Source organism: Actinomadura latina NBRC 106108, from assembly GCF_001552195.1.
Taxonomy (GTDB): domain Bacteria; phylum Actinomycetota; class Actinomycetes; order Streptosporangiales; family Streptosporangiaceae; genus Spirillospora; species Spirillospora latina.
On record NZ_BCQS01000018.1, the window covers coordinates 112,411 to 223,945 of the forward strand.

General features: G+C 70.8%; 113 protein-coding genes (2 of these 113 running past the window's edge). 70 read left to right on the plus strand and 43 right to left on the minus strand.

Annotated features, from left to right (window positions below):
* The 3 genes from AL2_RS23180 to AL2_RS23190 all read right to left on the minus strand — a co-directional run.
* Nucleotides 1–1,157 carry the 5' portion of a translocation/assembly module TamB domain-containing protein gene (locus AL2_RS23180; protein ID WP_067636839.1) on the minus strand. 301 nt of this gene lie to the left of the window's left edge, so 1,157 of the gene's 1,458 nt are visible here — the first part of the coding sequence; the start codon lies at nt 1,155–1,157; the stop codon falls past the left edge of the window.
* Between the two features lie 84 nt (nt 1,158–1,241).
* Nucleotides 1,242–2,027 carry a sporulation protein gene (locus tag AL2_RS23185; protein WP_067636841.1) on the minus strand — a complete coding sequence of 262 codons (786 nt, stop codon included), beginning with the start codon at nt 2,025–2,027 and terminating at the stop codon, nt 1,242–1,244.
* A 208-nt stretch (nt 2,028–2,235) separates the two neighbouring features.
* Entirely contained in the window at nt 2,236–3,591 is a 1,356-nt protein-coding gene (locus tag AL2_RS23190; RefSeq protein WP_067637111.1) for a UDP-glucose dehydrogenase family protein, read from the minus strand.
* A gap of 280 nt (nt 3,592–3,871) precedes the next feature.
* On the opposite strand from AL2_RS23190, the gene AL2_RS23195 reads away from it, so the two are divergent.
* The 4 genes from AL2_RS23195 (at nt 3,872) to AL2_RS23205 (ending at nt 7,420) form a co-directional block, all read left to right on the plus strand.
* Nucleotides 3,872–5,707: an acyl-CoA dehydrogenase gene (locus AL2_RS23195; RefSeq protein WP_067636843.1), complete on the plus strand. Its 1,836-nt coding sequence runs from the start codon at nt 3,872–3,874 to the stop codon at nt 5,705–5,707.
* A 241-nt stretch (nt 5,708–5,948) separates the two neighbouring features.
* On the plus strand, nt 5,949–6,188 hold the full coding sequence (locus AL2_RS36675) for a hypothetical protein (RefSeq protein WP_083946816.1): 240 nt from the start codon (nt 5,949–5,951) through the stop codon (nt 6,186–6,188).
* The gene (locus AL2_RS23200; protein WP_174550875.1) at nt 6,188–6,781 is read left to right on the plus strand and encodes a DUF6879 family protein; all 594 of its coding nucleotides are present in this window, start codon (nt 6,188–6,190) and stop codon (nt 6,779–6,781) included. Before AL2_RS36675 ends, AL2_RS23200 begins: the two co-directional genes overlap by 1 nt.
* Before the next feature lie 42 nt (nt 6,782–6,823).
* Complete coding sequence (locus AL2_RS23205) at nt 6,824–7,420, plus strand: DUF6082 family protein (RefSeq protein ID WP_210747795.1); 597 nt, start codon at nt 6,824–6,826, stop codon at nt 7,418–7,420.
* Between the two features lie 123 nt (nt 7,421–7,543).
* Here AL2_RS23205 and AL2_RS23210 read toward each other — a convergent pair whose 3' ends face one another.
* From AL2_RS23210 to AL2_RS23220, 3 genes are all read right to left on the minus strand, one after another.
* Nucleotides 7,544–7,912: a hypothetical protein gene (locus AL2_RS23210; RefSeq protein ID WP_067636847.1), complete on the minus strand. Its 369-nt coding sequence runs from the start codon at nt 7,910–7,912 to the stop codon at nt 7,544–7,546.
* Between the two features lie 109 nt (nt 7,913–8,021).
* Nucleotides 8,022–8,399: a hypothetical protein gene (locus AL2_RS23215; RefSeq protein ID WP_067636849.1), complete on the minus strand. Its 378-nt coding sequence runs from the start codon at nt 8,397–8,399 to the stop codon at nt 8,022–8,024.
* Nucleotides 8,378–8,776, minus strand: a complete 399-nt coding sequence (locus AL2_RS23220) for an ATP-binding protein (protein WP_157438314.1) — start codon at nt 8,774–8,776, stop codon at nt 8,378–8,380. Before AL2_RS23220 ends, AL2_RS23215 begins: the two co-directional genes overlap by 22 nt.
* Before the next feature lie 203 nt (nt 8,777–8,979).
* Here AL2_RS23220 and AL2_RS23225 point away from each other — a divergent pair, with 203 nt between their 5' ends.
* Nucleotides 8,980–9,786, plus strand: a complete 807-nt coding sequence (locus AL2_RS23225; protein WP_067636852.1) for a helix-turn-helix domain-containing protein — start codon at nt 8,980–8,982, stop codon at nt 9,784–9,786.
* Entirely contained in the window at nt 9,777–9,971 is a 195-nt protein-coding gene (locus AL2_RS36680; protein ID WP_083946817.1) for a DUF397 domain-containing protein, read from the plus strand. Before AL2_RS23225 ends, AL2_RS36680 begins: the two co-directional genes overlap by 10 nt.
* Nucleotides 9,972–10,014: 43 nt before the next feature.
* Here AL2_RS36680 and AL2_RS39360 read toward each other — a convergent pair whose 3' ends face one another.
* Genes AL2_RS39360 through AL2_RS23240 form a run of 3 tightly spaced genes read right to left on the minus strand, consistent with a single transcriptional unit; the run spans nt 10,015 to nt 11,594 of the window.
* Complete coding sequence (locus AL2_RS39360; RefSeq protein WP_245666860.1) at nt 10,015–10,503, minus strand: hypothetical protein; 489 nt, start codon at nt 10,501–10,503, stop codon at nt 10,015–10,017.
* Nucleotides 10,436–11,188 carry a GNAT family N-acetyltransferase gene (locus AL2_RS23235; protein WP_067636855.1) on the minus strand — a complete coding sequence of 251 codons (753 nt, stop codon included), beginning with the start codon at nt 11,186–11,188 and terminating at the stop codon, nt 10,436–10,438. The genes AL2_RS39360 and AL2_RS23235 overlap by 68 nt, the downstream gene beginning before the upstream one ends.
* 13 nt (nt 11,189–11,201) lie before the next feature.
* The gene (locus AL2_RS23240; protein ID WP_210747796.1) at nt 11,202–11,594 is read right to left on the minus strand and encodes a VOC family protein; all 393 of its coding nucleotides are present in this window, start codon (nt 11,592–11,594) and stop codon (nt 11,202–11,204) included.
* Nucleotides 11,595–11,783: 189 nt separating this feature from the next.
* Here AL2_RS23240 and AL2_RS23245 point away from each other — a divergent pair, with 189 nt between their 5' ends.
* The 3 genes from AL2_RS23245 (at nt 11,784) to AL2_RS23255 (ending at nt 14,390) form a co-directional block, all read left to right on the plus strand.
* Nucleotides 11,784–12,308 (plus strand): hypothetical protein, encoded by a 525-nt coding sequence (locus AL2_RS23245; protein WP_067636859.1) that lies wholly within the window; start codon nt 11,784–11,786, stop codon nt 12,306–12,308.
* 335 nt (nt 12,309–12,643) lie between these two features.
* Nucleotides 12,644–14,071 (plus strand): OmpA family protein, encoded by a 1,428-nt coding sequence (locus tag AL2_RS23250; RefSeq protein ID WP_067636860.1) that lies wholly within the window; start codon nt 12,644–12,646, stop codon nt 14,069–14,071.
* Between the two features lie 76 nt (nt 14,072–14,147).
* Nucleotides 14,148–14,390, plus strand: coding sequence for a DUF6458 family protein (locus tag AL2_RS23255; RefSeq protein ID WP_067636862.1), 243 nt, complete (start codon nt 14,148–14,150; stop codon nt 14,388–14,390).
* A gap of 40 nt (nt 14,391–14,430) precedes the next feature.
* On the opposite strand, the gene AL2_RS23260 is transcribed toward AL2_RS23255, so the two are convergent.
* From AL2_RS23260 to pdhA, 3 genes are read right to left on the minus strand one after another with little or no spacing between them, the layout of a single operon-like run.
* On the minus strand, nt 14,431–15,780 hold the full coding sequence (locus AL2_RS23260; RefSeq protein ID WP_245666862.1) for a dihydrolipoamide acetyltransferase family protein: 1,350 nt from the start codon (nt 15,778–15,780) through the stop codon (nt 14,431–14,433).
* Between the two features lie 5 nt (nt 15,781–15,785).
* Nucleotides 15,786–16,763, minus strand: coding sequence for an alpha-ketoacid dehydrogenase subunit beta (locus tag AL2_RS23265; RefSeq protein WP_083946818.1), 978 nt, complete (start codon nt 16,761–16,763; stop codon nt 15,786–15,788).
* Nucleotides 16,760–17,890 (minus strand): pyruvate dehydrogenase (acetyl-transferring) E1 component subunit alpha, encoded by a 1,131-nt coding sequence (pdhA, locus tag AL2_RS23270; RefSeq protein ID WP_067636866.1) that lies wholly within the window; start codon nt 17,888–17,890, stop codon nt 16,760–16,762. The genes AL2_RS23265 and pdhA overlap by 4 nt, the downstream gene beginning before the upstream one ends.
* 215 nt (nt 17,891–18,105) lie before the next feature.
* Here pdhA and AL2_RS23275 point away from each other — a divergent pair, with 215 nt between their 5' ends.
* Nucleotides 18,106–19,194, plus strand: coding sequence for a hypothetical protein (locus AL2_RS23275; protein ID WP_067636868.1), 1,089 nt, complete (start codon nt 18,106–18,108; stop codon nt 19,192–19,194).
* Between the two features lie 27 nt (nt 19,195–19,221).
* Here AL2_RS23275 and AL2_RS23280 read toward each other — a convergent pair whose 3' ends face one another.
* The 3 genes from AL2_RS23280 to AL2_RS23290 all read right to left on the minus strand — a co-directional run bounded on the left by AL2_RS23280 (nt 19,222) and on the right by AL2_RS23290 (nt 23,321).
* Nucleotides 19,222–20,727, minus strand: coding sequence for a hypothetical protein (locus AL2_RS23280; RefSeq protein WP_157438317.1), 1,506 nt, complete (start codon nt 20,725–20,727; stop codon nt 19,222–19,224).
* Nucleotides 20,728–20,816: 89 nt separating this feature from the next.
* On the minus strand, nt 20,817–21,614 hold the full coding sequence (locus AL2_RS23285) for a hypothetical protein (RefSeq protein ID WP_067636872.1): 798 nt from the start codon (nt 21,612–21,614) through the stop codon (nt 20,817–20,819).
* Nucleotides 21,615–21,701: 87 nt separating this feature from the next.
* The gene (locus AL2_RS23290; protein ID WP_067636874.1) at nt 21,702–23,321 is read right to left on the minus strand and encodes a hypothetical protein; all 1,620 of its coding nucleotides are present in this window, start codon (nt 23,319–23,321) and stop codon (nt 21,702–21,704) included.
* 96 nt (nt 23,322–23,417) lie between these two features.
* Between AL2_RS23290 and purS the strand changes: the two genes are divergently transcribed.
* The 5 genes from purS (at nt 23,418) to AL2_RS23315 (ending at nt 29,052) form a co-directional block, all read left to right on the plus strand.
* The gene (gene purS, locus AL2_RS23295; protein ID WP_083946837.1) at nt 23,418–23,660 is read left to right on the plus strand and encodes a phosphoribosylformylglycinamidine synthase subunit PurS; all 243 of its coding nucleotides are present in this window, start codon (nt 23,418–23,420) and stop codon (nt 23,658–23,660) included.
* 224 nt (nt 23,661–23,884) lie between these two features.
* Nucleotides 23,885–24,328 carry an ATP-binding protein gene (locus AL2_RS23300; RefSeq protein ID WP_210747797.1) on the plus strand — a complete coding sequence of 148 codons (444 nt, stop codon included), beginning with the start codon at nt 23,885–23,887 and terminating at the stop codon, nt 24,326–24,328.
* Nucleotides 24,329–24,428: 100 nt separating this feature from the next.
* Nucleotides 24,429–25,109: a phosphoribosylformylglycinamidine synthase subunit PurQ gene (gene purQ / locus AL2_RS23305; RefSeq protein WP_067636878.1), complete on the plus strand. Its 681-nt coding sequence runs from the start codon at nt 24,429–24,431 to the stop codon at nt 25,107–25,109.
* 1,319 nt (nt 25,110–26,428) lie between these two features.
* Entirely contained in the window at nt 26,429–28,732 is a 2,304-nt protein-coding gene (gene purL / locus AL2_RS40310; RefSeq protein ID WP_067637119.1) for a phosphoribosylformylglycinamidine synthase subunit PurL, read from the plus strand.
* 101 nt (nt 28,733–28,833) lie between these two features.
* Nucleotides 28,834–29,052 (plus strand): PLD nuclease N-terminal domain-containing protein, encoded by a 219-nt coding sequence (locus tag AL2_RS23315; protein ID WP_067636880.1) that lies wholly within the window; start codon nt 28,834–28,836, stop codon nt 29,050–29,052.
* 38 nt (nt 29,053–29,090) lie between these two features.
* Here AL2_RS23315 and AL2_RS23320 read toward each other — a convergent pair whose 3' ends face one another.
* The 3 genes from AL2_RS23320 to AL2_RS23330 form a co-directional block, all read right to left on the minus strand.
* Nucleotides 29,091–30,065, minus strand: a complete 975-nt coding sequence (locus tag AL2_RS23320; RefSeq protein ID WP_067636882.1) for a coiled-coil domain-containing protein — start codon at nt 30,063–30,065, stop codon at nt 29,091–29,093.
* A 186-nt stretch (nt 30,066–30,251) separates the two neighbouring features.
* A complete protein-coding gene (locus AL2_RS23325; protein WP_067636886.1) occupies nt 30,252–31,415 on the minus strand; it encodes a S8 family peptidase in 1,164 nt (387 codons plus the stop codon).
* 180 nt (nt 31,416–31,595) lie between these two features.
* Nucleotides 31,596–33,440: a serine/threonine protein kinase gene (locus tag AL2_RS23330; RefSeq protein ID WP_067636887.1), complete on the minus strand. Its 1,845-nt coding sequence runs from the start codon at nt 33,438–33,440 to the stop codon at nt 31,596–31,598.
* Between the two features lie 182 nt (nt 33,441–33,622).
* Between AL2_RS23330 and AL2_RS23335 the strand changes: the two genes are divergently transcribed.
* The 4 genes from AL2_RS23335 (at nt 33,623) to purM (ending at nt 37,697) form a co-directional block, all read left to right on the plus strand.
* Nucleotides 33,623–34,066, plus strand: a complete 444-nt coding sequence (locus AL2_RS23335; protein ID WP_067636888.1) for a sterol carrier family protein — start codon at nt 33,623–33,625, stop codon at nt 34,064–34,066.
* A gap of 44 nt (nt 34,067–34,110) precedes the next feature.
* Nucleotides 34,111–34,737, plus strand: a complete 627-nt coding sequence (locus AL2_RS23340) for a LamG domain-containing protein (protein ID WP_168444567.1) — start codon at nt 34,111–34,113, stop codon at nt 34,735–34,737.
* A 483-nt stretch (nt 34,738–35,220) separates the two neighbouring features.
* Nucleotides 35,221–36,675 carry an amidophosphoribosyltransferase gene (purF, locus tag AL2_RS23345; protein WP_157438318.1) on the plus strand — a complete coding sequence of 485 codons (1,455 nt, stop codon included), beginning with the start codon at nt 35,221–35,223 and terminating at the stop codon, nt 36,673–36,675.
* Nucleotides 36,672–37,697 carry a phosphoribosylformylglycinamidine cyclo-ligase gene (gene purM, locus AL2_RS23350; RefSeq protein WP_067636891.1) on the plus strand — a complete coding sequence of 342 codons (1,026 nt, stop codon included), beginning with the start codon at nt 36,672–36,674 and terminating at the stop codon, nt 37,695–37,697. Before purF ends, purM begins: the two co-directional genes overlap by 4 nt.
* A 325-nt stretch (nt 37,698–38,022) precedes the next feature.
* On the opposite strand, the gene AL2_RS23355 is transcribed toward purM, so the two are convergent.
* A complete protein-coding gene (locus tag AL2_RS23355) occupies nt 38,023–38,229 on the minus strand; it encodes a DUF3073 domain-containing protein (RefSeq protein ID WP_067636893.1) in 207 nt (68 codons plus the stop codon).
* A gap of 323 nt (nt 38,230–38,552) precedes the next feature.
* The gene (locus tag AL2_RS23360; protein WP_067636895.1) at nt 38,553–39,635 is read right to left on the minus strand and encodes a Leu/Phe/Val dehydrogenase; all 1,083 of its coding nucleotides are present in this window, start codon (nt 39,633–39,635) and stop codon (nt 38,553–38,555) included.
* An 82-nt stretch (nt 39,636–39,717) separates the two neighbouring features.
* On the opposite strand from AL2_RS23360, the gene AL2_RS23365 reads away from it, so the two are divergent.
* On the plus strand, nt 39,718–40,665 hold the full coding sequence (locus AL2_RS23365; protein ID WP_210747799.1) for a DUF8083 family protein: 948 nt from the start codon (nt 39,718–39,720) through the stop codon (nt 40,663–40,665).
* A gap of 273 nt (nt 40,666–40,938) precedes the next feature.
* Nucleotides 40,939–41,142, plus strand: coding sequence for a developmental transcriptional regulator BldC (bldC, locus tag AL2_RS23370; protein WP_012850682.1), 204 nt, complete (start codon nt 40,939–40,941; stop codon nt 41,140–41,142).
* 243 nt (nt 41,143–41,385) lie between these two features.
* Here bldC and AL2_RS23375 read toward each other — a convergent pair whose 3' ends face one another.
* Nucleotides 41,386–42,075 carry a TetR/AcrR family transcriptional regulator gene (locus tag AL2_RS23375; RefSeq protein ID WP_245666863.1) on the minus strand — a complete coding sequence of 230 codons (690 nt, stop codon included), beginning with the start codon at nt 42,073–42,075 and terminating at the stop codon, nt 41,386–41,388.
* A 275-nt stretch (nt 42,076–42,350) separates the two neighbouring features.
* On the opposite strand from AL2_RS23375, the gene AL2_RS23380 reads away from it, so the two are divergent.
* From AL2_RS23380 to AL2_RS23395, 4 genes are all read left to right on the plus strand, one after another.
* Entirely contained in the window at nt 42,351–43,463 is a 1,113-nt protein-coding gene (locus AL2_RS23380; protein ID WP_210747800.1) for a LacI family DNA-binding transcriptional regulator, read from the plus strand.
* Nucleotides 43,464–43,725: 262 nt separating this feature from the next.
* Nucleotides 43,726–43,977, plus strand: coding sequence for a hypothetical protein (locus tag AL2_RS23385; RefSeq protein WP_210747801.1), 252 nt, complete (start codon nt 43,726–43,728; stop codon nt 43,975–43,977).
* A gap of 85 nt (nt 43,978–44,062) precedes the next feature.
* Nucleotides 44,063–44,890, plus strand: a complete 828-nt coding sequence (locus AL2_RS23390) for an N-acetylmuramoyl-L-alanine amidase (protein ID WP_245666864.1) — start codon at nt 44,063–44,065, stop codon at nt 44,888–44,890.
* A 23-nt stretch (nt 44,891–44,913) separates the two neighbouring features.
* Complete coding sequence (locus AL2_RS23395) at nt 44,914–46,353, plus strand: DUF7059 domain-containing protein (RefSeq protein WP_083946820.1); 1,440 nt, start codon at nt 44,914–44,916, stop codon at nt 46,351–46,353.
* Here AL2_RS23395 and AL2_RS23400 read toward each other — a convergent pair.
* Nucleotides 46,346–47,629, minus strand: coding sequence for a calcium:cation antiporter family protein (locus tag AL2_RS23400; protein WP_067636901.1), 1,284 nt, complete (start codon nt 47,627–47,629; stop codon nt 46,346–46,348). The genes AL2_RS23395 and AL2_RS23400 overlap by 8 nt on opposite strands.
* Before the next feature lie 136 nt (nt 47,630–47,765).
* The gene (locus tag AL2_RS23405) at nt 47,766–48,836 is read right to left on the minus strand and encodes a quinone-dependent dihydroorotate dehydrogenase (protein WP_067636903.1); all 1,071 of its coding nucleotides are present in this window, start codon (nt 48,834–48,836) and stop codon (nt 47,766–47,768) included.
* Between the two features lie 244 nt (nt 48,837–49,080).
* Here AL2_RS23405 and AL2_RS36695 point away from each other — a divergent pair, with 244 nt between their 5' ends.
* On the plus strand, nt 49,081–49,275 hold the full coding sequence (locus AL2_RS36695) for a DUF6243 family protein (RefSeq protein ID WP_083946821.1): 195 nt from the start codon (nt 49,081–49,083) through the stop codon (nt 49,273–49,275).
* Nucleotides 49,276–49,314: 39 nt separating this feature from the next.
* Here AL2_RS36695 and AL2_RS23410 read toward each other — a convergent pair whose 3' ends face one another.
* A complete protein-coding gene (locus AL2_RS23410) occupies nt 49,315–50,352 on the minus strand; it encodes a hypothetical protein (RefSeq protein WP_067636905.1) in 1,038 nt (345 codons plus the stop codon).
* 185 nt (nt 50,353–50,537) lie between these two features.
* On the opposite strand from AL2_RS23410, the gene AL2_RS23415 reads away from it, so the two are divergent.
* The 6 genes from AL2_RS23415 (at nt 50,538) to AL2_RS23440 (ending at nt 56,680) form a co-directional block, all read left to right on the plus strand.
* Nucleotides 50,538–51,509, plus strand: a complete 972-nt coding sequence (locus AL2_RS23415; protein WP_067636910.1) for an SCO0930 family lipoprotein — start codon at nt 50,538–50,540, stop codon at nt 51,507–51,509.
* 307 nt (nt 51,510–51,816) lie between these two features.
* Nucleotides 51,817–53,187 (plus strand): extracellular solute-binding protein, encoded by a 1,371-nt coding sequence (locus AL2_RS23420; RefSeq protein WP_083946822.1) that lies wholly within the window; start codon nt 51,817–51,819, stop codon nt 53,185–53,187.
* Nucleotides 53,188–53,200: 13 nt separating this feature from the next.
* Entirely contained in the window at nt 53,201–54,139 is a 939-nt protein-coding gene (locus tag AL2_RS23425) for a carbohydrate ABC transporter permease (protein WP_067636914.1), read from the plus strand.
* Nucleotides 54,139–54,969, plus strand: coding sequence for a carbohydrate ABC transporter permease (locus AL2_RS23430; RefSeq protein ID WP_067636915.1), 831 nt, complete (start codon nt 54,139–54,141; stop codon nt 54,967–54,969). The genes AL2_RS23425 and AL2_RS23430 overlap by 1 nt, the downstream gene beginning before the upstream one ends.
* Before the next feature lie 9 nt (nt 54,970–54,978).
* On the plus strand, nt 54,979–56,223 hold the full coding sequence (locus AL2_RS23435) for an ABC transporter ATP-binding protein (RefSeq protein WP_067636918.1): 1,245 nt from the start codon (nt 54,979–54,981) through the stop codon (nt 56,221–56,223).
* 82 nt (nt 56,224–56,305) lie between these two features.
* On the plus strand, nt 56,306–56,680 hold the full coding sequence (locus AL2_RS23440; RefSeq protein WP_067636920.1) for a class I SAM-dependent methyltransferase: 375 nt from the start codon (nt 56,306–56,308) through the stop codon (nt 56,678–56,680).
* Nucleotides 56,681–56,683: 3 nt separating this feature from the next.
* On the opposite strand, the gene AL2_RS23445 is transcribed toward AL2_RS23440, so the two are convergent.
* Nucleotides 56,684–57,736 carry a helix-turn-helix domain-containing protein gene (locus AL2_RS23445; RefSeq protein WP_157438319.1) on the minus strand — a complete coding sequence of 351 codons (1,053 nt, stop codon included), beginning with the start codon at nt 57,734–57,736 and terminating at the stop codon, nt 56,684–56,686.
* 386 nt (nt 57,737–58,122) lie between these two features.
* On the opposite strand from AL2_RS23445, the gene AL2_RS23450 reads away from it, so the two are divergent.
* Complete coding sequence (locus AL2_RS23450; RefSeq protein ID WP_067636925.1) at nt 58,123–58,704, plus strand: NlpC/P60 family protein; 582 nt, start codon at nt 58,123–58,125, stop codon at nt 58,702–58,704.
* Between the two features lie 66 nt (nt 58,705–58,770).
* Here AL2_RS23450 and AL2_RS23455 read toward each other — a convergent pair whose 3' ends face one another.
* A complete protein-coding gene (locus AL2_RS23455) occupies nt 58,771–58,962 on the minus strand; it encodes a hypothetical protein (protein ID WP_067636927.1) in 192 nt (63 codons plus the stop codon).
* A 155-nt stretch (nt 58,963–59,117) separates the two neighbouring features.
* Here AL2_RS23455 and AL2_RS23460 point away from each other — a divergent pair, with 155 nt between their 5' ends.
* Both AL2_RS23460 and AL2_RS23465 read left to right on the plus strand, forming a co-directional pair.
* A complete protein-coding gene (locus AL2_RS23460; protein WP_157438320.1) occupies nt 59,118–59,699 on the plus strand; it encodes a TetR/AcrR family transcriptional regulator in 582 nt (193 codons plus the stop codon).
* Nucleotide 59,700: 1 nt separating this feature from the next.
* On the plus strand, nt 59,701–60,843 hold the full coding sequence (locus AL2_RS23465; RefSeq protein WP_067636932.1) for a glycosyltransferase: 1,143 nt from the start codon (nt 59,701–59,703) through the stop codon (nt 60,841–60,843).
* Nucleotides 60,844–60,850: 7 nt separating this feature from the next.
* Here the strand turns inward: AL2_RS23465 and AL2_RS23470 are convergent, their stop codons facing one another.
* Nucleotides 60,851–61,387, minus strand: a complete 537-nt coding sequence (locus AL2_RS23470; RefSeq protein ID WP_067636934.1) for a GNAT family N-acetyltransferase — start codon at nt 61,385–61,387, stop codon at nt 60,851–60,853.
* 93 nt (nt 61,388–61,480) lie between these two features.
* Here AL2_RS23470 and AL2_RS23475 point away from each other — a divergent pair, with 93 nt between their 5' ends.
* Together AL2_RS23475 and AL2_RS23480 are read left to right on the plus strand one after the other, a co-directional pair.
* Nucleotides 61,481–61,960 carry an RrF2 family transcriptional regulator gene (locus tag AL2_RS23475; protein ID WP_067636936.1) on the plus strand — a complete coding sequence of 160 codons (480 nt, stop codon included), beginning with the start codon at nt 61,481–61,483 and terminating at the stop codon, nt 61,958–61,960.
* Between the two features lie 82 nt (nt 61,961–62,042).
* On the plus strand, nt 62,043–62,492 hold the full coding sequence (locus AL2_RS23480) for a carboxymuconolactone decarboxylase family protein (RefSeq protein ID WP_067636937.1): 450 nt from the start codon (nt 62,043–62,045) through the stop codon (nt 62,490–62,492).
* A 24-nt stretch (nt 62,493–62,516) separates the two neighbouring features.
* Here AL2_RS23480 and AL2_RS23485 read toward each other — a convergent pair whose 3' ends face one another.
* Nucleotides 62,517–63,002: a nuclear transport factor 2 family protein gene (locus tag AL2_RS23485; protein WP_067637129.1), complete on the minus strand. Its 486-nt coding sequence runs from the start codon at nt 63,000–63,002 to the stop codon at nt 62,517–62,519.
* Between the two features lie 101 nt (nt 63,003–63,103).
* On the opposite strand from AL2_RS23485, the gene AL2_RS23490 reads away from it, so the two are divergent.
* Nucleotides 63,104–64,081 carry an alpha/beta fold hydrolase gene (locus tag AL2_RS23490; RefSeq protein WP_083946823.1) on the plus strand — a complete coding sequence of 326 codons (978 nt, stop codon included), beginning with the start codon at nt 63,104–63,106 and terminating at the stop codon, nt 64,079–64,081.
* On the opposite strand, the gene AL2_RS23495 is transcribed toward AL2_RS23490, so the two are convergent.
* Together AL2_RS23495 and AL2_RS23500 are read right to left on the minus strand one after the other, a co-directional pair.
* Nucleotides 64,074–64,613, minus strand: a complete 540-nt coding sequence (locus AL2_RS23495; protein WP_083946824.1) for a TetR/AcrR family transcriptional regulator — start codon at nt 64,611–64,613, stop codon at nt 64,074–64,076. The two genes, AL2_RS23490 and AL2_RS23495, sit on opposite strands and share 8 nt — an antisense overlap.
* 18 nt (nt 64,614–64,631) lie before the next feature.
* A complete protein-coding gene (locus AL2_RS23500) occupies nt 64,632–65,798 on the minus strand; it encodes an acyl-CoA dehydrogenase family protein (RefSeq protein ID WP_067636941.1) in 1,167 nt (388 codons plus the stop codon).
* 125 nt (nt 65,799–65,923) lie between these two features.
* Between AL2_RS23500 and AL2_RS23505 the strand changes: the two genes are divergently transcribed.
* A complete protein-coding gene (locus tag AL2_RS23505; RefSeq protein WP_067636943.1) occupies nt 65,924–66,508 on the plus strand; it encodes a TIGR03086 family metal-binding protein in 585 nt (194 codons plus the stop codon).
* Nucleotides 66,509–66,517: 9 nt separating this feature from the next.
* On the opposite strand, the gene AL2_RS23510 is transcribed toward AL2_RS23505, so the two are convergent.
* Together AL2_RS23510 and AL2_RS23515 are read right to left on the minus strand one after the other, a co-directional pair.
* Nucleotides 66,518–66,898, minus strand: coding sequence for a VOC family protein (locus tag AL2_RS23510; protein ID WP_067636946.1), 381 nt, complete (start codon nt 66,896–66,898; stop codon nt 66,518–66,520).
* On the minus strand, nt 66,895–67,650 hold the full coding sequence (locus tag AL2_RS23515) for an arsenate reductase/protein-tyrosine-phosphatase family protein (protein WP_067636948.1): 756 nt from the start codon (nt 67,648–67,650) through the stop codon (nt 66,895–66,897). Before AL2_RS23515 ends, AL2_RS23510 begins: the two co-directional genes overlap by 4 nt.
* 131 nt (nt 67,651–67,781) lie before the next feature.
* Between AL2_RS23515 and AL2_RS23520 the strand changes: the two genes are divergently transcribed.
* The 3 genes from AL2_RS23520 (at nt 67,782) to AL2_RS23530 (ending at nt 70,163) form a co-directional block, all read left to right on the plus strand.
* On the plus strand, nt 67,782–69,008 hold the full coding sequence (locus AL2_RS23520; protein WP_067636950.1) for an APC family permease: 1,227 nt from the start codon (nt 67,782–67,784) through the stop codon (nt 69,006–69,008).
* A gap of 181 nt (nt 69,009–69,189) precedes the next feature.
* Nucleotides 69,190–69,474: a hypothetical protein gene (locus tag AL2_RS23525; protein ID WP_067636952.1), complete on the plus strand. Its 285-nt coding sequence runs from the start codon at nt 69,190–69,192 to the stop codon at nt 69,472–69,474.
* A 71-nt stretch (nt 69,475–69,545) separates the two neighbouring features.
* A complete protein-coding gene (locus AL2_RS23530; RefSeq protein WP_067636954.1) occupies nt 69,546–70,163 on the plus strand; it encodes a hypothetical protein in 618 nt (205 codons plus the stop codon).
* Nucleotides 70,164–70,191: 28 nt separating this feature from the next.
* Here AL2_RS23530 and AL2_RS23535 read toward each other — a convergent pair whose 3' ends face one another.
* Both AL2_RS23535 and fahA read right to left on the minus strand, forming a co-directional pair.
* Nucleotides 70,192–70,755, minus strand: coding sequence for a dihydrofolate reductase family protein (locus AL2_RS23535; protein WP_067636955.1), 564 nt, complete (start codon nt 70,753–70,755; stop codon nt 70,192–70,194).
* Between the two features lie 72 nt (nt 70,756–70,827).
* Nucleotides 70,828–72,009, minus strand: a complete 1,182-nt coding sequence (gene fahA, locus AL2_RS23540) for a fumarylacetoacetase (RefSeq protein ID WP_067636958.1) — start codon at nt 72,007–72,009, stop codon at nt 70,828–70,830.
* Between the two features lie 126 nt (nt 72,010–72,135).
* Here fahA and AL2_RS23545 point away from each other — a divergent pair, with 126 nt between their 5' ends.
* Nucleotides 72,136–73,341, plus strand: a complete 1,206-nt coding sequence (locus tag AL2_RS23545) for an RNA-guided endonuclease InsQ/TnpB family protein (RefSeq protein ID WP_067636959.1) — start codon at nt 72,136–72,138, stop codon at nt 73,339–73,341.
* A gap of 14 nt (nt 73,342–73,355) precedes the next feature.
* Here AL2_RS23545 and AL2_RS23550 read toward each other — a convergent pair whose 3' ends face one another.
* From AL2_RS23550 to AL2_RS23565, 4 genes are all read right to left on the minus strand, one after another.
* A complete protein-coding gene (locus AL2_RS23550; RefSeq protein ID WP_067637134.1) occupies nt 73,356–74,192 on the minus strand; it encodes a hypothetical protein in 837 nt (278 codons plus the stop codon).
* On the minus strand, nt 74,189–75,379 hold the full coding sequence (locus tag AL2_RS23555) for a homogentisate 1,2-dioxygenase (RefSeq protein WP_067636961.1): 1,191 nt from the start codon (nt 75,377–75,379) through the stop codon (nt 74,189–74,191). Before AL2_RS23555 ends, AL2_RS23550 begins: the two co-directional genes overlap by 4 nt.
* A gap of 75 nt (nt 75,380–75,454) precedes the next feature.
* Nucleotides 75,455–75,994, minus strand: a complete 540-nt coding sequence (locus AL2_RS23560) for a MarR family winged helix-turn-helix transcriptional regulator (protein ID WP_067636963.1) — start codon at nt 75,992–75,994, stop codon at nt 75,455–75,457.
* Between the two features lie 97 nt (nt 75,995–76,091).
* On the minus strand, nt 76,092–76,703 hold the full coding sequence (locus AL2_RS23565) for a TetR/AcrR family transcriptional regulator (protein WP_067636965.1): 612 nt from the start codon (nt 76,701–76,703) through the stop codon (nt 76,092–76,094).
* Between the two features lie 190 nt (nt 76,704–76,893).
* Between AL2_RS23565 and AL2_RS23570 the strand changes: the two genes are divergently transcribed.
* Entirely contained in the window at nt 76,894–78,495 is a 1,602-nt protein-coding gene (locus AL2_RS23570) for an AMP-binding protein (protein ID WP_067636967.1), read from the plus strand.
* 12 nt (nt 78,496–78,507) lie between these two features.
* Here the strand turns inward: AL2_RS23570 and AL2_RS23575 are convergent, their stop codons facing one another.
* Nucleotides 78,508–79,413: an alpha/beta hydrolase family protein gene (locus AL2_RS23575; RefSeq protein WP_067636969.1), complete on the minus strand. Its 906-nt coding sequence runs from the start codon at nt 79,411–79,413 to the stop codon at nt 78,508–78,510.
* Nucleotides 79,414–79,559: 146 nt separating this feature from the next.
* On the opposite strand from AL2_RS23575, the gene AL2_RS23580 reads away from it, so the two are divergent.
* Nucleotides 79,560–80,141 (plus strand): TetR/AcrR family transcriptional regulator, encoded by a 582-nt coding sequence (locus AL2_RS23580; RefSeq protein ID WP_067636971.1) that lies wholly within the window; start codon nt 79,560–79,562, stop codon nt 80,139–80,141.
* 51 nt (nt 80,142–80,192) lie between these two features.
* Here AL2_RS23580 and AL2_RS23585 read toward each other — a convergent pair whose 3' ends face one another.
* Nucleotides 80,193–80,615, minus strand: coding sequence for an ATP-binding protein (locus tag AL2_RS23585; protein ID WP_245666865.1), 423 nt, complete (start codon nt 80,613–80,615; stop codon nt 80,193–80,195).
* Nucleotides 80,616–80,868: 253 nt separating this feature from the next.
* On the opposite strand from AL2_RS23585, the gene AL2_RS23590 reads away from it, so the two are divergent.
* Nucleotides 80,869–82,143, plus strand: a complete 1,275-nt coding sequence (locus AL2_RS23590) for a DMT family protein (protein WP_067636975.1) — start codon at nt 80,869–80,871, stop codon at nt 82,141–82,143.
* Between the two features lie 60 nt (nt 82,144–82,203).
* Complete coding sequence (locus AL2_RS23595; RefSeq protein WP_067636977.1) at nt 82,204–83,085, plus strand: SCO6745 family protein; 882 nt, start codon at nt 82,204–82,206, stop codon at nt 83,083–83,085.
* Nucleotides 83,086–83,164: 79 nt separating this feature from the next.
* Here the strand turns inward: AL2_RS23595 and AL2_RS23600 are convergent, their stop codons facing one another.
* Complete coding sequence (locus AL2_RS23600; RefSeq protein ID WP_067636979.1) at nt 83,165–84,403, minus strand: PucR family transcriptional regulator; 1,239 nt, start codon at nt 84,401–84,403, stop codon at nt 83,165–83,167.
* 495 nt (nt 84,404–84,898) lie between these two features.
* On the opposite strand from AL2_RS23600, the gene AL2_RS23605 reads away from it, so the two are divergent.
* The 7 genes from AL2_RS23605 (at nt 84,899) to AL2_RS23635 (ending at nt 93,371) form a co-directional block, all read left to right on the plus strand.
* Entirely contained in the window at nt 84,899–86,467 is a 1,569-nt protein-coding gene (locus AL2_RS23605; protein ID WP_083946825.1) for a dolichyl-phosphate-mannose--protein mannosyltransferase, read from the plus strand.
* Nucleotides 86,468–86,518: 51 nt separating this feature from the next.
* Nucleotides 86,519–87,877, plus strand: coding sequence for a DUF6801 domain-containing protein (locus AL2_RS23610; protein WP_067636983.1), 1,359 nt, complete (start codon nt 86,519–86,521; stop codon nt 87,875–87,877).
* Between the two features lie 31 nt (nt 87,878–87,908).
* Nucleotides 87,909–88,919 carry a cupin-like domain-containing protein gene (locus AL2_RS23615; protein WP_067636985.1) on the plus strand — a complete coding sequence of 337 codons (1,011 nt, stop codon included), beginning with the start codon at nt 87,909–87,911 and terminating at the stop codon, nt 88,917–88,919.
* A gap of 264 nt (nt 88,920–89,183) precedes the next feature.
* Complete coding sequence (locus tag AL2_RS38370) at nt 89,184–90,443, plus strand: DUF6801 domain-containing protein (protein WP_067636987.1); 1,260 nt, start codon at nt 89,184–89,186, stop codon at nt 90,441–90,443.
* Nucleotides 90,444–90,510: 67 nt separating this feature from the next.
* Nucleotides 90,511–91,614: a DUF6801 domain-containing protein gene (locus AL2_RS23625; RefSeq protein WP_067636989.1), complete on the plus strand. Its 1,104-nt coding sequence runs from the start codon at nt 90,511–90,513 to the stop codon at nt 91,612–91,614.
* 10 nt (nt 91,615–91,624) lie between these two features.
* A complete protein-coding gene (locus AL2_RS23630) occupies nt 91,625–92,842 on the plus strand; it encodes a lipase family protein (RefSeq protein WP_067636991.1) in 1,218 nt (405 codons plus the stop codon).
* A gap of 10 nt (nt 92,843–92,852) precedes the next feature.
* Nucleotides 92,853–93,371, plus strand: coding sequence for a hypothetical protein (locus AL2_RS23635; RefSeq protein WP_067636993.1), 519 nt, complete (start codon nt 92,853–92,855; stop codon nt 93,369–93,371).
* A gap of 4 nt (nt 93,372–93,375) precedes the next feature.
* On the opposite strand, the gene AL2_RS23640 is transcribed toward AL2_RS23635, so the two are convergent.
* Nucleotides 93,376–93,744 carry a hypothetical protein gene (locus tag AL2_RS23640; RefSeq protein WP_067636995.1) on the minus strand — a complete coding sequence of 123 codons (369 nt, stop codon included), beginning with the start codon at nt 93,742–93,744 and terminating at the stop codon, nt 93,376–93,378.
* A 232-nt stretch (nt 93,745–93,976) separates the two neighbouring features.
* Between AL2_RS23640 and AL2_RS23645 the strand changes: the two genes are divergently transcribed.
* The 14 genes from AL2_RS23645 to AL2_RS23710 all read left to right on the plus strand — a co-directional run bounded on the left by AL2_RS23645 (nt 93,977) and on the right by AL2_RS23710 (nt 107,614).
* Nucleotides 93,977–94,759: an MlaE family ABC transporter permease gene (locus tag AL2_RS23645; RefSeq protein WP_067636997.1), complete on the plus strand. Its 783-nt coding sequence runs from the start codon at nt 93,977–93,979 to the stop codon at nt 94,757–94,759.
* A 3-nt stretch (nt 94,760–94,762) separates the two neighbouring features.
* Nucleotides 94,763–95,590, plus strand: a complete 828-nt coding sequence (locus AL2_RS23650) for an MlaE family ABC transporter permease (protein ID WP_218003698.1) — start codon at nt 94,763–94,765, stop codon at nt 95,588–95,590.
* Complete coding sequence (locus AL2_RS23655) at nt 95,587–96,837, plus strand: MCE family protein (protein WP_067636999.1); 1,251 nt, start codon at nt 95,587–95,589, stop codon at nt 96,835–96,837. Before AL2_RS23650 ends, AL2_RS23655 begins: the two co-directional genes overlap by 4 nt.
* The gene (locus tag AL2_RS23660) at nt 96,834–97,868 is read left to right on the plus strand and encodes an MCE family protein (RefSeq protein WP_067637001.1); all 1,035 of its coding nucleotides are present in this window, start codon (nt 96,834–96,836) and stop codon (nt 97,866–97,868) included. Before AL2_RS23655 ends, AL2_RS23660 begins: the two co-directional genes overlap by 4 nt.
* On the plus strand, nt 97,865–98,938 hold the full coding sequence (locus AL2_RS23665) for an MCE family protein (protein ID WP_083946827.1): 1,074 nt from the start codon (nt 97,865–97,867) through the stop codon (nt 98,936–98,938). Before AL2_RS23660 ends, AL2_RS23665 begins: the two co-directional genes overlap by 4 nt.
* Entirely contained in the window at nt 98,938–99,930 is a 993-nt protein-coding gene (locus AL2_RS23670; protein ID WP_067637006.1) for an MCE family protein, read from the plus strand. The genes AL2_RS23665 and AL2_RS23670 overlap by 1 nt, the downstream gene beginning before the upstream one ends.
* Nucleotides 99,927–101,057 (plus strand): MlaD family protein, encoded by a 1,131-nt coding sequence (locus AL2_RS23675; RefSeq protein ID WP_083946828.1) that lies wholly within the window; start codon nt 99,927–99,929, stop codon nt 101,055–101,057. Before AL2_RS23670 ends, AL2_RS23675 begins: the two co-directional genes overlap by 4 nt.
* Nucleotides 101,057–102,301: an MCE family protein gene (locus AL2_RS23680; RefSeq protein WP_067637010.1), complete on the plus strand. Its 1,245-nt coding sequence runs from the start codon at nt 101,057–101,059 to the stop codon at nt 102,299–102,301. The genes AL2_RS23675 and AL2_RS23680 overlap by 1 nt, the downstream gene beginning before the upstream one ends.
* Complete coding sequence (locus AL2_RS23685; protein ID WP_067637012.1) at nt 102,301–102,852, plus strand: hypothetical protein; 552 nt, start codon at nt 102,301–102,303, stop codon at nt 102,850–102,852. Before AL2_RS23680 ends, AL2_RS23685 begins: the two co-directional genes overlap by 1 nt.
* A complete protein-coding gene (locus AL2_RS23690; RefSeq protein WP_067637014.1) occupies nt 102,849–103,337 on the plus strand; it encodes a hypothetical protein in 489 nt (162 codons plus the stop codon). Before AL2_RS23685 ends, AL2_RS23690 begins: the two co-directional genes overlap by 4 nt.
* 10 nt (nt 103,338–103,347) lie before the next feature.
* Nucleotides 103,348–103,857, plus strand: coding sequence for an Rv1363c family protein (locus AL2_RS23695; protein WP_067637016.1), 510 nt, complete (start codon nt 103,348–103,350; stop codon nt 103,855–103,857).
* On the plus strand, nt 103,854–104,387 hold the full coding sequence (locus tag AL2_RS23700; RefSeq protein ID WP_067637018.1) for a nuclear transport factor 2 family protein: 534 nt from the start codon (nt 103,854–103,856) through the stop codon (nt 104,385–104,387). The genes AL2_RS23695 and AL2_RS23700 overlap by 4 nt, the downstream gene beginning before the upstream one ends.
* Before the next feature lie 200 nt (nt 104,388–104,587).
* Complete coding sequence (locus AL2_RS23705; RefSeq protein ID WP_067637019.1) at nt 104,588–105,790, plus strand: PucR-like N-terminal domain-containing protein; 1,203 nt, start codon at nt 104,588–104,590, stop codon at nt 105,788–105,790.
* Between the two features lie 117 nt (nt 105,791–105,907).
* Nucleotides 105,908–107,614, plus strand: coding sequence for an FAD-dependent oxidoreductase (locus AL2_RS23710; protein WP_067637021.1), 1,707 nt, complete (start codon nt 105,908–105,910; stop codon nt 107,612–107,614).
* Nucleotides 107,615–107,619: 5 nt separating this feature from the next.
* On the opposite strand, the gene AL2_RS23715 is transcribed toward AL2_RS23710, so the two are convergent.
* A complete protein-coding gene (locus AL2_RS23715; RefSeq protein WP_067637023.1) occupies nt 107,620–108,882 on the minus strand; it encodes a coiled-coil domain-containing protein in 1,263 nt (420 codons plus the stop codon).
* Between the two features lie 147 nt (nt 108,883–109,029).
* On the opposite strand from AL2_RS23715, the gene AL2_RS23720 reads away from it, so the two are divergent.
* Both AL2_RS23720 and katG read left to right on the plus strand, forming a co-directional pair.
* Nucleotides 109,030–109,488, plus strand: coding sequence for a Fur family transcriptional regulator (locus AL2_RS23720; protein ID WP_067637025.1), 459 nt, complete (start codon nt 109,030–109,032; stop codon nt 109,486–109,488).
* Nucleotides 109,481–111,535, plus strand: the 5' portion of a protein-coding gene (gene katG, locus AL2_RS23725) for a catalase/peroxidase HPI (RefSeq protein ID WP_067637028.1). 177 nt of this gene lie beyond the right edge of the window; 2,055 of the gene's 2,232 nt are visible here — the first part of the coding sequence; its start codon is at nt 109,481–109,483; its stop codon lies off the right edge, out of view. Before AL2_RS23720 ends, katG begins: the two co-directional genes overlap by 8 nt.

Genomic DNA, 111,535 nt, shown 5'->3' on the forward strand with positions numbered 1-111,535 from the left:
GTCCAGTCGAGCAGGTGGTTCCAGGCCTTGCCGACGGGGTTCAGCCTGCGGCGCCGCGCCCGCAGCTTGGCGAGCTGCACCTTTCGCGCCAGGTCGTCGTGGCCGATGCCGTGGTACCAGGCGGCGAGCTGCTCGTAGGGCTGGAGATGGAACTCCTTGTCCCGCGAGACCCAGCTGAGCCGGTCCTTGAACTCGGCGCCGCGCAGCGTCTGGTACGTCAGGCCGTTGAGGTACAGCTCGTCCGGCCAGACGGACGGATGGTCCATGAGCAGGTCGATGCGGGAGTACGACAGCGACACCCGGCCCTGGATCTTCTCTTCCGGCCACAGGAGCAGTTCGTCGGCCTGGATATGGCTGGCGTGCAGCGCCATCCGGGACGGGTCGGCGGCGTCCAGGCGCGCCCGCGAGAACGACAGGATGCCGTTGAAGCGGGCGCTGCGCAGCCGGACGGTGCCGAGTGCGGTGAAGCCGTTGCTGAACTCGGCGGCGTCCTCGACGACCATGTTCTGCGCGTCCAGCGCGATCCGCCCCGGGTTGGACAGGGTGGTGCGCTCCATGAACAGGCCGCCGTTCATCCGCGCCCCGACGAACCGGACGCCGCCGGTGATCTCGGCGTCGCGGATGAACGTGCCGACGTCCACGACGAGCCCGCCGCTGAAGATCGCCCACTTTTCCGGGGCGGACGCGGTGATGCGCGTCCCGTTCATCCGGAGGCCGCCGCTGAGCTGCGCCCTCGGCAGCCGCACCTCGCCGTCGATCTGCGACCCGGACAGGCTGAGGTAGCCGTCCGCGCGGAGGCCGCCACCGTCGAAGCCAGGCATCCGGCAGCCGGACAGCCGCAGCTGGCGGGTCTCGGCGTTGGAGAAGTCCGGTTCCTGGACGAGCCGGCAGTCCTCCAGCCGCAGCTCGTACTCGACGGTGCCGCCGGTGACGTCCAACTGCCCGGTGATGTAGGCGCCGCGCAGCCGGACGGACGCGACCGCGCCGGCCTGCGACTCGCCGGCGCCGAGCAGCAGCCGGGTGATGATCTCGGCGCGGACGATGCGGCGGGGGTCGGGTCCGGCCGGGCAGTCGTCGCCGAGGACGACGGTCGCGCCGGTGGGGAACGCGGCCCAGAGGCGCCGTTCCGCGTCGTTCAGTCCGGGGGGCTGGGGCACGGAACCTCTTTCTACGCGTCGATCCCCTCCGCGATCAACTTCGCGGAGGGGATCGCTTCGCGGCGGTTGGAAGAAGCCGCGCGGCTAGAAGAAGCCGCGGCGCCGGCCGGCGTCCTGGAGGAAGCCGTCGAGCTGCCGCTCCCAGTCGGTGTGGTCGACGCTCGCGTAGTCGACGGTGAACCGGCTGAACGCGTCGTGGCCCTCGGTGAACACGCCGCCGCGCTTGTCGAGCTCCAGCACGACCTCCATGGAGTGCGGGTTCGACACGAACGTCACTTCGAGCTGCTTGATGCCGCGCGCGTACTGGCCCGGCGGGTAGAACTCGATCTCCTGGTAGAAGGGCAGCTCCTGGTGGACGCCCCAGATGCGCCCCTTCTCGCAGTCGGCGTTGCGGAAATTGAAGCCGAGGTTGGAGAACGCCGCGAGGATGCGCTCCTGCGCGGGCAGCGGGTGGACGGCGATGGGGTCGAGGTCGCCCGGGTCGAGCGCACCCGCGACCTCGAGCTCGGTCGCGATACCGACGGTGGTGCCGTGCAGGGGGTGCCCGTACATGTGGGTGAGCGGCGCCTCCCACGGGATGGGCATCTGGAAGGGAATGCTGTGCCGCGCGCCCTCCTGCAGGCTGAACCCGCCCGCGACGGGCATCTTGGCGTACTCCAGGTTGGAGGTGTACTCGTTGTCGCCCGACTCGACCTCCACTTTGGTGCGCAGGGCGAGGTTCACCGACTTGATGTCGGAGTTGTACTGGCCGCCGATGATGGTGACCTCACCCGTGACGACGCCGCCCGGCGTCGTGTTCGGGTCGTGCAGGATCGTTTCGATCGATGGGCCGCCGATTCCCATCGCCTGCCGCAGCTTCTTGAAGACCAAGGCCGGTCCCTCCCGTGTTCGAGCACTCCCCGCGCTCTCGTCGTCCCATAGACGCTGCTACGGGAGATTACGTTCCGGGAAAGTCATCTGACCTGCCAATCGCCGGGATTCCTGGCCGTGAGTGGCCGCCCGCGGGGCTTGCTCAATGCCCGCCGGGGGTACGGCGCCGCTTGTCCGGAGGATGCTGGGCCCTCGTCCTCGCAGTCGTTCACGAGCGGCCGGGTGCGTAGGAGCGTCCCAGCGCCCGGTACTCCCAGCCTGCTTTGCGCCATTGCGCGGCGTCGAGGGCGTGCCGTCCGTCCACGATGCGGCGGTGCCGGACGACCTGGGCCAGCGCGGCCGGGTCGACCTCCCGGAAGTCCGACCATTCGGTCAGCAGGACGACGACGTCCGCGTCCTGGGCGACGTCGAACGCGCTGTCGCCGTACCGCAGCTCGGGGAACGCGGCACGCGCGTTGCCGAGCGCGGCCGGGTCGTAGACGCGGACGTCGCCGCCGAGGCCGTGCATCGTGCGCGCCACGTCCAGCGCGGGCGCGTCCCTGATGTCGTCGGAGTTGGGCTTGAACGCCGCGCCCCAGGCGGCGATGCGCTTGCCCGCGAAGTCGCCGCCGAGCAGTTCCCGGACGAGGTCGACGGTCCGGGCCCGGCGGCGCCGGTTGATGTCGTCCACCTGCCGCAGGAACGACACGGCCTGGCCGACGCCGATCTCCTCGGCGCGATGCGCGAACGCGCGGATGTCCTTCGGCAGGCAGCCGCCGCCGAAGCCGAGGCCGGGTTTGAGGAACCTGCCGCCGATCCGGTCGTCCAGCGCGAGCGAGTCGGCGAGGTCCTTGACGTCGGCGCCGACCGCCTCGCAGACCTCCGCCATCGCGTTGATGTAGGAGATCTTGGTGGCGAGGAAGGAGTTGGCGGCGACCTTGACCAGCTCGGCGGTGGCGAGGTCGGTCCGGATGACCGGGGTGCCGAGGTCGAGGACGGGTTTGAACGCCGCCCGCAGCCGCTCGTCCGCCCAGTCGGAGGTGACGCCGAACACCAGCCGGTCGGGGCGCATCGTGTCGTCGACGGCGAAGCCCTCGCGCAGGAACTCGGGGTTCCACGCCAGCTCGACGTCCTTCCCGGCGGGCGCCAGTTCCTGGACGACGCCGGTGAGCCGCTGGGCCGTCCCGACCGGCACCGTGGACTTGCCGACGACGAGGGCGCGGCGGCGCAGGTGCGGTGCCAGGGAGCGGACGGCGGCGTCGACGTAGGTCAGGTCGGCGGCGTCCGAGCCGGCCTGCTGGGGCGTTCCGACGCAGACGAAGTGGACGTCGCCGAATTCTCCGGCCTCCTCGAAGGAGGTGGTGAACCGGAGCCGGCCGGAGTCGAGCGCCTTGGTGAGCAGCTCGGGCAACCCGGGCTCGAAGATGGGGACCTCGCCGGACGCCAGCCGGTGGATCTTGTCCTGGTCGACGTCCACGCCGAGGACCTCGTAGCCCAGCACAGCCATGCAGATGGCGTGCGTGGCGCCGAGGTAGCCGATCCCGATGACGGTCAGCCTCGGGGACTCGGGCTCCTCCTGGTTCATGCGCACCTCCTCGTCCTCACGGTGTTCGCGCCCCCGCACGATCTTCCCACCACGGTCCGGCGGCGCGCGGCAGGGGCTGCTGCCCGATTCGCGCACCCTGCCCGACCTTGTGAGTTGCGTCACGCGAGCCGCCGAGGCGTGATATCGATGTGGCCTACGTCCTCCGCATCCGGGTGGTTTGGGTGGTTGCCACTGGTTACCAGCGGGTAGCATGATGTTGGGTTACTAACCAGTACGTTGCGGGGCCGCCGGCCGCCGCCGGAGTCGAGCGGAGTCGCGAATGGGGCACTACAAGAGCAACCTGCGGGACCTGGAGTTCAACCTCTTCGAGGTATTCAGGCGCCAGGACCTCCTCGGCAGCGGTCCGTACGCGGAGCTGGACGAGGACACCGCGCGCAGCATCCTCGACGAGGTGAACCGGCTGGCCGAGGGCCCGATCGCCGAGTCCTTCGAGGACGCCGACCGCAACCCGCCGAAGTTCGACCCCGCCGCCGGCACCGTCGAGATGCCGGAGAGCTTCAAGAAGTCGTACAAGGCGTGGATGGACGCCGAGTGGTACCGGCTCGACCTCAAGCCCGAGTTCGGCGGCAGCGGCGCCCCGCGCTCGCTCACCTGGGCCGTCTCCGAGCAGATCCTGGGCGCCAACCCGGCCGTCTACATGTTCTCCTCCGGCCCCGGCTTCGCCCAGATCCTGTGGCACATCGGCACGCCCGAGCAGAAGAAGTTCGCCGAGTTGGCCCTTGAGCGGCAGTGGGGCGCCACGATGGTGCTGACCGAGCCGGACGCGGGCTCCGACGTCGGCGCCGGGCGTGCCAAGGCCGTCCAGCAGCCGGACGGCACCTGGCACATCGAGGGCGTCAAGCGCTTCATCACCTCGGCCGAGCACGACATGGCGGAGAACATCTTCCACTTGGTGCTGGCCCGCCCCGAGGGCGCCGGCCCCGGCACCAAGGGCCTGTCGATGTTCCTCGTGCCGAAGTACCTGGTGGACGTCGAGACCGGCGAGCTGGGCGAGCGCAACGGCGCCTACGTCACCAACGTCGAGAAGAAGATGGGCCTCAAGGTCTCCACGACCTGCGAGCTGACCTTCGGCGAGAAGCACCCCGCGATCGGCTACCTGGTCGGCGACGTGCACGAGGGCATCAAGCAGATGTTCCTCGTCATCGAGTACGCCCGGATGATGGTCGGCACCAAGGCCATCGCGACCCTGTCGACGGGCTACCTGAACGCGCTGGAGTACGCCAAGGAGCGCGTCCAGGGTGCGGACATGACGCAGATGACGGACAAGACCGCTCCGCGCGTCACGATCACCCACCACCCGGACGTCCGGCGCAGCCTCATGACCCAGAAGGCGTACGCCGAGGGCATGCGCGCGCTCGTGCTGCTCACCGCGTCCTACCAGGACGCCGTGCAGATCGCCGAGTACGAGGGCCGCAAGGACGAGCAGGCCGAGAAGATCAACGACCTGCTGCTGCCGATCGTGAAGGGCTTCGGCTCGGAGCGGGCGTACGCGCTGCTCGGCGCCGAGTCGCTGCAGACGCTCGGCGGGTCCGGCTTCCTGCAGGACTACCCGATCGAGCAGTACATCCGCGACTCCAAGATCGACACCCTGTACGAGGGCACCACCGCGATCCAGGGCCAGGACCTGTTCTTCCGCAAGATCCTGCGGGACAACGGCGAGACGCTGAAGGTGCTCGCGGGCGAGATCCAGGCGTTCGCCGAGTCCGAGGCCGGCAACGGCCGGCTGAAGAACGAGCGGGCCATGCTCGGCCGCGCGCTGGAGGACGTGCAGGGCATCATCACCCCGATGGTCGGGTGGGCACTCGGCTCGATGGAGAACCCGAAGGAGCTGTACAAGATCGGGCTCAACACGTCCCGGCTGCTGCTCGGCCTCGGCGACCTCGTCGTCGGCTGGCTGCTGCTGCGCCAGGCCGACGTCGCGCTGACCGCGCTCGGCGGCGGCGACGTGTCCGACTCCGACAAGACGTTCTACAACGGCAAGGTCGCGGCCGCGCAGTTCTTCTGCCAGACGGTGCTCCCGCGCCTGGCGTCGGAACGCGCCATCACCGAGGCCACCACCCTCGACGTGATGGAACTGCCCGAAGAGGCGTTCTGAGCTAAGCCTCACGACAGGCCCCCGCCGGACTCCCGGCGGGGGCCCTGTTCGTTCAGGCCGGTTCGCCCGGGGTCAATCCGGAATCGGGCTCATCATTTCATGACCACGGTATGGCCCGATATTCGCTGATCACTCTTACTCATTGCAGGCTTCATGTCCCTATGAGGCCATGAACTCATGGCCGGCGTTTCTTCAGGACATGGCTCGGGTAGGGTCATCGGCGGCTATTCGGGAGGCTCCCATGAAGGCGATCGGCCGACTCGGCAAAGCACCTGCCGAGCGTGGTGACACGACCTCGACGACCGGCTCTCCTGATATCCTCACCCTCAGTGATGGCGCTTTCGCGGTCATCGGTGTTGATATCACCGAAGAGCTTGGCCCGAATCCATTGCAAGACGCCCGGTGCGCACCGAACGAACGCATCGTCCGCATCACACGCACCACTCTCATCGCCGCTAAGAAAGACATCCCGGACGAATGATGCACCAACCGCCTGCGTGGGTACTGGACGGAAGCGAACGGCTCACTCTGGAAGGCTTCCTGGAGGCGTTCGGTGAAGCTTGGGCGCGCACAGAGCAGCGCTTCCTCAAGCTGGAATGCTGGCAGTCCTACCGCGAGGCCGACGGCGTCCGATCGCAGGAGGCGTTCCAGGACGGCGACGCCGCACTGGCCCGCCGCCTTCTGCGGGAAGAAGCGATGGGGGACCAGCCTCTGCGCGACGAGGTGAGGTCGCGGAACCTGGAGTTCACCCGGGTGCGGTTGCTCTCCCACCCCCTCACCGACTACCTGCACTACGAAATGATCAACTACGAGGTGCGGAGCCGGCTGGGTGAGCACATCGAGTTCTTCGCGCCGCCTTCGCCCGTGGAGAACTACTTCGACTTCCTGTTGTTCGACGGCCACCGCGCCCTCGTCCACGACTACGGACCCGGCCCCGTCGGCTACCAGGTGGGCGGCTGGCTCATCCAGCATCCCAAGACGCTGGACGCCCTCGCGGACATCGTCGATGACGTGCGTATCCGCGGCAAAAGACTGCGGCCGCTGGAAGGTGTTCCGGTCACATACCGCGCCTAATATGGCGGTGCCATGACAGGCAGAATGAGGCGCGCCCTCCCCATGAGTCTCGCGATCACCGCGGGTCTCCTCATTGTTGTTTCCTGCATCCTCGTCCCAGTTCTTCTCCTGCTTCGCCTGGACGACGACCAGTTGTCGCGCTGGTCGGACATAGGCCAGGCGATCAGCCCGATCGCGGTCTTCTTTTCCGGTGCCGCGTTCCTGGGCATCACCGCCGCGCTCCTGATGCAGGGCCGCGAGCTGCGAAACCAGCGCGAAGAGCTGAGAATCGCCCAGGAGGAGCAGGCGCGGAGCAGCGAACTCGCGATGCGCGAACTGCACACCGATCTGATCAAAATGGCCATCGAGGACAGCGAACTCCGCTCGGTCTGGCCCGCCCCAGCGCCCGGCGAGCAGACGACCCGCAAGGACCACTACTGCAACCTGATCCTCAACCTCCAGAAAGTCGCCTACGAGACCCACACCATCGAGCTCCCGGAACTCCGCAACGCCCTGCGGTTCCTCATGACCAGCCCGGACATGCGTGCCTTCTGGACCCGAAGCCGCCAATCCCGCGTCTCCATCACCGACGGCGACGATGCCGAGGACACCTTCACGGCCGAGGTGGACGCGGCGTACACCGACACCATCGCGCCGTAGAGGGAAGGCGCGGGCGCGACGTAATCGGGTGATGGCTGAGCGAGCCGACCACTTCGTACGGCCTGGTCCCGGCGTGACTGACCGCCTCTCTGCTGCCCTCCACGAGGCGCCGATCCGGGGCTGTCACGGGAGCGGCGTTGCGGGTGTCAGGTGGAGGCAGGCGGTCAGGAGCCAGCGGACGACGCGCCGGACACGCCCGCCCTGTTTCACCGGTCGCTGGGTGGCGGACTTCGCGGTCGTCCAGGTGCCGTCTGGCCGCCGCGCGGACGGCCGAGGGCGGCGCACGTACGGCTCGGGCCTGGCGTGGGGACGCGGGCGGGGCAGAGCGGCATGGAGCCGGCGGGCCAGGTCGGCGGCCGTCTTGGCTTCGACCAGCCGGTCCGGGAGGAGCGCCCATAGCGAACCGCTGAACTCGCCGTGCCAGATGCAGATGCCGGGAAAGGCGCGGCGCAGGTCTTCGAGGGCCCGGTCGATGTCGAGATCCAGCTCCAAACGACCGGCTGGACGTGCGGACAGCGGTGGCGCAGGCGCTATGCGGGCTCGCGCCGGTCGGCCGTGCCACGCCTCAGGTGTGCGGATCATCGGAATACCTCCGGTCGCGTTACCAGGTGGCCGGGAACATGCGGTGTTTGAGGACGGCGTCCACCTGGTCGGCGGCCTGCTTGGTGTCGCCGCAGGGCGAGAGGTAGCCGTGCCGTCCGCGTCCTGCCTCGTAGTAGGCCCAGCCGCCGCCGGGCACGGCCTGGACGGTCACCGCGACGCGGACGTGGTCGTCGAGGCTGAACGCGAACACCCACAGCACCGGCGGACGGGTGGGGAACTCGTCGGCCTGGTACAGCTTGACGTACCGGTAGCTCCTGGCCTGGAGGGCGACGGCGAGCAGGTCGAGGTTGCGGATCGCGGTAGTGCGCCCCAGCCGGGTCCGCCACCGCAGCAGGTGGCGGCCCGCCCGGACGTTCAGCGGGCGCAGCGAGCCCATACGATCTTCCCTTCCTCGTTGAGCGGCCGGACTCCCCAGTTGTGGACGAGCTGCGCCATCAGCAGCAGACCGCGCCCGCTCTCGGCGTCGTCGTCCTCGCGCTGGACGACGGGGAGGGCGGTGCTCTCGTCCCATACCTCGATGACGGTGAGCGGTTCGTGTGCGTCCGGGAAGATGCGGACGATGATGTGCCCGACCCCGACGTGCTTGTAGCTGTTGGTCACCAACTCGGTAACCACGAGTCGGCCGACGGAGTCGTCGGCGTGCCCGAGCTCGCGGAACCGGTCGGTGAGGTAGCGGCGCGCTTTCGCGGGCGCCTCGTCGGACGGATCGAGGACGAGCGGCGGCGCCTCTGGCGCGAGCATGACCGCTGGCATCGATGAACCCCTCCAGCCTGGACGGAGGCTGATCTCGAACGGGGCCAATCCACCAAACCGGAAGAACCCGCCGTTATCACCCTGTGTTATCGAACGAACGCCATTCAGCCAGGTCGCGCCTTAAAATCTCAGGAGAGTCAGGTAGTAGCCACATTCGACTAGCAGCTATTAGCGCGCTACTAGCATCTGCAAGGAGAGCAGCCATGTCCGCATCTGGTGGCGCCAGGCCAAAGATCGACCCCGAACTGGTCGGCTTCGGAACTGTGGTCAAGCGGTGCCGTGAGGCGGCGGGCTTGAAGCAGGGTCAACTGGCGGACCTCGTCAACGTTGCACGGTCTTACATCAGCCATGTGGAGTGTGGCCGGACGAAGTGCCGCAGGGACTTCGCCGAGCGCGTGGACAACGTGCTCGACGCCGGAGGCGAGATCGTCCAGGGTTGGGACGACCTTCTGGAGCAGATCAAGCAGGTCAGGTACCCGACCCACTTCGTGGCCTTCCCAAAGGCGGAGGCGTCGGCTGACCAGTTGCGGGTGTATGAGCACTATCTCGTCTATGGGCTGTTTCAGACACAGGCGTATGCTCGTGTCCTACTGGTCAACGAGGATGCGGTAGCTACCCGGATGAAGCGTCAGGCGCTCTTGTCCAGAACGCCCCGCCCCATGATCAGCGTGGTGATGGAGGAGAGTGTCCTGCACCGCGAAGTCGGTTCCAAGGAGGTCATGCGTGAACAACTCGAACACCTGATCGAGCTGTCATTGAGGGAAGGAATCTTCCTGCAGATCGCCCGAACCCGCTATTACCGAGGTGTACGAGCTTCATTCACCATCGCAACCCAAGGCGACAGAAGCGAGATCGCCTACATCGTTAAAGCTACGGGAGGTGAAACGACCCGTGATCCGTCAGAACTTGCGAAGATTAGCGAAGTGATGCACACGCTAAATGCGCAGTCGCTCAACACAGAGGATTCGCGAGCGCTGATCCGAAAGGTGATTGAAGAAAGATGGACCTAAGTTCTGCAACCTGGCGAAAGGCGTCCCGTAGCCACGATGACGGAGACCAGTGCATTGAGGTGGCATCTGCCTTGGACCTTGTTGCAGTCCGAGACAGCAAGGATCCTCACGGCCCCAAACTCGTCATCAGCCAGAGCGATTTTCAGAGTCTTGTAAGAATTGTCAAAGAATCGCCGCTCTGCTGAATGGTCGGGTTGAGAGAGCTGAAGCTGGACGAGGCAGAGTGGTCTAAGGCCACGCGCGTAGCACCGCCGAGGGAGAGAGTTGCGTCGAGGTCGCCGGGACGTTGAGGATCGTGGTGTTTGTGACAGCAAAGACCCCAACGGCCCGATACTCGCGGTGAGTCGCCGCGATTTCGACTGCTTCGCTCAGGCGCTCAAGAACCTTGAGCAACGCAGCGCGACGGAAGGCCCGACCAGGTTCGCCGTGCCCAGCAGGCCATGAGCCTGTACGGGCGAGGAGCTGGGCGTCCGCGTAGAGCTTGGCCTGCTGCTGGCCGGACACCGCGTCCCTGGTGGTGCGCTTGGCCTCGACCAGTCCGAGCGGCCTGCCGTCGTCGTCCCAGAGGACGTAATCGACCTTGCCCTTGCCCGACGGCGACGGCAGCCCCTCGACCGGGAACTCGCGGCCCGTCGGCTGACCGCCGACATCAAGCGCGGAGCGCACGACCTGCCCTGACAACAGGCCGACGAAGTTGGTCGCTCCCGGCACGATCACCGCCCGGACCTGGCGATTCGACTGAGCTGCGGCTTGATGGAGGATCGAACATCGTGCGGCAGGTTTCCAGGCCCTCGACGGTGATGTCCGGCTGTGCATGAGCCGCCCACTGCGCGCGCGTGAGGACGAACTCCTGCACGTGGACCAACTGATCGTCGACGGCGATTCGCCGGATTCCGTTGGGAACGTATCCGAACTTGGCAGAGATCGCGCGGGACGGCCCGTTGTGGGCGAAGGCGGTGGAGGTGACGCGTTCAGCGCCCAGAGCGAAGGCTAGGTGGAGGGCGGCGGCGCGCATTTGGGTGCCGTAACTGCGGTTGTGGTGGCGTCGGCCGACCCAGAAGCCGGTACGGGCTTCACGGGTGACGACGAAGTCGCGGGCGGAGAGGTTCTGCTGTCCGATCACGCGCCCGTCGCGGTGGACGGCGGTGAGGTGGAGTCGCCAGTTGCTGCCGCGCCAGTCGGCGCGTGCCCACCAGTGGTTGCGCAGGACATTGTCGGCGACCTCGTCGGGGGTGCCGCTGGTCCAGGGCTGGGGGAAGACGGTCGTGCCGGGAGGGTGGATGCCTTGCCCGGCGAGGTGGGCGAGGTCGTCTAGGAGTTGGTCGTCGGGGACGCGGAGGATCAGGTCGGGGGTGGTGATGGTCAGCTGGGTGAGGGGCCAGTGCCGCACGGTCGCCTCCACACGGGGACGGGGGTCAGGGGCCATCGAGTCCGATGATGTTGCCGAAGGGGTCCACGATCTGAGCGATGCGATGTCCGGTGCCGTCGTCGGGGGTGTAGGGGCCGCGGTGGCGGGTGCATCCGGCGGCCAGAAGGGTGTTCAGGGCAGTGTCGAGGTCGGAGACGGCGAAGTAGGGGACCAGGCCGCCGCCGCGCGGGTTGTTCTTCTCGTCCAGCATGTGGAAGCCCACCTCGAAGCCGGCGATGGTGAGCCAGGCGAACACCGAGTCTCCCTTGACGTCCAGGTCCACGGGGGCGTCCAGGACGTTTCCCCACCAGCGTGCGGACTTCTCGGGGTCCTCGGAGAAGATCATGATTCGGGTGCAGGCGGTGAACATCGCGCTCTCCTCGGTTCGGTGTCTCACCATCCTTTCTCACACGCTGGATTCGCCGAGGGTGTGTTAGGGGCGTTCATTCGGCGAGACCGTGCAGGGAGTGCAGGCCGGTGGCCCGGGCCCACAGGGTCAGGGCGCGTATCAGGCCGGCGTCGGTCCATTGGGCGCCGTGGTCGCGGGTGTGCCGCAGGTAGGCGCGGCGGATCCGCCGAGCAGATCACCATGAAAGCCGCACTCCACCTCGATAACAGCGGCACCGCCACCCCTGATGCCGCCAACGCCTTGGCGCAGATCTACTGCACCAGCGCCTACAGTTCCGCCCAGGCAGGAGACACCGACACCGCCCTGACCCTGATCAAGGAAGCCGAACGCGCCGCCCGGAGCGTCGTCCCGCGTGCCCTGGCCCGTCCCAACCGCTTTCCCGTCGACCCCGCCCAGGTCCGGCTTTATGAACTCGGCGTCCGCTGGGCGCTCGACGACCTCGGTGAGGCCATGCGAGTCGGTAGGACTCTGCGCGCGGCCCAGTTCGACACACAGGAACGCCGAGCACGGCTCTACACCGACCTCGGCCGGGTGTGGTGGCGGGCAGGCAAACCCGACCAGACCGCAGCCGCACTATTGGCCGCCCACCGGCATTCCGCCGCCGAGATCCGTCGCCCGAGTATCCACGCTCTGGCGCAGCAGGTCGTGCGCCGGCATCCGCGAGCGCGCGGGGCCGACCGGCTTGCGCTGATCATCAGCGTCTGAAGGCGATCCAGCCCGAAACCTATGATCTGCGTGTGTGGCCCGACGCTGGGCAGACATGTCCCTCTCCCCTGTGGAGGCCCCCTGCCACGCCAACGTCGCCCGCGTCGGCTCCCGAGGCGGTTGGCCGGTCGCGGCGTGGTGGAATGCTGGATTCTCGACTGGCGTGTGTGGCGGGGGCTGCCGCCGTTCACTACTATCGGCGCGTCCCTCGCTCGTTCCCCCCGACCGGATGGCCGATGCGTGTTTCGCCCCTCGCCGTCTCTCTTGTCGGCCTGCTCCTTGCCGCCGGTTGCGCCGACAGCGGGGCCGAGAAGGTGCCCCCGCCGACCGTAACGGTGGGCGGTGCCCCCAGCCCTGCCGCGCAGAGCGGCGGGACGTTCTCCAAGGAGGGCTGGTTCGGGGGCGCTGACGGGCTGCACGCGCGGATCAACGTCAAGAGCGTCCAGCGGCAGGTGGGCAAGGCGGTGCTGCGGTACAGCGTGACGTCGCTGGACTCGTCCACGAAGTCCGCGCCGTTCGAGATCGCGCTGATCGACCCGGTCGGGCGCAAGCTCTACAAACCGACCGGGACGACGAGCGGCTCCGGCTTCACGCCCGGGGCGACGCGGGAGATGGCCGCCGAATACCCGCCGATCCCAGCGGACGTCCAGAAGGTCACGGCGATCACTCCTGGGACGGCCGGGGAGTTCACCGGCATCCCGGTGACCGATGCCGCCTCCTCCGGGAGCCCGAGCGCGTCGGCGCCCCCAAGCGGGTCAGGAATGCCGACCATGCCCTCCAGGACGCCCTCTGGCAGGCCGCCGGCCCGCGGCGAGCCGTCGGTGGGCGCCGAGCCCTTCGGCCGGGTCAGGCCCTTCACCGCCCCCACGCTGTCGCCCTCCTCCTCGCCGTCCACCTCTCCCTCAGCCGGCACAGGAGCCAACCCCGTTGACCTGTACGACATCGTTGAGGGCGAGACGAGGGACGTCACGTCCGGCCCGTCGGAGGTCACCGTCAGCCTGCGCGCCGACGTGCTGTTCGACGGCGCCTCGGCGAAGCTGTCGGACCGCGCAAAAGCCGTCCTGGACGAGACGGCGCAGCAGATCAAGACGAAGGCAGCGGGCGCGCTGACATTCGAGGGCCACACCAGCGAGGCCGACACAAACCTGTCCAAGGACCGGGCCGACGCCGTCATGAAGGAAATGAAGACGCGCCTGGGGGACGGCTTCACTTACACGGCGAGCGGCAAGGGGAACACCGAGCCCGTAGCCAAGGACGCCGCCCGCAACAACCGGGTCGAGATCTCCTACCAGGTGAAGGCAAGCGCGCGCGGCACCACCTCACCGGCCGCCTTCCGGCCGGAGGACGGCAAGACGGTGGCGACGCGCACGGCGAGTTTCGGTGCGGACAAGAGGCGGCTGGACGTCAAACCCTTCTACCGGGACGGCGCCTACATCGTCGCCGTGTTCGACATCGTGAACCAGGGGCCGGGGACCACCCCGCCTGACGCGTCCTATCCGGACCCCAACTATCCGGGGGGCGTGTTCGGCTCGTTCTCGATCCAGACGCCCGGCGGCAAGGACGTCTACCGTGCCGTCCGCGTCGGCCCGGCCAATCCGAGCGGTACGAGCATCTACGTCGACCCTGGTCGCGCCACCTTCCTGACCGCTGTCGGCAAGCCCGACCGTGGCTTCGTCTATCTGCCGGCCCCGTCCGGCAGCGTCACGTCAGTGACCTTCAACGCCGGCCCCTTCGGGAAGATCGAAAAGGTCCCCGTCTCATAGAGGCCGCGACGTGTGGCGGACGAGCCGGACGGATAGGTAAAGAGCACTGCATTGGATCGTCCGGCGGAGGTCATCGATGGGTATCGGCGTCAGCGTTTTCCTGATCACGATCGGGCTGATCCTCAAGTTCGCGATCCAGCCGGACGCGATGACGGACCCGGTGGACATCCACATCGTGGGAGTCATCCTGATCGTCGTCGGCGGGGCGACGTTCGTGCTGCAGATGCTGATGATGGTCCGGGGGCAGGGCGGCCCAGGTCCGGGCCCCGGCCCTCGTCGCGACGAGCGGATGTACGACGACGACAACCCGCCGCGCTGAGAAGGGCCGGCGCCGCGTCGACGGCGCCGGCCCCAGGACGTTACCCCCAGGCGAGCATGCGGATGGGGTCCTCCAGCATGTCGCCGACGTCGCGCAGGACGCGGGAGCCCAGTTCGCCGTCCACGATCCGGTGGTCGAACGACAGGGCGAGCGTGGTGACCTTGCGGATCGCCAGTTCGCCCTCGTGGACCCACGGCATGTCCCGGATCTGGCCGAACGCCAGGATCGCGGCCTCGCCGGGGGTCAGGATCGGGGTTCCTGTGTCCACGCCGAACACGCCGACGTTGGTGATGGAGATCGTCCCGCCGGACAGGTCGGCCGGGGACGCCTTGCCCGCCCGCGCCTTCTGGGCCAGTTCGTTCAGCGCGCGCGCGAGGCCGGGCAGGTCGAGGTCCTGCGCGTCCTTCACCTTGGGCACGATGAGGCCGCGTTCGGTGGCGGCGGCTATGCCCAGGTTCACGTAGCGCTTGACGACGATTTCTGCGCCGTCCGGGCCGTCCTCCCAGGTGGAGTTCACCATCGGGTGGCGTCGCACGGCGGTGAGCAGCGCGCGCGCCACCAGCAGTAGCGGCGACACCTTCACGTCCGCGAACTCGGGCAGTTCACGGAGCCGCTTGACCGTCTCCATGGTGCGCGTGACGTCCACCTGTAGGAACTCGGTGACGTGCGGAGCGGTGAACGCCGAACCGGACACCGCCGCTGCCGTCGCCTTGCGCACCCCCTTGACCGGCATCCGCTCCTCACGCGGGCCGGCCTGGACGGGCGCCTGCTGGGGCGTTCCCTGGGCGGCGAGGACGTCGTCCCGCGTGATCGAGCCCTGGGGACCCGAACCCGTGATGGTGGCGAGGTCGACGCCGAGGTCCTTCGCCATCTTCCGGACGGGCGGCTTGGCCAGCGGCAACCCGTTGTCCACAGGCTGTGGACGAGGCGCGGGCGGCTTCGGCTGCGCGGCGCCGTTGGACCCCTTGCGCGGACGCCGCTTGGTCGACGCCTCCTTGACCCCGTACCCGACCAGGACGGGCTGGCGTTTCGGCGGCTCCTCCGGCGTGACCATGCCCGGCTCGTTCGCCGTCGGCACGCCCTCCTCGCGCAGCGCGGCGGTCTGCGCCGGCGGCTCGGACACCGGCGTCGCCACCGCGCTCTCACCCTCGGTGTCCACCGAGATGATCGGCACGCCGACGTCCACGGTCGCACCCTCGGTGACCAGCAACTCGGTCACCACGCCATCGAACGGACAGGGCAGCTCCACGATCGCCTTGGCCGTCTCGATCTCGACGATGGTCTGGCCGTCCTCGACGGTGTCGCCCGGCTGGACGTGCCACTTGACGATCTCCGCCTCCGTCAGGCCCTCGCCCACGTCCGGCAGCTTGAACAGTTTCGGCTCGCTCACCGGCGTCACCACGCGAAGGTACGGTCGACCGCGTCCAGGATGCGGTCGAGGTCGGGCAGGTAGTGGTCCTCAAGGCGGGACGGCGGGTACGGGGTGGAGAACCCGCCGACGCGCAGCACCGGCGACTCCAGCCGGTAGAAGCACTTCTCGGTGATCCGCGCGGCCAGCTCGGCGCCGTACCCGTTGAACACCGGGGCCTCGTGCACCACCACGCAGCGTCCCGTCCGGTTCACCGACTCCGTCACGGTGCCGATGTCGAGCGGGTTGAGCGAGCGCAGGTCGATGACCTCCAGAGACCGGCCCTCCTCGGCCGCCGCCGCGGCCGCCTCCAGGCACGTCTTCACCGACGGCCCGTACGCCAGCACGGTCACGTGCTCGCCCGGCTGGACGACCCGCGCCTGGTGCAGCGGTGCCCAGTCCGCCGAGTCGACGTCCACCTCGGCCTTGTCCCAGTACCGGCGCTTCGGCTCGAAGAAGATCACCGGATCGGGCGAGGTGATCGACTGCTGGATCATCGAGAACGCGTCCGCCGGGTTCGAGCACGACACCACGCGCAGCCCGGCCGTGTGCGTGAAGTACGCCTCGGGCGACTCCGAATGGTGCTCCACCGCACCGATGCCGCCGCCGCACGGGATCCGGACGACCACCGGCAGCGACAGCGTGCCCAGCGACCGCATCCGCATCTTCGCGAGCTGCGTGATGATCTGGTCGGCCGCCGGGAACACGAACCCGTCGAACTGGATCTCGCACACCGGCCGGTATCCCCTGAGCGCGAGCCCGATCGCCGTCCCGATGATGCCCGACTCGGCGAGCGGCGTGTCGATGACCCGCTCCTCGCCGAAGTCCTTCTGCAGGCCGTCCGTGATCCGGAAGACCCCGCCGAGCTTCCCGACGTCCTCGCCCATCACGAGGACCTTCGGGTCGTTCTCCATGGCCTTGCGCAGGCCCTCGTTCAGCGCCTTGCCGAGGGTCAGGGTGGTCACTTCGACTCCTCCTCGAACGACGCCAGGTAGGCGGCGAACCGCTCCTGCTCCTCCGTCATCAGCGGATGCCGCTCGGCGTACACCTCGTCGAACATCGACAGCGGCTCCGGATCGGGCATCGACCGGCAGCCCTCGCGCAGCTCCTTCGCCAGCTGCTTGGCCTCGTCCTCGACCTTCTCGAAGAACCCCGCGTCCGCCAGGTCGCTGCGCACCAGGTACGCCTTGACGCGCTCGATCGGGTCCTTGAGCTTCCACGCCTCCTCTTCGGCCTTCAGCCGGTACCGCGTGGGATCGTCCGTCGTCGTGTGGGCGCCCATCCGGTACGTGTACGCCTCGACGAGCGTCGGGCCCTGACCCGTCCGCGCGTTCTCCAGCGCCTTCCTGGTCACCGCGAGGCAGGCGAAGACATCGTTCCCGTCCACCCGCAGCCCAGGGAAGCCGAACCCCTGCGCCCGCTTGTAGAGCGGGATCCTCGACTGCTTCTCCAGCGGCTCCGAGATGGCCCACTGGTTGTTCTGGCAGAAGAACACGATCGGCGCGTTGAAGACAGAGGCGAACACGAACGACTCGTTCACGTCCCCCTGTGACGTCGCACCGTCCCCGAAGTACGCGATCGTGGCGCCCGCCGACGGCGTGCCCAGCACCCCGTCCCGCTGGATGCCCATCGCGTACCCGGCCGCGTGCAGCGTCTGGCTGCCGATCACGATCGTGTACAGGTGGAACCCGTGCTCCGCCGGATCCCACCCACCATGATTGACGCCCCGGAACAGCCCGAGCAGCTTGAGCGGCTCGACGTCCCGGCACCACGCGACGCCATGCTCCCGGTAAGTCGGAAACACCATGTCGTGCTCGGTCAAGGCGCGCCCGGACCCGATCTGAGCGGCCTCCTGCCCCAGCAGCGAGGCCCACAGCCCCAGCTCGCCCTGCCGGGTCAGCGCCACGGCCTCCAGGTCGATCCGCCGCACGATCACCAGGTCGCGGTACAGGTCACGCACTTCCTCGGCGCTGAGGTCCAGGGGGTAGTCGGGATGCTCGACGCGCTCCCCCTCGGGGGTCAGCAGCTGGACGAGCTCGGGCTCGGCGAGCTCCGGGGTGTCGGGCGCGCCGCGCACGGAGTCGATCGTCATCGATGACACTCCTCGTTCGGGGCCGGTACACGGGATCGCCGCGCCGCCGGCCGATGTCAACGGCCATCGGCCCCGGTAAGGGACAAAAGCCGCAATGCCATCGTGGCAGACATCACACCCTGCGATGCAAGTCCCGCCACCGTGATCCCTACCCCACCGCCAGGCCCCTGACCCAACCCCGAGCACCCGACCCGGCGTCCTGGCATCATCGACAGGTGCGTTACACAAGGGTCATCCCGCCAGTAGCCCTCCTGACGGCCCTGAGCGCCTGCACCAACGGCGAGCCGTCCTTCAACCCGACCCCGGCCCCCACCCGCCCCGGCCAGGTCGTAGTGATCGCCGGCTCCCCGGACGACTTTCAGACTCCGCGGGACGGCGAGTACGCGATCGCGGCCGGCGCCCATTCCGACGGTGGCCTGGCCGTAGACCCCACGACCGGGCTGACCTACTACCGCGCGCTGGGGCGCGAGCCACTGATCGCCCGCATCGAGCGGGATGGCCGGGTCAGCACATTCCGGATCGATAACTCTGGCGACCAGATTGGCATCGCGTCCGGGGAGATCTGGATCATGTCCTCCGGAAAGACTGGAAGATTGTCCAGGGTGTCCTTGTCTTCCTTCCGTGAAGAGGACGTGCTGCGCGCAGGCCAGGGCCGGACGATAAAGATCATTGGCCCCTCTGGCCGCAGCCTCGATCCAGGTCAGCTGGACAAGTCCTGGGAAGGCGCACGGTTCGCCCTCCGGGAGGATGGTGTGCCGGTCATCGCCACGCGTGCGGGGGATCTTTTCGAGGTTGTCGGTGATAACAAGGTCCGGAAATGGGAGCCCGAAGGATACGAGGCGGCTGTCCACCAACTGGCCGGAACGAATGATCTGCGTCCACAAGACGTGGCAGAGGATGGACGGCACGGCTTGATCGTCCTCGGACTCCGAGGTCTTATACGCGTCAAGGTAGACGGCCCTGCGCGGGCCGTGCGCTTCCCCGCCACGACGAAGGAACTCCCGCCATGGTCGGCGGTGACCCCGCTCGCCGACGGCTCAGCCCTCTTGCTGGGTGGCACTTCTGCCTTCCAGCGGGAACCACGACCGGTGCTGGTGCGTCCGGACGGCCGACTTGAAAGGCTCGCGTTCGGCGGAGCGCAATGGTGCGACCAGTTCAACGGCACTTTGGCCGCCGTCGCATCAGCCGAGCCGGGCGGCCTAGCCCGGACCCGGGACGGCAACTACGTACTCAGCGACAAGAACTGCGGCCGCATCTACCGTTTTCGTCTCCCGAAGGAGATGAGCGGTGTGCCGTATCGCTAGGAATCAGCAGGTCGAGTCTTGGTGCCATCAGGAGGGCGGTCCTTGGAGGTCGGCGTTATGTCCGACCGGGCCTTCAAGTTGGTTCACAATAGCCCGCCCAGTGTTGGTGCTTCCTTCGGTCGGCCCAGGGAATGGGTGGTCGAGGGCCCAACGTCTGATCAACTTCTCCTCTTCCGGTGAAAGTTCCTTCCTTTGAAGGAGCGCGTCGATCCTCGTATCGCCGGTATGACCGTGCGTCTTCAGATAGAAGGCCCGAGCGAGATCCATCATGAGCTGATCCGAGTAGTTCGCATATGCATCGCCGATTTCCTGGCTCTTCTTGTCAAAGTCTTTGTAGGAGACTTTCTCGAGAGCAAGGCCTGTGCCGACCGAGTACGCATCCGTCGCGCCGGGCACGGTGCTGATCGGGCTCGCGCCGAGGAAGGAGCCAGTGACATCGCGGAGCAAGGTCAGATGCTTTTGGGCATCCTGGAACTGCTTCTGCGTCAACTTTTCTCGTGTGATGCGCTCCTTGCCGTACGCGCTGATGATCGTACCCTCCATATATCCAGCTCGTGCGATGGCGTCATCGAGCCGATGATGGGCCATTCCCCAGGCGAGGATGCGCTGCCGATACACCTGGGTGTCGTGGGCGATCTGTGCCCAAGCCTTGTCGTCCATGGCAAAAGTGCGCAGGAACCCCGCCATATCGCCGCCGCCGATGGTGACGTAGGTGCTTCCGGTGGCCGGGTCCCGGCTGGGGAGGTCGGTCCCCGTGGACGACGAGTTCGCGTCTCCGATGGAGGGAACGTACATATGGGCCATCCGCAGCAGACCGGTACGCAACCCAGGGCCGAGTTCGAGAGTGTAATGCTCGCTGTGTGCCGTACCGGGAGGTGCCTGGTCCATTCGGGGGAGGATGTTGAACCACGGAATCAAATCCGGCGGTGCGCCACTCGTGAGGGGCTTCTCGACCTTCTCGCGGCCCTTGTCGTTCCACCAGGCGACGGACTTCATGATCTCAGCGGCGTTCATTGCGGCCTGGTCTTCGTGACCCTTCACCGGCGTGGTCGCCAGCTGGATGACCGACCCGGCGACGGTGCCGCCGTCCGGCCAGTCGGGAGCGACGAGCAGGGAGGCGTAGGTGCCTCTGGTGCCGCGGGTCAGCCAAGTCAAGGCGGACGCTTTGTCCGGATCCTTGATGATGTACGCGTCGTCCAGCTTCATGGATGCGAGGTTGCGGGCCGCGGTTAGGTCTTTCTGGGCGGCGATGCGGCCCAGCACGGCGAGTGCGGGGTCGTATTCGCGAAGCGTCCTGACATCCGGATAATTGCCGTCCGGGTAAGGAATTCCCCAGGTCTCCCACCAGAGGCCGTTCGGTTGATTGAGTACCTTGGTGTGCCCGCGATTCCCCTCGTCGTAGGTGTGCGTGATCTCGTACGACGGGTGCTTCTGGCGCCAGAGGAGGGCGGCTTTGCCCAGGTCGGCCAGGATGGCGCTGCTCCATTTGACATTGGGGGCGCTCAACTTGACCAGGAGGGCTTGGCCGGGCATGTCCGCGCCGGCGGGGCCCAAGGCCTTGGCGGCTACGCCTTCGGTTTCCTTCTTGCGGGACAGGGCGGCTAGGGCTGTGCCGAGGTCGCCTACCGTTTTTTGTCTTCAGGGGTCAGGCCGCTGGAGTGGTGTAACTGGTGGAGGCGGTAGGGCAGTTTTCCTGCGGAGCCCGGTGGGATGTTGGAGAAGAACATCGCCAGGTATGTGGTGTTCTTGCTGTTCTCGCGGAGGGTGCGGGCTATCTCGGACATGAGGGCCGGAGTGGCGGAGCCCGGGTGGGTCGTGTGCTTCAGCCAGGTGCGGGCCTGGAGGCGGGCCAGGTCGGTCATTTGCTTGGAGCCGAAGCGTTCCAGGTCGGGGATTTGAATCACCGGGCCCTGGATCAAGGGGGTCGCGGCCACCTCGTTCTCGGCGAGGGCGTACATGATGCGGGTGCGCATGCGGGTGGCTTGCGTGCGGCACCAGGCGGCGGCGTTGTCGCAGGCCGTGGTGCTCGGGATGTCGGGGTGGGCGAGGGCCAGGTGGCCGCGGATCATCTTGGCGCGGTGGGGGAGATCTGCTGCGGCGCGGGTCAGGGCCGTTTCCAGGCGTTCCAGGGCGGACGGGGAGACGGACGCGACGCCGGGCTTGCCGCCTGGTGGGGTGACTCGGGGGATGTCTGGTGGGTCGAGGGTGAGGGGGACCTGGTTGAAGCGGACGACCGTTCGTTCCACTTCGAGCATCAGGCGGTTGAGTGCCCGGTTGTGGCCTTGCAGGTCGGTGGTGAATGCGGCGGCGGAGCCGCCCTGCCAGGTCTGCGGGCCCATCTGGCGGGTCACTTCGGACATCGCCGTTGATATCGCCTGGAGTTCGGCGTTCACGGCGCGGGCGTCGATCTTCAGGGTCATGACCCGTCCCCTTTCATCCTGTGGACAGTAGTGAAAGGGGAGGTGGCAGGTGCGGAAACGGTGTTTCGGGTGGAGTGAAACCCGGGTTTATTCGCGGGAGAGGGCTCGGGTGGCACCGGCGGCGACCGTGAGGCCGAGGACGAGTCCGCCGGCGACGATGAAGTTCGCTATCCACTGGTAGACGCCCTTGGGGGCGAACTCGATCTCCTGGCCGAGGCTGCCGATGGGCAGGAGCAGGTCGAGCGTGTAGAAGAAGGCGTTGAAGTGGGGTTTGTGGCCCTCGTCCAGGACGTCCGGCTGGTGCAGGGAGAAGACGATCGTCCCGAAGGCGAGGAGGCCGATCAGCCAGCTCGCGGCGCGGAACGGGCGGTAGCCGTAGCCGACGAGGATGTCCTGGAACCAGCCGACGATCTTGCGGGGGAGGCCCTGGGTCTGCCGCCGGTCGCGGGCCTTGGCGAGCAGGACGGAGCGGCCGTCGGCGTCCAGGCCGAGGGTCCGGTAGGTCTGGGCGAGGCGCTCGTAGGGCTGCGGGGCGTAGCCGTCGCTGTCGCGGCGCAGCCAGGCGAGGCGTTCGCGGGCGGTGAGGGGCGGTTCGAGGGTCTCGTACTGGAGGCCGTCCAGCTGGAGGCGTTCCGGCCAGGAGGCGGCGTCGTCGCGGAGCAGGTTGATGCGGGCGTAGGACAGGTCGGCGGTGCCCTTGATCGGCTCGGCGGTGCGCAGGAGCAGTTCCTCGGCCTGGACGCGCTGCAGGCTGAGGGCCGTCCCGGTGTCGTGGCGCAGCCGGGCGTCGCGCAGGCTGAGCTGGCCGGTGACGCGGGCGCCGGAGAAGCTGACGGCGCCGGTGGCGGTGAAGCCGTCCGAGCAGTAGATGTCGGTCTCGACGGCGAGGTCGTCGGCGTTGAGGGCCGTGCGCTCCGGGGCGGACAGGGTCGCGCCGACAAAGGAGAGGTAGCCGCCGACGCGGGCGCCGCGGAGCCGGATCTCGCCCTCGGCGGCGAACCCGCCGTCGCAGAACACGTTCGCGGCCACGTCCAGGCGGCTGGCGTACAGGGCGACGCCGGACGGGTTGTAGAGCCGCGCGCCACGGAAGATCAGCTGGCCGCCGATGCGGGCGCCCGGCAGCCGGACCTCGCCGTTGGCGATGAACCCCTGGTCGCAGTAGACGTTCGCCTCGACGGCGAGGCGGTCGGCGAGCAGGGCGTCCCCGCCCGGATTGGTCAGCTGGACGCCCGACATGTTCAGGATGCCGGTGATGTTCGCGCCGTCCAGCCACAGGCCGCCGTTGATCCGGCTGCCCTCCAGCCACAGGTGGCCGTCGACGCGTGTGCCGGACGCGACCAGGCCCGGCAGGCGGCAGCGCATCAGGTGGACGCTGGTCATGCTCGCCCAGTACAGGTGCGGTGCCTCGTCGAACGCGCAGCCGGTGAGGGCGAGGGGGACGGTGACCTCCGCGTGCCCCAGGTTCAGCGAGCCGGTGATGCGGGCGCCGGCGAGCCGGACGGCGGCGACCTGCCCCGGTTCGGGCTCCACCGCGCCGACGAGGAGCGCGACGAGGACCTCGGCCCTGACCACCCGGTCGTGCCCCCACCGGTCGGCCTGCCCGATGTCGTCGAGCGCCGGGTCGCCAGTCGACAGGTCGACGGATTCACCCTTCGGGAAGGCCTTCCACAAGCGGCGCTCCGAGGGGGTCAGGTCCTCGATGTTCATCGGGTGGCTCCGGGGGGATGTGGATGGCTCGTGAAGAGCCATGGTGCCGTACGCTCAGATCGTAAGGAAAAGCGCAGATCAGTGGAGGGGGCGGTCGTGGCGCGTGTCGTCGTGGACGTCATGCTCAAGCCGGAGATCCTCGACCCGCAGGGTCAGGCGATCGCCAGGAAGCTGCCGCAGATGGGATTCGACGGGGTCGTCGCCGTCCGGCAGGGCAAGCGGTTCGAGGTGGAGCTGGAGGGGGACGCCGACGAGGCGGCCCTAGAGCGGGTCGGCAAGATCGCCGAGACGCTGCTGGCCAATCCGGTCATCGAGAATTACGAGGTTCGCGTTCTCTGACCGGCATCGGCCGGGAATGGCCAAAGAATACTGTTCGGTATCGGTGCGGAGCCGATCAGTTCCGAACCGTTGCACGACGCTGTGAGATTCTCGGAAGACCCGTGAGTATAGCGATTACGGAGTATTCCGCCGGGGAAGTGTTAGCTCCGTCGAGTCGTCGAGCGCGCTCCGGGGCCGGGGGAATCGGGAAGCCCGGGGCCATGACACGAGGTGTCCGGGTGGATATGAGGTTCTCGCTCGCGCTGCCGCGCGAGGCGCTGAGCGTCCCGGTGATCCGGCGGCTGGTGGGGGACGCCCTGCGGGGTCTCGGCGTCTCCGCGGACTGCGTCGACGACGTCCTGGTCGCCGCCTCCGAGGCGTGCACGAACGTCGTCCAGCACGCCCGCTCGTCCGGAGAGTACGAGGTGACCGGGCACGTCGACGACGGTGTGTGCCTGCTCACCATCATGGATTGGGGCCGCGGGCCGCGGCCCGCCCACGCCGAGGACAGGGGCGCTTTGTCCGAGTCCGGACGCGGGATTAAGATCATGCGGGCGCTGGTCGACGACCTGGACATCGACTCCTCCCCCGACAGGGGCACCATCGTTCACCTGCGAAAGCGGCTGACCTGGAGCGACGGGGCCCTGGTACGCCGCCTCGACGCCCGCCTCATGCACAACGCCGGGTAGATTAGGACGCGCGCTGGGGGTATTGCGACGCGCAGCGGGGTGATCGGCGGACGAGATCCCGACCGTCCCGGCCGCACCTCATTTCGGAGGAACAGAACAGATGGACGCTGCCCGGGTAGGCATCATCACCTTTCCCGGTTCTCTGGACGACAAGGACGCCGCACGCGCCGTCCGGTTGTCCGGCGCCGAGCCGGTCGCGCTCTGGCACGGGGACCATGAACTGCAGGGCGTCGACGCGGTCGTCCTGCCCGGTGGGTTCTCCTACGGGGACTACCTGCGGGCCGGGGCTATCGCCCGGTTCGCGCCGCTGATGAGCGAACTGGTGGCCGCCGCCGGCGCGGGGCTGCCCGTGCTCGGCATCTGCAACGGCTTCCAGGTGCTGTGCGAGTCGCACCTGCTGCCGGGGGCGCTGCTCCCGAACGCGGGCCTGCACTTCGTCTGCCGCGACCAGCGGCTGCGGATCGAGAACACCGCCACCGCCTGGACGAGCGAGTACAGCGAGGGCCAGGAGCTGGTGATCCCGATCAAGAACCGGGACGGCCGCTACACCGCCGACCGGGAGACGCTGATCGAACTGGCCGACACCGGCCGGATCGTCGCCCGCTATGTCGACCTGAACCCGAACGGCTCCCTCGACGACATCGCCGGCATCTGCAACGAGGCCGGCAACGTGGTCGGGCTCATGCCCCACCCCGAGCATGCCGTGGAGTCGCTGACCGGTCCGTCCACCGACGGGCTCGGTTTCTTCACGTCCATTGTCAAGAGACTGGTCAACGCATGAGTGAGCAACGGCCCCACGCTTCCGGACGAGCCACCCGGAACGCCTCCGACGAGCCGTCGATGGAGTGGCTCGGGGAGCTCAAGTCCGACGCGGACGACCCCGAGCTCCAGCCCGTCAACCCCGCGGTGACCCAGGGCTTCAAGGCCATCATCGAGGAGGACCGGAACGCGAGCCCGGCCCCCCGGCCGGTGCAGCAGGACCCCGCCGCCCCGGCCCCCTCCGGCCCGTTCACGGGCCCCATGCCGGTGCTGGACGGCGAGCAGTTGCCCGCTCCCGCCCCTGCCGTACCCCTCGAGGGCCCCGACCAGGACTTCGCCCGTGCCCTCCAGGAGGAGCGCGCCGCCGGGAACCCCTCGTCCACCGTGGTGGACCCGTCTCTGACGATGCCCGACCTGAACGGGTTCGCCGGGCCCCGCCCGCCGGCTCGGCCCGGTGGCTCCGGCACGGGCCCGCAGCCCGCGCTCGGCACCGGTACGGGCCCTCAGCCCGCCGCAGGGTCGGGGACTGGTCCTCAGCCGACCGTGGGCCCGGGTACGGGCCCGCAGCCGGCCGTTGGCTCCGGTACGGGTCCGCAGCCCGCGGTCGGGCCTGGCACGGGTCCGCAGCCGATCATCGACCTCAACAGTGGGCCGCTGGCGCGTCCCGAGGGTCCTGGCACCGGCCCGCAGCCGGCCGTTGGTTCGGGGACGGGTCCGCAGCCCGCGGTTGGGCCCGGGACGGGTCCGCAGCCGATCATCGACCTCAACAGTGGGCCGCTGGCGCGTCCCGAGGGTCCTGGCACCGGGCCGCAGCCGGCCGTCGGTTCGGGTACCGGCCCGCAGCCCGCCGTGGGGACGGGGCCGCAGCCGGTCGTGGGGACGGGGCCGCAGCCGGTCGTGGGCTTCGGCACCGGGCCACAGCCCGCCGTCGGTTCCGGGACGGGTCCGCAGCAGGTGGTCGGGCCCACGAGCGGCCCGCAGCCCATCGTCGACCTGAACACCGGCCCGCTGGCGCGTCCGGAAGGTCCCGGCACGGGCCCGCAGCCCGCGATCGGCTCCGGTACCGGCCCGCAGCCCGCCGTCGGTTCCGGGACGGGTCCGCAGCCCGCGGTCGGGCCCGGTAGCGGCCCGCAGCCCGTCGTCAGCATGAACACCGGTCCGCTGGTGCCCGTGCGCGCCGAAGGCGCCGGGACGGGGCCTCAGCCTCGGATAGGCCGCGGCACCGGCCCGCAGCGGGCCGTGGGCCCGGGGACGGGCCCCCAGCCCGCGCTCGGCCCGGCCGCAGGGCCGACGGTCGAGACCGGAACCGGTCTGCAGCCCCTCGGGCGGGGGACCGGCCCGATGCCCGCGATCGAGACGTCCGGCCCGGCCGGGCACGGTACGGACACGGTCGCGATCGCCGCCGCGACCCCCGAGCGCCCGCAGCCGTACGCCGAACTGGGGATGAACGAGGACGAGTACCGGCGCGTCCGGCACATCCTCGGGCGTCGTCCCACGTCGGCGGAGCTGGCGATCTACTCGGTCATGTGGAGCGAGCACTGCTCCTACAAGAGCTCCAAGGTGCACCTGCGCCAGTTCGGCGACAAGGCCCCGAAGACCGACAAGCTGCTGGTCGGCATGGGGGAGAACGCCGGTGTCGTGGACATCGGCCAGGGTTGGGCGGTCACCTTCAAGGTGGAGTCGCACAACCACCCGTCCTATGTGGAGCCGTATCAGGGCGCCGCAACCGGCGTCGGCGGGATCGTCCGCGACATCATGTCGATGGGCGCGCGTCCCATCGCGGTCATGGACTCGCTCCGTTTCGGCCCGGCGGACGCCCCCGACACGCAGCGCGTCCTGCCCGGCGTGGTGGCCGGTGTGGGCGGCTACGGGAACTCCCTGGGCCTGCCCAACATCGGCGGTGAGACCGTCTTCGACGCCTGCTACGAGCAGAACCCGCTCGTGAACGCCCTGTGCGTCGGTGTGATGAAGCATGAGGACATCCAGCGTGCCGTGGCCCCCGGCCCCGGCAACAAGGTGATCCTGTTCGGCGCGCTGACCGGGCCGGACGGCATCGGCGGCGCGTCCGTCCTGGCCTCGGCGACGTTCGACGAGGAGTCGCACCAGAAGCGGCCGTCGGTCCAGGTGGGCGACCCGTTCATGGAGAAGCTGCTCATCGAGTGCTGCCTGGAGCTGTTCAGCGAGGACCTCGTGGTCGGCATCCAGGACCTCGGCGCCGCCGGGGTGTCCTGCGCGACGACGGAGCTGGCCGCGGCCGGCACCGGCGGCATGCACGTCGACCTCGACGACGTCCCGCTCCGCGACGCGACGCTCCTCCCCGAGGAGATCCTCATGAGCGAGTCGCAGGAGCGCATGATGGCGGTGGTCTCGCCCGGCAAGGTCGAGCGCTTCATGGAGATCTGCGGCCGCTGGGAGATCCCGGCGACGGTGATCGGGACGGTCACCGACACGCGCCGGCTGGTCATGACGTGGCGGGGCGAGACGATCGTCGACATCCCGCCGGTCACGGCCGTCGACGAGGGCCCGGTCTACAACCGCCCGCTGGAGCCGCCGCACGACCTCGGCGCCCTGCAGGCCGACACCCCCGGACGGCTCACCCGTCCGTCCAACGGCGACGAGCTGCGCCGGACGATGCTGTGGCTGGCCGGGTCCCCGAACCTCGCCAGCAAGACGTGGGTGACGTCGCAGTACGACCGGTACGTCCTGGGCAACACCGTCATGGCGATGCCGGAGAACGCGGGCGTCGTGCGGGTGGACGACGAGTCCGGGCTGGGCATCGCGCTCTCCCTGGACGGCAACGGCCGCTACACGCGCCTGGACCCGTACTCGGGCGCGCAGCTCGCGCTGAGCGAGGCGTACCGCAACGTCGCCGCCACCGGTGCGCGGCCCCTGGCCGTCACCAACTGCCTCAACTTCGGCTCCCCCGAGGACCCGGGCGTCATGTGGCAGTTCGCGCGCGCGGTGGAGGGCCTCGCGGACGGCTGCCAGTACCTGGGCATCCCGGTCACGGGCGGCAACGTCAGCTTCTACAACCAGACGGGGGAGACCCCGATCAACCCGACGCCGGTGATCGGCGTCCTCGGGGTCCACGACGACGTCCGCCGCCGGGTGAACATGTCGCTGACCAGCGACGGCGCCACGATCGCGCTGCTCGGCGAGACGCGCGAGGAGTTCGGCGGCTCCGAATGGGCGCACGTCGTCTACAACCACCTGGGCGGCCTGCCGCCGCTGGTCGACCTGAAGGCCGAGGCGGCGCTGGCGTCGGTGATGGTCAACGCCGTCCGCGACGGGCTGGTCACGGCCGTCCACGACCTGTCGGACGGCGGCCTGTCGCAGACGCTGGTGGAGTCGTGCCTGCGCGGCGGGCTCGGCGCCCGCATCACGCTGCCGGGCGACCCGTTCGTGGCGCTGTTCAGCGAGTCGGTGGCCCGCGCCATGCTGGTGGTCCGGCCCGGCGCCGAGGCGCGGCTGGCTGCGCTGTGCGAGTCCGCGGGCGTCCCGGTCACCCAGATCGGCGTGGCGGGCGGCGACGCGCTCCACGTGACCGGACGCGGCCCCGAAGGCGACCAGCAGGAGCTGTTCAGCATCGGCCTGTCCGAGCTCCGCGAGGCGCACGAGCGCATGCTCCCCAGCTACGCGGACTGACCGGCCGGCAGACGAGAAGGGGCGCTCCCGAACCCGGGGGCGCCCCTATCGCGTCCATCGGGTCCGTCTAGCCTGAGAGGGCAACCGGTGGAGGGGGAGGCATGGTGGGTTCCAAGCGCTGGTCCGAACTCAGCCGAGGGGAACGCCTGTGCATCGCGGGCGCCGCGACGGTGCAGCTGTCGCTGCTGGCCTCCGCGCTCGCCGACCTTCAGCGCCGTCCGAGCGATCAGGTCAAGGGATCCAAGCGGCTGTGGCGGATGCTCGCCTTCGTCAACTTCGTGGGCCCGATCTCGTACTTCCTCTTCGGCCGCAGGAAGTAGGGCACGCCGTCGACCCCCCCTGACGCCCTCGGCCCGCCCTAGAAGACCGAGACGTGGACGTGGTCGTAGTGGTTGGCGGTCACGCCGCCGCGGTTCTCCATCGCGCGCCAGCCGGGGCTGCGCATGTCGTAGATGCGCTGGCGCCAGATGACGTACTTGATGCCGAGGGCGCTCGCGTGGGAGATGGCGTACTCGGCGGTCCGGTCGCCGAGGGCCCTGGCGCTGCCGCTCGCCATCACGCCGCCGGTCGTCACCATGAAGTCGCAGGCGTGGCCGGTGCCGTGGTCCTGCGGGTCACCGGTGTGCCGGACGCAGCCGATCGTGGGGAACGGCCCCATCTCCAGGTCGAGGGTGTTCTTGACCTTGAGCATGCGGGGGGTGACGCCGCCCATGCCGATGCTCGGCGACTCGGGCTTGTACTTCTTGACCAGCTGCTGGATCTGGGCCTTGCGGCTCTGCAGGTCCTTGATCTCCTTCTTCAGCTCCGTCATCTTCTGCTGGGCCTTCTTGCGGGCCGCGAGCTGGTCGTCGACGAGCTTCTGGATCTGCGCCACCTTCGTCGCCTTGTTCTGCGCGAGGTGACTGACCAGGGTGGCGTTGCTGAGCAGGTCCGACGGGTCGTTGTCGGCCAGGAAGGTGACAGTGGGGTCCTCCCCGCCGGTCATGTACTGGTTCGCGGCGATCTGGGCGACGAGGTTGCGCGCCTCGACGAGGTCCTTCTGCAGGTCGTTGGACTTGCTCAGCGCCTTCTGGGCGGCGTACTGGGCGTCCTTCAGCTTGGCGAGGTCGCCGCCGTACGCCTGGTCGAGCTTCTCGATCTGGCGGTTCAGCTTGCTGAACTTGGCGCTGTCGCCCGGGTCCATGGGGGCGGACGCGGGCGGCGCCGCGTTCGCTGTCGGGGTGGCGGTGCCCATCAGCGGCAGCGCGACGGCGATGACCGCGAGAGCCGTGGCGGCGCGTCGTCCACCTCGCCGGCGCTCGGTGGGCCGACAGGTGGAGGCGGGGGACTCCACGTGTTCTCCTCTCGTCATGGCCGTAGGTACGTCGTTCGTTGTACGGAGGACCGGGGGCCTGAAGGTCAATGAGCGCTGAAGAAGTCCGGCCTCGCCAAGGTTAGACCCACGGGCCTGGTGGGACGGCTTGGTACGCGAGAAGCCCGGCCCCCTTGCTGGGAGCCGGGCCATCTTACGTGACAGGTCTCACAGCGTGCCCTTGTAGAGCAGCCGGTTGGCCTGCGAGCGCAGCCGGTGGAGGCTGTGCGTGGAGTTGTCGTTCAGCCACTTCTGCACCGTCGGGAACGTGGCCGTCTTGTGGGTGGACAGGTAGAGCGCCGCGACACCGCTCACGTAGGGGGTCGCCATGGACGTCCCGCTGAGCTTCTCGGCGCCGCCCCCGGGCCAGGTGGACCAGATGCCGTAGCCGGGCGCGTTGATGTCGACGCACTTGCCCCAGTTGGACCACGTCGCGCGGTTGTCGTAGGTGGTCGTCGCGCCGACCGCCATGACCCAGCCCGCGCTGGACGGCGAGTAATTGCAGGCGTCCCTGTTGTCGTTGCCCGCGGCCACGGACACGAACACACCGGACTTCGACAGGTTCGTCACGGCCGTGTTCAGCGCCGAGGACTTCGGCCCGCCGAGCGACAGGTTCGCGACGGCCGGCTTGGCGGCGTTGGCGCGCAGCCAGTTGACGGCGGCGATCACGTCCGACACTGAGCCGGAGCCGTCGCAGTCGAGGACGCGCAGCGCCCGCAGGTTCACGCCCTTGGCGGCGCCGTAGGTCTTGGAGCCGATGATGCCCGCGACGTGGGTGCCGTGGCCATTGCAGTCGCTGCCGTCGCCGCCGAACCGGCTCGCCGCCCAGGCGACGGAGGCGCGGCCGCCGAAGTCGCTGTGGGTGACGTCGATGCCGGTGTCGATGATGTAGGCGTTGACGCCGCTTCCGGTCGACTTGTAGTAGTAGCTCTTCGAGAGAGTCCTGGACCGCTGGTCGATCCGGTCCAGACCCCAGGGCAGGGGGTACTTCTGGGTCGTGTTCGCCTTGACGACCTGGTCCTGCTCGATCGCGGCGACACGGTGGTCGTTGCGCAGCTTGTTCAGCTGGTCGCCGCTCAGCTTGGCGGCGAAGCCGTTCAGCACGCCGTCGAAGCGCTTGACGCCCGCGGCCTTGACGTTCTTCGCGGCGGCGTCGGCGGACGCTCCGGGCTTCAGCGTGACGATGTACTGGCCGGGCACGGGAGTGCCTTCCGCCGCCGTCACCTTCACCCGCGACGAGGAGTCGTCGGCGAGCACGGGGAGCGTCGCGGCGGCGCCCAGGCACGTCGCGACCGCGCCGGCCAGCAGCAGCCTTCGGTGGACAGCCCGCAAGGCCTCTCCTTCTGCAGGGGGGACCACTCGCGGCGGGCCCCGTCACATGATCGATGATCTCGACCGAGGAGAAACTTTAGCGGAACTGTCCTGATTTGAGGTGACAAATTGGACGTGATGCCAGATGTGGCTTTCCTGTTGCCAAAACGAGTCCGCTTCCGGACGAGCGCCGGCCGGGGGTCAGCCGCGGCTCAGCCTGCCTCCGTAGCCGAGGCTCGTGCCCGGCCTGCTCCACGTGTACTGCAGCGTCCCGTCCGGCTGCCGGGTGATCTCGACGACCCCGCTCGTGCACGGCTTGCCGACGGCGAGGTTCATCTTCAGCGCGCTCTCCGTGCCCCTGGTCAGCGTCAGCGTGCCGCTGCACCCCTCACGCGGATACACCGCGCGCGCCGTGGTGCCGCCCGCCTCGAACGTGACCTCCGCGGGGAAGGACACGTTGCGGTTGGTGTTGACCAGATTGCCCTTCCAAGTCCCCGCGAAAGAAGCGGGGATCGTGGTCACCGGACGGTTGTTGGACGCGTTCGTGCTGTCCGGAGGGGGCCCGTTGTCGTCCTTGAGTTGGGGCCACAACACCAGCGCGATGATGGCGACACCGACACCGACACCGATGAACAGTGAAAGTGCGACACCGAGCACATGGTTGCTGGGGCGCCGCATCCGCCCGACGGAGGACAGCGGTGAGGAACGACGCTCGCCGCCGTCCCGCCCATGGCCGAGACCAGGGATGAGGTTCTCCGAGATGTTCGGGTGGTCGTGCAGGCCGACCGCGTCGAACGTGGCCGTCGGGTCGGGACCCACCGCGTCGAACGTGGCCGTGGGGTCGGGACCCACTGGGTCGAACGTCGCCGTCGCGTCGTGGCCGACGGCGCCGAACGTCGTGGTCGCCTCGAAGGCCGCCGGGTCCAGATCGGCCGCGAGCGGCTCCGGTTCGGGCGCGGGCTCGCGGCGGGGCCGGCGGGTGCGCGAGAGCTTCCCGAGGAGGGGGAGCGGCGGCGACGGGGCCCCGTGCGCCGGTCCCGGCGGGCGCGGCGGCATGAGCGGTGCGGCCGGCGGGACGCCCTCCGCCATGGGACGCGCCGGGGCCCCCATGGGAGGCCGTGGCGGCGGCACGTTCGGGGGCACGTTCGGGGGTACGTTCGGCTGGGTGGCCCGGCCTGCGGCCAGGGCGCGTCCCTCTTCCACCATCGAAGGCGGGATGCGGCCGGGGAGCGGGCTGTCCGCCCCCAGGAGCCGCTCAAGAAGCTGCGGTGCCGTAGGACGCTCAGCAGGGTTCTTGGCGAGAGCGCTCGCCAGTACGTCGCGGAGTGCATCCGGGACGGCCGACAGGTCCGCCTGGTCGTAGACGATGCGCTGCATCACCTCGTGCGGCGAACCCTGCCCGAACGGCGGCTTGCCCGTGGCGGCGAACACGAGGGTCGACGCCCAGGCGAACACGTCCGCGGCCGGGCCGATGCCCATCCCGCTCAGCTGTTCCGGGGCCTTGTAGGACGGGTCCTCGGTGATGTGCCCGGTGAAGGCGACGTTCACCGCCTCCAAAGCGCGCGCGATGCCGAAGTCGCTCATCCTCGGCCCGTCCCGTCCCAGGAGGACGTTCCCGGGCTTCAGGCTGTGATGAAGCGCACCCGCCCGATGGACGGCCGCGAGCGCCACCGCCATACCGACGGCCACCCGCTCGACGACGGCGCCGCCGCGCGGGCCCTCCTCGTCCACGAGCTGCTGGAGGGACGGGCCGTCCACCCATTCGCTCACCACGTAGGGGCGGTCGCCGTCCACATCGGCGGCCCGGATCGCCGCCGTGCAGAACCCGGAGATCTTCCGGGCGGAGGAGAACGCGCCGGTGAACCGGGACCTGGCGACGGGCTCGCCGCTGAGCCGCACGTGCAGGACCTTCACGGCGACGTGGCCGCCGGCCGGGTCCCTGCCGAGGAAGACGGCGCCCTGCTCACCGACGCCGAGCCGGCCCGTGATCTCGAACGAGCCGAGTCTCAGCGGGTCACCCGGCTGCAGAGGCAGCGCCTCGGGCATCTGACGAACCTCCGTGTCCTCCGGGGACGCGTCCCCGGCTCCCCGTTCAACTCGCTTCCCCAAGCCTGGCACCGGGGTCCTTTGTACCGCTTACGCGCACTGTCCGTGGGGGGTCGCCCCCGCACCCCCGGTTCGCTGTCGCTCATCCGTCCACGGTGGCCGACCGGGTAGCTTCATTCGCGATGCCGCGAACTCCGCTTTCTCTCGCTGTACTGAACGAGCAGCGGGCCCTGCTGGGCCTGCCGCCCCACACGGGTCCGGACGAGCCCGCCGCGCTTCGTCGCGCGGCCCTGGACACCGTCCTCGCCTCGGCCGAGGCAGGAGGCGCCGAACCGTCCCGTCCGGTGGTCAAGGGGGCGGTGCGGTTCCTGCTCGACCGGCTCGCCGAGTTGGCGCCCGGTCGTTCGGTGGAGGTCAGGGTCCCTCCGCACGCCGCCGTTCAGTGCATCGACGGCCCGCACCATACCCGTGGAACGCCACCCAATGTGGTGGAGATGGGCGCCGCAGCCTGGATCGCGCTGGCCACGGGCCGGTTGTCCTGGGCGGACGCGGTCGCGGACGGACGGATACGGGCCAGCGGCGCGCGCGCGGACCTGTCGGGATATCTTCCCCTGCCCATCGACTGAGACGCCGCCGTGCGGGAGTATCCGCCTTGCTGGAGGTGATCCCCGTGTTGATCGCGCATTGGACGTTCGACGTCGACACCGTGGAAGGCCGCAGGGTCGCGGAGGCGACCGGCGCCGGACCCGCGGCCGAACTGGACGAGACCGCCGGGATCGTCCCCGGCCGGGACGGAGAGGCGCTGTCGCTCAACGGTGGCGACCGTGCCGTGATCCCCGCCACCCCCCAGCTCGTCCTTAGCCAGGTGTTCGGGTTCAGCCTGGCGTTCTTCGTCCAGGTCACCGAGCCGCCGACCGGGGAGTGGCGCAGCCTCGTCTACAAGCCGGTCGCGGAGGACGACGCCCGCGGCCTCGGCCTGTGGCTGTATCCGGACGCGATGAGGCTGCGCGTCCAGTTGTTCACCGTCAAGGGACCGGACTACGTCGACAGCCGTACAAGGCTGGCGCTGGGGGAATGGGCCCATGTCGCCTTCGCGGTGAACACCCAGGGGATGTGCCTCTACGTCAACGGCAAGCTGGATGTCACCGTCCCGCTGGAACACCCCGTCGTCACACCGGCCGGCCCCATCTACCTGGGCAGCGAACCCACCAAGCCCGGGTTCGGCGGGCTCATGGACGACTTCCGCGTGTACGCGTCGCCGCTCAACGAGGAAGCCGTCCGCGCGCTGTCGGAGTGACCCTGCGCGAACGGGAACTCGCGTTCGACGCAGCCCCTGCGCGACGCCTCATCCGGGTACCGCGCCTCGTCCCCGCAACGCGCGGCCTTGCTCAGCAGCCAGAAGAGCGACCCCGCGCCAATGGCGAGGGCAAGGGCGGAACAGACGACCCCCACGACGGCGGGTCGCCGGTCAGGGTCGCGCCGTACGAGGGCGACCGTCCCCATGACGAGACCGGCGAGTGCGGGGATCACACCCAGCAGGCAGAGCACGAGCCCCGCCAGCCCGGTGATTCCGAGCACCTGCGAGGCCCTCGCCAGACCGCTCCGCCGGGGCGGCGCGGGCGGCGCGTAGGTCTCGTACCCGGGCAGCGTCATGTGTCCCTCCACGTGTCGTCCCTCAGATTCCCCCGCACCCCGTGATGCCTGTGGTTCGGGGGAGTAAAGGTCCGTTAAGACATGCCACCGATCGGAGCAGGTGAACCGGGCATCTAGACTGATAGGCGTGCCTCTCCGTGACGGACGTCTGAGCCACGACATCGATCCTTCCGACCGCGCCCCACAGGACGCGTGCGGGGTCTTCGGCGTCTGGGTCCCTGCCGACCAGGCGTCGCAGGCCGAGGTGAGCAAGCTCACCTACTACGGCCTCTACGCGCTCCAGCACCGCGGCCAGGAGTCGGCGGGAATCGCCGTCAGCGACGGCTCCCGCATCGTCGTGTTCAAGGACATGGGCCTCGTCGCACAGGTCTTCAACGAGTCCGTGCTGAACACGCTGCGCGGCCATATCGCCGTCGGCCACTGCCGCTACTCAACGACGGGTTCGCCCACCTGGGAGAACGCTCAGCCCACGTTCCGGTCGACGGAAGCGGGCGGGCTGGCGCTCACCCACAACGGCAACCTCATCAACACGCCGGAGCTGGCCGCGCGGCTGGAACCGGGCGTGCTGACCGCCACGTCCGACACCGAGGTCCTCACGGCGCTGTTCGCGTACCACGGCGAGGGCGGCCCCATGGCGGCCGCCCGGGAGATCCTCCCGGCCACGCGCGGCGCGTACTCCCTGGTCTTCATGGACGAGGGCACGCTGTACGCGGCCCGCGACCCGGAGGGCGTCCGGCCGCTCGTCCTCGGCGCCCTGGAGGCCGGCGGCTGGGTGGTGGCGTCCGAGACGGCCGGGCTCGACATCGTCGGCGCCCGCTTCGTCCGGGAGATCGAGCCGGGCGAGCTGGTCGCGATCGACGGCGACGGCGTGCGGTCCGAGCGGTTCGCCGAGCCGCGCCCCAAGGGCTGCCTGTTCGAGTACGTCTACCTCGCGCGGCCCGACACGACCATCGCCGGGCGCAGCGTCCAGGCCACCCGCGTCGAGGTGGGGCGCCGGCTGGCCCGCGAGCACCCGGTCGAGGCCGACATGGTCATCCCGACGCCCGAGTCGGGCACCCCGGCGGCGATCGGCTACGCGGAGGCGTCCGGGATCCCCTACGGCCAGGGCCTGGTGAAGAACTCCTACGTCGGGCGGACGTTCATCCAGCCGTCCCAGACGATCCGGCAGCTCGGCATCCGGCTCAAGCTGAACCCGCTGCGCGAGGCGATCGAGGGCAAGCGGCTGGTCGTGGTGGACGACTCCATCGTGCGTGGCAACACCCAGCGCGCGATCGTGTCGATGCTGCGGGACGCGGGCGCCGCCGAGGTGCACGTGCGCATCTCCAGCCCGCCCGTCTCCTGGCCGTGCTTCTACGGCATCGACTTCGCGACCCGTGCGGAGCTGATCGCGGGGAACCTCGCCGTGGAGGAGATCCGCGACTCCATCGGCGCCGACACGCTCGGCTTCGTCTCCCTGGACGAGCTCATCTCCGCCACGCAGATCGCCAAGGACAACCTGTGCCGGGCGTGCTTCGACGGCATCTACCCCATCCCGGTGGACCAGGACGCCCGCGGCAAGCATCTGCTGGAGGTCGGCCGGTGACGTCCTATGAGGCCGCCGGTGTCGACATCGCGGCGGGTGAGCGCGCCGTCGAACTGATGAAGTCCCGTGTGGCTCGCTCACGGCGCCCAGAGGTCGTCGACGACGTCAGCGGCTTCGCGGGCCTGTTCGACGTGTCCGCCCTGCTGACGTACAAGCGCCCCCTGCTCGCCACGTCCACGGACGGCGTCGGTACCAAGGTCGACTTGGCGCGACGTCTCGGCATCTACGACACGGTCGGGCACGACCTGGTCGGCATGGTGATCGACGACCTTGCCGTGTGCGGGGCCGAGCCGCTGTTCATGACCGACTACATCGCCTGCGGCAAGGTCGTCCCGGAGCGGATCGCCGACATCGTCGGCGGGATCGCGGACGCCTGCGCCCTGGCCGGATGCGCCCTCATCGGCGGCGAGACGGCCGAGCACCCCGGCCTCCTGGAGGCGGACGAGTTCGACCTCGCGGGCGCGGGGACGGGTGTCGTGGAGGCCGACGAGATCCTCGGCCCGGAGCGCGTCCAGGTGGGGGACGTCGTGCTCGCCATGGCGTCGTCCGGCATCCACTCGAACGGGTACTCGCTCGTCCGGCACATCCTGGCCACGACCGACCTCACGTTGGAGTCCGCGCCCGCCGAACTTGACCGTCCGCTGGGTGAGGAACTTCTCACCCCCACGCGCATCTACGCCAGGGACTGCCTGGCACTGACCCGGGCCGGCGGGGTGCGCGCCTTCGCGCACGTCACGGGCGGCGGGCTGGCGGCGAACCTGGCCCGCTCCCTGCCGGCGACCATGGACGCCGTCCTGGACCGCTCGTCGTGGGAGGTGCCGCCGCTGTTCCGCGTCCTGCAGGCGCACGGCGGCGTGCCGCAGCCCGAGATGGACAAGACGTTCAACCTGGGCGTCGGGATGGCCGCGATCGTGAGCCCGGACGCGGCCGACGCTGCACTCCGCCTGCTGACCTCCCGCGGCGTCCCCGCCTGGGTCCTCGGCGAGATCACCGAGGGCACCGGCCACGCCGCCTTCGCCTAGACCCAAGGACCCTAGACCCAAGGACTGGGACGGACGGCCCGGCGGAGTTCCGCAACCGCGATGTCCCGCAACCGTGATGAGCAGCAACCACGATGAAGCGGTGGCCCGGACGGGCGTGTGACGGGCTGAGAGGGGCCGTGAGCGCCTCTCAGCCCTCAGCTGTCACACGGCTGGCATGAGCCGCCGAAGGTGCCCCGTAGGCGCTCTCGGCGGCCGTCGGAAACCATGGCCCAACACACCCCCATTGAGGAAGAACCGCGGCGAACATGGAGAAGTCACGACAAACGCCACTGCCCGTAGCGGGCAGTGGCGCACTGTCTGCCGGTCAACCGGAGGTGCCGTCCTTGCGGGGCTCCGTGCCGTATTCATCGGCGTAGTCGGCGTACTTCTCGGCGAGCTCGTCGTACGAGTCGTCGCCGGAGTCCGGGACTCCCAGTTCATCCTTCAGGCGGTCGAGGTCCGTGTTGCCGGTGTTGTATTTGAGCTGCCGGGCAACCTTCACCTGCTTGGCCTTGGCTCGGCCGCGACCCATTGGCTCGACCCCCTCGATGGTCAGGGCTTTCGTGGGCCCATCAACGCGCGCGTGTACCACACGAACCGGTGCCTGATGAGCCATGCGTCAGTCACGGGTACAACCGTACCCGTTTTGCGCCTGGCTCGGTACATCGACGGTACGTGGCGGCGCCCCTGTTGCTGATAACAACAGTGTATCCGGTGGTCACGAGTACGCGCCTAGGCCGCCGTGGGACGGTCGTACGGTGCCCCACGGCGGCCCTTACAACGGTCTTGCAACGGTCTAAACGGGTCTAGGAACCTCACTGTCCGGACCCGCCGGACAGACCGGCGGAGCGGGTCTCAGAGGAGGATTCCGCGCAGCCTGCCGATCTCGGTCATCCGCCGCTCCGCGAGCCGGTCGGCCGCCACCGCCGGCGGGACGCCGTCGTCGGCGGCCAGCGCGAAGATCTTCCGGGTGGTGTCGTAGATCCCGGTGGCGCGGGCCTTGGCGCGGTCGAAGTTGAAGCCCTCGATCTCGTCCGCGACCTGGATCACCCCGCCGGAGTTCACCACGTAGTCGGGCGCGTACAGGACGCCGCGGTCGGCGAGGCCCTTCTCCACGCCCGTGTGGGCGAGCTGGTTGTTCGCGGCGCCGCAGACGACCTTGGCCCGCAGCACGGGCACGGTGTCGTCGTCGAGGGAGCCGCCGAGCGCGCACGGTGCGTACACGTCCAGATCCGCGCGGATCATGGCGTGCGCATCCGCGACGACCTCCACCTCGGGGTGCAGTGACCGGACCCGGTCTACGGCGGCCTCGTCCACGTCGCAGATCACGACGTCCGCGCCGTCCTCGCGCAGGTGCTCCACCAGCCGGTGGCCGACCTTCCCGACGCCCTCCACCCCGACCCGCTTGCCGCGCAGCGTGGGCGCGCCCCACACGGTCTCGGCGGCGGCGCGCATGCCCTGGAACACGCCGAACGCCGTGAGGATCGAGGAATCGCCGGCACCGCCGTGCGCGACCGTCCGCCCGGTGACGAAGCGGCACTCCCGCGCCACGACGTCCATGTCCTCGCTGAACGTGCCGACGTCGCACGCCGTGTAGTAGCGGCCGTTCAGCGACTGGACGAACCGTCCGTACGCCCTCAGCATCGCCTCGGACTTGTCGATGGCGGGGTCGCCGATGATGACGGCCTTGCCCCCGCCGAGGTCGAGCCCGGCCAAGGCGTTCTTGTAGGCCATCCCCCGGGACAGGTTCAGCACATCGGCGAGTGCCTCTTCCTCGGAGTCGTACGGGAAGAAGCGGGTTCCCCCCAGGGACGGGCCGAGCGCGGTCGAGTAGATGGCGATGATGGCGCGCAGGCCGCTGGCCTCGTCCTGGCAGAAGACGACCTGCTCGTGTCGGGGTTCGGTGCCCTTGTGGGGCGCCCCGAAGACATTAGGCACGGTAGTGCCCTCCTCTCAGTCCTCTAGATCAGACTAGGGTGCCGGATGGCCCACGTCCGCCCCGATCTCGTGTAACGATGCGATGGTGCTTCCGTACGCCGCGTACCTACGGGTTTATGAACCGGTGACCGCCTTCCCGGAGCCCGCGCGGACCCTGTGGACGGTCTACGCCGATTCCAGGCGGCGCCCGCGGCGGATCCACGCGCTCGGTGTGGAACACCGCCATGCCGCGCTCAGGCTGACCGGGTCGCCGCCGGAGGTCGTCCCGGAGCGGGAGAGCAGGGACGCCTATGTGCGGCGCCTCGACGACATGATCTACATCTGCCCGTGGGCGACGCGGCTGCGCTCGTGGCTGGCCTTCGAGCGGTTCAGGAACGAGCACGCGGCCGGCGTCGCGGCCGCGTTCGTCCCGCCGCCGGTCGCGGAGCGGGCGATGAGCGGCTTCGAGCAGTGGAAGCGGGCCGGCCGGCCGCTGCGCCCGCACATCCTGACGAGCACCTGGCACGTCCCGCTGGACTGGTTCGTGCCGTTCGCGCGCGGCGAGCGGTGCCTGATGCTCGGCACGCCGGGGACCGGCTACCGCAAGTCCGACGAGGCGTCAGGGGCGTCCGGGGCGTCCGGGGCGTCCGAGGAGTTCGCGGGCCAGGGCCCTGCCACGGCCGCGCCCGCGCGGACGCTCATCTACCTCACCTCGATGGGCGAGGCGCGCCGCCGGGTGGCGGCGGCGCTCCCGGTGGTGCGCGAGAACCTCGGCGACGGGACGGAGGAGGTCTACCTCCTGTCGGCCGGACGGCTGGAGACGCTCGGCCGGTGGCTGGGCGAGTTCCATCCGCATGCCCTGGTGGAGCTCGACTACGGCGGGCTCGTCCACCTGCTGGACGACCGGGCCCTGCGCGCGGACGAGTCGGTCGCCGAGATGACCGTGGCCCTCACCGGGATGGAGCGCGGCGAGGTCGAGCTGACCGTGGCGATGTACAAGCGGCTGCTGGCCCGCTGGCGCCCGGTCCGGGCGCTCGAGGCGGCGAACTAAAACAAATTTCCCGAATCCGCGCGCGATACGACTATACGTGTCGCTAGAATCACGCAGCGTGACCCAGTCGCCGTCGCTCGGATGCGGCACCCCGCGAGTGCGGGGATGTTTGCACGCAACTACCGCCAGGAACTTGCTTGTTGCGCTGAGTGGTGGCAAGGTTACACGTTGTGATGTCATAGTGGCTCTTTCGGGCCATAGGGGACATCAGTGACCACGCGAGGATCAATCGCAGGATCGCTGTCATCGGTCCACGAAGGAGAGGCCGCAAACATGTCAGCACGTACGCCAGAGGCCGAGCCCCTGCTGACGCCGGCGGAGGTGGCGACGATGTTCCGCGTCGACCCCAAGACCGTCACGAGGTGGGCGAAAGCGGGAAAGCTCACGTCCATCCGGACGCTCGGGGGGCACCGCCGCTACCGCGAGGCGGAGGTGCGGGCACTGCTCGCGGGAATCCCGCAGCAGCGCTCGGAGTAACACGCACGTCAGGGGGACGGCCGGGAGGCCGCTGGGCGATCTCGCGCGCGAGGGCCGGCCCAGGGGCCTCCCGGACGAGCGGCCGGGGACCACGGTCATCCGAGAACCGTGGGTCCCGGGCCGGTCACCGTGCGGCCGGCATCCCGCCCGCGCACACGCGGGCGGGGTCTGGCCTGCACGGAATTTCGGACACCCTAGGCTCAATCGTCCACAATCGGACACCTGACCCGGCAGCCCCAGGGGTTACTTGCCCAACTCCTCCTGGGAGAGGCGGTCGAACAGGGCGCCGGTCCCCGGATCGTGGCGGCCGGCCGTCTGCATGATGGCCACGAGCTGGTCGACGAGCAGCCGCTCCAGCTCCGGCCGGGAGACGTCGCGGTTCTCCAGCCAGTCCAGGCCGGCGGTCTCCACGACGGCCATCCAGCTGCGGAGCGTGATGCGCAGGACGGGCGGCGGCACGCCCACGTCCAGCGAGTGCAGGATCCGGTCCAGCAGCAGCTGGCGGATGCCGTCGACGATCTCGCCGGCCTCGCCGGAGCGGTCGGCGGGACCGCCGCGCAGCAGCGCCGTGTAGCCCGCCGCGTGGCTCTCCACGAAGTCGAAGTACCGCTGCAGCGAGATGCGCAGGCGTTCGAGTGGCTTGCCCTCCGCGGGCGGATCCAGCAGCACCGACAGCTTCTTCGCCGCGCTGCCGAGCGCCGCGATGTACAGCTCGTACTTGCCGCCGAAGTAGTGGTAGACGAGTGCGCGGGAGGCGCCCGCCGCGGCCGCGACGTCATCGATCGAGATGTCCTCGGGCGAGCGCGCGCTGAACAACTGGAGCGCCGCGTCGATCAGCTCCTCGCGCCGCTCGTCGACGCTGAGCCTGCGCCGGCCTCGTCCGCCGCCCTGCCGGCTCCGCGCCTTGTCGCCGGCCACCGCACGTTCTGCCACGTGGGCAGCGTATCCGAGCCGGGCCCGCGGCAGCTCCCGCCGACCGGCGCGCAACCCGGCTTTTCACCGGGTCGTGATCATCCGCGGACACCGCTGTGATCCGGAACACCACAGGCCTGAACCACCATTCCCGGCTGCCCGTTACTCCCTGTTGCGACGGTTCGGGGGAAAGGCGCGGCATCATGGCATCTCCTCCCGAGCGGAGGACGGCGCGCCGGCTCCCCCGGCGGCGCGCCGTCGCGGCAGGTCCTGCAGGTCCCCCCGGACGGAGTGCCATGTCAGCTGATGAACCGAACCCCCCGTACGACAGGCAGGGAGAGGGCGCGGTGCCCCGGCCGCGCAGCGGCTCCTCGCCCGCCGGGCGCGACGAGGGGAGGTCGGTGCCCGCGCCGAAACCGACGATCCGCAACGTCGCCGAGCGCGCCGGAGTCTCCAAATCGCTCGTCTCACTGGTGATGCGGGGGTCGCCGCATGTGAGCGAGCGCCGGCGGCAGGCCGTCCTGCAGGCCGCCCGCGAGCTCGGCTACCGGCCGAACGCCGTCGCGCGCAGCCTGGTCGAGGGCCGTACCCGGCTGGTCGGCGCCATCGTCGCCGACCTGCACAACCCGTTCTTCGCCGAGTTCCTCGACGGGCTGCAGGAGAGCCTGCACGGCGCGGGCCTGCGGATGCTGGTCGGCAGCGGCCGCTGGGACCCGCTGTTCGAGGCGGAGGCGGTCGAGGCGTTCCTGGAGATGCGCGTGGACGGGCTGGTGCTGCTCAGCGTCGTCCCCGAGTCGCTCAAGGAGGCGGCCGCGAGCGTCCCGGTGGTGGTCGTCGGCGAGCGCGACGTGCACGGGGTGGACATCGTGGTGGACGACGACGAGCTCGGCGCGAGCCTGGCCGTCGACCACCTCGTCGAACACGGGCACCGCCGGATCGCCCACATCGAAGGCGCGCGCTCGACCACCGCCCACTACCGCCGCGCCGGCTACGAGAAGGCGATGCACCGGCACGGGCTCGCCGCCGAGATCGTCGTCGAGCCCGGCGACTTCACCGAGGACGGCGGCTACCGGGCCGCCGGTTCGCTGCTGCGCCGCGACGCCCGCCCCACCGCGATCTTCGCTCCCAACGACCTGGTCGCGACCGGCGCCCTCTCGGCCGCCGACGAACTCGGCATGCGGGTCCCCGCCGACCTGTCGATCGTCGGCTACGACAACACCCATCTCGCCGCGATCCGCCACATATCGCTGACCAGCGTGGATCAGCCGCGCCGCGACATGGGGCGGGTGGCCGCCGAACTGCTCACCGCGCGCATCGGCGACCCGTCCCGGCACGCCCGGCAGAACCTGGTCGTCCCGCACCTGGTGGTGCGCTCCACCACGGGGCCCGCTCCCGCGACTCCTCGCTAGCCCCGAATCCCGTCCCCCGCCGCATCTCGCTCCCGCACGTTCGTGCTCCCGCTGAGGCCGCGCCCGCTGGCCGGTTATGGCCGTGGTAGGGCGACGGTCCATCGTCCCCAGAACCGGTGTTGGCCGGGTAAGGGGCTGGCCAAGCCTGCCGCATTCGCCGGTCCCCGCCCCGGTGCCGGGTGGTTAATGGACTCACCGTCCGACGGGTGGACCCGGGCGGCCTCGGGGGAGGCCGCCCGGACGAGGCCACCGGGAGAGTCCTATGGGGGTTCAGCTCGTGCGTGATCCGGAACTGGTGTCGTGCGCGCAGCGCGCGGCGAGCGAATTGGAACAGGCGTGGTCGGAGTGGCGGCACGCGCGCGGCCTGGCCGAGCAGGTGTCGGAGTCCGTCGCCAGTTACGTGGCCCATTCGATCGACCACCCCTGGGGGCGGCCCCGCGTCGTCCTCGGCCTGGACGCGGACGAGGCGCGAGCCCTCGCGGCGCTGCTCGGCAGGGAGGACCCGCTCCGCTGATTTCCCGGACTTCATTTGACGAACTCGTGCGGCCGGGCAAACTGTCAGGGTCCCGGTAACGAAGTCATCACGGAGGAAGCGGCCTGTGCGAATCCATCGAGGCGGCCCGCTGGTCGCCGGTCTCGCGCTGTGCCTCGGCGTGCTCACCGCGTGCAACGACTCCTCGGGCCCGTCCGGCGGCGACACCGCGGCGCCGCCCACGGCCAACGCGCCGTCGTCGGCCGAGCAGAGCCCGGCGTCCGCGAAGGACGACGCCTCGTCGCTGGACGGCAAGGTCATCGTCATCGACCCCGGACACAACGGCGGGAACGCCGACCACCCGTCCGAGATCAACAAGCAGGTCAAGATCGGCAACGGCAGCAAGGCGTGCGACACGACCGGCACCGAGACCGGCGCCGGCTACGCCGAGCACGCCTTCACCTGGGACGTCTCCAACCGGCTCGCCAAGATCCTGCGGGCACGCGGCGCCAAGGTCGCGCTGACCCGCAAGGACGACAAGGGCGTCGGCCCCTGCATCACCGAGCGCGCCGCCCTCGGCAACGAGCTCAAGGCCGACGCCGCCCTCTCCATCCACGCCGACGGCGCCGCCGCGTCCGGCCACGGCTTCCACATCATCGAGCCGATCTCCATCGGCCGGAACGCCGACATGGTGTCCGGTTCCGCCAAGCTCGGCCAGGCGCTCCGCGACGCCTACCGCGAGGGCACCGGCATCCCGTACTCCAACTACCTCGGCAAGAACGCCATCGACCGCCGCGACGACCTGGGCGGCCTCAACATGTCGAAGGTCCCCAAGGTCTTCATCGAGTGCGGCAACATGCAGAACAAGTCCGACGCGGCCAAGCTCTCCAGCGCCTCGTTCCGGCAGCGCATAGCCGACTCCCTGGCCAAGGGCTTCGAGCGGTATCTGGCGTAGTCCGCCGGGTGGAGGATGGGCGGGTGGCTGATCTTCTTCGGGTGCGTGAGTTGCTGGTCGAGGCCGGTTACACGGTCGGCGGGGTGCGTGAGCTGCTGGGGCCCGTGGCGGGTGGGGCGCTGGCGCGGGACGAGATCGTGCCGGCGTTGCGGGCCACGCGGGGCGCGTCGCCTCTTGAAGTGCTGACTCGGCTGTTCTGGTTGCAGGTGCCTGTGCCGGCGGACGCGATTCCGGCGGACGCATGGGCGGCGGCGGGGCTCGTCGAGGTGTCCGGTGGGGAAATGCGCGCGCTTTCGCGGGTTGAGCCGCTGGAGGACGTGAGCGGCGACGGGCATGCCGGTTATGTCGTGTCTGATCTCAAAGTGCGGCCCGGGGCGGGGCGCCTTCCCGGTGGCGATCATGTGGTGGGGACGGGCGGCGCGTCCGGGAGTCTTGCGCGGCTGGTTGTCCACAGGGGTGTGGATAACTTGCTGGATCTCGGGACCGGGTGCGGGGTGCAGGCCGTCCATGCGGCGGGCCGGAATCCCGGAATGAGCGTCACTGCTACGGACGTCAATCCGCGGGCCCTGGAGTTGGCCGCGAAGAGCTTCGCGCTTTCCGGCGTGGACGGCGCCGAGTTGGTGCGGGGGCCGTTGCTGGAGCCGGTTCGGGGGCGGCGGTTCGATCTGATCGTGTCGAATCCGCCGTTCGTCGTGGCGCCGGACGAAGGGCCGCGATTCACTTACCGGGAGTCCGGGATGGAGGGGGACGACTTCTGCCGGGTGCTCGTGAAGGAGGCGCCTCATTACCTGAATGAGGGCGGATATTGCCAGCTCCTGGCCAATTGGCTGCATGTCGACGGTGTTCCCTGGGAGGAGCGCGTCGGTGGCTGGGTGGACGGATGCGACGCGTGGATCGTCCAGCGGGACGTCCAGGATCCGGCGGAGTACGCCGAGTTGTGGCTGCGGGATTCGTGCGAGGCCGGGACACCGGAGTACCGGGCCAGGTATGAGGCGTGGCTCGATCACTTCGAGCGGCGGAACGTCGTCGGGGTCGGCTTCGGGTGGATCACGTTGCGGCGGAGCGAGCGTCCGGCGGTCCGGGTGGAGGAGTTGCGGCACGCCGTCGAGGAGCCCGTAGGCGCCTATGTCGAGGACGTTCTGGACGGGCTGAAGAAGGGCGCCGGGTTTTCCACAAGCTGTGGACAAGTGTTGGCGGCGGCGCCCGGGCTCGTCCAGGAACAGGTCGGCCCGCCCGGTGCCGAGGATCCGGAGCGGATCGTCCTGCGGCAGCCGGGGCGGCTGCGGCGCGCGGCCGGCGTCGGGACGGTCGAGGCCGGCCTCGCGGGAGTCTGCGACGGCACCTTGCCGCTCGATCCGCTGCTCGGCGCCATCGCTCAGCTGACCGGTGCGGACGCGGATCAGGTGCGGGCGCATGCCGACGCCGTCCTGCCGGAGCTGATCGCGGACGGTTTCTTCACCTAGTGCGGACGACCGTCGCCATCGACGAACCCAGGTCGCGATGGCGCGCGATCAGCACGGAGAAGCCGATCGCCAGGTAGACGCCGGAGAGGACCAGCCGGGCGCTCTCGCTCGGCAGCACGAACTGCACCGCGAACAGGACGAACAGCACCGCGGCCTCCCACCGCTTGAAGACCAGGTCGATGAGGAGCGCGAGGCCGAGGACGGTCTGCGCGGCGGTCAGCAGCACTTCCTCGGTCTGCCGGGAGTCCAGCGGCAGCGACCAGGCGCCGCCGCCGATCCGGTAGGCGATCGGCAGGGTGCCGATCAGCAGCGTCCACTGGTTCACCTTGCTGGACAGCAGCGTCCCGATCGCGTCGGCGTCCCGCAGCCGCCACGCGAACATGGCGGCGACGAGCAGTTCCGGCGCCTCGGACGCGAGCGGCGCCAGCCACTGCACGAGGAGGAACTCGTCGATGCCGAGCGACGCGCCCGCGTCCACCAGCGCGTTCGCGAACGGCTTCGCCGAGACGACCACGAGGACGGCGCCGAGCGCGAACCCGGCCCAGGTCACCAGGCGCCGCCGCCGCTTCGGCAGCGTGACCAGGCGGGCGGGGACGCCGGCGAGTTCCTCGACGTCCCCGTGGCGGTCCCGCGAGATCCGCACGATGTAGAGGACGTAGAGCGCGATCAGGACGATGGAGATGTACCATCCGATCTCGCCGGTCAGCGCGGGGATGAAGCCGAGGACGGCCGCGAGCGCGAGGAAGCCGAGTTCGATGCGGTGCAGCGGGGTCAGCCGGACGTCCCGGCGGCCGGTTCCGCGCGCCGCGTGCCGGCCCCGTCCGCCGCCCCGTCCGCCGCCCCGTCCGTCGCCGCGTCCTCCTGCCCGTCCGGCGGCGCGGCGGACGCCGAGCGTGAACGCCAGCACCACCAGGGCCCATCCGACCCCGACGAGCAGCCGGTTCGCGCCCGTCATGTTGGCGGCCGCGTACGCGGTGTACGCGGGTCTCGTCCCGGCGGCGTAGGCGTAGTAGAGGTCGACGGCGTACTCGGGCAGCACGGCGATGAGCGCCAGCAGCGCGATCGCCAGCGCGCCCGACATGTCGGCGCGCGCGGTCTCCGCCGCCCACATCAGCAGGATCGCCGCCGCCAGCACTCCGATGCCGAACACGACCATCGCCGCCACCGCGGGGAGATCGAACCCGCCCGCCCGGGTCACGATCGCGGGGAGCGCGAGGAGCAGCGCCAGCGCCACCCGGACGAGCAGCGTCCTGCGGGACATGGACTCGCCGGCCATACCTGCACCCGTGCCCCGCCCGCCCGGACCGATGCCGCCGCCCAGGGCAACCAACCGGCAAAGCCCGGCCCGCCGGGCGTCCGTCACCTTTGTGGGACGGTCGGCCGCGTCGCGGATGGTTGCCGGTGGCGGACGGTCAGCGGCGGGCCTCGTCCAGGGTGCGGAAGGTGCTCGCGCGGAGGCGGCGGGAGAGCGCGCGGTTGACGCGGTGCGCCCAGAGCGGGCCGCCGTAGATCATGCCGGTGTAGCCTTGGACGAGGGTGGCGCCCGCCCGGACGCGCTCCCACACGTCGTCGGCCGTCTCGACGCCGCCGACCGAGATCAGCGTGAGCCGTCCGCCGGTGCGGGTGCGCAGCCGGCGCAGGACGTCCAGGGACCGCTCCTTCAGCGGCGCGCCGGACAGCCCGCCGGTCTCCTTCACGAGGACGGGCGGGCTGAGCAGGGCGTCCCGGGCGATGGTGGTGTTGGTCGCGATGACGCCGTCCAGGCCGAGGTCGAGGGCGAGGTCGGCGACCGCGTCGATGTCGTCGTCCGCCAGGTCCGGCGCGATCTTGACGAGCAGCGGGACGCGGCGGGCCGTCACCCGGTCGGCGGCCTCGCGGACGGCCGTCAGCAGCGGGCGGAGATGCTCGACGGCCTGGAGGTTCCGCAGGCCGGGCGTGTTGGGGGAGCTGACGTTGACGACCAGGTAGTCGGCGTACGGGGCGAGCCGCTCGGCGCTCGCCACGTAGTCGGCGGCGGCCGACGCCTCCGGGACGACCTTCGTCTTGCCGATGTTGACGCCGACGATCGTCCCGGCGCGGCGCTCGCGCAGCCGGTGGGCGGCGGCCTCGGAGCCCGCGTTGTTGAAGCCCATCCGGTTGATGACCGCCCGGTCGGGCGGGAGCCGGAACAGCCGGGGGCGCGGGTTGCCGGGCTGCGGGCGCCCGGTCACCGTCCCGATCTCGACGTGGCCGAACCCGAACGCGCCGAGCGCCTCGTAGGCGACGGCGTCCTTGTCGAACCCGGCGGCGAGCCCGAGCGGGCTCGGGAAGTCCAGCCCGAGCGCGTGCACGGCGAGCCCCGGGTCGCGGGCCGCGAGCAGCCGGCGCAGCAGCGGCGCCAGCCCCGGCACGGACTGGATCCCGCGCAGCGCCCGCAAGGTCAGGTGGTGTGCGGTCTCCGCCGGGACGCGGGAGACGACGAGTGAGAACAGGAGTCGATACATCACCGTGAGTATCTCAGGCCCGCCCAGCGAAAACCCGTTGAGGACCCCCTGAGGCGATGCCTAGCCTGGTCGCATGCTGATCGATTTCGCCGCCACCCTGTGGCGGCCCACTCCGAAGCGCGTGTACCGCGAGCGTCCCGCGGCCGGGTCCGGCCGGGCCGCGATACGCGTCTGAGCTGCACGCTCCCGCGCGGCCGGACCTGGGTGCAGGCAGTCAGCACACCCAGCCGAACGGGAGAAGACCATGTCCAAGGGCCGCGGCCGAAACGGAATGTCGAGCGTGGGCGGTCAGCGCAGGAAGCTGTCGCGGGGCGAGCTGCGCGGCGGGCGGGGCAAGTCCCGAGCCGCCGCAGGCGACCCGGCCGCCGAGAAGAAGGAACTGCTCAGGAAGATGCGCGAACGCGCCGAGCAGCGCGCCGATTCCGAACGCGGCGAATAGCGCGGAGGCCGCGCCGGCTCCCTCGGGGGCGGCGCGGCCTCAGCGTCCGCCGAAACTGCGGCGCAGGGTGCGGCGGACATCCTGGCTCGCCTGCCGCATCGCCCGCCGGGCGGCGGCGAGCGGTTCACGGACCGACACTCGCCACACCCCCCGGATGCCGTGGCCGATCGGGCGCAGCACGCTCGTCCCCATCCAGCGGGCGGGGGCGACGACCACGACCCGGACCGGGACGACGACGAGCGTCCGCCAGAGCCAGCGGAGGAGGCGGGACGCGAGCCGCCACGTGCCCGCGACGCCCGCGACCACCGGAGCCAGTACATACCGCCACAAAGCCCGTGCCGGAAGGACGAACAGCACGCGTCCCAGCCACCCGAGGCAGCGCCCGAGCAGCCGCCATGACCAGACCAGCCCGGCCGCGAAGGCGCTCAGCCCGGACGCGAGGACGCTCCCGAGCGCGGCGAGGAGGGCGAAGGCGCCGCGTCCGAGCCACGCGAGACCGAGCAGCGGCGGGCGCAGGACGTACCGCCACAGCAGCACGGCCGGCATGACCACGAGCACGCCGATCAGGAACCCGATCCCCTGGAAGAGCAGCGCGAACCCGCGCCCGATGACGGCCAGCAGCCGGCCGGCCGGAGCGATCAGCACGCGGTAGAGCCAGCGTCCCAGCCGACCCGACCCGCGCCCGAACCAGCGCAGGAACCCGAGGATCACCACGACGCCGAGCCACCGCAGCGGCCGGACGACGAGAACGTCGAGCAGCGTGCCGACCCCGTGCCCGATGGCCGCCATCAGTCGTCCGATCGGGGCCAGCAGCCATCGGTAGAACGCGAGCCAGACGCCGCGCAGCAGCCCTCCGATGAAGCGGCCCAGCCGCCCGAGTGCCCGCGTCAGCGCGTTCCAACCTCGGCGAAGGCCGCGGCCGGTCACCACGAGCAGGTCGTGGACGAGGCGCAGCGGCAGCACGACGATCAGCGCGATGACCCGGGCCGGGACGACGATCCAGGCCGGGCCCGGCCGCGCCGGAACCGGCTCCTTGCTCAGGTCGATCGTGCCGCCCGCAGGTTCGTTCCCGGTCACCGCTGCCTTCCTTGCCGGTCTTCGTCCTGCTTTGACCTTTTCCGCGGTCATCCGGTTCCCGGGCTTGAACCCTTCCGCGCGGCTCACCGTACTCCTCCTCGATCCGGAAGAGCGGTGCGGCAGCTCGACCTGGATCAACGTGCGGACCCGGACCGGAGACCGGGCCCAGACGACCTGGAGGACCGATGAAATTCCCACGTTGGGCGATCCCCGTCGTGGCCGCCTTCGCCGCATCGGGGCTCGTGCTGAGCGCGTGCGGTCAGGAGCGGCCCGGAGCGAAGCAGAACACCGGGGCGCAGGCGCCCGCCGCACCGGCCGCACCGGCGGCGCCCGCCGCCGCACCGACCGCGCTGGAGGTGGCCAGCGTCTCGAAGCTGGGCAAGGTCGTCACGGACGGGAACGGCAGGACGCTGTACCGGTTCGACAACGACACCGCGCGCCCGCCGGCGTCCACCTGCGCGGACGCGTGCGCCAAGGCGTGGCCGCCGGCGGCGGCCGGCACGGGCGACACCGAGGTGCAGGGCGTCCAGCAGTCGCTCGTCGGCAAGGTGAAGCGGCCGGACGGCACCTGGCAGGTCACGCTCGGCGGATGGCCGCTGTACCGGTTCGCCAAGGACCAGAGCCCCGGCGACGTGAAGGGCCAGGGAGTGGGCGGCACCTGGTACGCCGCGGCCCCGACCGGCAAGAAGGCCACTCCCGTCAAGCAGGCGACCGACAACCGCTGGAAGGGCTGGACGGTCATCAAGGCGAAGAGCGACCCGAAACTCGGCACGATCCTGACCGACGGGAACGGCCGGACGCTCTACCGATTCGACAAGGACACCAACAAGCCGCCGACCACCACCTGCTTCGGCAAGTGCAAGAAGGCGTGGCCGCCCGCGACGTTCAAGGGCTGGAAGAAGCTCAAACTCGAAGGCGTCAGCAAGAAGGTCGTCAACTTCATCGAGCGCAAGGACGACGGCAAATGCCAGCTGACCATCAACGGCTGGCCCATGTACTACTACGCGCAGGACGAGCAGCCCGGCGACACGAACGGCCAGGGCGTCGGCGGGGTCTGGTGGGCGACCACCCCGACCGGCAAGAAGGCCGCCGCCACCGGTGCGGGCACCGGCACCGGTGACGGAGGCGGCGGCTACGGCTCGGGTGGCGGCTACTAGCCCGCCCGCGAAAGCGAAGGCGCGGAGGTTTCGCGGGTCGGTCGGGGTCCGCGAGCCCTCCGCGCCTTCTCCAGTGCGTCCGGAGACAATGCAAAAGTGACCGTCCGCATGGTTTAGCGCGCCCATTTCCCTGAATGGTGGGACGCAATTACACTGTCGTGATCAGTGGGGCGGATGTTGTCCCGGATGATTACGCATTTGGTTCTCGACAGGGGGCGGGTGCGGTGTTCGAATGGAGGTCCGTTCCCGCCGTGGGTGCGGCCCGCGGAAGTGCTCGCAGCCTGGTGGGAGGCTTCGGGAGGCCCGCATGGTCGAGCGAGTCGGACGAGCGGACAGTGCGGACGTGCCGGGACGCCGCCGGCGGCGGGGCAGGGTGGCCGGGCGGCACGGTCCACCGGGAGGGGCCGCCGCGGCGGTCGCGCTGATGATGCTCGCCGGGGGGCTCGCCGGGTGCGGGAGCGGCGACGGGACGCCGAAGCTCACCTGGTACATCAACCCCGACAACGGCGGGCAGGCGGCCATCGCGAAATCCTGTACGCAGGCGGCGGGCGGGAAGTACCGGATCGAGACGTCGCTGCTGCCCAGCGACGCGACGCAGCAGCGCGAGCAGCTGATCAGGCGGCTTGCTGCCAAGGACTCCGGGCTCGACCTCATGAGCCTCGACCCCGTGTTCGTCCCGGAGGCCGCCAACGCCGGGTTCCTGCGGCCGTTCACCGCGAGTGAGGCCGGGCCGCTGACCGAGGGCGTGTTCGAGACGGCGGTGCAGAGCTCGACGTGGAAGGGCAAGCTCTACGCGGCGCCCTTCTGGGCCAACACCCAGTTGCTCTGGTACCGCAAGTCGGTGGCGCGGAAGGCGGGCATCGACCCCACCGCGCCCGACTTCACCTGGGACAAGCTGATCGACGCGGCCGTCCGCACCAACACCACGATCGGCGTGCAGGGCAACCGGTACGAGGGCTACACGGTGTGGATCAACTCGCTGATCGCCTCCGCCGGCGGCCGGATCCTCAGCGACGCCGAGAAGGGGGACGAGGCCGCCATCGACATCGACTCCCCGGCCGGCCGGCAGGCGGCGTCGATCATTTCCAGGCTGGCCCGGTCGACGGCGGCGAGCCCGACGCTGTCCACCGACATCGAGGAGCAGTCCCGGGCGACGATCAACGGGCCGAGGGGCGGCTTCCTGCTCAACTGGGGCTACGTGTGGCGGGCCGAGAAGGGCGACGCCGAGGCGGGCGCCATCGACCGGAACGTCGTCGACGACCTGGGCTGGGCCCGGTACCCGAGGGTGAACCCGCAGCAGGAGAGCAGGCCGCCGTTCGGCGGCATCGAGATCGGGATCGGCGCGTACGGCGAGCACCGCGACGACCTGGCGGTGGACGCGGTCCGCTGCATCACCTCACCCGCGAACATGAAGCGGTACATGCTCGACGAGGGCAACGTCGCCGCCCGTCCCGCGATCTTCGACGATCCGGACGTCCTCAAGGAGTTCCCGATGGCCCCGCTCATGCGGGACTCCATCGCCGCGGCGGCGCCCCGTCCGGCCACGCCGTACTACGCGGACGTGTCCGGCGCCATCCAGAACCGGTGGCACCCGCCGGCGTCGGTGAACCCGGCCACCACGCCGCGGAAGTCCGCCGAATTCATCCGCGAGGTCCTGCGAGGCAAGGCCCTGCTCTAACGGAGGTGTTCGGATGACGTCCGCAGAAACGGCGCTCAAGCGTCCCGCCGGCGCCCCCGTCCGGGCGGAGATCTCCGACCGGAGCCGGGCCGAGCGCAGGCTGGGGCTGCTGCTGTCGGCGCCCGCCGTGGTGGTGATGCTGCTGGTCACCGCGTACCCGCTGATCAATGCGATCTACCAGTCGCTGTTCAGCTACCGGCTCACCGCGCCCGACGACCGGCGCTTCGTCGGCCTCGCCAACTACGGGACCGCGCTGTCGGACCCGCTGTTCTGGCAGACCGTGCTCACCACCCTGATCATCACCGTGGTGACGGTGGGCGTGGAGCTGGTCATCGGCTTCGCGCTGGCCGTGGTGATGCACCGCGCCGTGTTCGGGCGGCGGACGGTGCGGACCGCGATCCTGCTGCCCTACGGCATCGTCACGGTCATCTCCGCGTTCGCCTGGAAGTACGCGTTCGACGTCCAGTCCGGGTTCGTCAACTCCTGGTTCGGGCTCGGCGACTTCGCCTGGTTCTCCGACCGCTGGGCCGCGCTGTTCGTGATCATCCTGTCGGAGATCTGGAAGACGACGCCGTTCGTGTCGCTGCTGCTGCTCGCCGGGCTCGCGCAGGTGCCGCGCGACCTCGGCGAGGCGGCGACGGTGGACGGCGCGACGGCGTGGCAGCGGCTGAAGCGGGTCACGATCCCGAACATGAAGGCCGCGATCCTCGTCGCGGTCCTGTTCCGGACGCTGGACGCGTGGCGGATCTTCGACAACGTCTTCATCATGACGTCCGGCCAGGAGAAGACGCAGGTGCTGTCGTTCCTGACCTACCAGCAGATCATCACCCGGACGGAGCTCGGCCTCGGCAACGCCGTCGGCGTGCTGCTGTTCCTGTCGGTGGTGCTGATCGCGGCCGTGTTCATCAAGGGGTTCCGGGTGGACCTGTCCCAAGTGCGAGGTGACCGCTGATGGAGTCGGCACGTTCGAAGTCGCTGTGGATCGTCGCCTCGCTGCTGATCCTGGTGTGGACGGCGTTCCCGATCCTGTGGATCGTGATGCTGTCGTTCAAGACGCCCAGCGAGATCGGCAACGTCCAGGGGTTCTTCCCGCAGGACTGGACGTGGGAGAACTACGAGACGGTCTTCAAGACCGACCTGTTCACCTCGGCGCTGATCAACTCGATCGGGATCTCGCTCATCGCCACGTTCATCGGGGTGGTGTTCGCGACGCTCGTCGCCTACGCGATCGCCCGGCTGGAGTTCCCCGGCAAGAGGATCATCCTGTCGTTCGCGCTGGCCATCGCGATGTTCCCGGTGGTGTCGCTGGTCGGGCCGCTGTTCGACCTGTGGCGGAACATCGGCCTGTACGACACCTGGCCGGGCCTGATCATCCCGTACATCTCGTTCGCGCTGCCGCTGGCGATCTGGACGCTGTCGGCGTTCTTCCGCGAGATCCCGTGGGAGATGGAGCAGGCCGCGCAGGTGGACGGCGCGACGACCTGGCAGGCGTTCCGGAAGGTGATCGTCCCGCTGGCGGCGCCCGGCGTGTTCACCGCGGCGATCCTGACCTTCTTCTTCTGCTGGAACGACTTCGTCTTCGGGATCTCGCTGACCTCCACCGACAACGCCCGGCCGGTGCCGGCCGCGCTGGCGTTCTTCACCGGCGAGTCGTACTTCGAGCAGCCGACCACCGCGATCTGCGCCGCCGCCGTGGTCGTCACGGTCCCGGTCGTGATCATCGTCCTGGCGTTCCAGCGCCGCATCGTGGCCGGGCTGACGTCCGGCGCCGTCAAGGGTTGAGGGGAAGCCATGGCCGCCATCACCATGAAGAACATCGTCAAGCGGTACGGCGACGGGTTCCCGGCCGTGAACGACGTGTCCCTGGAGGTGCGGGACGGCGAGTTCGTGATCCTCGTCGGGCCGTCCGGGTGCGGGAAGTCGACGCTGCTGCGGATGATCGTCGGGCTGGAGGACATCACGTCCGGCGAGATGCTCATCGGCGACAAGGTCGTCAACAGGGTCGCGCCGCGGCAGCGGAACCTGTCGATGGTGTTCCAGAACTACGCGCTGTATCCGCACCTCACGGTCTTCGAGAACATCGCGTTCCCGCTGCGTCTCGCGAAGGTGCCGGACGAGGAGGTGCGGCGCCGCGTCGAGGAGACCGCCGAGCTTCTGGAGTTGACCGAGCATCTGGAACGCAAACCCGCGAACCTGTCCGGCGGGCAGCGGCAGCGCGTCGCGATGGGGCGGGCGATCGTCCGGCAGGCGGACGCGTTCCTCTTCGACGAGCCGCTGTCGAACCTGGACGCGAAACTGCGCGGGCAGATGCGCACCGAGATTGCGCGTCTCCAGCGTCGTCTCGGCGTCACGACCGTTTACGTCACGCACGACCAGACGGAGGCGATGACGCTCGGCGACCGCGTCGCCGTGCTGCGCAGGGGCGTCCTGCAGCAGGTCGGGAGCCCGCGCGAACTGTACGAGGAGCCCGTCAACCTGTTCGTGGCGGGATTCATCGGGTCGCCGTCGATGAACTTCCTGCCCGCGTCGGTGGACGGCGGTTTCCTCGACACGCCGCTGGGCCGCTTCGAACTGCGGGACGCGCGCAAGGCCGCCGCGGTCGGCGACCGTTCGGTGGTGCTGGTGGGAATCCGGCCGGAGCATTTCGAGGACGCCTCGCTGGTCAGCGAGGAGAAGAAGGCGAAGGGCAGTATCGTCCGGGCCCGGGTGGACGTCACCGAATGGCTGGGCAATGAGCTGTACGCCTATGTCCCGTACGAGGCGCCCGCGGAACTCGCCGCGCAACTGCGCGACCTGTCCCGCGAACTCGACAGCGACCAGCTCCGCACCCAGGCCGTCGTCGCGCTGGACGCGGCCAGCCTGATCACGCCGGGTCGCGAGGCCGAACTGTGGATCGACACCTCGAGGGTGCACATCTTCGACCCGGCCACCGGCGACAACCTCACCCGGGACGAGGAGCGCGTCGAGGAGCTCAGCAGGATGGCCGAGGAATCGCGCGCCGCGCAGCGCGAGGCGCAGCGCGAACCCGCGGGCTGACGCGTTTCCGTTCGGGAGACCTGACCGGGACTGGGCGTCCCCCTGACAGAACGAGTTGATCTTTTCTGGCACGATCAACGACATGTATGAGCGTTTCGCCCACGAGTATGCAATCCACGCCGAAGTCAGCGCCTACAACGCCCTCTACGACCGTCCCGCCGTGCTCGGCCTCGCCGGCGACGTGACCGGGCTGTCCGTCTTCGACGCCGCCTGCGGCCCCGGCCTGTACAGCGCCGAGCTGCTGCGACGCGGGGCGCGCGTCACCGGCTGCGACGCGAGCTCGAGCTTCGTCGACATGGCGCTGGCGCGCACCGGAGGCCGCGCCGACCTGCGCGTCCACGACCTGTCCCGGCCGCTGACCTGGGTTCCGGACGGCTCCTGCGACCTGGTCGTCCTCGCCCTGGCCCTGCACTACATCGACGACCGCGCGGCGCTCCTCTCCGAATTCCGGCGGTAGGCCTCAGCCGACCGGGTCGTCCTGGAGGTTGTACGGGCGGCAGCCGTGATGGCCGCTGTCCGGCGCGAGCCCTTCGCTGGTGACCAGGTGGTCGGTGCCGTAGCCGCGCCGCTGCTGGTAGGCCCAGTAGGCGGTGTGCCGGCCGCTGGTCCACTTGTCGAAGATCAGTACCTCGCGGACGTCGGCGCCGCCGCTCGCCTTGATGACGAGGTCGCCCGGCCGCAGCGCCGACTGCCCGATATGGCGGCAGTACGACGCCTCCAGGAGCGCGGAGTTGGGGCCGGGCTTCGGCAGCCCCAGCACCATCGACGCGTAGCCCGAGCCGTCGGTGCGGTAGCCCTGGTAGCCGGCCGTCTGGTCGTAGGGCACGCGGTTCGGAGCGTGCGGATGCCATGCCCGCGTCCGCGCCATCGCCTCCCGCCGAGTGATCACCTTGACCTTCGGTGGCGCTGCCCCGGCGGGCGAGACGGACTGGTCCCTGCCGCCGTCCTCCGCCGTCCCGTGCAGCGTGGCCCCGAGCGCCACCCCGGCGGTCCCGGCGGCGAGCGTGCATGCGACGACGGCCCCGAGAAAGAGCAACCGCCGCCGCTTCCCGCCGCCCGTCCCCGCACCGGACGAGGGCGCCGCGCCGCGTGGGACCTCCGCGCCGGGCGAGGAGCCCGCACCGCTTTCACGCCCCGTGCCGGGTGAAGAGGACCCGGCCCCGGAAGCCTCCGCGCTGGGCGACGGGTCCGGGTCGTGCGGGGGCGGCGGGCCGGACGCGGTCTCCGTGCCGGGGGACGGGCGCCTGGCCTGGTCCGCCACCTCCCAGAGGATCTCCATGCGGCGGCGGTCGGCGCCGCACAGGTCGGCGAGGGAGCGGACGGCGTCCGCGGGGATCCATGTCTCGCCGCTGAGCCAGCGACCCCACGACGAGCGGCTCGCGTGCGTCTTGCGTTCGAGGGCGCGGAGGTCGTATCCGGACTCCTCCTTCATCCCGCGCAGCTCGGTGAGCAGGATGCGCACCGCCTCCGGCAGGCCGTCCGGCAACGGAGTCGGTGGTCGGCTTCGGCTCATTCGCGATTCTCCCGCAGGTCACACCGCCGATGCGAAAGTCGCCCGGCGCTTATGCGCGCATCGGAAACTCGGTTCAGCGCTGGCCCATTATGCCCGCTCCGCAGGTGCACGGACGGCATCCTCGATTGATCACCTACCGTTTTCGAATGTGCACCCATGGTGATCGACAGGAGTGGCTCAATTCTGTCCCACCGTCCCGCCCGGCTCTGTCGCGGGGTCATGTCCCCGCAGGTCAGAGCCGTCCCATGCGCGGCGTGTCCCAACCTTCCGGCGTGATTGGCGAATGCGGCGGCGCAGTCCCTAATGTTTGCCGGGTCGATCGGCAGAACTCCCGCTCACGGCTCCCGTCAAGGGTGCAATTCCCAGCCATTCCAGGAGGATTTCCAATGGCTTCCCCCCGAACTCTTCTCATCGGCGTCAGCTCGCTGGCGCTGGCCGGTGGTACCGTCTTCGGCCTCACCGGGGTGTCCACGTCCGCCGCGCCCTCGGCGCCCGCGCAGGGCGTCCAGCTGCAGGCGGCGGACGGCCAGGTCGCGGTGGCCGCCGTCCCGAAGGTCACCCGCGCGCAGGTCATCACCCGGGCCAAGACCTGGCACCCGCACACCAGCAAGCGGGTGCCCTACAGCCAGTCGAAGACCCACGGCGGCTACCGCACCGACTGCTCCGGCTACGCGTCCATGACGCTGCGGCTGCCGAAGCCCGGCCCCAACACGGTCGGCCTCGCGTCGTCGAAGTACAGCACGCGCATCAAGATGTCCCAGCTCAAGAAGGGCGACCTGATCATCGACGCGATCGGGAGCAACACCACCCGGCACGTCGTCATCTTCGAGAAGTGGACGTCCAGCAAGCACACCGCCTACTGGGCGTACGAGCAGCGCGGCGGCTACGGCACCGACCACCGCACCCGCACGTACGGCCTGTCCAGCGGCAGCCAGTACAAGGCGTACCGGCCGAAGAACCTCACGTGAGCTGACCGCCCCCCGCGAAACGCCCGGCCGGGCTCCCCGGCCGGGCGTTTCCTTCGTTCGGGCGGATCAGGAGGTCTCCACGATCCGCCACCGGCCGACATCGCGATGGTCGGAGTCGAAGATGTCAGACTCGTCGCCGGCCTTCAACTCGTAATGCCGGACGTTGCCCGCCCAGTACCGCAGGATCCGCCCCAACTCCTTGGCGGCGTCCTTGGCCACGGCGCCTTCGCTCATATCGACTTCCAGCACGAACTTCACCGCTCTCACCTCCGCCTTCAATCGTTTCATTGAATTACCCAGTGAGAGTTCGCGTGCGGTTTCGGCTGGCGGATCGGCCTGTCGGTCGGCCAACCCTCAAACCGCGTCCAACGCGGTGGTCATGCCGACCTACTTTCGTGTTAGTATCGATTATCATGAAAAGGTCGTACACCCAGGGGGCTCGGGCGCGGTCGGCGGAGGCAACTCGGCAGCGGATCCTGGACGCCGCGGTGACGCTGCTGAGTTCGCGGCTGCGCTCGGACGTCCGGCTGGAGGACGTGGCCGCCGGGGCGGGCGTGAGCGTGCCGACGGTGCTGCGCGTGTACGGCAACCGGGGACGGCTGATCGAGCTGGCCCTGGAGAAGGTGCTCGAAGAGATGGGCGACGAGCTGCGGCGGCCCGAACCGGGGGACGTCGCGGCCTCGGTGACGGCATGGTTCGACCACTACGAGAAGTTCGGGGACGTGGTGGTCCGCAACCTGGCGGACGAGTCCGACCCCGCGGTCGCGCCGATCGTGCGGATCGGGCGGACCCGGCACCGGCGGCATGTCGAGAGCCAGCTCGGCCCGCGGCTCGCCGCCGTCCCGGAGGAGCGCCGCGCCATGGTCGTCGACGCGCTGGTCTGCGCCTGCGACGTCTACACCTGGAAGCTGCTGCGCCGGGACATGGGACGTGCGAGGGCCGAGGCCGAGGCGACGATGACGCTGATGATCGAGTCTCTGCTGGAGGGAGCGTGACATGTCCGGCTGGTTGCTGCTGACCTGGGACGGGGCCGGGAACCAGGGCCCGATGATCGCACTTGCGCAGCATCTGGCGGCGCGCGGCCACAAGGTCACGTTCGCCGGCTACGCCGGCCAGCGGGCCCGCTTCGAGAGGGCCGGGTTCGCGTTCCGGCCGCTGCCCCGCGCGGACGCGGGCTACCCCGCCGCGCCGCCGCCGGAGGGCTGGCTGCCCGCGCTGGTCGGCGCGGTCTGGGCCTGCCCGGAACAGGCGGCGGACGTTGAAGAGGCGCTGGCGGACGGCTCCTACGACGGGGTGGTCGCCGACTGCCTGATGTTCGGCGCGCTCGCCCGGCTGGAGACGTCCGAGATCCCGGCGGCGGTGCTGGTGCACAGCGCGCCGGGGGCGCTCTGCCCGCCGGGGCAGGCGATGGACCAGATGCTGCTGCCCGCCGTCAACGCTCTGCGCGGCGGCGCCGGCCGTCCCGCCCTCGAACGCCTCTGGGACGCGTGGAAGCCGTTCCCGACCCTGTGCGCGAGCGTCCGCGAACTGGATCCGCTCGCCGACCAGGCGCCTTTCGACTACGTCGGCCCGATGTTCGAGGAGCAGCCGCCGTCCGGCTGGCAGCCGCCCTGGCCTGCGGACGACCCGCGGCCCCTCGTGGTGGCCGGCTTCTCCACCGGGCTGGCGTGGGACCAGACCTCACGCATCCAGCGCACTCTCGACGCGTTCGCCGCCGGCGGGCCGCGCCTGCTGATCACGACCGGGATGATGGACGCCGCCGGCCTGCGCGTGCCGGAGAACGCGACCGTCCTGGCGTGGCTGCCGCACGCCGAGATCCTCCCGCACGCGGCGGCGGTCGTGACGCATGCGGGGCACGGCACCGTGGCCGCCGCGCTCGCCCACGGCGCGCCGGTCGTCGCACTCCCGAACCCGGCCGCCGACCAGCCGATCCTGGCGGGGCGCGCGGCCGGCCTGGGCGCCGGTATCGCGTTGGACGGCGAGGCTGCCGATCCGGGGGAGATCGCGGCGGCCGTCCGCACGGTCATCGACGACCCGTCCTACCGCGCCGCCGCGCTGTCGCTGGCCGGCCGCATAGCCGCCGCACCGGGGCCGGCAGCGGCGGCCGGCCGGCTCGAACGCCTGCTCGGGAATGTGTAGCGCGCCCTTAGCCGAGCTTCTTCACCAGGAGTTCGAACTCCAGGTCGTCGCGCTTGGGGAGGCCGAAGCGCTCGTCGCCGTACGGGAACGGGCTCGTCTCCCCGGTCCGGACGTAGCCGCGCCGGACGTACCAGGCGATCAGGTCCTCGCGGACGCTGATCACCGTCATGTGCATCTCCTTCGCGCCCCACTCGTCGCGCACGACGCGTTCGGCCTCGGCGAGGACCTGTCTGCCGAGGCCGTCGCCCTGGCGGGCGGGGTCGACGGCGAACATGCCGAAGTAGGCGCAGCCGTCGTCCCGGTTCTCCAGCTGGCAGCAGGCGGCCAGGACGCCGCCCACCTCGGCGACGAGCATGCGGGAGCCGGCGCCGGTCACGACGGCCGAGACGGCGTCCGGATCCGTGCGCTGACCGTCGAGGAGGTCGGCCTCCGTCGTCCACCCGGCGCGGCTGGAGTCGCCGCGGTAGGCGCTCTCGACGAGGTCGACCAGGTCGGGGACGTCGGCCGGCGTCGCCGAACGGAAGGTGGGGTTCGCGGTGCTCACAAAGCGGACCCTAGCGCCGCGCCGGCGGTGCTCGGGCGCCGCCCACCGGGTTGCGGCAACAATACTGGATGCTTAGTATCCAGGATTATGCGGATGAGCGAGGGGGTCGAGTGGGCGATCCACAGCTGCCTCAACCTGACCTGGCTGGAGCCGGGGGAGGCCATGACGGCGGCCAGGATGGCGGCGTACTACGCGCTGCCCGCGGCCTACCTGAACAAGCAGCTGCAGGCCCTCGCCCGCGCCGGGATCCTCACGTCCACCCCCGGGCCGCGCGGAGGGTTCCGGCTCGCGCGAGACCCGGCGGACGTCACGCTGCTGGATGTGGTGACGGCCATCGAGGGCCCGGACGAGGCGTTCCAGTGCAAGGAGATCCTGCGGCAGGGGCCCGGCGAGCACGAGGGCGTCGACTACCGCAAGCGGTGCTTCGTCTCCCAGGCCATGCGGAAGGCGGAGCTGGCCTGGCGCAGGGAGCTGGCCGGGCAGACCCTCGCCGATCTCCGGGACACCGTGGAGCGCCGCCTCCCGGCCACGCCCGGCGAGACCCGCGCCTGGTTCGCGAACCTGCGGATCTGACCCCCGGCCGGGCCCGGCAGGGCGTCCGGCCATCGGCTAATCCTGGATAGAAGACGTCCAGATTTGAGGAAGGGAACCACCCATGCAGGCACGAATGAGCGTCGTGAAGCCCGCCGCCGCGGGGTACAAGGCCATGCTCGCGCTGGAGTCGTACGTCAACGGCAGCGGCGTCCCGCAGAGCACCCTCGAGCTGGTCAGGCTGCGCGTCAGCCAGATCAACGGCTGCGCGTTCTGCGTGAACATGCACGCCACCGACGCCAAGAAGGCGGGCGAGACCGACGAGCGGCTCTGGTCGGTGGCGGCCTGGCGCGAGGCGCCCTACTACACCGACGAGGAGCGGGCGGCGCTGGCGCTGGCCGAGGCGGCCACCCGCATCGCCGACGACCCGGCCGGGGTTCCCGACGACGTCTGGAACGACGCGGCCGACCACTACGACGAGGAGACCCTCGCCGGCCTCATCATGGCCATCGCCGCGATCAACGCCTGGAACCGGATCAACGTCACCGTCCGCAACCCCGCCGCCGCCCACTGAGGGACGGCCCGCCGGACGTCCCGGCTACTGGTCGACGCGGCAGTCCGGACCGATCGGGCGGGTGATCGACCAGTAGCGGCGGAAGTGACATTTCGCCATCTTCCAGCGGCCGTCCTCGATGACGTACTCGTCGTCGTACTCGCCGGTGGTCACGGTCTCGGTGTTGTCGAACAGGTTGACCTGGCGGAACTTGAGCGTCCATCGGCCGGACGCGGTCGCCTCGCCGTGGACGGTGATGTCCGGGTGCATCGCGTGGTGCATGTCGAGGATGGCGTTCCTGCCGTCGATCTTCTGGAGGGCGATCCTCTCGAAGACCCGCGCGATGCCGTCGGCGTCGTCGAAGGCGCCCAGGCGGCCGTAGTCGATGGAGGCGCCCGAGGCGATGAAGCAGGTCCGGAATTCCGCGGGGTCCTTGGCGTCGCAGGCGCGCAGGTAGCGGTGCTTGAGGGCCTTGATGTCCTCGATGGCCTCAAGCCGGGCGATGCGCGCGGCGATGTCGGGACTCGGCATGGTCGCCGACTCTGGTTCGCCGGGGGACGCGCCGTCCACCGGTGTCCCGGTGAACGGGAGGCAGAGGGATCGGAGCGGGACGTGCACCGAGGATCGTCGGTATGAGCTTCGGCGAGGGGAACGTCCGGCATCGGATGGTGGACGTCGGCGACATCGCTCTTCATGTCGCCGAGCAGGGTGACGGGCCTCCGGTGCTGTTGTGCCACGGGTTTCCGGGGCTCTGGTACAGCTGGCGGCATCAGCTTCCGGTGCTGGCGGCGGCCGGGTACCGGGCTATCGCGGTTGATATGCGCGGCTATGGGCGGAGTGGTCGTCCCGCCTCGCCGAGGGAGTACGACCGGCGGCACACCGTCGCGGACATGGTCGGGCTCCTGGACGGGCTCGGTATCGAGGACGCCGTCTTCGCCGGGCACGACTTCGGGGCCGCCCTCGTCTGGGACCTGCCCCAGTGGGCCCCCGGACGGGTCAAGGCGCTGATGCAGTTGAGCGTGCCGCGCATGCCCGTTTCGAAGCGTCCGCCCACGGAGATCTATGCGCGGATGGCGGCGCAGCACTTCGTCCATGTGCACTACTTCCAGGAGAAGGGGCCCGCGGACGAGGAGTTGGGGGCCGAACCAGCGCGTTTCCTGGCGAACGTGTTCTGGGCTCTCAGCGGTGGATACCGGAACCTCGACATCTGGCGGCACCCCAGCGAAGGCAACGGCTATCTCGATGTGCTGCCGGAAGCCCCGCCCTTGCCGTGGCCATGGTTGTCGCAGGACGAGTTCGCCCACTACGTCGATGAGTTCCGCCGGACGGGCTTCACCGGTGGCCTCAACTGGTACCGGGCCTATGACCGCGTCTGGGAGGAGAAGCAGAACCGTCCGGACGAGCCCGTCACCGTCCCGACGATGTTCCTCGTGGGCGAGCGTGACCCCGTCCTCCAGATGATGGGATCCGGCGCGCTGAAGCAGATGGAGGGGCTGGTGCCCGGGCTCCGCGACGTCCACATCGTTGAAGGGGCGGGGCATTTCGTGCAGATGGAGGCGCCCGGCGAGGTCAACGAGGCGATGCTCGCGTTCCTCGCCGGGCTCACGTAGGCCGCGCCAGCAGGATCTCCAAGGTGCGTTCGTACAGGCCGGAGTCGCTCTCGCCGGGCATCAGGTAGCCGCCGACCCACGAGCGCAGCATCAGCAGAGCGCGCAGCCGCGCGTCCTCGGCGCCGAACCCGAGGTCCTCCAGGCAGCCGGCGATGTGCCCGAGCAGCGCCCGGTCGGCGTGCCGCACCGCCTCCTCCGCCGCGGGCTCGTGCTGCGCCCACAGCCGCATCGCCCGGTCGATCGGCGCGACCTCGCGGCCGAGCGCCTGGATGCGGTGCAGCCGTTCGCGCGGATCGGTGGTGCTGCCGAGGGACAGGCCCCACACCTCGTCCGTCCGCTCGTGCGCCCACCGGTCGAGCAGCGCCCGCATCAGCTCGGGACGGTCGGTGAAATGCCAGTAGAAGCTGCCCTTCGTGACGCCGAGCCGGGCGGCCAGCGCGTTGATCGTCACGCCGCGCTCGCCCGCGCGGGCCAGTTCCAGGTAGGCGGCCTCGATCCAGTCGCGCCGCGCCATCCTCGTTCGCGTCGTCATGCCCCCGTCCACCGCCGGTCAGACGAGGACGACCGGGCCGGGGTCGAGGCCCAGCCCGATCCGGCCGTAGAGGGCGTAGGACGCGTCCGGGTCGAAGACCACATGTCCAGAGATCGTATTCACATCGCGCTGCGCCCGCTGGAACGGGGAGGACGTGAACTGCGCGCTCGCACCGGCGGCGGAGCACAGCTCGTTCACGACCCGGTGCGCGGTCGCGGCCACGTGCGCGGCGACGAGCCGGGCCCGCGCCCGGTCCGTCATGCCGAGGACACGGCCCTCGGCGATGGTGCGGGCCACGGCCCGCAGCGCGTCCTCCAGGAGCAGGCGGGCGGCGGCGAGGTCGGCCGTCGCCGCGGCGAACCGGATCTGCCCGCTCATCAGGTCGCGCTGCCGCTCACCGCTGTAGGACATCACGCGTGTCGTCATCCGCTCGGTGAACCGTGCCAGCACCCCCTCGGCGGCGCCGAGCACGGGTGCCGCGCCGGTCAGCGCGAACACCGGCACCAGCGGGGTCCGGTAGAGCGGACTCGGGTGGACGGCGGCTCCCGGCGAGCGTCCGGCGGTCAGCTCCAGCAGCGGTACGGAGCGGTGCTCGGGGACGAAGACGTCCGGCACCTCGATGTCGTTGCTGCCCGTGCCCCGCATCCCGCTCGTGTGCCAGACGTCGTGGACGGTCACGTCCTCGCGCGGCATGAGGAAGAGCCTCGGCTCGATCGTGTCGCCGACGGTGACCAGCGCCATGACCATCACGTGGTCGGCGTGCATGATACCGCTGCCCCACGACCAGCGGCCGGTGACGGTGTGGCCGCCGTCCACGGGCTGCGCGGTGCCGGACGGCGACAGGACGCACGGGATCAGCGCGTACGGCCGCTCCGCCCACACCTCGGCCTGGGCCCGCTCCGGGAACAGCCCGACCATCCAGTTGTGCAGCGTGTAGATCACCGACAGCCACCCGGTGGAGGCGCAGGCCGCGCCCGCCTCCCGGCACGCCGCCGCCATCTCCTCGAAGCCCAGCTCGGGCCCGCCGAACTTCGCGGGGACCAGCATGCCGAACAGCCCGGTCGCGGCGAGGTCCGCGATGGTCTCGTCGGGCAGCCGGCGGGCCGCCTCGGCGGCCTCGGCACGCTCGGCCAGCACGAGCGCCAGCTCCCGGACACGCTGCACGATCTCGCTTCCATACTCCATGGTACGGAGACCATACTCGCAGGTATGGTGACGCGCCAGAGGCGACGGTCACGGATTCTTACGGTGGCCGGACGTAGCGTGGAACATCGGTCACTTGGAAGCATCGGTCACTTGGAGGTGCGGGTATGACTTCGTCCCCTGTGCAAGATCTGGCCACGGTGCTGGCGGTGGCCGGTGACCTGGTGGCCGGCGTCCGCCCCGGCCAGTGGGACGACCCGACCCCGTGCACGGACTGGAACGTCCGCCAACTGGTCGGTCACGTGGTCTTCGGCGACCGCATGTTCGCCGCGATCCTGCGCGGCGAGGCACCCCCGCCGCCGAGCGCCCTCGGCCCGCAGGACACCGGCGTGCTCGGCGACGACCCGGTGAAGGCCCAGCGCACGGCCGCCCAGGACCTGCTCACCGCGCTGTCCCGGCCGGGCGTGCTGGAACAGATCGTCCAGGTCCCGGTCGGGCCGGTGCCCGGTGTCGCGGCCGCGCACATCCGCGCCGTCGAGGCCGTCGTCCACGGCTGGGACCTCGCCCAGGCCACCGGGCAAGAACCCCGCTTCCCGGACGACATCGTCCGGCAGGTGCTGGAGTTCAGCCGCGCCAAACTCGCCGACATCCCACCCGGCCGCACCCCGTTCGGACCACCGCAACCGGCCCCCGCCGACGCGCCGCCCATCGTCGAACTGGCCGCCCTGCTGGGCCGCCCCGTCGGCCGATGACCCCCGTTGTCAGTGGGCGGCGGGTTCGAACAGTTCGATGAGGTTGCCGGCGGGGTCGGTGAGCAGGATCTGCCGTCCGCCGGGGCCTGCGACCACGTCGCCCTGGAACGTCAGCCCGGCGGTGCGCAGGCGATCGATCTCGGTGTCGAGGTCGCCGACGATGAGGTGGATGCGGTTGCGTCCGGGGACGGCGGGCTCGGGAGTGGCGCGGGCGCCCGAACTGGCCGGCCCGGACAGCAGCAGCCGCAGCCGCCCGCGAACCACGTCCGCGAAGGCGGGCGCCGGGTTGGTGCGCAGCGTGAAGCCGAGGTGGGTGGTGTAGAAGTCGACGGCCGCCTGGACGTCGTCGACGAGATAGCGGATGCTTGCGAGCTGGTCGGGCGTCGTCATGGCCGATCCTCCCGTGATGGACGGACGAGTTGGGGCAGCAGATGGCGGACGCGGGTGTCGATCTCCGCCGCCGTGCCGGCGAAGGCGGCGTCCCCGGCCATGGCCGGGTCCGGGATGCTCCAGTGCACGCGCCGCGGATGGTCGCCGAAGTCGGGGCAGACCTCGCGGACCTTGTCGCACAGGGTGATCACGTAGTCGAACCGGCGGCCGTCCAAGGCGCCGAGATGCCGGGGTCGCCGGTCGGAGATGTCGATGCCGAAACGCTCGTTCAGCACCCGCACGGCCTCCGGGTGCATCTGCTGCCTCGGGTGGCTTCCCGCGCTGGCCGTCTCGATGCGGCCGCCGCTGCGGTGCCGGAGCAGCGCTTCGGCGATCGGTGAACGGGCGCTGTTGCCGGTGCAGGCGAACAGCACGACCGGCCGGTCGTCCGGTGACTCCAGCGGCGGGACCGGAGCGGCGCCGAGCGCGGGGTGCAGGGCGGCGCCGGTGGCGGCGAGTGCGTGCGCGCAGCGTTCCAGGTCCAGGTGGTAGTAGCTGTCCCGCCCGTCGAAACCGCTGCGGCGCGCGGTGACGAGCCCGCCGCCGCGCAGCTGCCGCAGGTGATAGGAGACCAGGTTCTGCGGCTGGCCGATCAGGTCGACCAGCTCGCGCACCCGGTAGTCGCTCACGGACAGCTCGCTCAGCAGCCGCCACCGCAACGGGTGCGCGGCCAGCCGCACGAAGGCCGGAGCGGCTTGATCCGAGAGCTCCATGTCGCGATAATACATCAAATCAGTTTGATGCAACTAGCCTCGGAGGGCCGGAAGTGTTCTCGCCACGGTCGGACGACGGACCCGGCTCACCCGAGCCCGCCCGGGAGGGCTCCGGTCGCCTGGCGCGCCGCATGGGCACCGGGGACGCGGTGGTCATCGGCCTGGGGTCGATGATCGGGGCGGGCGTGTTCGCCGCGTTCGGCCCCGCCGCCCGCGCGGCCGGCACCGGCCTGCTCATCGGCCTGGCCGTCGCGGCGGTGATCGCGTACTGCAACGCGGTGGCGTCCGCGCAGCTGGCGGCCGTCTACCCGACCTCGGGCGGCACGTACGTCTACGGACGGGAGCGGCTCGGCCAGTGGTGGGGCTTCGCGGCCGGGTGGGGCTTCGTGGTCGGCAAGACCGCGTCGTGTGCGGCGATGGCGCTCACCTTCGCGTCCTATGCGGTGCCCGGCCCGTGGTGGGTGCGACGGACCGTGGCGGTCGCCGCCGTAGTGGGCCTGGCCGCGCTCAACTACCGCGGCGTCACCAGGACCGCGCTGGCCACCCGCGTTCTGGTCGCGACCAGCCTGACGGCGCTGGCCGTCGTGGTGATCGGGATCGCGGCCGGCGGCGGCGCGAGCACGGCGAACCTCTCCGGCCCGGGCGCCGGCGGCGTCTACGGCATCCTCCAGTCCGCCGGGCTGCTGTTCTTCGCCTTCGCCGGTTACGCGCGCATCGCCACCATGGGCGAGGAGGTCCGCGACCCGCGGCGCGTCATTCCCCGCGCCATCCTCCTCGCCCTGTCCATCGCGGTGGCGGTCTACCTGATCGTCGGCGCGGCCGTCCTGCTGGCCGCCGGCCCGCAGCGCCTCGCCGCCGCCGCCGCGCCGCTGACCACCGCGGTCCAGGCCGCCGGCGCCGGGTCACTGGCGCCCGTGGTGCGCGTCGGGGCGGCCCTCGCCGCACTCGGCGCGCTGCTGTCGCTGATCGCCGGCATCGGACGCACCGCCTTGGCGATGGCCCGCAACCGCGACCTGCCGAACTGGCTGGCCGCCGTCCACCCTCGCCACCAGGTCCCGCACCACGCCGAGATCGCCCTCGCCGTCGCCGTCAGCGCGCTGGTCGCCACCGTCGACCTGCGCGGCGTGATCGGGTTCTCCTCCTTCGGCGTGCTGATCTACTACGCCATCGCGAACGCGTCGGCCTTCACCCAACCCGCCCCCGACCGGCGCTGGCCGCGCGTCCTCAACGTGCTCGGCGCCGCCGGCTGCCTGACCCTGGTCGCCACCCTGCCCTGGCAATCCGTCCTGGCCGGCGCCGCCATGTTCGCGATCGGCCTCGCCGGCCGCAAGGTCGCGCTATCCCTGCATGGCAGCTGATCTGCAGCTGGGACAACGGCGCCGGCGTCCATCGAGATTTGCCGTGCGGAGCCCTTGTAAGGCCCCGGAACAGTGGTGGCGCGGCGAGGGACGCCGGTGGCCTGATCAGGCCATCTGAAGATCCACTGGCCCGCGCCCGCTATGATCATCCAGCTTTGTCACGCACATTCAGAAGGACAGTATGAATATCGACTTCAGCGCCGATGCCGCATTCTCGTGGTACGTGGTGTTTCTGCTGGTGTCCGGCTTCGGCATGCTCCTCATGGCGGCCATCGGGGGCGGCCAGAGCGTCGGCGAAAGGCTGCTCAACCTCGCGTTCGGCGTGGGCTTCCTCGGCTATGCCGTGTACCTGGGATTCATCTTCGACGGCGGCGAGTACTTCATGTTCTTCTACGCCTTCATTCTGCCGGTCGTCATGCTCTTCAGGTTCGCGGGCGCACTGTTCGGCGCGCGCCAGCGCGCCTGAGCTCTGGTGGCCGCCGGGGTTCTCCGGCAGGATGCGGTGGGTCTTGCGTGCCGCGGCCCGGGGGAGGGCTCATGGACATACTTCTCGTTCTGCTGCTGGTCGCGGTGTCCCTGGGCGGGCTCTTCCTGATGCATCGGCGGGCCGGCGGCTCGGTGAAGCGCGCGTTCAAGGGGACGCCCCCATCGACGGTCGCGGACGCCCCGGCGACCGGCACGTGCCGGTTGTCGGGGCGGGCGATCGCGGTCGGAGCCGTCCCGGCGAGCGAGGCCAGCGGACGCCCCTACCTCGCCCGCGAGCTGGCGATCGTCCCGAGTTCGGACGGCTCCGGCGGGACGCACCGCTTCGAGCAGGCGGTCGACTTCCTCCTCGACGACGGCACCGGCGTCGCGCTGGTCAGAGCGCCGGGCGGACGGGTCGCGGCCGAACGGGATTACACGGCCCCGGTGACGACGCTCGACAAGGCCCCCTGGGCGGACCGGCTCCTGCGCGCGGACGGCTACCGCAACGGTTCCCCGGCGACCTGCCGCATCCGCGTGTACGAAGGAGTGATCGAAGCGGGCGCCCAGGTCGGCGTCCTGGGCCGGGCCGAGCCACCGGACGCCGAAGCCCGCGAGCTGGGAGCGACCCTGGTGATCAGAGGCACAGCGTCCGAACCGGTCATGATCCGCCCCGAGCCCCCCGCCCTCTGAGCACGACCCCGCGTGGCCTGCGACAGGGCTAGCGCGCTACGCGGTAGCGGTGGTAGACGACCTTCGAGTTGAAGTCGCGGGTCTCGACGAGTTCGAGGTCCACCCGGCGCTCGTGCTGCGGGAAGAACGGAAGGCCACCGCCGACCAGGACCGGGTAGACCCGGATCCGGTACTCGTCGATCAGGTCCAATGCCGCCGCCTCGGCGGCGAGCGTCGCGCCGCCGATCGCGATGTCGCCCTCCCCCGGCTCGGCGCGCAGCCGCTCGACCTCATCCGCGAGGCCGCCGGAGGCAAGGCGGGCATGGCCCTGCACCGCCGACAGCGTGGTGGAGAACACCACCTTCGGGAGCGCCTTCCACAGCGCGGCCCATTCGAGATTCGCGTCGTCGAGCGATGGATCCTGGTCGGCGGTCTCCCAGACCAGCATCGTCTCGTACAGCCGCCGGCCCAGCAGGTGGACGCCGACCTGCCGTATCTCGTCGATCCAGGAGCGAAAGACGTCCTCGTCGGGCGCGGTCCAGTCGAAGCCGCCGTCCGGCCCGACGATGTAGCCGTCAAGTGAGACGCTCATCGAATAGGTCACGCTGCGCATCGGGAGTCCTCCTCGGTGACGGGTCCGACAGTACGACCGCCGTACCCCGCAGAACTCATCGCGCCTCGATGCTCAGTGGGGCAGTTCGTCCCGCCCGGCTTGGACCCGGCCCTTGACTTCGCCGAAGCCTATGCGGGCGCCGGACGGGCCGGGGGCGGTGGCGGTGATGCTGACCTCGTCACCGTCCTCCAGGAAGGTGCGGGGTTCGTTGTTGACCTGGATGGGTTCCTTGCCGCCCCAGGTCAGTTCGATGAACGCGCCTCGCTGCTCCTTGGCGGGGCCCGAGACCGTGCCCGAGGCGAACAGGTCGCCGGTGCGGGACGAGGCGCCGTTCACCGTCATGTGCGCGAGCATCTGGGCGGGGGACCAGTACATCTCGCGGTAGGGCGGACGGGAGACGACCTGGCCGTTCCAGGAGATCTCAAGAGTCAGGTCCAGGCCCCACGGGTTCTTCTCGTGGAGGTAGGGGAGAGGCTCGGGGTCTTGGGGCGGGGTTGCTACGCGGGCCGCTTCCAAGGCGAGGAGGGGGACGACCCAGTGGGAGATGGACGTCGCGAAGCTCTTCCCTAGGAAGGGGCCAAGGGGGACGTACTCCCATGCCTGGATGTCGCGGGCCGACCAGTCGTTGACCAGGACGACGCCGAAGACGCGTTCGGAGAAGTCCTCTGTGGTTACCGGGGTGCCCAAGGGAGAACCCGTGCCTACTACGAAGCCGACTTCCGCCTCGATGTCGAGGCGGCGGCTCTCACCGAAGGTCGGTGCGTCCTCGCCCTTGCGCTGCCCCAGGGGACGGACGATCTCCGTCCCGGACGGGATGACCGTGCCGGCGCGGCCGTGGTAGCCGACCGGGAGGTGCTTCCAGTTCGGCATCAGCGGTTCGGCGCCGGGGCGGAACAGGCGGCCCAGGTTGGACGCGTGGTGTTCGGAGGCGTAGAAGTCGACGTAGTCGGCGACCTCGAACGGCATGTGCAGGGTGACCGCGTCCAGAGGGTGGACGGCCTCGTCCGGGATGTCGTCCGACACCAGGTCGAGGATCTGTTCGCGGACCTCTACCCAGCGCGAGTGGCCCTGCGCCATGAACGGGTTCAGGGACGGTGCCGCGAAGACGTCGTCGCCCAGGGCGAGGGCCAGGTCTACGACGTGATCGGCTACTCGGACGCCCGCGCGTGGGGTCGTGCCAGGGGTCGAGAAGACGCCGTACGGGAGGTTGGCGAGCCCGAAAAGGGAGTCTCCGGGGATCGCTATGCGGGTCATCTAAAGCTCCTGAGTGTGGAGACCCCGGGCTTTAGCCCTGGGGAGGAAACACGCCCCCGCGCGATGCCCGGGTGTCACCTCGAACATGTGGGCGAACCTCACCGGCGGGAAGATAGGATGTGAGGCATGGCGCGGCAGGTGAAGCGGGCTTTCCGGTACCGCTTCTATCCCACGGGCGAGCAGGCGGCGGAGCTGTCCCGCACGTTCGGCTGCGCACGCCTGGTGTACAACCGGGCGCTGGAGGAACGCACCCGCGCCTGGTACACCGAGCAGCGCCGCGTCTCCTACGTGGAGACCTCCGCGCTCCTCACCGAATGGAAGAAGACCGGGGAACTGGCGTTCCTGGGCGAGGTGTCGAGCGTGCCGCTGCAGCAGGCGCTGCGGCACCTGCAGACCGCGTTCACCAATTTCTTCGCCGGACGCGCCGCCTACCCCCGCTTCAAGTCGCGGAAGAAGTCCCGGCAGAGCGCGGAGTACACGCGGTCGGCGTTCACGTGGCGGGACGGCCGGTTGACGCTGGCGAAGATGTCCGAGCCGCTGGACATCCGATGGTCCCGGCCGCTGCCCGAGGGCGCCGAACCGTCCACGGTCACAGTGTCGCGTGACGCGGCGGGGCGGTGGTTTGTGTCCCTGCTGTGCCAGGACGCCATCGCCCGCCTGGACCCGGTGGAGACGGCCGTGGGCATCGACGCCGGGGTGAGGTCGCTGGTGACGCTGTCGACCGGGGAGAAGGTCACCAACCCCAGGCACGAGCGCCGCGACCGGGAACGCCTGGCCCGCGCGCAGAAGGACCTGGCCCGCAAGACCAAGGGGTCGAACAACCGTGACAGGGCCCGGCAGAAGGTGGCGCGGATCCATGCGCGGATCACCGACCGCAGGCGGGACTTCCTGCACAAGCTGTCGACTCGGCTCGTCCACGAGAACCAAGTGGTCGTGATCGAGGACCTGAACGTCGCGGGCATGGTCGGCAACCACTCCCTGGCCCGCGCTATCTCGGATGCGGCGTGGCGGGACCTGCGGACCATGCTGGAGTACAAAGCCGACTGGTACGGCCGCGAACTGGTGGTGATCGACCGCTGGTTCCCCTCCAGCAGGCTGTGCGGGGCGTGCGGCACGGTCGCCGGGGCGATGCCCCTCGACGTGAGGGAATGGGAGTGCGGGTGCGGCGCCCGCCATGACCGCGACGTCAACGCCGCGAAGAACATTCTGGCCGCCGGGCTGGCGGTCACGGCCTGTGGAGCCGACGTAAGACCCAAACGGCGCAAGCCGAGCGGGCAGACGGCGACGAAGCAGGAAACCCAACCGGCGACGGTTGGAATCCCCCGCCTTTAGGCGTGGGGAGGAAGTCAACGAGTGCTCTCCTGGAGCGCGGACGCCAGCAGGCCCAGGTCCGCGAGTTCGTTCAAGGGGTCGGTGATGCTGCACGTCCCGAAGGACACGAAGCGGCCCCGGGCGGCGATCGTCCGGGCCTCGCCGAGCGAGGAGACGCGGGACGTGATGGACGGGGCGTCCCGGTCGGCGAGGATCGCGGCCAGTTCGGGGACCGGACGGCCGCGCAGGGCGGCGTCCGTCGCGAGCAGCAGGTTCAGGAAGCCGTGCTGGTGGAAGCCGGTCTCCGGGTCGGTGTTGCGGACGGGGTGGTGCAGCCCCGCCGTCGCCTTGAACGGCACGCGGGCGTCCACGACCGCCTTGATGCCGGTGGCCAGTTCGTCCGGGTCCGGGTAGAGGTGCGCCTTCACGCCGCCGGTGCGGAACTTTGCGCGGTGCCGGCGGGCCGCCACCTCGGCGATCATCGCGGGACGGCGGTCGTCGCGCGGGATCTCGACATAGACGGGCACGGTGGCGCGGCCGAGCAGGCGGAAGAACTCGTCCGGCTGCATGCCGGCCGGGACGGCGACCTCCAGGCCGCGCACGGTGATCGGCAGGTCGGCGGCGGTGAGCAGGGCCTTCGCGGCCTGGCACGGCCCGCCGGGCGCGGTGACCGACACGTCGAGGGGCTCCCCGGCGAGCAGCGGGTACAGCTCGTCCAGCGCGGTCGCGGGCACGACGAGGGGGCCGACGAGGCCGGCGTACGGGGCGGCGCGGTGCGCGCGGTGGGCCGGGACGGCGCCCGCGAGCGGCGCGAGGCCCGGCGGGAAGACGGCCGCGTCGTCGCACAGGCCGAGAGCGAACGCGGGAATCATCGCCGGCCCGCCCACGTCCAGGCATAGGCCGGGTCGTCGCAGGCCAGGCCGCCCTCGCCGAGTTCGAGCGGGTGGAAGGTGTCGACCATGACGGCGAGTTCGTCGAAGAACTCGACGCCGATGCTGCGCTCGTAGGCGCCGGGCTGCGGGCCGTGCGCCAGGCCGCCGGGGTGGACGGAGACCGAGCCCTGCCCGATGCCGGAGCCCCTGCGCGCCTCGTAGTCCCCGCCGCAGTAGAACATGATCTCGTCGGAGTCGACGTTGGAGTGGTAGTAGGGCACCGGGATCGACAGCGGGTGGTAGTCGACCTTCCGCGGCACGAAGTTGCACACGACGAAGTTGTGGCCCTCGAACACCTGGTGGACGGGCGGCGGCTGGTGGACGCGGCCGGTGAGCGGCTCGAAGTCGTGGACGCTGAACGTGAACGGGTACAGGCAGCCGTCCCAGCCGACGACGTCGAAGGGGTGCCGCGCGTAGGTCATGCGGGTGCCGACGATGCCGCGCGAGGTGCGGTGCTTGACGAGGACCTCGACGTCGGTCTCGTCCGAGATGAGGGGATCGGACGGCCCGTGCAGGTCGCGTTCGCAGTACGGGGCGTTCTCCAGGAACTGGCCGTAGCGGGAGAGGTAGCGCTTCGGCGGTGCGACGTGGCCGGTCGCCTCGATCGCGTAGGCGCGCAGCGGCTGGTCGCCGGTCGGCAGCCACCGGTGGGTGGTGGACGTCGGGATGATGACGTAATCGCCCTGTCCGGCGGACAGCGTGCCGAAAACCGTCTCGACCGTGGCGGTGCCCGACTCGATGTAGACGATCTCGTCGCCGGTCGCGTTGCGGTACAGCGGCGAGTCGGCGGCGGAGACGACATAGGAGAGGCGTACGTCGTTGTTGGCGAGGATCACCCGCCGCCCGGTGACGGCGTCGGTCTCGGCCCAGGTCTCCTTGGGGAACAGCTCGTGCAGCTTCAGATGCCGGGGCTTGAGCGGGTGGTTGGGGGTCGTCGCCATGTCCGGGACGTCCCAGACCCGGGAGTCCACGATCGCGGACGGGATGTCCCGGTGGTACAGGAGGGACGAGTCGGACGAGAACCCCTCTTCGCCCATCAGTTCTTCGAAGTAGAGCCGCTCGCCGCCGTCCCTGTGCTGGGTGTGGCGTTTCGGCGGCACGTGGCCGACCCGACGGTAGTGGGCCATGTCCCTCGCCTCCGATGATTAACGCATTAACTACTTTGTGCCGACACTACGACTCTTCTCCCGTCCAGGGAAGGGTTAACTGCGTTCCCGTGCGCCGAAGGCGGTACGGCCGGAGATGAGCTTGTCCAGCAGCATGATCAGCATGCGCTGCTCGGTCTCGGTCAGCGTGCCCGCCCACTGGCGTTCGCGCTCGTGCTGCCCGGCGAAGATCTCCAGCATCGCCTCCCGGCCCCGCTCGGTCAGCGACAGGATCACCGACCGGCCGTCCCGCTCGCCGGGGGCGCGGGCCATCATGCCGTCCGCGATCAGCGTCTTCGCGAGGTTGGAGACCGCGGCCCGGCTCATCCCGGCGAGCGTGGCGGCGCGCCCCGGCTCCAGCGGCCCGGCCAGCCACGTCACGAACAGCAGCCGGAACCCCGCCCACGAATGCCCGCGCGGCCGGTGCACCGTGGACTCCAGGTCATAGGTGACGATCGCCGAGGCCCGGTTGAGGGTGAGCAGCAGCCGGGTCGCGAGCCGGTCGGAGAACCCGAACTCCTCCGAGAGCCGCCGTCCCGCGAGGTCGACGAACGTCCAGAAGCCGGGATCGTCCCGTTCGCCGTCTTCCGCGCTCATGGCCTCGCATCCCAGATCCGGTTCATAGTTTGACTATTTAACCGGGCGGACGGCCGGTGTGTCAGCGAGGGATCACCCGGGAGGGCGTTCCGCGCTGCTAGCGGAACTCGCGGGCGATCTCGGTGAGGGCCTCGTCGACCGCGTCGGGCATCGTCCGGACCGGCTGCTCTTCGATCCAGGTCAGCGACGCGATGCGGAGGGCGGTCATGAAGGCGCCGGCCATGATGCGGGGGCGGAGGCCGCCGGGCGGGAGGCCGTCGCGGGCGGCGATCAGCTCGGCCAGGGAGCGTTCGAGTCCGGCGTAGTGGGCGAGCTGCCGGGCCAGCACGGACGGGTGGTTGCGGGCGAGCCGGACCTGCGCCGCCCACTGCGGGTCGAGCGCGCCGAACTGGTCGTGGACGGCGTCGAACGACGCCCGCAACGCCGTCCAGGACGACTCGTCCGGCGGACGTTCCTCGAACGTCTCCAGCAGGGACCGCATCCGCTGCTCGCCGCTGTAGAGGAGCGCCTCCTCCTTGCCGCCGAAGTAGTTGGAGAAGGTGCGCCGGGAGACGCCGGCGGCGTCCGCGATCGCCTCGACGGTGACCTCGTCCAGGCCGTGCTCGACGGCGAGGCGCATCGCGGCCTCGTGCAGGGCGCGGCGCGTCGCCTCCTTCTTGCGCTCGCGCAGGCCGCCCTTGGGCTCGCGCAGTCCGCCGGAGGTCTCCATGGTCAGCCCAGCCTACTCACGGTTCGCGCAGGACCCGCCGAGGCGGACGAGCCGGTACCCGCCGCGAAGGGCGGTTCGTTGTCAGCTTCGTAACAACAACAGCGCTGAAGAGCTGGGTTGAGGTAGAAGAGTACGAATAGCCGCTTTTATACGGTCGGTATCCGGAATCACTGACCCTCGGAGGCGGTAGATGAGCGGACGATCGGAGTTCGGGCGCCGCACGGCGTCGGCCGCGCGGGCGGGCGGCATGTTCGCCCGCAGCGGGCTGTGGCGTCCCGGACCGCCGCTGAAGGTCGCCCGCCAGCTCAACGCGCTGCGCCGCTGGGGCACGCTGCTCGGCGGGACGGTCGCGTCCGCCGCCGCCCGCGACCCCGACGCCGTCGCGATCATCGACGACGTCGGGGAGCTGACCTACGGCGAGGTCGACACCCGCACCGACCGCCTCGCCGCCGCGCTCGGCCGGTTCAACGACTCGCCCCGCGTCGCGGTGCTCTGCCGCAACCACCGCGGCATGGTCGAGGCGCTCGTCGCGTGCAGCAAGCGCGGCTCCGACCTCCTCCTGCTCAACACGGGGATGAGCACCGAGCAGCTCCTCACCGTCCTGCGGCAGCAGCAGGTGGACGTCGTGATCGCCGACTCCGAGTTCGCCGGGTTCATCGCGGCCGTGCCGAAGACCGTCCACGTCATCACGGCCGGCGGGACGGGCTCGGAGCTGGAGAACGCCATCGCCACCGCGCCCGCCGGGCCGGTCGAACCGCCGGCCAGGGCGGGCCGGACGATCGTCCTCAGCTCGGGCACGACCGGCCGTCCCAAGGGCGCCGACCGGCACTCGCGCCCGGGTCTGTCGCCGCTCACCTCGATCCTGTCCCGCATCCCGTACCGGGTGCACGAGCGGATGTTCATCGAGGCGCCGCTGTTCCACACCTGGGGTTACGCGATGCTGCAGACGGCGATCTCGCTGCGCGCCACGATCGTCCTGCGGTCCCGGTTCGACCCGGAGCAGACGCTCCGCACGGTCGAGGCCACCGGGGCGACCGCGCTCGTCGCCGTGCCGGTCATGCTGCAGCGCATCCTGGACGTCCCGGAGACCGCGCGGCGCAAGTACGACACGTCCTCGATGCGGATCGCCGCGCTGAGCGGCTCTGCCCTGCCCGCGACGCTCGCGACCGCGTTCATGGACGAGTTCGGCGACGTCCTCTACAACCTGTACGGGTCGACGGAGGCGTCCTGGGTCACCATCGCCACCCCCGCCGACCTGCGCGCCCGCCCCGACACCGCCGGCACGCCGCCGCCCGGGACGAAGGTCGCGATCCTGGACGAGGGCGGCCGTCCCGTCCCGCCCGGCACCACCGGACGGATCTTCGCCGCCAACGAGCTGCTGTTCGCCGGCTACACCAGCGGCGACACCAAGGAGATGCGGGACGGCCTGATGAGCCTCGGCGACGTCGGCCACCTCGACGAGGACGGCCGGCTGTTCGTGCAGGGCCGCGACGACGACATGATCGTCTCGGGCGGGGAGAACGTCTTCCCCGCCGCGATCGAGGAGGTCCTGGACAAGCTTCCGCAGATCCGGGAGGTCGCCGTCATCGGCGTCCCGGACGACGACTTCGGGCAGCGCGCCGCCGCGTACATCGTCCTGCGGGAGGGGGAGACGCTCGACGCCGACGCCGTCCGCGCCCACGTCCGGGACCACCTGGCGCGCTTCGCCGTGCCCCGCGACGTCCACTTCCTGGACGCCCTGCCGCGCAACGCCACCGGCAAGATCCTCCGCCGCTCCCTGCCCGCCGGCTGACCGCCCGGCAGGTCACTTCGACTCGACGCGGCCGAGGGGGGCGGCGCTGTTCGCCAGTTCGGCGCTCGCGGTCGTCCAGCCGGTGTCGGACGGGTCGAGCGCGCTGCGCAGGAACGCGGCGGTGAGCCGCTGGACCAGCGCGACGCGTTCGGGGCTCTCGTCCGTCGTCTCCGTGACGGTGTAGCCGGAGATCCCGCCCAGCGAGTGCTCCGCCTCGGGCAGGGAGAGCAGGCTCGTGGCGCCCGGGCTCAGGTGGTACGCGTCGGTGAACCAGTCCGGCCCCCGGACGGTCAGGGCGGACTGGTCCTTCTCCCCGGCCACCACCAGGGTCGGCGTGGTCAGCTCCGTGAAGTCCGGGTTCATGAAGGAGAGGTTCTCGGCGGCGAACGGCGTCAGGTCGGCGCCGCCCGTGCCCGCGGCGGCGAGCAGTACCCCGGCCTTGACCCGCGGGTCGGACCTGGTGGCGCCCGGGACGCCCTCGGCGTCGAGGACGCGCGCGCCCAGCAGCATGCCCGCCGTCTGGGCGCCCCAGGAGTGCCCGGCGACGGCGATGCGGCCGCGGTCGAGGCGTCCGGCGAGGCCGGGGACGGCGGCTTCGACGGCGTCCAACCCGTCCAGGACGCGGGTCAGGTCCTCGGCGCGGATGCGCCAGATCTCCGGGTGGCGGGGGTCGCCGGGCGTGACGTTCAGCCGACGCGAGTCGAGGTGGGTCGGCTGGACGACGGCGAAGCCGCCGGCGGCCCAGAAGTCGGCCAGCGGGGCATAGCCGTCCATCGACTCCCCGAAGCCGTGCGAGAACACGATGATGGGCAGGTCGCCGCCGGTCACCGGCGCCGACACCCTGACCTGGACGTCCTCGCCGCGGCCCGGGGCGGGCAGCACCACCGGGCGTACCGAGATGACAGGAGCGTGGGGCATGGGTTTCTCCTCGCTGAGTAACGTGAACAGCGCGGCGCGGCCTGGTCACGGGCCGCCTGCTCTGGCATGCTGAACAAGTGGAACGATGTTCCGGTTGCGACTATACGGATCGTGGTTCCGCTTAGCAACATGGAGGCGACAGCACAGTGGTCCGGAGCGGATCGGAATCGCCCGCCCCTCGGAAGCGGGCCGACGCCCGGCGCAACGAGGAGGCGCTGCTGGAGGCGGCCGCCGCCGCCTTCGTCGCGTCCGGCGTCGACGCGCCGGTGCGCGACATCGCGGCCAAGGCGGGCGTCGGCGTCGGCACGATCTACCGCCACTTCCCGACGCGGGCCGATCTCATCGTCGCCGTCTACCGGCACCAGGTGGAGGCGTGCGCGGCGGCGGGCCCGGCCCTGCTGGCTGACGCCGGCTCCCCGTACACCGCGCTGGTCCGCTGGATCGATCTCTTCGTCGACTTCCTGGTCACCAAACACGGCCTCGCCGAAGCGCTGCAATCCGGCGACGCGACCTTCACGACCCTGCACGAGTACTTCGTCGACCGGCTCGTGCCCGTCTGCGCCGAACTGCTCGACGCCGCCGCCGGAGCGGGCGAGATCCGCTCCGACATCGAGGCGCTCGGCCTGATGCGCGGTGTCGGCAACCTCTGCATCGGCGCCGGCAAGGACCCCCGGTACGACGCCCGCCGCATGGTCGACGTCCTCCTCGCCGGCCTGCGCGTCCACTAGCGCGGAAGCTCGCCAGGGCGGCGGCTCACTGGGGTGGCGGCCCGCGCCTCGTCAGGCGCCGGCGGACGGCCGGCGCGTCTCGACGGTGAACCAGAGGCGGGTGCGGCCGGGGCACTGGTCCAGGCCCCACTCGCCGGCCAGCGCGTCGATGACGGTCAGGCCGCGGCCGTGGTCGAGGCGGCGGCGGCCGTGCGGATCGGCGCCGGCCTCGTCGGTGTGGGCGGGGCCGTCGTCGGCGATCTCGACGCGCAGGGCGCGGCCGTCGGTCGCGACCGTCACGGTGACGAGCCCGGAGCCGTGCAGGACGGCGTTGGCCACCGCCTCGGCCGTCATCAGCTCGACGTCGTCGAGAACGTCCTCGGCCGCGATGACCTTCGCGGCGAGATCGCGGACGGTCCGGCGGGCGCGGCGGCCGCCTTCGCCGCCGACGCTGAAGCCGAACGGCTCGCCGAGCCGTTCCATCCCCACGGTCACTCGATCACCACACCTGGATTCGGAAGCGCAACGCAATCATTCCCCTGCGCTGAGTGATGGGCAATGCGACCGATGTATTGATCTTGGCCTTTCCGGGACAGGGGGGCCGGATGATACTCACCGAGGCCCACAAATCGGGTGTTTTCTCCGTCCCGTGGCGAGAATCACCGGACGCCCTCCGTGTGTAACCATCCGTTTCGGCAGCGTTTTCCGCCGGGTGGGGCGGGGACGCAGGTCGCCCCGGAGGTGCGTCATGCAAGCGGTCGTCCTCGCCTGCGCCGCGCAGGCCGTTTACATCGTCGCCTATGTCCTGTTCAAGACGGCCACCGAGCCGATGCCCCAGATCGGGGGGCGGCACCCGCTGCACGCCGCCGGACGGCTCGTGCGCAGCCCGCGCTGGTTCGCCGGCGTCGCCGTCCTGCTGGCGGGCTTCGCGCTCTCCGCCGTCGCGCTCGTCACGCTGCCCGTGGCCGCGACCCTGCCCGCCTACGCGCTGGGACTCCTCCCGCTGCTGATCGTGGGGATGAGCGGCTTCGGTGAGCGGCCGACGTCGCGGGAGTGGCTCGCCGTCCTCATCACCGTGGCCGCGATGGCCACCGCGGCGCTGTCGGTGCTGCCGGGCCACGGCGAGTCGCTGCGGGACGCCCTGCACCGCACGGGCGGCGCCGAGGCGGCCGGCGCGCTCACGCTGTGGAAGGCGGGGCTGGTGTGCGTGCCGTCGCTGGCCCTGCCGCTCTGGATGCTCTGCGTGCGCGACCGCATGGTCAGCGGGCGGCATGCGCGCCCGCTGACCGGGATCGCCTACGGCCTCGGCGCGGGCGTCCTGCTCGGCGCCACCGAGGTCTTCGGGCAGGGCATGGCGATGATGCTCGCGGCGGGCCGGGGCGCGGACGTGCTGACCTCGCCGCACCCGTACCTGTTCCTGCTCGCCGGCCTGCTCGGGCTCGTGCAGCTGTCGATCGGCCTGCAGCGCTGCCGCCTCACGATCATCGTCACCGTCGTCACGGTCACCGCGAAGACGCACCTGCTGCTGTCGGCCACGCTGCTCTACGGGGAGCCCTGGCCGCGCGAATCGGCGCCGCTCCTGCTGCGGATCGCGGGCGTCGGGCTGGCCGTCCTCGCCCTGTCGGCCTTCCCCCGCCACGAGCGCCGGATGCGCCGCGCCCGCCGGGCCATGCCGGCCGCGCAGCCCGCGCGGCCGGCGCGGACCTCGGCGCGGCCCTCGGCGCCGCCCGCGTATTCGCACCCCCTGCCCGCCGTCCTGCCCGCGCCGCACCCGGCGCCGCACCCGGAGCCGAACCCCGCGCCGCCCGCCGTCCCGTCCGGATACCCGCAGGGGCTGTCCGGCGTTCCGTCCGCCTGGGCGGGCTCGCTGCCCGGGGGCCCGGCCTCGCGGTCGCGCGTACCGCCCGCGGGCGGCCGGGCGGCGGTGCCGCCGCCGCAGCTCGGCGCGTCGCCGCCCGCGTGGTCGAGTTGGGTGGACGGCGGCCGGGAGGCGCCGCGCACTCACCCCTCCCAGCTGGGCTGATTCAATCTAGTCATTGTCAAGATACGATGGGAGGCGTTTCCGAGGGAAGGAGCCGACGCGATGACGGAGAACCCCGGCCTGGCGCGGCAGATGTGGCATCAGCTCGAACCCGTGCACGCCCTGTTCTGGTACTCGCCCGACGTCTTCGCCGCCGCCGCGGCGCTCGGGTACGCGGTGGACACCCGCTGGCCCAGCTACTTCGCCTGGCGCGCCGCACCGCTCGGCGCCGCCGGCCCCGAGCGGGTGGCGTCCGCCTTCTACAGCTTCAGCCCGCGCATGGTGGCCGAGCACGTCCCCGCCGCCTGGACGGTCGCGCCGCCCGAGCGCGTCCTCGAAGCCCGGACGCGCGCCGTCGACCGCATGTACCGGACGCTGCTCGGCGACGGCATCGGTTCGCCGGACGTCGCCGAGGCCGCCGCGCTGGCCCGCGCCGCCGCCGCGGAGGCGAGCACCGCCGGACGCCCGCTCGCCGCCGCCGGCGCCGACCTGCCCTGGCCGGACGAGCCGCATCTCGTCCTGTGGCACGCGATCGGCATCCTGCGCGAGCAGCGCGGGGACGGCCACGTCGCCGCCCTCCTCGCCCACGGCCTCGACCCGGCCGAAGCCCTGGTCTCGTTCGCCGCGATCGGCGCCGCGCCCGCGGAGACGTTCGCGAGCCGGGGCTGGACGGACGCCGAGTGGGCCGCCGCCCGCGACCGCCTCGCGTCCCGGGGCCTCGTCGACGCGTCCGGCGAGGCGACCGAGCGGGGCCGCGAACTGCGCGACTCCGTGGAGCGGATGACCGACGACCTCGCCTACGCGCCCTGGCGGACGCTCGGCGCCGACAAGGCCGACCGGCTCGCGCGGCTGACGATGCCGATCCTGGTCAAGGTGCTGGAGACGGGGCTGATGCCCGCGCAGAACACGCTCGGCATCGGCAAGGTCCAGGCGCCGCCCCGCTGAGTCGGCGCCGGGGCGGGCGCCAGGCGGTCCAGGTACGTGCCGGCCACGAGCGGCAGGAGCGGTGTCCGGTGGGCCGGGGTCACCTGGGGGTCATCACATGCGGACGCCGCGGGTCGGGCCGGCGGTCGCCGCGAGCGCGCAGGTGGGCGGCGCGGAGGGCGACCTCGATGCCGAACCGGGCCTCCGGGTCGGCCAGCTCGTCGCCGAGGGTCTGCTCGATCTTGCGCATCCGGTACCGGACGGTCTGCGGGTGGATGTGCAGCAGGGCGGCGATCTCGGCGGCGGTGCCGCGGGTGACGAGCCAGGTCCGCAGGGTCTCGGTCAGCCGGTCCTGCTGGCCGGGCGTCATGCCGTCCAGCACGGCGAGGCGCCGCCGGGTCAGCTGGTCGACCAGCGCGGTGTCGGAGAGCAGCCACAGCGGGACGAGGTTCTCCTCGCACAGCGTCACCGGGCCGTCGAGGACGCCGTCGAGCGCGAGGCCGAGCGCCTGCCGGGCCCAGCGGAGCGAGTCGGCCGCCTGCCCGATCGGCATCGTGAGGCCGACCGCGACCCGGCGGCCCGGCAGCGCCTCGTCCAGCATCGCGCGGCGCTCCGCCGTGAACGCGCCGGGGAACAGCAGGTGCGGAGCGGCGCATTCCATGTCGGCGAGGACGTCCCCGTCCAGCGACGTCCACACGCAGCGGGCCTCGGGTTCGGCGGCGACGAGCGTGACCTCCTCCGGGACGGCCCATCCGGCGGCCTCGGCCGGTTCGGCGATCTCGGTCTCCGGGCCGTCCACGACCAGCCGCAGCAGCCGGCGGCGCCGCTCGTCCAGTGCCGGGATCGGGCGCGCCCTGGCCTCCCGGTAGCCGTCGAGCGACAGCGCGGCCAGTTCGTCCAGGTAGACGAACAGCGCGTCGGCGAGCCGCGACATGACGGACGCGGAGATGTCGTGGCGGGGCGCGACCCGCATGACGCGGCGCCACGCGACCTGCCCGCCGATGCGGTAGGCGGCCTGGAGCGCGTCCATGCTGCGGCCCTCGTGCGCCTCGTACTGGCCGAGGGTCCGCGCGGTCGCGGCGGCGTCGGCGTCGCGCTCGGCCGTTCCCGGCGCGGCGACGCGGTCGGCGAACGCCGCGAGGTGGTGCTCCACGCTGCGCCGCAGCACGTGCCCGTAGGGGCCGTCGAGCGGCCGGGCGTACACGGGGACGGCGCGGCGGATCTCGGTGACGATCTCGTCGGCGAGGCTCGGCAGCTCCGGTCGCATCAGCCGGGCGAGCCGCGGTGGGAGCCGCCCCGGACGCTCGGTGAAGCCTGCGGCTTCGAGGGGGCTGGACATCGGCACACCTCCGGTTCTGCGGGACGCCCTGACCGTACGCACGCCCGGCACCACTGATCTGTAGCGCCGGAGAACAAAACTCCGCGCCCGCTGCTCACCTGATTACAAGGAACGCCCGGATTTCGATGCCACTGCTGAAGATCGTCGGTCTCCTGTCGAATATCGCGCCCGACATGCCGTGCCTCACCCTTTTCGTGCCGGCCGTTCCACGACACACATGAATAGTTTTCACAAGCGGTCTCTCGTTCCCCGGGGGCCTGCTTCTTCGCGGGTTCGAGCGGTTCGAGCGGTGGCCGGCCGCACCGCCGTGCGACGTTCCTGCGCACAATCGGACCGCCGGCCATGCGGAAATTGTCATCGGTTGACATATCTCCATTCGCCCTTCACCTGGCTGAGTGAGCGGCGTGTTTTCTTCGTCGCCGACTTGATTCATTCGGTGGTTTGCCCTGATTACGGTTCTGGATCCACGCCCATGCCGCAGCGAAGGGGAGTGCGTTGACCGCCTCGGTAGCCGTGGAAGAAGCCGCGCCCAGGACGGACCGGCCGTCCAGGTGGCCGGCGTTCGCCTGGGGATGGGCCGGCCCCCTGTTCGTCTCGGTATTCGCCGGCGTGCTGGTGTTCCACCGGCTCGGCTCCCCGCACGCGCTCGTCTGGGACGAGACGTACTACGCCAAGGACGCCTGGTCGTTCCTGCACTACGGCATCGAGCACAACTGGCGCACCGGGACGGACGGCAACCCGGCAAACACGTACTTCCTCGCCGGGCATCCGGTGGCGGGGCTGGCGGGCGGCGCGGAGTGGGCCGCGCATCCGCCGCTCGGCAAATGGCTCATCGCGGCGGGGATGGCGGTCTTCGGCTCCGGTCCGTTCGGCTACCGCAGCGCCGCCGCCGCGGCCGGTGTCCTGGCCGTGCTGCTGCTCGCCCGGATCGCGCGGCGGATGACCGGGTCGACCGTCCTCGGCTGCGCGGCCGGACTGCTGCTGGCGCTGGACGGATCGTGGCTCGTGTCCAGCCGCGTCTCGATGCTGGACATCTTCCTGCTCGTCTTCGTCCTCGGCGGGTTCGGCTGCCTGCTCCTCGACCGGGACAGGACCCGTGCCGCGCCGCCCGGGGCGTTCGCCCTGCGCGGGTGGCGGGTGGGTGCCGGAGTCTGTTTCGGGCTCGGGTGCGCGACGAAATGGTCCGGCGTCTACGCGATGCTCTTCTTCTGGATGCTGGTCCTCGTCTGGGATCGGAACGCGCGTAAGGACGCCGGGGCCGCAAAGCCCTGGCGGCGCATGCTCAAACTCGACCTCCCGCCCTCATTGCTCCAGGTGGGGTTCGCCGCCGGCCTCGTCTATGTGGCCAGCTGGTGGGGCTGGTTCGCGTCCGGGACGGGCCTCCAGAAGAGCCTGTTCGGCCAGGTCGTCCCCGGATTCCAGCGCAACTGGGCCGAGCAGAACCCGAGCGGGATCTGGCCCGGGTTCCTGGACCCCCTCCGGTCGCTGTGGCACTACCACGCGATGACGCTGGACTTCCACAGCGGCGTCACGGGCCCCAACCCCGGTCAGTCCTGGCCGTGGCAGTGGCCCTACCTCGGGCACCCGGCGGTCATGTGGCGCACGGCCGTTCCGCAGGGGCAGGACGGGTGCGACGCCGTGAAATGCGTCAGCGAGATCGCCCACCTCGGTACGCCGGCGATCTGGTGGTTCTCCATCGTCGCGCTGCTCGCCATGGTGTTCTGCTCGATCCACCTGCGGGACTGGCGCGCCGTCACGGTGGCGGGCGGCTTCCTGGCGGGCTGGCTGCCCTGGTTCCCGGCCGCGCTCGACGACCGGACGATGTACTCCACCTACACGCTGCCGATGCTGCCGTTCGCGATCCTCGCGATCGTCCTGCTCTTCGAGGCGATCCACGTGCCGCACCGGGGCCGGCCCGTGATCCGCGCCGTGACCGGCGTCGCCGGAGCCGGCTATCTCGCGGCCGTCGCGGCGAACCTGCTCTACCTCCATCCGATCCTCACGGGCACGGCCGTCCCGGACGCCGACCGGCTGGCGCGCCTGTGGCTTCCCGGCTGGACGTGACCGCCACGTGAACCCGCACGACCGCAGCAGCTCCAGGAGAGGGGATCGACGATGAGGATCCGGGCCCGCTGGGCGCTCGGCGCGGCGACGGCCGCCGGGCTCGGCGCGATCGTGACCGGGTCGCTGCCCGGCGGTGCGGCGCGGGCGCAGGAGGCCGACACCGCGCTCCACTACACGTGCGCCTTCCCGTCCGGGACGTCGGAGAAGGTGGACGTCCGCGTCCAGGGGACGTTCCCGGCGGCGGGGACGACCGGCAGGCCCGTCCAGCCGGGACGGGTCACCGTGACCGTGACGATTCCCGCGTCCGCCGAGGTGACCGGGCTCGGCGGCGCGACGGTCGTCGGCACCGCCCGGCTCGGGACGTCCGTGACCCAGAACGGCGAGGCGACCGCGGTGGGGTGGCCGGGCCTGGCCACCCCGGCGACGCCGGTCCCCGCGGACGCCGATCTGGTGCTGGCGGCGTCCGGCGACGTCCCGCCGGTGACGCCCGCCGGGACGGGCGACCTGTCGTTCGCCGCCGGCGATTTGGCCCTGACGCTCGCCCCGCGCGACGCCAACGGCGGGGAGCCGAAGGACGCGAAGCCTCCCCTCGCGATCACCTGTGAGGCACCGGGAGACCAGGTGATCGCCACGGTCCCCGTGTCGGCGGGAGCGACCCCGGCCCCCGCGGCGCCGGCCGCGCCCAAGGCCGGGCCGAAGGCCGCCGAGCCCCCCGGCGGGACCCCGGCCGAATGCGGGAAGTACGCGGGACCGACGGACGACTGGTACCCCGGCTGCACCTACCTGTCCGGGTTCTCCAACGTGAAGAAGCTCAAGGGCGCGACGGTCCTGAACGACCCGCGGTTCGGGCGTCCGGCGCTCACCAACCTCGTCTACTCGCTCACCGACACGGGCGCGGCCGTCCGGCAGAAGTTCGTCGCGCCGCTGCGGTCGAGATCGACGTTCCTTACGTTCGGGTTCATGCCCACGACCGCCACGATGGAGCTGACGCAGCGCCCCCTGAAACCCGGCGAGGACTACGGGACGTTCGAGGCGGTCAGCGACATGCAGACGGGAATCCAGTCCGTCAGCGCGCACATGAGGATGTCGATCCGCATCTACGACGTCCAGGTCAACGGGACCCCGCTGGACGTCGGCCCCCGCTGCCGGACCGCCCGCGACGTGGACATCACGCTCAAGGGCCAGATGCCCAACATCCTGCAGGGCGGGATCCTCGACGGCGCGTTCACCATCCCGCCGTTCTCGGGATGCGGCGTCGGCGAGAACCTCGACCCGCTGTTCAGCGGAACCGTCGCCGGCCCCGGCAACCTGCTGCGCGTCAGCCTCGGCTCCACCTGCATTCCGGACGCCGACATCAGCTGCCCGCCGGCCCTTCCCGAACCCTCCCGCTCCGCCGTCCCACAGAGCTGAACCGTGCCCGTCCCCGAAGGAGAGGACCGCCGTGCCGACGACACTTCCCAAGGACCAATGGCGCCGCTGGATCGCCGAGAACCTGCTGCTCGGCAATCCGCCGGAGGCGATCCGCCCGGCGCTCGTCAAGAACGGATTCACCGAGGAGGAGGCCGCGCGGGAGGTGTCCGGCGCGCTGGCCAGCCCGTACGTGCAGGGCGCGTCCCGCATCGCCAACCGGCTCCGCAAGCGCGAATGGACGCTGACCGTCTACGGCCGGCTCGCCCGGATGCGCGCGGCCGCCGGCGGGATCGAACGCCGGGAACGGCTCTCCCGGGACGAGTTCTTCGAGGAGTACTACTTCCAGAACCGTCCGGTCATCATCACCGGGATGCTCAAGTCGTGGGCCGCCTGCACCAGGTGGGACTTCGACTACTTCCGCGCGACCTGCGGCGACAATGAGGTCGAGGTGCAGTTCGGCCGCGAGTCCGACGAGAACTACGAGATCAACGGGCCGCAGCACAAGAAGCTGATGAGCTTCCGCGACTACGTCGACATGGTGGAGAACGCCGGGACGACGAACGACTTCTACATGACGGCCAACAACACGTCCCGGAACCAGCAGGCGCTGGACGTCCTCTGGGACGACATCGACCCGATCGCCGAATACCTCGACGGCGACGCCAGGGGACGCAGTTTCTTCTGGCTCGGCCCGGCCGGCACGAAGACGCCGTACCACCACGACCTCACCAACAACTTCATGGCGCAGGTCATGGGCCGCAAGAAGGTCAAGATGGTGCCGCTGCACGACACCGCGTTCATCTACAACACGGTGCACTGCTATTCGGAGGTCGACGCGAGCGCCGTCGACTACGAGCGGTTCCCGGCCATGCGCAAGGCGCAGGTACTGGAGTGCGCGCTCGCGCCGGGCGAGCTGCTGTTCATCCCGATCGGCTGGTGGCACTACGTCGAGGGCCTGGACGCCACGGTCACGATGAGCTTCACGAACTTCCTGCGCTACAACGACTTCGCGTCCGACTACACCACCTACAAGCACCTCTGACCGGCCCCCGCACCCGAAAAACTAGCACGGGGCGACAACGCTTCCGCAATTGTGTCAAACCATGAGCACGGCCTGCCCTATTTCCATCTGAATATGTCGGATCATGCGCATGACCGGCAATTTTAGAAAAGCCGCGAACCGGTGAGTGCGAACGCCTTCGATTTTGTCAGCGGACCGCGAAGACAGTGTGCATTGCAGCCGGTAGCTTACCGCTCTGAAACGCAAGGTAATGCACTCGGTCTCGTCCAGACGAAAGGCAGGAAATTGGAAGCCAAGCCCAGCAAGCGCAGGAGGACCGGGGCCAAGGGCCTCGCCGCGGCGGCCGTCGGCGGCCTCGGGCTCTCCATGCTCGGTGTGCTCGCCGCCGGCCCCGCGATGGCGGAGCCGGTCCACCAGTCGATCAACTACCACTGCGTCTTCCCGCTGATCGGCAACCAGCCGCTCACGGTGGACGTCGAGTCCGACATCCCCAAGGAGATCGCGGTCGGCGAGATGACGCCCGCGTTCCACATCAAGGCGACCGCGCACATCACGGGCACGATCACCAACGGGCTCCGCGCGGTGAAGGCCACCAGCCTGGAGGGCACGGCCACGGCCGACGCGATGCTGTCGGTGCCCGAGTCGCCGGAGCTGCCGGTGGCGGTGGACGTGGTCATCCCGTCGGTCGCCATCCCGCAGGAGGCGGGCGCGACCTGGGACCTGGTGGCCGAGGGCGACGCCCCGCAGCTCGTCTTCAGCGAGACCGGCCCCGGCTCGATCTTCGTCGAGAACATGCTGCAGCGCATCGACCCGAAGAAGGCCGACGGCACCGAGGTCTGGGCGGGCGGCAAGGACGTCCAGTGCACGAAGGACCCGGGCCAGACCGACCCGTTCGCGACCTTCCAGATCACCGACGGGACGCCCACCCCGACTCCCACCCCGACTCCCACCCCCACGCCCACCCCCACGCCACGCCCCCACCCGACCCCACGCCCCCACCCGACCCCCACCCCCACCCCTCCCAGCGGTGGTGAGCACTACGACTTCTCCATCGCCGGCCAGACGTTCGTGAAGGCTGCGAACGGCAAGGCGCCGCTGACGGGTTCCGTCGGCGCCGACCTCAACCTGGACACGGGCGAAGTCGCCGCGGACCTGAAGCTCGACCCGACCAAGGGCAACTTCCAGATCCTCGGCTTCCTGCCGGTGACCGCCGACATCGGCCTGAACTCGCAGGGCGCGACGACCGGCCTCTACAAGGACGGGCAGTTGACGACCAACACCAAGGTCATCACCAAGCTGTCGTCGTTCAAGGCGTTCGGCGCGATCCCGCTGGGCGGCGGTGACCAGTGCCAGACGAAGACGCCGTCCGACGTGCAGCTGCAGTCGCCCGCGGGCGAGTTCTTCGACCCGGGCGCCGGCGGCGAGATCAGCGGCACGTACTCGCTGTCCGCCATCGAGAACTGCGGAGCGCTGACCAGCATCCTCAGCCTGTTCACCGCCGGTGACGGCAACACCATCAACCTGACCCTCACGCCCAAGGCGTAAGCGATCAAGGAAGGCGGCCCCCGCCGCACCGAGTGCGGCGGGGGCCGTCCCGTAGCGAGGACGACAGGTGAGAACGAGACACAGCATCGCCGCCGCGCTGACCGCCGCGCTGGCCGCGACGAGCCTGCTGGCCGCCCGCCCGGCCGCCGCGGGCCCGGCGGCCCTCGGCCTGGACTACCACTGCACGTTTCCCCTGCTGGGCCCCCAACCGGTGCACGTGGACCTCACCACCGACGTCCCCGACAGCGTCGCGGTCGGCGAGGTGATGCCGGGCATCGTCGTCGACTCGGTCTCGGCCGTGAACGCCGAGTCCGCGCGCGGCCTCACCGCCCTGTACGCGACGGCCCTCGAAGGGCACGCGCTCGCGGACGCGACCCTGACCGTCCCCGAGATGCCGGACGGCCTGCCGGTCGCGGTCGACTCCGCCCTGGAGAAGACCCCGATCCCCGCCTCCGGCGGCTTCACCGTGCAGGGCAGGGGCACGGCGCCGGACCTGACCTTCTCCCAGGCCGGCCCCGGCAAGATCACCATCGGGGACCTCGTCCTGACCCTGACCCCGAGGACGGACGACGGCGGCGAATCCGGCCTCGGCACCTTCGAGTCCGAATGCACGCAGGATCCGGGGCAGAACAACGTCCTCGCGAGCTTCGACGTCGTCGACAAGAACGAACCCGCCCGCTACGGATACATGCTCAAGGGCTCGTCGACCCTCAAGGCGTCCGGCGGAACGGTCCCGCTGACCGGCGGCCTGGACACCGAGATCAAGGAAGACGCCGCCACCGCCGACCTCACGCTCGACCCGGCCAAGACCCAGCTGAAGCTCTTCGGCTTCCTGCCCGCGACGGCCGACGTGGCGTTCACCGCGGAGCCGGGGACCGGCACCTACAAGGACGGCGTCCTCACCACCACGTCCAAGGTGACCACGAGCTTCCCAGCGTTCAACGTCTTCGGCGCCATCCCGATCGGCGGCGGCGACACCTGTCGGACGTCGGCCCCGTCCGACATCACGCTGACCTCCGCCGCCGGCTTCGACCCGCGGCAGGGCGGTGACCTCACGGGCGCCTACGAGCTGTCGCCGCTGACCGGCTGCGGCGCCCTGACCGGCCTCCTCGGCTCCGCCATCACCGGCCCGGACAACCCCATCACCGTCACTCTCACCCCCAGGAACTAGGAGCCGGACGATGTCGAGTCGTGATCGTCGGCGCGGGGTGTTCGTCGCCATCGCCGCCGTCCTGCTGGCAGGCGTGGCCACTCTGCAGAGTCCGGCCACCGCGAAGGAGCCCCTGGCGGAGCCGGGGCCGGCCGGGGACGCGTTCTACACGCCGCCCTCGCCGCTGCCGGACGGGGCGCCGGGGGACGTCATCCGGGCGCGGCCGGCCAAGGCGGGGCCGCCCGCCGCGCGCTCCCTCGCGAACGCGTGGCAGGTCATGTACCGGTCGACGGACGCGACGGGCGAGCCCGTGGCGGTCACCGGGATGGTGCTGGTGCCGAAGAAGGCCGACCCGGCGACCGCCCCGATCGTCGGGTTCGGGCCCGGCACCAGCGGGCCGGCGTTCCGGTGCGCGCCGTCGCGGTTCATCGACCAGGGCGCCTTCTACGAGCAGGCCGCGCTCAACGAGATGCTCGCGAAGGGCTACGCGGTCGCCGTCACCGACTACGAGGGCTACCACGAGGACCCGGCGACCACCTACGTCGTCGGCTCGATGGGGTACTCGGTCATCGACGCGGTGCGCGCGGCGCAGAAGCTGCCGGAGGCCGGGCTCTCGGCGGACGCGAAGGTCGCGTTCCGCGGCTACTCCCAGGGCGGCGCCGCGGCGATGTGGGCGGGGCAGAAGCAGCCCGCCTACGCGCCGGAGCTGAAGCTCACCGGGATCGTCGGCGGCGGCGTGCCGTCCGACCTCGCGGCCGTGGGGCTGCCGCTGGAGGGGACGAAGCCGTTCGGCTTCCTGCTCTACGAGATCGTCGGCCTGGACCACGCGTACCCCGAGCTCGACCTGGCCTCCTACCTCAACGATGCGGGACGGGCCATGGTCAGCGAGCTCGAAGGGAACGGGTGCACGCTGGAGCTGCTGCTCGGCTACCAGGGCAAGACGATCCCGGACTACTTCACCACCAGCCCGTTCGCGAACGAGGCGTGGCTCAACAGGGTGGCGGAGAACCAGCTCGGCACCGAGCGCGTGCCGGTCCCCGTCTTCCAGTACCACTCGAAGGCGGACGAGATCGTCGCGTTCGGGCAGGCGAAGGAACTGCGCGACAACTACTGCCGGCTCGGCGTCCCCGTCACCTGGAAGACATGGGACGGAATCAGCCATATCACGCTCGTCTATCGCGGCAACAGCGACGCGATGTCGTTCCTCGCGGATCGCTTCGCCGGAAAGGCCGCCACGTCCAACTGCTGAAGGAGAGAAAATGGTTCGGCGATTCATCGCCCCGGTGGCGCTGGCCTCCGTGGTCGTCCTTTCCGCGGCCGGCTGCGGATCGGAGCAGAAGGAGGCGCCCGAGGTCGCGTGGGCGGGCAAGGCCTGCGGCGTCATGGCGCAGGGCGCCCCGCTGCAGGTGCCGAAGATCCAGAGCGCGGACGTGCTGAAGTCCAAGGCGTCGCTGGTGAAGCTGCTCGAGGGCATCTCCACGCGGATGCGGACGCTGGAGACGGGCCTGTCCGGGCTCGGCGCGCCGCCCGTCGACAACGGCGAGGCGCTCCTCGCGGGCGCCATGCGGAACCTGACCAGCACGCATTCGACGGTCACCACCGCGTCCAGGCAGCTGGAGCAGGCGAAGGTGACCGACAAGAAGTCGCTGCGGCGGGCGGTCGGCCAGGTCGGGACGGCCTTCGGCCGCTACAGCGGCTACCAGGGGCCCGAGCAGGACTTCCGCAAGGACCCGAAGCTGAACGCGGCCTTCGCCAAGGCGCCCGCCTGCCGGCGATGACCCGTCAGGACGCCGGCGCCCCGGCCGCCTTCATGCAGGCTATGAGGGCTTTCTGGGTGCGGCCGTCCTGCGCGTCGGGCTGCCAGGTGCTGGTGTTCTCGGGCACCTTCACGCCGTGCTCGCGCATGCAGGCGACGAACGCGTTGACGACCTTGGCCGGAGCGGACGACGGCACCCCGCCGGGCGCCTGCTTCGCGCCGCCCTGGGACGAGTCGCCGGCGTCCGACCCGCCCGGGGCGGACGACCGGTCCCCCGCGGTGGGCTGCGCGGACGCGGTCGGCTTGGGGTCGGCGCCGTCGTCCCCGCCACCGCAGGCGGCGGTCAGCGCCAGCGCCGGGACGAGCAGCAGTGCCGCCAGATGACGTCGGTTCACTGGGGGGTCCTTCCAGCGGGAGGGGGCCTCGACGATATCCGGTGGCGAGGCCCCTTGTCCGCCCGGCCCGGCATCTCGCCGGCGCACAACAATTGCGGCGGCGGGCGGAAAACCTGTCATCCGCCAATAGAAAACGCCGGCCCCGGGCTTTTGTGACGGGCGGCTACTTGTGGCCGGAATTTACCGGCCAGTAGTTTCACCGGAAGGCTCGAACGGGAAAGGAGGTCGGATCATGGCACCCGTGCTCGGATATCCGGTGAGCGCGCTGCGCGAGGCCGGCCGGATGTTCGCGCTCGCCGCGACCGTGCTCGGCATGTCGGTCCGCCGGCCGTTCCAGTTCCGCGAGTTCGTCGAGCAGTTCTGGTTCATCGCGAGCGTCACGATCCTGCCGACCGCGCTCGTGTCGATCCCGTTCGGCGCCGTGACGTCGCTGCAGGTCGGCTCGCTCACCCAGCAGTTCGGCGCGCAGTCGTTCACCGGCGCCGCCAGCGTCCTGGTGGTGATCCAGCAGGCCAGCCCGATGATCGTGGCGCTGCTGGTGGCCGGGGTGGCGGGCGCCACGATCTGCGCGGACATCGGCGCCCGGACGATCCGCGAGGAGCTGGACGCGATGGAGGTCCTCGGCGTCTCCCCGGTCCAGCGGCTGGTCGTGCCGCGCGTCCTCGCGTGCACGGCGGTCTCGTTCCTGCTCAACGGCCTCGTGTCGGTCGTCGGCGTCGCGGGCGGCTACTTCTTCAACGTCCTGATGCAGGGCGGGACGCCGGGCGCGTACGTCGCGAGCTTCTCCGCCCTCGCGCAGCTCCCCGACATCTACGTCGGCGAGGCGAAGGCGCTGCTGTTCGGGTTCGTCGCCGGCGTGGTCGCCGCCTACCGGGGCCTGAACCCCAAGGGCGGGCCGAAGGGCGTCGGCGACGTGGTGAACCAGGCGGTCGTCATCACGTTCCTGCTCCTGTTCCTGCTCAACCTCGTGATCACCGGGATCTACCTCCAGGTCGTCCCGCCGAAGGGAGGCTGAGCCGTGGCCGTGCTGAGAGCGGGGCCCCACCGCTGGTTCGCGTGGCTGGACCAGCCCGGCGACCAGGGCACCTTCTACGTCCGGGCGCTCCTGTGGACGCCGCGCGCGCTCCGCCGCTACCGCAAGGAGGTGCAGCGGCTGCTCGCCGAGGTGGCGTTCGGCAGCGGCGGCCTCGGCGTGATCGGCGGGACGATCGGCGTCATGGTCGCGATGACGCTCGCGACCGGCGTCGTGGTCGGCATGCAGGGCTACTCGGCGCTGCAGCAGATCGGGACGTCCGCGTTCACCGGGTTCGCGTCCGCCTACATCAACACGCGCGAGATCGCCCCGGTCGTGTCGGGCCTCGCGCTGTCGGCGACGGTCGGCGCCGGGTTCACCGCGCAGCTCGGCGCGATGCGCATCAGCGACGAGGTCGACGCCCTGGAGGTCATGGGCATCCCGTCCCTGCCGTACCTGGTGACGACGCGGATCATCGCGGGCGCGGTCGCGATCGTCCCGCTGTACGCGATCGGGCTGCTGTGCGCCTACCTGGCGTCCCGCGAGGTCACGGTCGTGGTCAACGGGCAGTCGGCCGGCACGTACGACCACTATTTCGGGCTGTTCCTGTCGCCCATGGACGTCGTCCTGTCGTTCCTCAAGGTGCTGGTGTTCAGCGTCCTGGTGATCCTTTCGCACTGCTACTACGGCTACCGCGCGGCCGGCGGCCCGGCGGGGGTGGGCCGCGCCGTCGGCCGCGCGGTCCGCACGTCGATCGTGCTGATCAGCGTCAGCGACTTCTTCTTCAGCCTCGCGGTGTGGGGGACGAACACGACGGTCAAGGTGGCCGGATGAGCGCCGCGGGGACGGTGCCGAGACGGCTCGCGGGCGTGGCCTTCCTGCTCGTCCCGCTGCTGCTGATCTGGCTGTCGGTCGCCGTCTACGACAAGAAGTTCACCAGGGTGAGCTGGGTGACGCTGGAGACGGCGAGCGCGGGCAGCGAGATGCATCCGCACGCGGACGTGAAGCTGCGCGGCGTGGTCGTCGGCGAGGTCCGCGAGATCTCGTCGGACGGCGGCGTCGCGACGCTGAAGCTCGCCATCCAGCCGGACAAGGTGCGGCTCCTCCCGAGCAACGTGTCGGCGCAGCTGCTGCCGACGACGCTGTTCGGGCAGCGGTTCGTCGCGCTGATCCCGCCCGCCGCGCCGACGCGCGCGCGGCTCGCCTCCGGCAGCCTGATCAGCCAGGACCGGTCGGCGAACGCGATCGAGCTGCAGCGCGTGATGGACAACCTGTACCCGCTGCTCACCGCCGTCCAGCCGGCGGAGCTGGCGGCCACGCTCACCGCCGTGTCCCAGGCCCTGGACGGACGCGGAGCCGAGCTCGGGCAGACGCTGGTCGACCTCGACGCCTACCTCAAGAAGATCAACCCGAGCCTGCCCGCGCTCAACCGCGACATCAAAGAGCTGGTCGAGGTCAGCCGCCACTACGACGAGGCGGCGCCCGAGATCCTCCAGGCGCTGAACGACTTCGCCTACACGAGCCGGTCGATCGTCGATCAGAAGGCGAACCTGGCGAGGCTGTACGCGGCGGTCACGGACGCGTCCCAGGACCTCTCGGACTTCCTCCACGAGAACTCGGGCAACCTCATCCGGCTGTCGGCGACGAGCCGTCCGACCCTGGAGCTGCTCCGCGAGTACTCGCCTGAATACCCGTGCACGCTGCGCATGCTGACCGACTTCGTGCCGGTGATGGACAAGGTGCTCGGCAAGGGCACCGAGCAGCCCGGACTGCACGTGAACGTGAAGACGCTGCCGTCCAAGGGACGCTACGTCCCGGGCAGGGACCGTCCGCGCTACACCGACAGGAGCGGCCCGCACTGCTACCCGGTCGGCGGCGCCGTGAAGTCGGCGCCCCTGAACGCGGACTCGCCCGTCGCCGTCGCTCCCGGCGCGCTCGGCCCGCCCAACTCCCCCGAGGAGAACCGCCTGGTCAACGAGCTGCTCGCGCCCGGCCTCCAGGAGGTTCCGGAGGCGCTGCCCGACTGGAGCAGCGTCCTGCTCGGCCCGATCTACCGGGGCGCGGAGGTGAGGCTGCAATGAAGGGCCTGACGGGACCGCTGGTCAAGTCGGCCGCGTTCGTCACGGTGACCGTGGTCGCGACCGCGATGCTGGCGCTCAGCATCACCCGGGCGGGCGGCGGCGACACCGTCCCCTACAAGGCGCGGTTCACCGACGCGTCCGGCCTGCGCGAGGGCGACAGCGTCCGGATCGCGGGCGTCGAGGTCGGGCGGGTCGCCGCGATCAAGGTCGTGGACCACCGGGTCGCGCTCGTCTCGTTCGGCGTCGACCGCGGTCACCGCCTGCCCGCCTCGTCCACCGCGACGATCAAGTACCTGAACCTGATCGGGCAGCGGTACGTCGAGTTGGAGCGCGGCGCCGGCGGCACCGGGGCGCTGCGGTCCGGCGCCACCATCCCCGTCGAGCGGACGACGCCGGCGCTGAACCTGACCCAGCTGTTCAACGGTTTCCAGCCGCTCTTCCAGGCGCTGTCGCCGAAGGACGTCAACCAGCTCGCCGGCTCGATCATCCAGGTGCTGCAGGGCGAGGGCGGGACGGTCGAGGGGCTGCTGTCCTCGATCGGTTCGCTGACCAGCGGCATCGCCGACAAGGACGCCGTCATCGGGCAGGTCGTCGCCAACCTGAACGCCGTCCTGGACACCGTCAACGGGCGCGGCGACAACCTCGGCTCGCTGATCGGGACGCTGCGGCGGCTCGTGTCCGGCCTGGCGGCCGACCGCACCGCGATCGGCACGGCGATCAGCGCGCTCGACGACCTCGCGAGCACCACCACCGGCCTGCTGAAGGACGGCCGCGAACCGCTCAAGCACGACATCGCCCAGCTCGGACGCCTGTCGGAGAACCTGTCGGACGACTCCCCGAAGGTCGACTCGTTCCTGCGGCTGCTGCCCGTGAAGATGGCGGCGATCGGCCGGATCGCCTCCTACGGCTCCTGGATGAACCTCTACCTGTGCGAGGCCGACCTGAGCGGCGTCACCTACAAGCAGTACCCGGGCGAACAGCACCCGGCGCCGACCGGCATCCCCCTCACGGACCGGAGGTGCGGCGCATGAGCAGAACCGAGCGAAGTGAACCGGGGGGTGTGCGGGGTCGGCCCCCCACCGGCGGACGTCCACGGCTCAAAGCCGTCCGGGAGCGGAATCCGATCGCCGTCGCGGTCGTGTCGCTGACGCTGATCGTCACCGCCGCGCTGCTGTCGTTCAACGCCAAGGACCTGCCCGTCATCGGCGGCGGCACCCGCTACACCGCCGACTTCAGCGAGGCGGCCGGGCTGCGGTCCGGCAACGAGGTGCGGGTCGCCGGGGTGAAGGTCGGCGAGGTCACCGGCGTCCGGCTGAACGGCGCGAAGGTGACCGTGGACTTCCGCGTCCGCGACACCTGGGTCGGGGACGCCAGCACGGTCACCATCGCGATCAAGACGCTGCTCGGCGACAAGTTCCTCGCCGTCGACCCGCTCGGCGCGCAGCGGCAGGACCCCGGCCGGCGCATCCCGCTGGCCCGGACGACCTCGCCCTACGACGTGACGGAGGCGTTCGAGGACCTCGCCGGGACGGTCGGCCAGATCGACTCGGCGCAGCTCGCCGCGAGCCTGGACGCGATCTCCACGACGTTCGCCGGGACGGCCCCGAGCGTCCGCAAGGCCCTCGACGGCGTCTCGGCGCTGTCGAAGACCATCTCCTCGCGGGACGCGGAACTGGCCCGGCTGCTCGCGAACACCCGCCAGGTCACCGGCACGATGGCGGAGCAGAGCACGAACGTCGAGGCGCTGCTGCGCGACGGGAACCAGCTGCTGGGCGAGATCCGCCGCCGCCGCGAAGCGATCCACGCGCTGCTGACCGGCACGCAGGAGCTGTCCCGGCAGATCGTCGGGCTCGTCGACGACAACCAGAGGCAGCTCGACCCGACGCTCCGCGCGCTCGGCCGCGTCACCGACCTGCTGCAGAAGAACCAGGACAACCTCGACAAGGCGCTGAAGACGGCCGGTCCGTACACGCGGCTGCTCGGCAACACGCTGGGCAACGGCCGCTGGATGGACGGATACCTGTGCGGCCTCGTCCCGGACGAGTACCGGGCGAAGGCCCCGGAGAAGGACTGCGAGCCGCCCAAGGGAGGCGGTAAGTGATGCTGCGCAAACTGGGCACACCGCTGCTCGCCGCCGGAGTCGCCGTCATCGCCGCCGTCGGCGCGTTCGTGGCCCTCCAGGGCCCGGCCGGCACCCGCGTCACCGTCTACTTCCGGGACGCGGTCGGCATCTACAAGGGCTCGGACGTCCGCGTCCTCGGCGTGAAGGTCGGCACGGTCGGCTCCGTCCGGGCCGAGGGAACCCAGGTCAGGGCGGTCATGACCGTCGACCGCGGGGTGGACGTCCCGGCCGGCGCCAAGGCGGTGGCGGTCGCGCCGAGCCTGGTCGCCGACCGGTACGTCCAGCTGACGCCCGCCTACACGTCCGGCCCGAAGATGCCGAGCGGCGCCGTCATCCCGGCCGACCGGACGGCGACGCCGATGGAACTCGACAAGGTCTACGACAGCATCCGGAAACTCGCCACCGACCTCGGCCCGAAGGGCCTCAACAAGGACGGCGCGCTGTCGCGAGTCCTGGAGACGGGTGCGGAGAACCTGACCGGCAACGGCCGCGACATCCGCACCACCACCGAGCGCATGTCGCAGGCCGCGAAGACGCTGTCCGGCTCCCAGCGGGACCTGTTCGCGACGATCCGCGGCCTGCAGACCTTCACCGCCATGCTGAAGACGAACGACGGGCAGGTCAGGCAGGCCGAACGGCAGCTGGCCGACGTGACCGGCTTCCTCGCCGCCGACCGCCACGAACTGGACGCCGCCCTGAAGGCCCTCACCGTGGCGCTCGCCCGCGTCAAAGTCTTCATCCACGACAACCGGAAGCAGCTCTCCGGCAACGTCGAGAAACTCGCCGAGATCACGCAACTCCTCGTGAAGCAGCGACGCTCACTGGCGGAGGCCCTGGACGTCCAGCCCCTCAACGCCACCAACATCCTGAACGCCTACGACCCGCGAACCCGCACCCTCATGGGCCGCCAGAACCTCAGCGAACTGACCCCGCCCCTCCCAGTCGCGGGCCCCCGAGAGGCGACACCATGACCCGCCCCCCAACGCGGCGCATGACCAGGACGCGCACTGCCACGTCACGCCCCACCTCCGCGGCGCGGCGGGTCTTCGGGGTGGTGGTCGTGGCGGGGGTGCTCGGGGGATGCGGGTTCTCCGGAGTGCAGGAGTTGCCGCTGCCCGGCGGCGCGGACCTCGGCGATCACCCGTACACGGTCACGGCGCGGTTCGCGAATGTGCTGAACCTCGTGCCGCAGTCCGCGGTGAAGGTCAATGACGTCGCGGTCGGGCGGGTCGTGAAGGTCGCGCTGCCGCGCGGCGGGTGGACGGCCGAGGTCGTGATGAAGGTCGACGGGGACGTGAGGCTGCCGGCGAACGCGTACGCCGAGCTTCGCCAGTCGAGCCTGCTGGGTGAGAAGTACGTCCAGCTCAGCGCGGGTCCGACGAACGTCCCGGGGGGTGCCGCCGCGCCGGGCGGCGCCCCTCCGGGCGGGGCCGCGCCGTCCGCGAGTACCGGGAATCTCGCGGACGGCGCGGTGATCCCGGTGTCGCGGACGAACCGGAACCCCGAGGTCGAGGAGGTGTTCGGGGCGCTGTCGATGCTGCTGAACGGCGGCGGCATCGCGCAGCTGCGGACGATCACCGGCGAGCTGAACCGGGCGCTCGGCGGCAACGAGCCGCAGGTCCGGTCGCTGCTGGAGCAGACCCGCGAGCTCGTCGGCGACCTGGACGCCAACAAGAAGGGCATCACGGACGCGATCGACGGCCTCAACCGGCTGTCGGCCACGCTACGCGGACGCAAAGCGCAGATCGGCGTCGCGCTCGACGACATCGAACCCGGCCTCGCCGTCCTCGCGGAGCAGCGGGGCGCGCTGGTCCGGATGCTGAAGTCGCTGGACGACCTGTCGCGGGTCGCGGTGACGACCGTCCGGCAGAGCAAGGACGACCTGATCGCCGACCTGCAGGCCCTCGAACCGACGCTCCGGAAACTCTCCGACGCCGGCCGCGACCTGCCGGACGCGCTGCAGGTGCTGCTGACCTACCCGTTCACCGACGCCGTCCTGCCCGCGGTCAAGGGCGACTACCTGAACGTGTACCTGCGGGTCACGGCGCGTCCGGGGACCGAGGTCGTCCCGCCGATCACGCCACTGGAGGGGGACTGATGCTGACCGTCGGCACCAGGATCAAGAACATCGTCTTCCTCGTCGTCGGCGCCCTCGCGATCGGCTACGTCGGGCTCAACTACGCCGACCTCGGCGGATATGTCGGATACCGCGACTACTACGTGGTCAAGGCCGACCTCGCCGAGGCGGGCGGGCTCGCGGAGAACGCCGACGTCACCTACCGGGGCACCTCGGTCGGACGGGTCGGCGCGCTGCACCTGACCGGCGACGGCGTGCTCGCCGAGCTGAAGATCAAGAAGTCGGCCCCGGGCATCCCGGCGCGGACGCAGGCCGTCGTGGCGAACCGGTCGGCGATCGGCGAGCAGTACCTCGACCTGCGGCCCTTGACGGCGTCCGGCCCGTTCCTGGCGTCGGGGGCGGTCATCCCGCGCGCCTCCACCGCCACGCCGGCGCCGGTCACCGACCTGCTCACCAGCCTGAACGACCTCTCCGAGTCCGTCCCGACCGACGCGCTCCGGACGGTCGTCGGCGAACTGGGCCAGGCGTTCGCGGGGCAGGGCCCCAACCTGCAGGTCCTCCTCGACAACACGCGTTCGCTGACCCGTGCCGCCAACGAGAACGCGGCGCCGACCACGTCCCTCATCGGCGACGGCGAGACCGTCCTGCGCACACAGAACGAGGAGGCCGCGTCCCTGAAGGCGTTCGGGCACAACGCGCGGCTGCTCTCCGAGCAGCTCCGCACGTCGGACCCGGCGTTCCGGAAGCTCGTCTCGACCGCGCCCGGCGCAGCCGGCGAGTTCCGCACCCTGGTGCGCGACCTGGACCCCTCCCTCAGCGTCCTGGTGGCGAACCTGCTCACCACGTCCGATCTGCTGGAGCCGCGCTCGGACGGCCTGGAGCAGCTGCTCGCCAAGCTGCCGGACGCCGTCGCGTCCGGAACGTCCGTCGTGCAGGACGGCAGGCTCAACTTCGGCATGGTCACGACGTTCTTCAACCCGCCGAACTGCACCGCCGGCTACGGCGCCACCACGTACCGCGGCGGCCTGGACACGTCGCCCGCGCCCGCCCTCAACACGGCGGCCCACTGCGCGACGCCCCCGTCCACGGGCGTCAACGTCCGCGGCGCGGGCAACGCCCCGCACCGCCCGGTACCGGCCCCCGCCCGCGCCGGCTCGGTGCTCACCACGGGAACCTCCGCCCTGCCGGGTGCGCTGGCCCTGCCGGGCGTGGCCGGAGGTCCGCGCGGCATGAGCGCCCTCCTCGGCCTCGAAGGAGCCCCCTGATGCCCGCGGTCACTGAGCCGGGGCCGCGCCGCAGGCCGCGCCGCAGGCCGCCGGGGCGGCGGCTGATCGGCTGGGCCCTGGTCGCCGCCGCCGTGGTGTTCCTCGGCTGGTCGAGCTGGGCGGTCCGGCAGGACGAGTCCGGCGCGCGGAGCGGGCCCGACCGTACTCGCGACGCCGTTCTGCGGAGCGCCGGGCAGCAGATCGCGGCGCTCAACACCATGGACCCGGCGCAGGTGGACGCCGGGCTCCGGGCCTGGTCGGACGCGTCCACCGGGGCTCTCCGCGAGCAGCTCGAACGGGACCGGGCGCAGAACCGGGTGAAGATCGGGCAGTCGAGGACGAGCGCCGCCGCCACCGTGACCGGGGCCGCCGTCACCTCGCTCGACGTCCGGGCGGGGAAGGCGAAGGTCATCGCGTCCGTGCAGGTGAAGCTCACCTTGCGGGGCGGGACGCCGACGCTTCAGCGCAAGCGGTTCGAGGCCGGAACCGCGCGCACGCCGTCCGGCTGGAAGCTCGAATCGCTCACCGCGATACCGGCCGGTGCGCGATGAAACGGCTGCTGGTGGTCGCGCTCGCCATCGCGCTGGCGGCCGCGGCCCTCCGGCCCGCGGCCGGGCTGCTGCGCGACGACGGGAACCCGCGTGACGAGGCGGTGCTGGACGAGGTCGCCACCACCGAGGTGATCGGGGACGTGTCGACGGCGCTCGGCAAGGTCTTCACCTACGGCCCTGGCGACGTCGCCGCGACCGAGCAGGCCGCCGACCGGGAGCTCTCCGGCACCGCCCTCCAGCAGTACCGGCGGCTGTTCGGGCAGGTGAAGCGGCAGGCGCCGGCCCAGCGGGTCACGCTGACCACGCGGGTCGTCCGGGCGGGGGTCGTCTCGCTGACCGGCGACACCGCTCGCCTGCTCGTGTTCCTCGACCAGGTCGCGACGCGCGCGGGCAAGCCCGGCGGGACGCCCGCCGCCGCGCAGCTCGTGGTCACCGCGCGCCGCGACCACGGCCACTGGTCGATCACCGATCTGACCTCTGTCTGAGGGGGCGCCCATGACCGACGACACTTTGCGGCGGACGGCGACCGCCCTTCTCACCCTCGCCGCGCTCTTCGCCGCCTGGGCCGGATGGTCCTGGTACGCGGCGGCGCACGACGACGCCTACGCCTACTCCCGGACGCGCGACGAGGTGCTGCAGGCGGGGGAGCAGGCCGTCCAGAACCTCAACACGCTCGACTACCGCGACCTCGGGCCCGGCCTGAAAACGTGGCAGGACTCCACCACCAGCGACCTCTACCGGCAGATCACCCAGGGACGCAGCGCGTTCGAGGAGCAGGTGAAGAAGGCCCGGACCGTCACCAGCGCCCGCATCCTGGACGCCGCCGTCTCCGAGCTGGACGAACGGTCCGGCAGGGCGCGCATCCTCGTCGCCGTCGAGATCACCGTCACGCCGCCGGACGGCGATCCCGTCACCAAGCAGAGCCGCCTCGTCGGCAAGGTCACCAGAACCCCCGCGGGCTGGAAGCTCAGCGAGCTGGGGCAGGCACCGGCGGAGGCGATGTGAAGGCCACCAGGGTCCGCGCCGAAGCGACGTCACCCGTCGCGCTCGGCATCGTCGCCGTGCTGCTCGCCACGTTCGGTGTCTGGGGGCTGCACAGGGCGGACGCCGTGCGGGACGACCCGTCCGTCCGGAACGCGGCCCTCACCGACGGCGCGGTCACCAGCGAGGTCAAGGGCGCCGTCGCCGACATGGTGGGCACGGTCTTCTCGTTCAACTACACCGACCCCGCGCGCACACAGAAAGCCGCGCGAGCCGCGCTGACCGGCGATGCCGTGCCGCAGTACGAGGAGATCTTCGCGAAGGTCCGCGAGGACGCGCCGAAGGCGAAGACCGTCCTCAGCACCCGCGTCACCGACAGCGCCGTCACCAGGCTGACCGGCGACCGCGCCACCGTCCTCGTCTTCGCCGACCAGCAGACGACCCGGACGAGCGACGGCGGCAGCACCCACGCGCCCGCCATGCTCACCGTCACCGCCGTCCGCCGCGCCGGCCGCTGGAAGATCGAGGCCCTCGACACCTTCACCGCCCGCTGACCCGTATTCGCGTCGATCCAGTTGGCGCGGTCCATAAATAAAAATGGTGGACACGGGCACTGCCTGCGCTTTTGTTAACTGACTCCATGAAACACGGGTCAACAGGTTATATCAGCGACAATCGAAATCGGAGGCCATCCGCAATCCTGGGGAAACGCCCGCATCCCGGCGGGCGTCCAGGCAGGGGGGAATGGCGAGCGATGGCCACGGCATTGGACGTCCGCACGTTCGAGGAAGTGCCGGCGTGGGTGGGGCGGCGGCTGCGGCCGCACGTGGACCGGGCGGCGGACGAGCTGCTGAACGAGCTGCGCCGCGGCGGTCCGCGGATCGGCGAGGACGAGGCCGGGCGGGCGCGGGCCGGGGTGGCCGCCGGGATCCGGCACTTCTGCGACCTCGTCGAGGACCCGGGCGCGGGCTGGGAGCGGGTGTCGGCGTTCTACCTGCGGGTCGGGCGGCATCTGGCGCGGGACGGACGCGACCCCGTGGAGACGCACCAGGCGCTGCGCCGGTCGGCGTGCGTCGCGTGGCGGACGCTCGGTGACCTCGACCTCGACCACGCCGCGCTCGGCCTCGTCATGGACGCGCAGTTCGCCTACATGGACGCCGTCGCCGAGGTGATCGCCGCCGGGTACGCCGCCGAGATCGCCGACCGCGCGGAGCGGCGGCTGGCGCCGGTCGTGCACCGGCGCCGCGCCAGGCTGCTGCACCTGCTGCTCGCCGAGCCGCCCGCCGGCCCCGAGCACGTCGCGGGGGTCGCGGCGGAGGCGCGCTGGCCGCTGCCCGCCACGGTCGCGGTGGCGGTCGCCCGGCGGCGCCGCGAGGGGGCGGTCCCGCACGAGGTGCCGGGCGACCTGCTGGCCGACTTCGCCGCGCCGGAACCGTGCCTGGTCGTCCCCGACCCGGGCGGGGCGGGCCGCGGCCGGCTGCCCGCGGCGCTGCTGCGCGACTGGGTGGTGGCGGTCGGCCCGGCGGTGCCCCTCGCGCGGGCCGCCGACTCATGGCGCTGGGCGCGCGAGACGCTCGCGCTCGCCACCCGCGGCGTGATCCCGGACGGTGGGCTGATCCGCAGCGCCGAGCACGTCCCGGTGCTGGTGATCTCGCGGGCCGGGGAGCTGATCGACGACGCGGCGGCGACCCGGCTGGCGCCGCTCAAGGCCGTCCCGCCGGCCCGCCGGGAAAGGCTCGCCGAAACGCTGCTGGCATTGCTGGAGCACAATTTCAACGCCGCCGACGCGAGCCGCCGGCTGCGTGTCCACCCGCAGACCGTCCGGTACCGGCTGCGCCATTTGCAGGACCTTTTCGGGGATGAGTTGCGCGACCCCCGCCGCTGCCTGGAAATGGAGCTGATTCTGCACGCGCGCATGGTGAACCGCGGTACGGGCGGCCAGCCGGGCGCCCGGTGACGCGCGTTTGTCAGCCCGGTGACAAGCGCGTCGCCGAATCGTTGCCCCGCACCCATGGCGGACGACGCGGCGGAGGGTCCACACTCGGGTCCTTCTCCGCGACGAAGGTGGTGTGCGATGGCCGGTGACGCCGATGACTTCGACGTGATCGTGGTGGGCTCCGGGTTCGGCGGCAGCGTGACGGCGCTGCGGCTGGCCGAGAAGGGCTACCGCGTCGCCGTGATCGAGGCCGGACGCCGCTTCGACGAGGACACCCTGCCCAAGACGTCGTGGCGGCTGCGCAAGTACGTGTGGGCGCCGCGCCTCGGCATGCGCGGGATCCAGCGCGTCCACCTGGTCGGCGGCAAGGCGGGCGTGCTGGTCCTGGCGGGGGCCGGGGTCGGCGGCGGCTCGCTCGTCTACGCGAACACCCTGTACGTCCCGCCGGAGCCGTTCTTCAAGGACCGCCAGTGGGGCCACATCACCGACTGGCAGGACGAGCTGAACCCGTTCTACGACCAGGCCCGCCGCATGCTCGGCGTCACCGTGAACCCGCTCGTCACGCCCGCCGACGAGGCGATGAAGCGCGTCGCGGACCGGATGGGCGTCGGCGACACCTACCACCCGACCCCGGTCGGCGTGTTCTTCGGCGAGAAGCCCGGCGAGGACGCCGCCGACCCGTACTTCGGCGGCGCCGGCCCGCGCCGGACGACCTGCACCGCCTGCGGCTCCTGCATGATCGGCTGCAAGGTCGGCGCGAAGAACATGCTCACCAAGAACTACCTGTACCTGGCGGAGAAGGCGGGCGTCCAGGTCATCCCGGACACGACCGTCACCTCGCTCACGCCCAGGGCGGACGGCGGCTACGAGGTGGCCACCGAGCGCACCACCCCGCTGCGCAAGCGCCGCCGGACGCTCACCGCCGAGCACGTCGTCCTCGCCGCCGGGACCTACGGGACGCAACGGCTCCTGCACCGCATGCGCGCGTCCGGGCGCCTCCCGAACCTGTCGCCGCGCCTCGGCGAACTCACCCGCACCAACTCCGAGGCGCTGCTCGGCGTCGAGCGCATGACGGTGTGGCACCGCAAGAACGACGTCGACCACAGCACCGGCCTCGCGATCACCTCGTCCTTCCACCCGGACGACAAGACCCACATCGAGCCCACCCGGTACGGGGCGGGCAACAACGCGATGGGCGTCATCCGGACGCTGCTGGTCGACGGTGGCGGCGCGCCCCGCTGGCTGAAGTTCCTCGGCCAGTCCGTCCGGCACCCGACCGTCATCCTGCGCGGCCTCTCCCTCAAGGACTGGGCCAAGCGGACGGTCATCGCCCTCGTCATGCAGACCGCCGACAACTCGATCACCCTTGCCGAGAAGAGGGGCCGCCTCGGCCGCCGCAAGCTGGTCGCGCGGCAGGGCGACGGCGAGCCGAACCCGACCTGGATCCCCGTCGCCCACGACGCCGTCCGGATGCTCGCCGAGGAACTCGACGCCACCCCCGGCGGGACGTGGTTCGACCTGTTCAACATCCCGACGACCGCGCACTTCATCGGCGGCTGCGTCATCGGGGAGACGCCGGAGAGCGGCGTGATCGACCCGTACCACCGCGTCCACGGCCACCCGGGCCTGCACATCGTGGACGGCTCGGCGGTCACCGCGAACCTCGGCGTCAACCCGTCCCTCACGATCACGGCCCAGGCGGAGCGCGCCATGGCGTTCTGGCCGAACCGCGGCGAGAAGGACCCGCGCCCCGAGCCCGGAGCGGCCTACCGGCGCATCGACCGCGTCATGCCGGACAGCCCCGCCGTCCCGGAAGGCGCCCCCGCCGCGCTGCGATCGCCGTAGCCGCGCTAGTCCTCGGGCCCGGCCTCGGGCTGGTCGGCGGGCTCATCCGGCACCCGGCGGTGGGTGGCCTGGTGGACGCGGACGGCCAGGATCGCGCGGGCGAACCGGCCCGCCAGCTCGCCGTCCATCACGTCCGGGACCTGGTCGACGCCGATCAGCCCGCCGGGCCGGGCGACGACCGCGGCGGACTCGCCGACCCGCACCCCGCGGCCGTCGTCGAGGTCGTCCACGGACGGCAGGTCCAGCGCCGCCCGCAGGGTGTCCTGCAGCGCGCGGACGGTGGCGGCGTCGCGGTCGATGCGGACCTCGGCGGCGTCGGCGCGCTCCTCCGCGGCGTCCGCGCGCTGCTCGGCCCGGTCCGCGCGGGTCATCGCGGCGAGGATGCGGTCCTCCGCGGAGTCGGCGAGCCGCTCGGCGCGCTTGGCGCGGACGGCCTGCTCCTCCGCCCGGTTCGCGGCGGCGTTCCGCTCCACGGTCAGCCCCGCGACCTCGCCCTGGACGACGCTCAACTCGGCCCGCAGCCGGCGCTCGGCGTCGGCGGCGGCCTCCAGCTTGGACCGGGCCTCCGCCAGCTCGGACCGGACGTCCGCGAGATCCTTGCGGGCCGCGGCCAGCGCGCTCTGCTCGGCGGACAGCCGGGTGGCGAGGTCGTCGCGCTCGCGCTCGGCGTCGCTGCGCGCCTGGTGCTCGGTGCTCCACGCCGCCTCGGCGCGCTTGCGGAGCCCCTCGGCGGACGCGGCCTCGTTCGCGGACGTGGCACGGGCCTGCTGGTGGGCGCCGGCCTCCTTCCACGCGTTGGCCTCGCTCTCCTGCGCCGCGGTGACGCTGGCCTTCGCGGCGGCGAGCCCCTTCTCGAACTCCTCGCGCGCCTCGGCGGTCTCCCGGCGCGCCTCCGCGGCGCGGGCGTCGGCCGCCGCGGCGCGCGCGTCCGCCTCCGCGGACTGCTGCCGGGCGCCGCGCGCCTCGGCCAGGGCCCGCTCGGCGTCGTCCAGGGTGCTCCGGACCTCGCCGTCCAGCCGGTCGCCCAGCGTGGCGGCGAGCGTGGCGAGCTGCGCCACCAGCCCGGACAGCCGCTCGACGTCCGCGCCGAACGCGCGCACCGGCGCGGGATCGACCTCGGCGCTCACCGTCGTGCCCGTGCTCGTGCTCGCGTTCGTGCTCGCGTCCACGGCCACCTCCGCGAATTCGTCCTCGCCGGCCCGGCCGTCCGGCAGCAGGAGCGGCGCGGTCAGAGCACCGTCGTCCGGGACCTCTTGATCTTCGCGCACGCGAGCATCCTAGTGAAACGCCCCGATTTGCACAGAGTTCCGATTTGCACAGAAGTCCTCCGTCCGGGCGATGGCGCCGCGTCCCGGCCGAGACTTGGACGACTCCTTATCTTGACTCGTTCAAGAAAATGAGCCAGTCTGTGTCGCGTGGCAACGCCCTTGGAGTTCCGGGAGACGCTGCGGGGGGCCGCCTTGCGGGTGACCCGGCCGCGGCTCGCGGTGCTGCGCGCGGTGCACGCGCATCCGCACGCCGACACCGACTCCCTCATCGGCGCCGTGCGCCGGGAGTTGCCGAAGGTGTCCCACCAGGCCGTGTACGACTCGCTGCGCGTGCTGACGACGGCGGGACTGGTGCGGCGCATCCAGCCGTCCGGATCCGTGGCGCGCTACGAGTCGCGGACCGGCGACAACCATCACCACGTCATCTGCCGGTCGTGCGGCGCCATCGCCGACGTCGACTGCGCCGTCGGCGAAGCCCCCTGCCTGACCGCGTCCGACGACCGGGGCTTCGCGATAGACGAGGCCGAGGTCGTCTACTGGGGCCGCTGCCCCGACTGTCAACCCGATCCATCTCCTGCTTCGTCCTGGAAGGAAGCACATGGCTGAGAACACCGAGGCCAACGTCTACGAGACGAACGAGGAAGGCGCCGGCGGCTGCCCGGTGGTGCACGGCGCCCGCGCCGCCCACCCGACCCAGGGCGGCGGCAACCGCAACTGGTGGCCGGACCGGCTCAACCTGCGGGTCCTCGCCCCGCAGCCGGCCGAGACCAACCCCTACGGGCCGGACTTCGACTACGCCGAGGCGTTCAAGAGCCTCGACCTGCCCGCCGTGAAGGCCGACATCGCCGCGCTGCTCACCGACTCGAAGGACTGGTGGCCGGCGGACTTCGGCAACTACGGCCCGCTCATGGTCCGCATGGCGTGGCACAGCGCCGGCACCTACCGCATCCACGACGGCCGCGGCGGTGGCGGCGGCGGCCAGCAGCGCTTCGCGCCCCTCAACAGCTGGCCGGACAACGTCCTCCTCGACCGCGCCCGCCGGCTGCTGTGGCCGGTCAAGAAGAAGTACGGCAAGAGCCTCTCCTGGGCCGACCTGTACATCCTCGCCGGCAACGTCTCCCTGGAGACGATGGGCTTCGAGACGTTCGGGTTCGGCGGCGGCCGCGAGGACGTCTACGTCCCGGACGAGAACGTCTACTGGGGTCCGGAGCAGGAATGGCTCGGCGACGAGCGCTACACCGGTGAGCGGGATCTGGAGAACCCGCTCGCCGCGGTGCAGATGGGCCTCATCTACGTCAACCCGGAGGGGCCGAACGGCAACCCGGACCCGATCGCCGCGGCCCGCGACATCCGCGAGACGTTCCGCCGGATGGCGATGAACGACGAGGAGACCGTCGCGCTGATCGCCGGCGGCCACACCTTCGGCAAGACGCACGGCGCGGACCCGCACGTCAACGTCGGACCGGAGCCGGAGTCCGCGCCGATGGAGCAGATGGGCCTCGGCTGGAAGGGCACCTACGGCACCGGCAAGGGCGACGACGCGATGGGCAGCGGCCTTGAGGTCACCTGGACGGACACGCCCACCACCTGGGACAACAGCTTCTGGGAGATCCTGTTCGGGTACGAGTGGGAGCTGTTCAAGAGCCCCGCGGGCGCCTACCAGTGGCGGCCCAAGGACGGCGCCGGCGCCGGCACCATCCCGAAGGCCCACGACCCGGAGGGCCGCACCCACCCGACGATGCTGACGACGGACCTGTCGCTCCGCTTCGACCCGATCTACGGGCCGATCTCGCAGCGGTTCAAGGACAACCCCGACGAGTTCGCGGACGCCTTCGCGCGCGCCTGGTACAAGCTGACCCACCGCGACATGGGCCCGGTCGTCCGCTACCTCGGCCCCGAGGTCCCGGACGAGGAGCTCATCTGGCAGGACCCCGTCCCGGCCGTCGACCACGAGCTCGTCGACGCCGCGGACATCGCCGACCTCAAGCGGCGGATCCTGGACACCGGCCTGTCGGTGCAGCAGCTCGTCAGGACCGCGTGGGCGTCGGCCGCGTCGTTCCGCGGCAGCGACAAGCGCGGCGGCGCCAACGGGGCCCGCATCCGCCTGGAGCCGCAGAGCGGGTGGGAGGTCAACGAGCCCGACGAGCTGGCGCAGGTGCTGCGCGCGCTGGAGGGCGTCCAGGAGGCGTTCAACTCCGCGCAGACCGGCGGCAAGAAGGTCTCGATCGCCGACCTGATCGTCCTCGGCGGCTGCGCGGGCGTCGAGAAGGCCGCCAAGGACGCGGGCCACGACATCGAGGTGCCGTTCACGCCTGGACGCACCGACGCCTCGCAGGAGCAGACCGACGTGGAGTCGTTCTCGGCGATGGAGCCGACGCACGACGGCTTCCGCAACTACGTCGGCAAGGGCAACCGGCTGCCGACCGAGTTCCTCCTCGTCGACCGGGCGCAGCTGCTGAACCTCACCGCGCCCGAGATGACGGTGCTCGTCGGCGGCCTGCGGGTCCTCGGCGCGAACTACCAGCAGTCCAAGCTGGGCGTGCTGACCGACAGGCCCGGGACGCTGACCAACGACTTCTTCGTGAACCTGCTCGACATGGGCACCACGTGGGAGCCGACGTCCGAGGACGCCGAGACCTTCGAGGGCCGCGAC

Bases quoted from the DNA above. Each gene is read 5' to 3' on its own strand.
- AL2_RS23530 (WP_067636954.1), top strand. From the start codon at position 69,546: ATGGACATACTTCTCGTTCTGCTGCTGGTCGCGGTGTCCCTGGGCGGG.
- AL2_RS23675 (WP_083946828.1), top strand. From the start codon at position 99,927: ATGACCCGCCCCCCAACGCGGCGCATGACCAGGACGCGCACTGCCACG.
- AL2_RS23400 (WP_067636901.1), bottom strand. From the start codon at position 47,629: ATGGCCGGCGAGTCCATGTCCCGCAGGACGCTGCTCGTCCGGGTGGCG.
- AL2_RS23315 (WP_067636880.1), top strand. From the start codon at position 28,834: ATGGTGGGTTCCAAGCGCTGGTCCGAACTCAGCCGAGGGGAACGCCTG.
- AL2_RS23495 (WP_083946824.1), bottom strand. From the start codon at position 64,613: ATGACGACGCGAACGAGGATGGCGCGGCGCGACTGGATCGAGGCCGCC.
- AL2_RS23550 (WP_067637134.1), bottom strand. From the start codon at position 74,192: ATGATTCCCGCGTTCGCTCTCGGCCTGTGCGACGACGCGGCCGTCTTC.
- fahA (WP_067636958.1), bottom strand. From the start codon at position 72,009: ATGACCCGCATAGCGATCCCCGGAGACTCCCTTTTCGGGCTCGCCAAC.
- AL2_RS23445 (WP_157438319.1), bottom strand. From the start codon at position 57,736: ATGAGCCGAAGCCGACCACCGACTCCGTTGCCGGACGGCCTGCCGGAG.
- AL2_RS23560 (WP_067636963.1), bottom strand. From the start codon at position 75,994: ATGAGCGCGGAAGACGGCGAACGGGACGATCCCGGCTTCTGGACGTTC.
- AL2_RS23525 (WP_067636952.1), top strand. From the start codon at position 69,190: ATGAATATCGACTTCAGCGCCGATGCCGCATTCTCGTGGTACGTGGTG.
- AL2_RS23240 (WP_210747796.1), bottom strand. From the start codon at position 11,594: ATGGTGAGACACCGAACCGAGGAGAGCGCGATGTTCACCGCCTGCACC.
- pdhA (WP_067636866.1), bottom strand. From the start codon at position 17,890: ATGACGATCGACTCCGTGCGCGGCGCGCCCGACACCCCGGAGCTCGCC.
- AL2_RS23245 (WP_067636859.1), top strand. From the start codon at position 11,784: ATGAAAGCCGCACTCCACCTCGATAACAGCGGCACCGCCACCCCTGAT.
- AL2_RS23610 (WP_067636983.1), top strand. From the start codon at position 86,519: ATGAGGATCCGGGCCCGCTGGGCGCTCGGCGCGGCGACGGCCGCCGGG.
- AL2_RS23425 (WP_067636914.1), top strand. From the start codon at position 53,201: ATGACGTCCGCAGAAACGGCGCTCAAGCGTCCCGCCGGCGCCCCCGTC.
- AL2_RS23565 (WP_067636965.1), bottom strand. From the start codon at position 76,703: ATGGAGACCTCCGGCGGACTGCGCGAGCCCAAGGGCGGCCTGCGCGAG.
- AL2_RS23430 (WP_067636915.1), top strand. From the start codon at position 54,139: ATGGAGTCGGCACGTTCGAAGTCGCTGTGGATCGTCGCCTCGCTGCTG.
- AL2_RS36680 (WP_083946817.1), top strand. From the start codon at position 9,777: ATGGACCTAAGTTCTGCAACCTGGCGAAAGGCGTCCCGTAGCCACGAT.
- purQ (WP_067636878.1), top strand. From the start codon at position 24,429: ATGGACGCTGCCCGGGTAGGCATCATCACCTTTCCCGGTTCTCTGGAC.
- AL2_RS23420 (WP_083946822.1), top strand. From the start codon at position 51,817: ATGGTCGAGCGAGTCGGACGAGCGGACAGTGCGGACGTGCCGGGACGC.
- AL2_RS23505 (WP_067636943.1), top strand. From the start codon at position 65,924: ATGACTTCGTCCCCTGTGCAAGATCTGGCCACGGTGCTGGCGGTGGCC.
- AL2_RS23460 (WP_157438320.1), top strand. From the start codon at position 59,118: ATGAAAAGGTCGTACACCCAGGGGGCTCGGGCGCGGTCGGCGGAGGCA.
- AL2_RS23480 (WP_067636937.1), top strand. From the start codon at position 62,043: ATGCAGGCACGAATGAGCGTCGTGAAGCCCGCCGCCGCGGGGTACAAG.
- AL2_RS23205 (WP_210747795.1), top strand. From the start codon at position 6,824: ATGAGTCTCGCGATCACCGCGGGTCTCCTCATTGTTGTTTCCTGCATC.
- AL2_RS23670 (WP_067637006.1), top strand. From the start codon at position 98,938: ATGCTGCGCAAACTGGGCACACCGCTGCTCGCCGCCGGAGTCGCCGTC.
- AL2_RS36695 (WP_083946821.1), top strand. From the start codon at position 49,081: ATGTCCAAGGGCCGCGGCCGAAACGGAATGTCGAGCGTGGGCGGTCAG.
- AL2_RS23595 (WP_067636977.1), top strand. From the start codon at position 82,204: ATGACGGAGAACCCCGGCCTGGCGCGGCAGATGTGGCATCAGCTCGAA.
- AL2_RS23665 (WP_083946827.1), top strand. From the start codon at position 97,865: ATGAGCAGAACCGAGCGAAGTGAACCGGGGGGTGTGCGGGGTCGGCCC.
- AL2_RS23590 (WP_067636975.1), top strand. From the start codon at position 80,869: ATGCAAGCGGTCGTCCTCGCCTGCGCCGCGCAGGCCGTTTACATCGTC.
- AL2_RS23630 (WP_067636991.1), top strand. From the start codon at position 91,625: ATGTCGAGTCGTGATCGTCGGCGCGGGGTGTTCGTCGCCATCGCCGCC.
- AL2_RS36675 (WP_083946816.1), top strand. From the start codon at position 5,949: ATGAAGGCGATCGGCCGACTCGGCAAAGCACCTGCCGAGCGTGGTGAC.
- AL2_RS23635 (WP_067636993.1), top strand. From the start codon at position 92,853: ATGGTTCGGCGATTCATCGCCCCGGTGGCGCTGGCCTCCGTGGTCGTC.
- AL2_RS23535 (WP_067636955.1), bottom strand. From the start codon at position 70,755: ATGCGCAGCGTGACCTATTCGATGAGCGTCTCACTTGACGGCTACATC.
- AL2_RS23215 (WP_067636849.1), bottom strand. From the start codon at position 8,399: ATGGGCTCGCTGCGCCCGCTGAACGTCCGGGCGGGCCGCCACCTGCTG.
- AL2_RS23290 (WP_067636874.1), bottom strand. From the start codon at position 23,321: ATGAACATCGAGGACCTGACCCCCTCGGAGCGCCGCTTGTGGAAGGCC.
- bldC (WP_012850682.1), top strand. From the start codon at position 40,939: ATGTCAGCACGTACGCCAGAGGCCGAGCCCCTGCTGACGCCGGCGGAG.
- AL2_RS23435 (WP_067636918.1), top strand. From the start codon at position 54,979: ATGGCCGCCATCACCATGAAGAACATCGTCAAGCGGTACGGCGACGGG.
- AL2_RS23385 (WP_210747801.1), top strand. From the start codon at position 43,726: ATGGGGGTTCAGCTCGTGCGTGATCCGGAACTGGTGTCGTGCGCGCAG.
- AL2_RS23520 (WP_067636950.1), top strand. From the start codon at position 67,782: ATGGGCACCGGGGACGCGGTGGTCATCGGCCTGGGGTCGATGATCGGG.
- AL2_RS23545 (WP_067636959.1), top strand. From the start codon at position 72,136: ATGGCGCGGCAGGTGAAGCGGGCTTTCCGGTACCGCTTCTATCCCACG.
- AL2_RS23510 (WP_067636946.1), bottom strand. From the start codon at position 66,898: ATGACGACGCCCGACCAGCTCGCAAGCATCCGCTATCTCGTCGACGAC.
- AL2_RS23380 (WP_210747800.1), top strand. From the start codon at position 42,351: ATGTCAGCTGATGAACCGAACCCCCCGTACGACAGGCAGGGAGAGGGC.
- AL2_RS23475 (WP_067636936.1), top strand. From the start codon at position 61,481: ATGAGCGAGGGGGTCGAGTGGGCGATCCACAGCTGCCTCAACCTGACC.
- AL2_RS23705 (WP_067637019.1), top strand. From the start codon at position 104,588: ATGGCCACGGCATTGGACGTCCGCACGTTCGAGGAAGTGCCGGCGTGG.
- AL2_RS23570 (WP_067636967.1), top strand. From the start codon at position 76,894: ATGAGCGGACGATCGGAGTTCGGGCGCCGCACGGCGTCGGCCGCGCGG.
- AL2_RS23575 (WP_067636969.1), bottom strand. From the start codon at position 79,413: ATGCCCCACGCTCCTGTCATCTCGGTACGCCCGGTGGTGCTGCCCGCC.
- AL2_RS23515 (WP_067636948.1), bottom strand. From the start codon at position 67,650: ATGGAGCTCTCGGATCAAGCCGCTCCGGCCTTCGTGCGGCTGGCCGCG.
- AL2_RS23365 (WP_210747799.1), top strand. From the start codon at position 39,718: ATGGTGCTTCCGTACGCCGCGTACCTACGGGTTTATGAACCGGTGACC.
- AL2_RS23255 (WP_067636862.1), top strand. From the start codon at position 14,148: ATGGGTATCGGCGTCAGCGTTTTCCTGATCACGATCGGGCTGATCCTC.
- purL (WP_067637119.1), top strand. From the start codon at position 26,429: ATGCCCGCGATCGAGACGTCCGGCCCGGCCGGGCACGGTACGGACACG.
- AL2_RS23330 (WP_067636887.1), bottom strand. From the start codon at position 33,440: ATGCCCGAGGCGCTGCCTCTGCAGCCGGGTGACCCGCTGAGACTCGGC.
- AL2_RS23440 (WP_067636920.1), top strand. From the start codon at position 56,306: ATGTATGAGCGTTTCGCCCACGAGTATGCAATCCACGCCGAAGTCAGC.
- AL2_RS23690 (WP_067637014.1), top strand. From the start codon at position 102,849: ATGAAACGGCTGCTGGTGGTCGCGCTCGCCATCGCGCTGGCGGCCGCG.
- AL2_RS23685 (WP_067637012.1), top strand. From the start codon at position 102,301: ATGCCCGCGGTCACTGAGCCGGGGCCGCGCCGCAGGCCGCGCCGCAGG.
- AL2_RS23695 (WP_067637016.1), top strand. From the start codon at position 103,348: ATGACCGACGACACTTTGCGGCGGACGGCGACCGCCCTTCTCACCCTC.
- AL2_RS23335 (WP_067636888.1), top strand. From the start codon at position 33,623: ATGCCGCGAACTCCGCTTTCTCTCGCTGTACTGAACGAGCAGCGGGCC.
- AL2_RS23655 (WP_067636999.1), top strand. From the start codon at position 95,587: ATGAGCGCCGCGGGGACGGTGCCGAGACGGCTCGCGGGCGTGGCCTTC.
- AL2_RS23600 (WP_067636979.1), bottom strand. From the start codon at position 84,403: ATGTCCAGCCCCCTCGAAGCCGCAGGCTTCACCGAGCGTCCGGGGCGG.
- AL2_RS23680 (WP_067637010.1), top strand. From the start codon at position 101,057: ATGCTGACCGTCGGCACCAGGATCAAGAACATCGTCTTCCTCGTCGTC.
- AL2_RS23485 (WP_067637129.1), bottom strand. From the start codon at position 63,002: ATGCCGAGTCCCGACATCGCCGCGCGCATCGCCCGGCTTGAGGCCATC.
- AL2_RS23500 (WP_067636941.1), bottom strand. From the start codon at position 65,798: ATGGAGTATGGAAGCGAGATCGTGCAGCGTGTCCGGGAGCTGGCGCTC.
- AL2_RS23285 (WP_067636872.1), bottom strand. From the start codon at position 21,614: ATGACCCTGAAGATCGACGCCCGCGCCGTGAACGCCGAACTCCAGGCG.
- AL2_RS23200 (WP_174550875.1), top strand. From the start codon at position 6,188: ATGCACCAACCGCCTGCGTGGGTACTGGACGGAAGCGAACGGCTCACT.
- AL2_RS23280 (WP_157438317.1), bottom strand. From the start codon at position 20,727: ATGCCCGGCCAAGCCCTCCTGGTCAAGTTGAGCGCCCCCAATGTCAAA.
- AL2_RS23490 (WP_083946823.1), top strand. From the start codon at position 63,104: ATGAGCTTCGGCGAGGGGAACGTCCGGCATCGGATGGTGGACGTCGGC.
- AL2_RS23355 (WP_067636893.1), bottom strand. From the start codon at position 38,229: ATGGGTCGCGGCCGAGCCAAGGCCAAGCAGGTGAAGGTTGCCCGGCAG.
- AL2_RS23405 (WP_067636903.1), bottom strand. From the start codon at position 48,836: ATGTATCGACTCCTGTTCTCACTCGTCGTCTCCCGCGTCCCGGCGGAG.
- AL2_RS23190 (WP_067637111.1), bottom strand. From the start codon at position 3,591: ATGAACCAGGAGGAGCCCGAGTCCCCGAGGCTGACCGTCATCGGGATC.
- AL2_RS23220 (WP_157438314.1), bottom strand. From the start codon at position 8,776: ATGCCAGCGGTCATGCTCGCGCCAGAGGCGCCGCCGCTCGTCCTCGAT.
- AL2_RS23415 (WP_067636910.1), top strand. From the start codon at position 50,538: ATGAAATTCCCACGTTGGGCGATCCCCGTCGTGGCCGCCTTCGCCGCA.
- AL2_RS23225 (WP_067636852.1), top strand. From the start codon at position 8,980: ATGTCCGCATCTGGTGGCGCCAGGCCAAAGATCGACCCCGAACTGGTC.
- AL2_RS23645 (WP_067636997.1), top strand. From the start codon at position 93,977: ATGGCACCCGTGCTCGGATATCCGGTGAGCGCGCTGCGCGAGGCCGGC.
- AL2_RS23710 (WP_067637021.1), top strand. From the start codon at position 105,908: ATGGCCGGTGACGCCGATGACTTCGACGTGATCGTGGTGGGCTCCGGG.
- AL2_RS23660 (WP_067637001.1), top strand. From the start codon at position 96,834: ATGAAGGGCCTGACGGGACCGCTGGTCAAGTCGGCCGCGTTCGTCACG.
- AL2_RS23300 (WP_210747797.1), top strand. From the start codon at position 23,885: ATGAGGTTCTCGCTCGCGCTGCCGCGCGAGGCGCTGAGCGTCCCGGTG.
- AL2_RS23195 (WP_067636843.1), top strand. From the start codon at position 3,872: ATGGGGCACTACAAGAGCAACCTGCGGGACCTGGAGTTCAACCTCTTC.
- AL2_RS23465 (WP_067636932.1), top strand. From the start codon at position 59,701: ATGTCCGGCTGGTTGCTGCTGACCTGGGACGGGGCCGGGAACCAGGGC.
- AL2_RS23450 (WP_067636925.1), top strand. From the start codon at position 58,123: ATGGCTTCCCCCCGAACTCTTCTCATCGGCGTCAGCTCGCTGGCGCTG.
- AL2_RS23555 (WP_067636961.1), bottom strand. From the start codon at position 75,379: ATGGCCCACTACCGTCGGGTCGGCCACGTGCCGCCGAAACGCCACACC.